We start from the raw sequence: 114,989 nt of genomic DNA, 5'->3' as shown, positions 1-114,989 counted from the left end.
CATCGGTACCGCCGCCTTCCTGCTCGCCATCCTTGTCGGGGTCACCGTAGGCTGTCTTGGGGCGCTTTACCAGAACAAGACGCCCGACTATATCCTGGGCGCACTCATTCTGATCGGCGTCGTGCTTCCCAACTTCCTGATCGCCCCGATCCTGCAGCTCGTTTTCGGCATCCGTCTCGGATGGCTTCCAGTCGGCGGCTGGGGTGACGGCTCCTTCAAGTTCCTCGTCATGCCGATCGTGGTTCTGGCGCTGCCGCATGCCGGCCGCATATCGCGCATCACCCGCGGCTCGATGATCGAGGTCATGAACCAGAACTTCATCCGGACAGCCAAGGCAAAGGGCATCGGCCCACGCCTGACGGTCATGCGCCACGCACTGAAACCTGCCATGATGCCCGTGGTCTCCTATCTCGGACCGGCGGCAAGCTATCTTCTCACCGGCTCGCTTGTTGTCGAGAGCGTCTTCGGACTGCCCGGCATCGGCCGCTATTTCATCACTGCAGCGCTGAACCGCGACTACGGCATGGTTCTCGGAACGGTCATCTTCTACATGGTGCTGATCGTCTTCCTCAACCTTCTCGTCGACATCGCCTATGCGTGGCTCGATCCGAAAGTGAGAAACCGATGATCCTCAACCCCGCAAAACGCGAGCTGCTCGCTGCCGAGTTGCTGCAGGCCGAAGGCCTGGCGCCCGAAGGCCGATCGCTCACCAAGGATGCGCTTCGACGCCTGGCCCGCAACAAGGCAAGCGTGATTTCCATCGCCGTGCTGGCGCTGCTCGTCCTCCTCGCCTTCCTCGGCCCTTATTTCATTCCCTTCAACTATGAAGATCCGGACTGGGCCGCCTTCCGCACACCTCCGGACTTTGCAAGCGGCCATTACTTCGGCACCGATCCGAATGGCCGCGACCTTCTCGCCCGCGTGCTTTACGGCACCCGTGTCTCGCTTGCCGTCGCGCTGACGGCAACCGTCGTCTCCGTCGTCATCGGCGTGCTCTACGGCGCAGTCTCCGGCTATATCGGCGGCAGGCTGGATTCGGTCATGATGCGTTTCGTCGATATCATGTATGCCCTGCCCTACATCCTGTTCGTCATCCTGCTGATGGTGATCTTCGGCCGTAACGTCTATCTGCTTTTTGCCGCGATCGGGGCGCTGGAGTGGCTGACAATGGCCCGCATCGTGCGCGGCCAGACGCTGTCGATCAAGCAGCGCGAGTTCATCGAGGCTGCACGCGCCTCGGGACAGAGGCCCTTCAAGATCATCCTCAAGCACGTCATTCCGAACCTCGTCGGCCCGGTGGTCATCTTTGCGGCACTCACCGTTCCGGAAATTATCGCCACGGAAAGTTTCCTGTCCTATCTCGGCTTCGGCGTTCAGGAGCCTCTGACCTCGCTCGGCACGCTGATTGCCGAAGGTACCGATGCAATGGAGAGCATGCCCTGGCTGCTGGTCTTTCCGGCGAGCTTCCTCGTCGCCCTGCTGCTCAGCCTGCTCTTCATCGGCGACGGTCTGCGCGACGCGTTCGACCCGAAGGATCGCTAAAGATGACCGACAACCTTCTCGAACTCAAAGACTACTCGATCACCTTCGAAACGCCGGACGGCCAGGTGAAGGCCGTCTCCAACATGAACCTGACGATCAAGCCCGGCGAACGCATCGCGATCGTCGGGGAGTCCGGCTCAGGCAAAAGCCAGACCTTCCTCGGCATCATGGGGTTGCTCGCCAAGAACGGCAAGACCAGCGGCCAGGCGCTGCTCGAAGGCAGGGATGTGCTGTCGCTGAAGCCAGGTGAACTCGATCAGGTGCGCGGCAAGGACATGGCCATGGTCTTCCAGGATCCCATGACCGCCTTGAATCCATCTCTCAAGATTTCGCGCCAACTGACGGAACAGCTTGAGGTTCATCGCGGTTTTACTGCGCGCGCAGCCTCTGCCGAAGCGCTCGACATGCTGAAACGGGTCGGCATCCCCGACCCCACGCGCCGCTTCAACCTCTATCCGCACGAGCTGTCGGGCGGCATGCGCCAGCGTATCGTCATTGCCATGGCACTGCTCACCAAGCCGAAGCTCCTGATTGCCGACGAGCCAACCACCGCGCTCGATGTCACCATCCAGGCGCAGATCCTCGATCTCTTCAACGATCTGACGGCCGAGATGAACACGGCGCTCGCGATGATCACCCACGATCTTGGCGTCGTTGCCGGCCTCGCCGATCGCGTCGCGGTCATGTATGCCGGCCGCATCGTCGAGGAAGCGCCGGTCGATCAGCTCTTTGAAAATCCGGCGCATCCCTATACGGCGGCGCTGCACGCGGCGATCCCGCGCCCCGACCAGGACGTCGACCAGCTCGTCGTCATTCCCGGTCGGCCGCCCAACCTGCAGCACCTGCCGAAGGGCTGCAACTTCTCGCCGCGCTGTCCGAAGGTAGAAGACGATTGCATCGATCGTCCGCCGCCGCTCGCAACGCTGGCACCGCACCATTGCGCAGCCTGCTTCCATCCCTTCCCGCGTATCGAGGAGCTTCTCAATCATGGCTGAACGATCGCTGTTGAGGGTCGAGAACCTGACGACCCAGTTCGAACTGCCCTCCAAAGGCTTCTTCAAGCCGCCGGTGATGCTGACGGCTGTCAACAATGTCAGCTTCGACTTGAAGGAGGGCCGCACCCTGGGCATCGTCGGTGAATCCGGCTGCGGGAAGTCGACGCTCGGCCGCTCCATCCTGCGGCTGCTACGCTCGCAGAAGGGCCGCATCCTCTGGCAGGGCCGCAATCTGCTGGACCTGTCGGACGAAGAGATGCGGGCTGCGCGCCGCGACATGCAGATCATCTTCCAGGATCCGATCGCATCGCTCGATCCGCGCATGACGGTCGGCGACATCATCGCCGAGCCGCTGACCGTCTTCGAACCGAAACTCTCCAGAGCGCAGCGCCTCGAACGTGTGCGCGAGATCATGGGTGCAGTCGGCCTCGTGCCGGAAATGATCAACCGCTACCCGCATGAGTTTTCCGGCGGCCAGGCACAGCGCATCGGCATTGCCCGCGCGGTCGTGACCAGGCCGAAGCTGATCATCTGCGACGAGCCGGTATCGGCCCTCGACGTTTCGATCCAGGGGCAGGTCATCACGCTCCTGCGCAAGCTCCGTAAAGAGTTCGGCCTGACGCTGATCTTCATCAGCCATGACCTGTCCGTCGTGCGGCTGATCTCGGACGACGTGTTGGTGCTCTATCTCGGCAAGGTGGTGGAAGCCGGCGATTGTCAGACGGTGTTCGAACATCCTGCACATCCTTACACGCAGGCACTGTTTTCGGCCGCCCCAATCCCCGATCCGAAGCTTGCCCGCCAGCGTACACGCATCCGCCTTCAGGGCGACCCGCCATCGCCACTGTTCCCGCCGAAGGGCTGCGTCTTTTCGCCCCGCTGCTGGAAGGCGACGGATATCTGCCGGACGGAAATGCCGCCGACCGAGCATGTCCGCCCGGGTCAAGCGGCAGCCTGTTACCACATGGACCGGTAATTCGCGTCCGCTCTGGGTCAGCTCGCGCGCAACACGCGCGTTGCCCAGCGCCTGCCCCGGGGCGGAACAATTTGCGCTCCGGGGCAGTTCTCCCCTGACAAAAGCATGCGGGGTCACCGCAGGGCTCCAAGGAGGAGAAAAATGCTCAAGCTGATATCCAATGCCGGCCTTGTATTGGCGCTGACATTTGGAGGCGCTGTCGCACCCGCGTCCTTTGCTCAGGCTCAGGACGTCCAGTTCCGCATCGGACCGGACGGCGTGCGTATCTACGATCGCGATCGCTACGATCCTTATCGAGACGACTACCGCCGGGGTTGCAGCCCGCGTGAGGCACAAATGGCCGCTCGCGATTCCGGCCTGCGCCGACCTGAGGTCGTGCGTGTGACCAGGCGTAGCGTCACGGTGCAAGGCTGGACCCGTTACGGGCCGGACCGCATCGTCTTCGCCAACCGCCGCGGCTGCCCGGAGATCGGATAGCAAACGAACGACCTGCGAGTGGAGCCCGCCCTGCCGGCGGGCTCTTCACGTCGTCGGCGAGCAGGTCCCGAAGCCGGGCGAAACGATCAGCATCATCATCGCCGGGGGCTGCGATGACTGCAAATGCGACATGCGCTTCGAACTCGACGAAGCTTCCGACCTCGATGCGACCAAGGACACGCGCGATCTCTGCCAACCTGCGAGCTACACCATCCACGAGCAGCACTCCGCCGTCAGTCTTCAGACGCGCCTCCGAACGGAGCACGGCTGGCTTTCCGACAGCTGCCGCCCGCCAAACAGCCACAAAGCGGCATTGCCAGCGCTTGCCTCCAAACGCCTCTTTGCGTAATCAGCAGACGCGGAGATTTTTCGGGAGGCAGTTTTGAACGGACGGTTCTTATCGATCGGTGAATGCATGGTGGAGCTTTCGCAGGCAGGCGGCGGCCTGCTGAGAAAGGGCTTTGCCGGCGATACGCTGAACACCGCCTGGTACGCTCGCGCCTGCATGCAGCCCGCCTGGAGCGTCGATTATTTCACCGCGCTTGGCGACGACGCCATGTCGGACGAGATGATCGCCTTCTTCGAGGAAGCCGGCATCGGCACCAAGCTCATCAGGCGCATCAAGGGCAAAGCTCCCGGCCTATACATGATCAACCTCAGGAACGGCGAACGCTCCTTCAGCTACTGGCGCGACAACTCCGCCGCCAGACAGCTTGCGGCCGATCCCGATCTATTGCGCGAAGCGATCGAAGGCTCGGACGTCATCTATTTTTCAGGTATCACGCTCGCCATTCTGCCGCGCGAAGACGCCGACACGCTGCTTGCCGAAACCCGCCGCGCCAAGGCCGCGGGTAAATTCGTCGTCTTCGACCCGAATATCCGCCCGCGCCTGTGGGCGAGCTATGACGTCATGCATACGACGATCAGCGAAGGCGCCCGCTCCTCTTCTCTCGTCATGCCGAGTTTCGACGACGAGGCCTTGCATTTCGGCGACGACTCCATCGACGCCACCATCCATCGCTACCGTGCCCTCGGCGCACCGAACGTGCTGATCAAGAACGGCGCCGACGGAGCGACGCTGAACTTCGCCGGCCAGCAGAACTTCGTGCCGGCCGAAAACGTCGACGAGGTCGTTGATACCACGAGCGCCGGCGACAGCTTCAACGGCGCGTTCCTCGCCAAGTATCTCGAGACGAAGGATGCCGTCGCCAGCGCCTGTTTCGCAGTGAAGGTTGCCGCGCGCGTCGTCAGCGAGCACGGGGCACTCGTGGCAAGGGATAAGCTCGGGCTCTGAGCCTCGATCAGCAGCCTGTAATAAATCCATCACAGAGAAGCCTCAGAATGGGCACGCGGGAATCACCTCCCCTGCGCCCGCTCGGGGGTTGTGCCGCTGCCGTTCGATACGGCGCGGCGTGGATGGAAAACGGGACAATGCTGCAACACCGTTCGAATAACTGTCGCGGCGAGAACCGGGCCGATACCGCGCCTGGAAGCTTGCCGGAGAGGCTGGTGATCGTCACCGACGCCTGGCATCCGCAGGTGAACGGAGTTGTCCGCTCGATCGAGAATACCAACCGCGAACTCGCCAGACTGGGCGTCGAAGTATCCATGGTGACGCCCGAGCGTTTCGGTAGCTTCCCCTGCCCGACCTATCCGGAAATTCGCCTTTCGATCGCCAACTACCACCGGGTCGCCCGCGAGATCGAAAAGCACGCGCCGTCCTATGTCCATATCGCCACCGAGGGCCCGCTCGGGCTGACGGCGCGGCGCTGGTGCCTGAGGAACCGCATGCCGTTTTCCACCAGCTACCACACGCGCTTCCCGGAATATGTCTCGGCCCGCCTGCCGGTGCCGAAGGGCTGGCTCTACGCCTTCGTGAAGTGGTTCCACAATTCCGGCGCCGGCTGCATGGTGGCAACGCCGAGCCTTGCCCGTGAGCTGTCGGAAAAAGGCATCCGCAACCTGATGCCCTGGAGCCGCGGCATCGACGCGGCGCAGTTCCGCCCGATGGAACTGGAAGAAAAACCCTTCGGCCTGCAGCGCCCCGTCTACATGACGGTCGGACGGGTGGCATTGGAAAAAAACCTGCCCGCCTTCCTCGATCTCGACCTGCCCGGCTCCAAAGTCGTGGTCGGCGACGGCCCTGCCCGAGGCGAGCTGGAAAAGCGCTATCCGGACGTGCTCTTCACCGGCCTGAAATTCGGCGAGGAGCTTGCCGGGATCTATGCACAGGCCGATGTCTTCGTCTTCCCGTCGCTGACCGATACCTTCGGCAACACGATCCTGGAAGCGCTCGCATGCGGCGTTCCCGTTGCCGCCTACCCCGTCACCGGACCGCTCGACATCGTCGGCGAGGATGGCGAAGTCGGCGCACTGGACGAAGACCTGCAGGCAGCCTGCCTCCGCGCATTGTCGGCCTCGCGCGAGAAGGCACGGGATCTGGCCCTTCAATATTCCTGGGAAGCGGCAACGCAGCAGTTCATCAACAACATCCGCGCCGCCAACGGCGTCATTACGCCGAAATGGAAGAAGGCCTGGCAATATGCCAGGACCTTGCCCAAAAACAGAAAGGCCGGCGACGCCGCCGGCCCGATGAAATCCGGAACCTGATCTTTTACTCCTGCAGGGCGCTGCGCAGCGTGTCGTTGGCAAGCGTGATGGCGCTGCGAACGGCCGGAGTTTCGCTGATGGCGTTCAACAGCACGAAGTCGTGGATCGTGCCGTTGTAGCGGACCGAGGTGACCTTCACGCCGGCCTGCGACAGCTTGCGGCCATAGGCCTCGCCTTCGTCGCGCAGCACGTCGTTTTCATCGGTGATGACGAGCGCCGGCGGCAGGCCGTTCAGCTGTTCCAGCGAAGCGTTGAGCGGCGTTGCCGTCGGCTCCTTGCGCTTGGCTACATCCGGCAGATAAGCGTTCCAGAACCACTTCATCGCCTCCTTCGTGAGCCACGGGCCGTTCTCAAATTGATTGTATGAGCCGGTCTCAAAGTTAGCGTCGGTGACCGGATAGAACAGTACCTGCTGATCGATGGCCGGGCCGCCGCGCTCCTTGGCAAGCAGGGTGACGGCCGCTGTCATGTTGCCGCCGACACTGTCACCGGCAACGGCGAGGCGGCTCGCATCGACCTTGAACTCCTTGGCATGCTCGACGACATATTTCGTTGCGGCATAGGCCTGCTCGATGGCGATCGGATAGCGCGCCTCAGGCGAACGCTCGTAATCGACGAAAACGACCGCGGCATTCGCGCCATTGGCAATCTCGCGCACGAGGCGGTCATGCGTATCGGCATCGCCCAGCACCCAGCCGCCACCGTGGAAATACATGACGACCGGCAGCGCAGCCCTGGCATGTTCAGGGCGGACAATCCGCAGCCTGATGCTGCCAGTCGGGCCGACCTTGATCGTCTTGTTTTCTTCATGGATTGCGAGCTTCTTCACCTCGCCCTTTTGCGCGCCGGCGAGAATATCGCGGGCCTCAGCCGGAGAGAAGGTGTAGATCGGCTTGCTGCCGGCAAGCGCGTCGATGAATTTCTGCGTGGCCGGTTCGAGCACCGGATCGGCAGCTGCGCCAAGGGCGGAGGCGGCCAGGATCGTTGCTGCGGAAAGTGCGGTCTTGATGGTCGACATTGTCTTGTCCTTTGAGGTTGCTGTGTGCTGCAAACGGCGACAACATCGCGCACGATTGTTTATTGCGCAATCAAAATCGGCTCATAGCTGCCATGCGTTAAAATCGCTTGCTATTATTTATCGTGCGATTTAGTTTGATGTGTTTGTTTTCGGAGAGAGAGCATGCAGGAACAACCAAAACTCGACAATTTCATCTGCTTTGCCATGTATACGGCAAGCCACGCGATGAACCGCGTCTACAAGCCGCTGCTCGACGCCCTCGGCCTCACCTATCCGCAGTATCTGGTGATGGTCTCGCTCTGGCAGGAAGACGGCCAGACCGTCGGCGGCCTGGGCGAGAAGCTCTTCCTGGAATCGAGCACACTCACCCCTTTGCTGAAGCGTCTCGAAGCCGCCGGCTATGTCCGCCGTGAGCGCAGTAAGCAAGACGAACGCGTCGTCGTCATCAAACTGAGCGCAGAAGGCATCGCACTGCAAGAAAGGGCCGCCGCTGTGCCCGACTGCATCGCCAGCGCTACCGGCCGGGACGCTGCCGGCCTCGCGCGTCTTAAGGCCGAGATCGTGGCGCTGCGCGAGGCACTGAACAGGAGTGTGGTGGCCTGAGAAGCGAGTGTCAGCTGTTGAGTGGCAGCCAACCCCTTCGCCTTCCGGCTTAAGACGGCCATGACATTAACTCGACGGGCTTTCTGCGAACCAGGCATCAGCGAGAAAGCGCAACGCCATGGCGGCGGTCAACGGTGCAATCGCAAATCGTGGCACCGGCTCGAACCTCCCAGCAGGCAGCGCCGCAATGACAGGAGCCAAGGGTTATCAAAGGTGCGGTTCGTGTCGGTAGTGCCATGGACTGCTTTCGCCTTTGTTCGTCCCGGCATTGGTTTGCCATGCAAAAAACCATGACTTCGCCAATTGGCGGATCATGGTCGCCTGCCCAGCAAATTTGACCTGCCAAAAACGCTGCCGATGACGCAAAAAGCCGTTTCGATGAGCATCGTGATTGGACTTCCGCGCCCGCAGGAGTCAATCTTATTTCAGGGCAAAAGCGTAAGGGGGCGGAGCAGCCATCGTCTGAATCGGAGGCTAAAATGAAACATCAAGCACTTGACCAACTGCGGACCGTCGCAAACGTCAACCCGGATCAGCCACGCCGGCCAATGTCGCGCAGCGAGCGCCTGCAGCGCTGGGCAGAGATCCTCGAGCAGTTCCCGAACCGGCATCTCTCGACACTGCACCAGACAGAATATCAGCCGGAAGCAGGGCGCGATATCATGCGCGCCGACAATTCGCCCATCTCCGTCGCGTTCAAGGATCCTGTGCTGCGTGCAGCCGGGATGGAAAACGACACCTATGGCGAAGCAAAGCGGTTTTTCGAGTTGACCGACAGGGAGTTGCACAAGGTCATCTGCTACTGCCACTTCGGCGCTACGGTAAACGCGGCAACCGCTGCCCGGCAAATTCGCTCTTTCTACGCTGAAGGAAAGCGCGGCATGCTGCATCGGCTGCGCGCGGCGTTCCTCGACTAGGAGCGCCAAGGTTTCGTAGGGTCATTGCTGGAGCGGCCCCAACGGCAGCTCCAGCCTTTGCGCGCGCCGTTCGGCGGCGCATTTGCTGAAACAGTTGCGAGAAACGGCTACCGCTTCTTCTTCGACTCGTACGGATTGTCCGGCGAGCGGTAATGGATACGTATGGGCACGCTCGGCATGTCGAAATCCTCGCGCAACCCATTGATGAGATAGCGCGTATAGGATTCGGGCAGCGCGTCGGAACGCGTGCAGGATATCATGAAGGCCGGCGGGCGGGCCTTCACCTGTGTCATGTATTTCAGCTTGATGCGGCGGCCGGAAACGGCCGGCGGCGGATGCTGCACCTGCTGCTGCTCCAGCCAGCGGTTGAGCCGCGCCGTCGAAATGCGCTTGTTCCACACCTTGTCTGTATCGATGATCGACTGCATGAGCTTGTCGAGCCCGCGGCCGGTCTGGCCGGAAATCGGAACGGCGCGGATGCCGCGTGCCTGCGGCAACAGGCGATCGGTCTTTTCGCGCAGGTCGGCGAGAACTGCCTGCGGGTCCTCGATCATGTCCCACTTGTTGAAGGCTAGAACGGCCGCACGGCCTTCACGCAGCACCAGATCGACGATGTGCAGATCCTGTTTCTCGAAGGGGATGGTCGCGTCGAAGACGACGACAACAAGTTCGGCAAAACGGATGGCGCGCAACGCATCGGCGACCGAAAGCTTCTCCAGCTTTTCGGTCACCCTCGCCTTGCGGCGCATGCCGGCGGTGTCGAACATCTTGATCGTGCGGCCGCGCCAGTCCCACTCGACAGAGATGGAATCGCGCGTGATGCCAGCTTCCGGCCCGGTCAGCAGCCGGTCTTCGCCGAGGAAGCGGTTGATAAGGGTCGACTTTCCGGCATTCGGCCGCCCGACGATTGCAACGCGTAGCGGCTTGGTGTCGTCGTAGGTCGGCTCTTCATCCTCTTCGCCCTCCACTTCGGACCGCGCAACGTCCACGTCGGTAACGGCGACGTCTTCCTTCGGTGGATAGGCGCGCTCCTTGCCGAGCGCGGCAACGATTGCGTCGCGCAGGTCGAGCATGCCCTGCCCGTGTTCAGCCGAGATCGGCGTCGGTTCGCCGAGGCCGAGCGTGTAGGCGTCGTAGAAACCGCTGTCGGAGCCTTTCGCTTCGGCCTTGTTGGCAACAAGGACCACCGGCTTGCCGCGGCGGCGCAGCATTTCGGCCAAGGCAGTATCGACCGGCGTCAGACCGGTCTTGGCATCGACGACGAACAGCGACAGGTCGGCCTCGTCGATTGCCGCTTCCGTCTGGGCGCGCATGCGGCCCAGCAAGCTTTCGGCATCTGCCTCTTCGAGGCCGGCGGTATCGACGATCGTGAACTTGAGGTCGATGAGCCGCGCATCGCCCGGCCGGCGGTCACGGGTAACGCCCGGCGTATCGTCGACGAGCGCCAGCTTCTTCCCAACCAGCCGGTTGAAAAGCGTCGACTTGCCGACATTCGGGCGACCGACGATCGCGACCGTAAAGCTCATTGGGGATCCTTAGGTTCAGCCCTGCGCGGCGGGCGCCTTGCCGGATGCGGTGATATTATCAAGCATGATCTGGGCGCGGTTTGCAATATTGCGCGGGCTTGCGGCATCGTCGGCGATAGCCTGATACCACTGGCGGGCCTGCCCCATCTTGCCGGCCTTGTAGGCAGCAAGGCCCAGCGCTTCGCGTGCGGAGTGGCGGAAGGCGTTCGCCGGAATGGCCATATCCTCCACGGCGCCGGAAACCTGCTCGTAAGTGCCGTTTTCGATCAGCAGCCAGCCGGCGCGCATCCTGGCGGCATCGCGGACGGCTTCCGGAACGGACTGGTCCTTGCCGATCGCTTCGAAGTCGGAGATGGCCGCGGCATTGTCGCCCTTCTGCGCACGAACCGAGGCTGCACGCATGCGGGCGAGAACCGGATAGGCGCCGTGGCCTTCCTTTTCGAGCGTGGCAAGCGCGGCAAGCGCTTCGTCGCTCTTGTTCTCGTCGGCAAGCTTCATCGCCGCCAGGAACTGATCGCCGGTGCCGGACGAGCGGTTGTCGTCCCAGTAGTCAAAGGCGACTTTGCCTGCCGTACCGACCACGATCAGAACGGCGATGGCGATGACGTAGCGGCCGAAACGGCGCCAGGCGCCCTTCATCTGGTCGGAACGAAGTTCCTCGTTGACTTCACGGATGAAGCTGTCGTCGTTGAATGCCATTCTCGTCTCCGGCACGGATAAGCCCACTGCATGCGTTGCCGCATATTGTCGGGCCTTCTACTCCATTTTGCGGCACTTGTAAGGGGGATCGCAAAGATTCGTCACACGGCAAGCGGCGAAACGCCGATCAGCCATTCGTGCACTCTCCAGATCAGCAGCGCCCAGGCAACAACGCCGATGACGGCTGCATAAAGGTCATACTTGGCTGAAACGAAGGGCCGCAGCACCAACTCGCCTGCCCGCTCGCGCCGCTTCAGGGAGATGCGCAGGATGACGCCCCAGGCAAGGAAGGCCGCAAACAAGAGAACGGACGAGGTCTCCCCATTGGCAAAAAGATGCGAAAGCGCCCAGATCTTCACCGAGAGCACCATCGGGTGCTTGGTCCGAACCGCGATGTGCCCCGCCGGCAGCAGCGAGGCGGCAAGACAGATGAGCGCAATCAGCATCAGCGTCACGGCGATATGCGCCATCCACACCGGCGGCATGTACAGCATGCCGGTCACCTGTCGCGCCTGGCCAAAACCGTAGATGAGGAGGACCAGCGAAAGAAGGCTTGCGATCGAATAGGCGATCTTCCAGCCGTTCTCCCCGAGGCTTGCAATCATCGATTGGCGCAGACCCGGCGCGACCACCCGCACCAGATGGATACCGAGGAAAAGTATGATGCCGACGATAAGCAAGGCCATGGCGCGCGTCTCCTGTCCGTTTCCCGAGGCTTAGCTGCAGCCGCAGGAAAATGCCAGCGGCACCGCAGCTTTGCCGCAATTCTGTAACACGGAAGCCGCAAACAAATTGTCGCGGTGCTCATGTTTCGTTTCATTTTCCCTGCTTGCCTTGCCTTTTCCTTTGTCGCCCCCCTTCCCGCCCAGGCAGTCGACCAGCCGCCGAAGCAGCTGGTGATCGTGTCTTTCGATGGCGCCCATGACAATGCGCTGTGGCACAAGAGCCGCCAAATGGCAGCAAGGAATGGCGCCCACTTCACCTATTTTCTATCCTGCACGTTCCTGATGAATCAGGCTGCGAAGAAAGCCTACCAAGCTCCTCATCAAAAACGCGGAAAGTCCAATGTCGGCTTTGCCCAAAGCGACGACGAAATCCGCGAGCGGCTCGGCAACATCTGGCATGCGCATCTCGAAGGCCACGATATTTCGAGCCACGCCTGCGGCCACTTCGACGGCCGCAAGTGGAGCGAGGCCGATTGGTCGACCGAATATACGACCTTCAAGGCAACGCTGAAGAACGCCTGGAAAAGCGTGGATCTTGAAGAGCCGCGAGGCTGGCTGGATCTGGTCGAGCACGGCATCAAGGGTTTTCGCGCACCCTATCTTTCCGTGACGGCGGGCGGCGACATGATCGCTGCGCAGAAGAAGGCGGGCTTTACCTATGACGCCAGCCTCGTTACCAAGGGGCCGGCCACGCCCGTCGTCGAAGATGGCATCGTCCGCTTCGGCCTGCCACTGATTCCCGAAGGTCCGAACGCCAAGCCGGTTATCGCCATGGACTACAACCTCTTCATCCGCCACTCCAAGGGTGAAGAAGACAAGACGGACAGCAAGGTCTTCGAAGATCGCGCCTACACGGCTTTCAAGGAAGCATTCGACAAGCAATATGCCGGAGACCGCATTCCCCTCCAGCTCGGGTTCCACTTCGTGGAGATGAACGGTGGCGCCTACTGGCGCGCGCTCGATCGCCTGGTGAGCGACGTCTGCCGACGAACGGACGTTGCCTGCGTGAGCTACGCGGAAGCGATACCGATGATCGAGGCGCGAGCCAAATTGAGGCAACAGGAGACTTCGGGACTTTAAGCATCGCCTCCCGCTCCCTTTGAAACTCCGGCCGCGGCGCGCCACCCTTGCTGATCCCGGTCTTGATCAGCGCCACCGCCACCGTCCGATCTTTCCAGTGAGGCAAACGTCACCACGAGTGCCGGCCGGCGCATGAAGGGACAGGTTGAAACGGGACGCTTCAGCTTAGCTGCCAACCCAGGTCTTAGTCTAGCCGTCCGGTTGCACGACGCCCTCACGCTCGAGATAGCGCTGATCGATCTCGGGCAACGGCTCGTCGTCGATCGCCGCCTCGAAGGCCCTGAGACGCTTGTAAATCGACAAAAGCTCGATGATGGTCGTCCAGGAATTGACGAGATACTGGAAGGAGTTGCTGACCTGGCCGAAGGCCGTCAGAATCTGCTGATAGATACCATAGGTGATTTTTCCCGCCACGATCGTCGGCACCAGCATGAAGGTGACGAACAGCGCGTCGGCCTGCAGATAGAAGTACCGTGCAACATTGAAATAGAGATAGTGGAAATACATCCGGAAATAGTTGCGGCGGACGTTGGCGAAGAGCTCGTTGACCGTCGGCGGCTGAGCCCTGTCGGCATAATCTTCTCCGTATACCAGCTCCTTGCGGTAAGCGGCTTCCACGCGCTGGTTGCGGAAGTTCAATCCCGGCAGCTTGATACCGGCGACGGCGAGAAGCACCGTTCCGAAGGCGGACCAGAAGAGGGCCAGCCAGAACAGCGTATGCCCAATTTCACCGACGACCGGCAGTTCGGAGACGTAGCTTGAAAGGGCAAACAGAATCGGCAGGAACACGATGAGCGTCATCACCGAATTGATCAGGTTGATGCCGAGCCCTTCGAGAATGCTCGAAAAACGCATCGTATCTTCCTGAACACGCTGCGCAGCACCCTCGATATGGCGAAGCTTCTCCCACTTGGACATGTAGAAATCATTCATGGCCGTCCGCCAGCGAAACACATAATGGCTGGTGAAGAAGTCGGTGACGATCGAAACGAACATGCTCAGAAACGCGATCTGCGCAAAGATCAACATCAGGCTATAGAAGTCCCAGACAGTGACAGGGGCCGTTTTCGCCAGAGCGTTCTGCAGCGTATCACCGAACGGACGGCGCCAGTTGTTGATGGCAACGGAAATCTGAACCCCGAAATATGTCGCCAAGATAATGAGCGCAGAACCCCATATGGACCAGATCCTCCAGGGATGATCTTTTGCTCGCAGGTGCCAAAAACCGCAGAAGAGACCAACGCATATCAGGAAGAAGGCGTAAAAGAACAGATTGTCGGGCAGGAGAAAAAAGTCGAGTCCGATTGGGGGCTCCTGCCCCTCGGGAAGCGGCCCGAAACCCAGAGAAAGACCCGTCGACTCTCCGATCCCATACCAGATGGCGATGCAGATAAGTGCCCAGATGGCTACTGACGGGAAGAAGAGTTTCGGCTGCGGGAAGAAGGAATGGAACACGAGCAGTCGCTTTCCTGAACTGGAATCTGTGGAGCATCAGCTAACTGATTGTGCCGGAAACTATGGCAGTTCGAAGAAGGCAGCAATGGGTACGGCCCATTGTTACGCATTTGTAACGGCTTATCCCAATCTCTTGATGACGGGCAGCACGAGGGCGGCGCACAAGATAAGGGCTGCGGCAGCGATAAAAGTCGGCGTGGTGAAGCTTCCGGTCTGCTCGGCAATCCAGCCGGCAACGATGGGACCGATAATCTGGCCAAGACCGAAGGCGGCGGTCATTGTCGCGAAAATGCGTCGCGCGCTTTCTGGAACCAGCTTGCGGCCGATCTGCAGCCCATAGGCGGTGATGGCGAGGAAGGTGGCGCCGAAGAGAGCGCCGCCGACAAGGGGCGCCATCGAATGCGGCAAAAGCACGGTTGCAAGAACCCCGACCGCCTCCGTCAGCAGGGCGGCGACATAAACCCAGCCAAGGCCAAGCGGATATACCAGCGGCCGCCATGCAAAAAGCGCAACGGCTGCCGTGAGCCCAGCGATGAACCAGCAGAGGAATTCGACCGTCTGCCCCGACGCGTCCATGCGCGCGATTGTGACAAGAAAGGTCGCGGTAATCACGTAGCCGAAGCCGAAGATGCCATAGGAAAGCGTAAGCAGAGCCACCGGCAGCTTCCAGACGATCGGCGGCTCCTTGCCGGCATTGCCCGAGCGTACCGGCGCCGATGGCAGCAAAACCCAGACGGCGGCGAGGCTGATTGCCGAAAAGATCGCACCGCCGATCCAGTCGGCTCGCCAGCCGGAAGCGCCGGCAAAGAAAAGACCGCTCAGCATCACCATGACCGAAGAGAGCGCAATGCCAGCACCTGGGCCACCGAAATGCGCCGCCTGAACGTGGTCGTTGCCCGCTCCAGCGCCATGGCTCAAGACAATCGACGAGGTGAAGATCATCGCAAATGCACTTGCCAACCCGGCCAGAAAACGGATGGCAGCGAAGACTGGAACGGAATTCGTGGCGGCCATGGCGGCAAGCAGCAGAGCGTTCGCCAGAAGCGCCGAGAGCGCGACCTCGCGTTCACGGCCGGCGGCCCAGCTGTAAGTGGCAAGCACGGCGCCTGTAAGATAGCCTGCGAAGTTGGCAGAAGCGATGAAGCCTGCATCGGCCGCCGAAAGCGGCACGCCGCTCATCATACCGGGCAAGATCGGCGTATAGGAAAACCGCCCGAAACCCATGGCGGCCGACATCGCGATCATGCCGGCAAGCGCCGTCCGGAAGAGGTTCACTGGCTCGGTATCGCTGCGTAGCAACATGTTGGCCTTATCGCGCTGCACAACGGCAGCGACAAACGAGAAAATCTGATCGATCTATCAATTCCACAAATACTCGGCGCCCCGACGAGCGGCCACGTCACGGCCAGGACCTCACCAGACCTGGAGGAGCGCACGGGCGGCTTTTAGGTTCCAAGCCCCGGCGTGATCTATCCCCGCGCCGACAGAAGGCGGGAGTCCGGATCGAAGGCACCACGAAGCTCGACAAGATCACCGAACGCGGCAGGCAACAGCCCGGCAGGATCACGCCAAGATCCAGCACACGCCGAACAACCTCGAGCGCATCTGCGAAGAGATAACTTCGGTCAACCGCATGTTCCCGACCGAAATCGCCGCTAAAGCCCGCCGTCCGGCAGCGTCAAGATCAGCGGCCCGTTCCGGGTCGCCACCACCGTGTGCTCGAACTGCACGGTCGGCGCCTGCGGGTCGGCGTAGAGCGTCCAGGCATCGTCGCCGCCCTCGGCCCATGTCGCGCCGAGCGACAGGAAAGGCTCCACGGTAAAGACGAGGCCCTCCGTCATCATCCTCTTCTCGGAAGGATCCGGCCAGGTGGAAAGCTCGGCCGGCTCCTCGTGCAACGAGCGGCCGACACCGTGGCTTGCAAGGTTGGCGACCAGCGTATAGCGGTTCTTTGCCGCAAAGGCGCCGACGGCCTTGCCGATCTTCGAAAGCGGCTCGCCGGCCTTCACCTGGTTGAGGCCGACCCAGAGCGCCCGCTTGCCATCGCGGCAGAGCCTCTCGATCTTCGGCTTGACGGGGGGCACGGTGAAGGAGGCACCGGTATCGGCGAAGAAACCGTCCTTTTCGGCCGAGACGTCGATATTGATGAGATCGCCCGGGCGGACCATTCGCGATCCCGGAATGCCGTGGGCGATCTCCTCGTTGACGCTGATGCAGGTCGCACCCGGAAACTGATAGCAGAATTCCGGCGCCGAACGCGCGCCCGCATCCTCAAGAACCTTGCGGCCGATCTGGTCGAGTTCCAGCGTCGTCATGCCGGGTTCGACTGCTGCCGCCATCACCTGAATGGCATTGGCGCAGATGCGGCCGATCTCCTTAAGCTTTGTCAGTTCGTCGTCGTTTTCGATTACCATTGCTTTTCCCGCCTGCCGCAAGAGCAGGCCATTTCCGGGTTCAGGCCGTGGCTTTCGCCCCTTCGCCCGTGCCAGTCAATGCCTTTCTGACAAGCGGGGCCACTTTCGTGCCGTAGAGCTCGATGCCGCGCATGACCTGATCATGGGGCATGAGGCCGATCGCCATCTGCAACAGGAAGCGGTCGTTTCTGAAGATCGAGTGATGTGCGACGATCTTTTCGGCAACGACCTGAGGGTCTCCGACGAAGAGCGCGCCGGAAGGCCCGCGCGACATATCGAAATGCGCCCGGCTCGTCGGTCCCCAGCCTCGCTCGCGGCCGATGCGGTTCATGACCTCGGCCTGCGGTCCGTAGAATTGATCGGCGGCCGCATCCGTCGTGTCGGCGATGAAACCGTGGACGTTGATGCTGGTCTTCAGCTTCGACTGGTCCTGTCCTGCCCGGCGCGCTGCCTCGCGATAAAGATCGAAGAGCGGCGCAAAACGGGCCGGCTCGCCGCCGATGATTGCAAGCGCCACCGGCAAGCCGAGCGCACCGGCGCGCGCCACTGATTGCGGCGTGCCTCCGACCGCGATCCAAAGCGGCAGCGGGTCCTGCAGCGGGCGCGGATAGACACCGCGTCCGTTGACCGGCGCCCGCAGCTCGCCCTGCCATTTGACGGTCTCGCTTTCGCGTAGCGTCATCAGCAGCTCGAGCTTCTCTTCAAAAAGCTGGTCGTAGTCTTCGAGGTTGTAGCCGAAGAGCGGAAAGGATTCGATGAACGAGCCGCGCCCTGCCATGATCTCGGCACGGCCGTTTGAAATCAGATCAAGCGTCGCAAACTGCTGGAACACGCGAACCGGATCGTCAGAGGAGAGCACTGTCACGGCGCTGGTCAACCGGATATTCTTCGTCTTGACCGCAGCTGCGGCAAGCGCAACGGCGGGCGCGGAGACGGCATAGTCGGGCCGGTGATGTTCGCCGAGCCCGAAGACGTCGAGCCCCACCTGATCGGCAAGTTCGATCTCCTCGATCAGATGCTTGAGCCGCTCGGCTCCCTCCGCACCCTTGCTGCGTTCAGGGTTCGGATTGACGTCGGCAAAGGTATAAAGGCCCAATTCCATAATCGGCATCCCGTTGAATGTGCCCATGGAGATAAGAAGACAAAGGGCAGAGGGCAACCGGAAATTCTGGAACGGACCGTTCGATGAAGTTGATGGGTAATTGCCCTCTTCTCAAATGGAAAGCTGCAACTCCGCTCATGGGCTGCACAGGCCGACGCCAGCCAGCCGGTTTCCTGTGATGCTCGCCTGAACAGCAGCCGCTCGTCTGGCTGCAAAAACTCGTATTTCTCCTGTAAAACAACCCACTTCGCCGCTTCAACGGAATCAGTTTCCCAACAGCTTCACAATGAAGATGATCACCGGTCAGGAAACCGAGCGTTCAGCCCGATCTCCTGCTCCACTGTGGAAAGTCAGTTGCGGGCCAAAACCTCGACAAGCTGATCGGCAGCCTTGCCCCACCCTTCGTAAAAGCCCATCTTTTCGTGCTCTTCCTTGTCTTCGGCCCGCCAATGCAATGCCTTGGCGGTGTACTTGGTACGGCCGTTGCCGAGGTCCTCGAGCAGCACCACGGCAGTCATGAACGGCTTTTCAGATGGAACCCAGGCACTGGTATAGGCGTCCGTCAGGACGATCTTCTCGTTTTCGACGACCTCCAGATAGACACCGTGGTTTGGAAATTCCTGGCCTTCCGGGCTGCGCATGACGACAAGGCTCGCCCCCCCGGGGCGGACGTCGTTCTCGACCTTGGAGACTGTCCAGGGGCGCGGGACGAACCATTCCTTCATAAGTTCCGGATCGGTCCAGGCCTTGAATATCTTTTCTCGCGGGGCGTCGAATTCGCGCACCAGAACGAGTTCATGTTTTGCATCGGCAATCATTTCAGCATACCTCCTGTTGAGCGAAACCTGTTTTCCATCAGGTTGGTACAAAGACGCCTGGCCATTTGCCGTTCCGACATCGCCCACGATTTTTTCTTGAAATTTATTTCGCAACCGGGTGTGCCGGCTCGCTCTGAAGCTTGTCGATCTGCAGGCGGATGTGAGCCGCTTCGGCAGCGGAATTTGCAAGCGCGATCGCACGGTCGAAGGCTTCGCGCGCCTCCTTCGCCCGGCCCATCTGCTTCAGCAGACCGCCGCGCAGGCCATGATAGTAGAAGTAGCCGTCGAGCTTTTCACCGAGCTTTTCGACGAGGCGCAAAGCCTCCTCCGGTCCCTTGAGCTTCGAAATCGCAACCGCCCGGTTGAGCGTGACGACCGGAGACGGCTGCAGGCGCTCGAGCACGCTGTAGAGCAGATCGATTTCTTCCCAGTCCGTATCTTTGGCTTGCTTGGCACGGGAATGGATGGCCGCAATCGCCGCCTGCAACTGATAGGGTCCGGGCCGGCGGTGGCGGATCGCCTTGTCGAGCAGATTGAGCGCTTCGTTGATCAAGGCATGATTCCAGCGCGAGCGGTCCTGATCTTCGAGCAGCACCAGTTCGCCATTTGCGTCGAAGCGCGCCTCTCGCCGCGAGATCTGCAGCAGCATCAGCGCCAACAGACCCATGATTTCCGGATCGCCCGGAAAGATGCGAAGCAGGAGGCGCCCGAGCCGGATCGCCTCGTCGCTGAAGGCAGCGGCCTCGCGTTTCGGATCGCCCTGCGAATAGCCCTCGTTGAAGATCAGGTAGATCATCGTCGAGACGATCGACAGACGCTCCGCCCGCTCCTCGGGACCCGGCGTTTCGAACGGCACGCCGGCTTTCGAAACGCGTGCCTTGGCCCGGGTAATGCGCTGCTCCATGGCACTTTCGCCGACCAGAAAGGCGCGCGCGATCTGCTGCACGGAGAGCCCTGAAACGATGCGCAGTGCCAGAGCGATCTGCTGGGTGGCCGGCAGGTCCGGATGACAGCAGATGAAGAGCAGCCGCAGGATATCGTCGCGATAGTTGGATTCGTCCAGCCGGTCGGCGATATCGCTTTCCGTATCCTCCTTGTCAGAAATCAGCTCTTCGTCCGGCAAAGCCTGGGTCTTTGCCCGCCTGCGCACCGCATCGATACCGCTGTTGCGGCCGACGAAGATCAGCCAGGCGGTCGGATCACGCGGCGGGCCCTTGTCCGGCCAGGTGCGGATCGCCCGCAGACACGCCTCCTGAAACGCTTCCTCCGCAATGTCGAGATCGCGGAAGTAACGCAGCAGTGCTCCGAGCGCCTTCGGCCGGGCCGCAGTCAGTGCAACGTCGATCCAGGCGATATCCGTCATGTCGAGGCTTCTCCCGGCCGGAAAACGTAAAACGGCCGAATTTCATAGGACGTCGAGCCTGGATTGACCGCCGACAGCTCCTTCGAAAAAGCGATCGCCTCGTCAAGGGTTGCGAAATCGACGACGTAGAAACCGAGAAGAGCTTCCTTGGTTTCTGCAAAAGGACCGTCGAGCACGAGCGGTTCTTCCTTACCCTTGCGTACGGTGGTCGCCGCCGTCGTCGGCATCAGCCGACCGGTCGGACCGAGTCTTCCGGCTTGAGCCAGGGGGGCCTGTACGGCATGGAGCTTTGCCATGACGGCGTCTTCTTCCTCCTTCGACCAGGAGAAAACCGTCTCTTCATTGGCATAGCAAAGGATCGCGTAAAGCATCTCTCACTCCTCTTCCTCAATGACGAACAAGTAACCCGGCATCCGACAGGACGCAGCAAAAAATTGCCGTTGTGAAGACGGCATGCGGCGATGATGCAAAGACCCCCCGAAGGGTTGCTGCACCGGCAGGACGTGACGCTCAACCGTTTCGCCATCTTTCCAGGGCCTGATTGAACAAGGCCCTGTCATCGAGCGCACGCGACAGCACAAGAGCCGCCTGTATTGCGAGCACTGCGTTCTCCGCCTCCCCCCTCGCCTCGCTGGCCGGGCGGCCGTGAGTGTGAAAGGCGGGACGAGTGCGCGCATGAACAATTCCTCTACTGATGAGAATACTTGGCATCCATCAGTACATAATTGGCAACGAGCCCCTGCTGCGGCATTCCATCCCATCAGGTGATCGGCGGCACGCCCACGTTTTGGACGCATTTCGTCTATTTGTTTCCTGCTGCAGTGCACGGTCGAGAGAGGGAACCATGCGGCAGGAAAAGACCCGGATCGACTGGCTAGACATCGCCAAGGGAATGTCGATCATCCTCGTGGTCATCTATCACACGCTCCTCTACTACGACTTCCATGAGATTGCGCCGCATCCTTATGCCCGCATGAGCGGCATCATGACGCCGATCCGGATGCCGCTGTTCTTTACCGTCTCCGGCCTTCTTGCGGCATCGGCCGCAAAGGCGCCCTGGCGCGATTTCCTGCGCCGGAAGATCTGGCTGCTCATCTATCTCTTCGCATTCTGGAGCATCGCGCGCTGGCTGTTCTTCCGCTACATCCAGAGCAATGTCCTGGTACCGGCCGAAGGCAGCGATCCCTACCAGCTGATCGAGATGTGGTGGGCGCCCAACACAGGCATCTGGTTCATCTGGGCACTGGCGATCTTCATGGTTGCCACGAAGCTTCTTTCTTCCGCCCATCATGCGACCACGATTTCGGTCGCCGCAATGGTCTCGATTCTGACTTTCGGCGAGCATCTGCAGATCGATCTCTTTACGCATCGCAACGTGCTGCAGTATTTTGTCTTCTTCCTCTTTGGTAGCTGGTACGGCAAATCCGTGGTGGGCACGATCACGCAGCGTCCGCTTCTTGTTGCATTTGGCGGCTTTTTGCTGTTTGCCGCACTCTATCTGTTGCGCTGGCGGCTGCAGGCCATCGAAAAAGGCAGTTGGGCGCTGCTCTCTTCCATTGCTGGTCTGGCATGGCTCTGCGGAACCGCCGTGCTGATGTCGCGGCTGCAGCCGGTCCGGCATGCATTCGCCTATTTCGGGCGGAACACGCTTCCGGTCTATGTGACGCACGTCATGATCGTTTCGCTGCTGGTGGCGGCGATCGCGACGCTGGCGAAGGCGGCAAGCAGTTATGTGACGGCGCCTCTTGTCGTGGTCGTCGCGATCGGCCTGTCGCTCGCCATCAAGGCAGTTGCCGATCGCAGCGGCGCCGGCTTTTTCTACGTTCCCCTAGCAAGGCGCAAGCAGGAAGCGATGGCCGCTGAAACCGGTCGAGGCGATAGCGTAAGCCAATGCAAACGCTAGGGTTCGCTCAGCGTCCGCTTCACAGCATTGCGCCATCCCTTGACTTTCGCCGCCCGCGTCTTTTCGTCCATTGCCGGGTCGAAGCGTCGGTCGCGTTTCCACGTTTCGGAGAAGGTCTTGCGGTCGGGCCACACCCCTGCCCTGCTGCCGGCAAGCCAGGCAGCGCCGAGGGCAGTGGTTTCAAGGATAATCGGGCGATCGACGGGAGCTTCGAGCAGGTCTGCCAGCCGCTGCATCGTCCAGTCGGAGGCGACCATGCCACCGTCGACGCGCAGCACCGTGTCGTCCTTGCCGTTCTTCCAGTCCCTTTGCATGGCATCAAGCAGGTCGCGGGTCTGGTAGCAGACGGCTTCGAGTGCTGCGCGGGCGAATTCGGCTCGACCGCTGTTGCGGGTAAGGCCGAAGATGGCGCCGCGCGCCTGCGGGTCCCAATGCGGCGCACCAAGGCCGGTGAAGGCGGGGACGAGATAGACCTCTTGTGTCGGGTCGGCCCGTTCCGCAAGCTCGCCGGTCTCCGAAGCGCGGTCGATGATCCCGAGCCCGTCGCGCAGCCACTGCACGGCCGCGCCCGCAATGAAGATCGAGCCTTCCAGAGCGTAGGTCGTTTCGCCGTTTAGCCGGTAAGCGATCGTGGTGAGCAGCCGGTTCTTGGATCGCACCATGTCGGCGCCGGTGTTCAAGAGCGCGAAGCAGCCTGTGCCGTAGGTCGATTTCATCATGCCAGGCTCGAAGCAGGCCTGGCCGATGGTCGCGGCCTGCTGATCGCCGGCTACGCCGAGAACAGGGATCGCGGCGCCGAAGATCGACGGATCGGCAACGCCGAAATCGTCCGCGCAGTCCTTCACCTGCGGCAGCATGGCGGCCGGTACGCGCAGAATTTCGAGGAGGTCTTCGTCCCATTTGTTCTCGGCGATATTGTACATCAGCGTGCGCGAGGCATTCGTGGCATCGGTGACGAAGCTCTTGCCGCCGGAAAGCCGCCAGATCAGAAAGGTGTCGATGGTGCCAAAGCAAAGCTCGCCCTTGGCGGCGCGCGCCCGTGCTCCCTTCACATTGGCCAGCAGCCAGGAAAGCTTGGTGCCGGAGAAATACGGATCAAGGATCAGCCCGGTCTTCTTCATGAACGTCTTTTCCAGGCCCTGGCGCTTGAGATTGTCGCAGTAGCTCGCCGTACGGCGGTCCTGCCAGACGATGGCGTTCCCGATTGCCTTGCCGGTCTCGCGTTCCCAGACGACAACCGTCTCGCGCTGGTTGGTGATGCCAAGTGCCGCGATGTCCTTGGCTTCGATCTTTGCCTCGCGCAACGCCATATGGATGGTAGAGACCACTGAAACCCAGATCTCCTCCGGATCGTGTTCGACCCAGCCGGAACGCGGATAGATCTGCTTGAATTCCTTTTGGCCCGCGCCGGCAATCCTCATCTCGCCGTCGAAAATGATCGCCCGCGTCGATGTCGTGCCCTGATCGATCGCCAAAACATATCCGCTCACGCCTGTCCCTCCCATGCGCATTGCTTTGTTGCAGGAAATCAATAAGGCACCAAAGCGAACCTGAAAAGAAAATAAAACGAAAAAAGAAGCCGCTCCCACCCGCCCTCGGCCGCTCACATACCAGCTAGCAGATCGTTTTCCTGCGCGCGATTGCCAGACGCGCCGCTTTGGGCATAACCTTCGCGATGTTGCGTCGCGAAAACAAGCCATAGGGAGCACAACAGCATGAAGAGAACCGTTGTCGTCACCGGATCCACCAGCGGCATTGGGCTTGCGATCGCCACCGCCTTTGCCGGTAAGGGCGACAATGTCGTCATCAACGGCTTCGGAAAGGCCGACGAAATCAAGGCGATAGTGGAGCGACTTGAATCGCTTTCCCAGGCAAGCGCCCTCTACCACCCGGCCGATATGACGAAACCGGCGGAGATCGCAGACCTGATCGCCACGGCGGCGAAGACCTTCGGCACCGTCGACGTGCTCGTCAACAATGCCGGCATCCAGCATGTCGAGAAGATCGAGGATTTCCCGATCGACAAATGGGACCAGATCATCGCCATCAACCTGTCGAGCTCGTTTCACACGATGCGCGCTGCCATCCCGCAGATGAAGGCGAAGAAGCATGGCCGCATCATCAATATCGCCTCGGCGCACGGCCTCGTCGCCTCGCCTTTCAAATCCGCCTATGTGGCCGCAAAACATGGTATATTAGGCCTGACGAAGACAGCGGCACTCGAACTTGCCGAATTCGGCGTGACGGTGAACGCTATCTGCCCCGGCTATGTGCTGACGCCGCTGGTCGAAAGGCAGATCCCGGATACCGCCAGGGCCCGCGGGATGACGGAGGAACAGGTGAAGACCGAGGTCATCCTCAAGGCCCAGCCGACGCGCGAATTCGTCAAGGCCGAGGAGATCGGGGCCATGGCAGTCTACCTCGCCAGCGACGACGCGAGGCAGGTGACCGGCACCCACATCTCGATTGACGGGGGCTGGACCGCGGCATAACCATTTCAAAACAAGAACAAGGAACAACATGAAAGACAGCATCCGCTTCATCCTCAACGGCGAAGACATCACGCTGAGCGATGTCCACCCCGCCGAGACGCTTCTCGATTTTCTGCGGTTGAGGCGCCGGCTGACCGGCACGAAGGAAGGATGCGCCGAGGGTGATTGCGGCGCCTGCACGGTGCTCGTCGGGCGGCTGCTCGACGGCAAGCTCTTCTATGAAACCGTCAATGCCTGCATTCGCTTCTTGGGATCGCTGAACGGCACGCATGTCGTCACCGTCGAGCATCTGGCCGCCAGGAACGGCACTCTGCATCCGGTACAGCAGGCGCTGGTGGACTACCATGGTTCGCAATGCGGTTTCTGCACGCCTGGCTTCGTCATGTCGCTCTACGGCCTATGGCTTTCCGATGAGAAGCCCGCACGGCCTGCGATCGAAAAGGCGCTTCAGGGCAATCTCTGTCGCTGCACCGGTTACGAGCCGATCGTCAAGGCGGCCGAAGCCGTCAGCCGTGTGCGACCGAGTACGCTCTTTGATCCGCTCGAAAAGACCCGCTCCGAAATCGTCTCCAGGCTCTGGGCGATGCAGACACGCGAAACGATCACCATTGTTTCCGGCCAAGACCGGCTGATCGTTCCCGGTTCGGTCGAGGCGCTGGCGCGCGTTCTGGCCGACGAACCTGAGGCGACCGTCGTCGCCGGTTCCACCGATGTCGGGCTCTGGGTGACGAAGCAGATGCGTGCCTTGACCCCGGCCATCTTCATCAATCACCTGAACGAACTGCAGGCGATCAAGACCACGGATGGCGGCGTGACGATCGGCGCGGGCGTCACCTATACCAAGGCTTTCGAAATCCTCGCGCCAAAGGTACCGACGCTCGGCAAACTCATCAACCGCATCGGCGGCGAGCAGGTGCGCAACATGGGCACGATCGGCGGCAATATCGCCAACGGCTCGCCGATCGGTGACAGCCCGCCGCCCTTGATCGCGCTCGGCGCCACGCTGAAGCTGCGCTCGGCAACGGGCACGCGCATGCTGCGGCTCGAGGACTATTTCATCGATTACGGCAAACAGGACCGCAAACCCGGTGAATTCGTCGAGAGTGTCTTCATGCCTTACCCGGCCGCCGGCAGCCAGTTCGCGGTCTACAAGATCACCAAACGCCGCGACGAGGACATCACCGCCGTGCTCGGCGCCTTCTATCTGACACTCGATGAGGCAGGCGACGTCAACGACATCCGCATCGCCTTCGGCGGCATGGCCGCAACACCCAAGCGCGCCCGCACCGTCGAATCCGATCTCATCGGCAAGCCGTGGAACGAAGAAACCGTCGACAGGGCACGCGAGGCCTTCGACGCCGATTTCCAGCCACTGACCGACTGGCGCGCCACCGCCGAATACCGACAACTGACGGCAAAGAACCTGCTGAGGCGCTTCTACCTGGAAACGGTCGGAACGCCGGTGGAATTGAAGCGGTTCGAGGGGGTGTCGTGATGACGATCATCAATTCCTTCGCAAAGGAAGGCTCTTCTATCCCTTTGACAGGCACAGGAACGAGGGAAAGAAAAGATGCGCCAAGTCACAGGGCAGCGCATCGTTTGCCGCCGCCTTGTCTGCGGATTCCGTCACGCTCAGGCTTGAGCCAAGCATCCACACCTGAGCGGCCAGGTCGCCACGGGGATGGCCGGCTCTGTGCAGCCACCTTCCTCTCACCAGCCAGCCCAGTTGATGAGGAGCAGCCGACACCAAACGCCAGTGCAGGGCAACTCGGAGGAGCCATCTGATGGATAAATCCACCTTCGACACCGCCAAGGTCGTCATCAGCGGTCCCATGCACAGCGCGCTGAAGCATGATTCAGCGCATAAGCATGTCACCGGAACTGCCGATTATATCGACGACATTCCAGAGCCGACGGGTCTGCTGCATGGCGCGCTCGGTATGTCCGACCGCGCCCATGCCGAGATCCTCAGCATGGATCTCTCCGAAGTCCGAAGGCACCCTGGCGTCGTCTGGGTCTTCACCGGCAAGGACGTGCCGGGCGTCAACGATGTCAGTTCAAACGGAAGCCATGACGAGCCGCTGCTTGCCGAAACCGAGGTCGAGTTCGACGGCCAGCCGGTCTTTGCCGTGATTGCCGAGACCCGCGATGCAGCACGCATGGCCGCACGGAAGGCGAAGATCGAGTATCGCGATCTGCCGCACTTTAGCGATATCGACGGCGCGCTCGAAAACGGCGCTCCGCTCGTCATTGCGCCGATGACGCTGCGGCGCGGCGACGCCAAGGCCGAGATGGACAATGCCCCGCACCGACTGAAAGGCCAAATGCGCATCGGAGGGCAGGAGCATTTTTACCTCGAAGGCCAAATCGCCATGGCGATCCCTGGCGAGGACGACGAGGTGACCGTCTGGTCCTCCACGCAGCATCCGAGCGAAATCCAGCATATCGTCGGCCATGTGCTGAACATTCCCTCGAATGCCGTCACCGTGAATGTGCGCCGCATGGGCGGCGGGTTCGGCGGCAAGGAGACGCAGGGCAACCAGTTTGCAGCGCTTGCCGCCATCGCCGCCAAGAAGCTTAAACGTGCCGTTAAATTCCGCCCCGACCGCGACGAAGACATGCGTGCCACCGGCAAGCGGCACGACTTCCTGGTGGATTACGAACTCGCCTTCGACGATGAAGGTCGCATACATGCCGTCGACGCCACCTACGCGGCGCGCTGCGGCTTCTCGTCGGACCTGTCCGGCCCGGTGACGGACCGCGCCCTCTTTCATGCCGATTCCAGCTATTTCTATCCGCATGTGCATTTGACCTCTATACCGCTGAAGACGCATACCGCCTCGAACACGGCCTTCCGCGGTTTCGGCGGGCCGCAGGGCATGTTGGGAGGCGAGCGCTTCATCGAAGAGATCGCTTATGCGATTGGCAAGGACCCGCTCGAAATCCGCAAGCTGAACTTCTACGGTCAGCCGGGTTCCGGCCGCACGACGACGCCCTACCACCAGGAAATCGAAGACAACATCATCCTGCGCATCGTCGAGGAATTGGAGGAGAGCGCCGACTACCAGGCCCGCCGCAATGCCGTGATCGCCTTCAACCGCGACAGCCGCTACATCCGCAAGGGCATTGCGCTGACGCCGGTGAAATTCGGCATTTCCTTCACCATGACCGCCTTCAACCAGGCGGGCGCGCTGGTGCATATCTACCAGGACGGCTCGATCCATCTGAACCACGGCGGCACCGAGATGGGCCAGGGCCTTTATACCAAGGTGGCGCAGGTTCTGTCCGACAGCTTCCAGGTCGACATCGACCGCGTGAAGATCACCGCAACGACCACCGGCAAGGTTCCGAACACGTCGGCGACCGCCGCCTCCTCGGGTTCCGACCTGAACGGCATGGCCGCCTATGACGCTGCGCGGCAGATCAAGGAACGCCTTGTTGCCTTCGCCGCAGACAAATGGAGCGTCGATCCGGCGGAAATCGTCTTCCTGCCGAACCGGGTGCGCGTCGGCGAGACGGAAGTACCCTTCCCCGATTTCATCAAACAGGCCTATTTCGCCCGCGTGCAGCTGTCGGCAGCGGGCTTCTACAAGACTCCGAAAATCCACTGGGATCGTGCAGCAGGGCGCGGCACGCCATTTTATTATTTCGCCTATGGCGCCGCATGCAGCGAAGTGTCGATCGACACATTGACCGGCGAGTACCTTATCGACCGCACCGATATCCTGCACGACGTCGGCCGCTCGCTGAACCCGGCGATCGACATCGGCCAAGTGGAAGGTGGCTTCGTGCAGGGGATGGGCTGGCTGACGACGGAAGAACTGTGGTGGGACGAAAAGGGCCGGCTGCGCACCCATGCCCCCTCGACCTATAAGATCCCCCTTGCCTCCGACCGGCCGAAGGTCTTTGACGTCCGTCTCGTCGATTGGTCGGAGAACGCCGAGCCCACCATCGGTCGCTCGAAGGCCGTCGGGGAACCGCCGCTCATGCTGGCGATCTCCGTGCTCGAAGCACTCTCGATGGCGGTGGCCAGCGTCGCCGACTACAAGGTCTGCCCACGGCTCGACGCCCCGGCGACGCCGGAGCGGGTCCTGATGGCGGTGGAGCGGATGAAGCGGGTGTGAAGAGTGGCCGGCTTCCTGATGCCTCAAGCCAAGGTGAATGAGCGGGGGCGCAGGCTTTATCCCGCCTTGTCTTGCGGGCCATCTCTCCCACAATGGGAGAGATCGCCAAGAAGCCCCGGCTCCGTGCAATCGGCAGGCATTGGTAATGCGCCCGTTGGTTTGCGGCAAGCGCGCGTCATATCAATCTTCCCTTCTTTGCGGGAAGTGTCAGGGACAAAGCGGGGTGCCTTCGCGCCATGACGTCCTCTTTCCTCTCCTTCGCGTCCGTTCACCCTGCCATCATCCTCATCGACATTGTCGAAACCCGAGGCTCCACGCCTCGCGAAGCCGGCACCTTCATGCTCGTCGCGGAAAATGCCACCTGGGGCACGATCGGCGGCGGACAGTTGGAGTTCATGGCCATCCGCAATGCACGAGACCTGCTTAGGGGCAGCGGCAGGGCGACCCTGGAAATTCCGCTCGGGCCGGAGATCGGGCAATGCTGCGGCGGGCGTGCCGAGTTGCGGTTCCGGCGGGTGACGGATGACCTGATGAAGGAGCTGAAAGAACGCCAGGCCGAAGAAGCGGCGGGCATGCCGGAGGTCTATATTTTCGGCGCAGGCCATGTCGGGCATGGGCTTGCGGCCGCACTTGCGCCGCTGCCGCTCTTGGTGACAGTGGTCGAGACGCGCAAGCAAGAACTTGCGAATCTGCCGCCGGAGACAAAGACGCGCCTTACGCCGATACCGGAAGCACTGCTGAAGGAGATTCCCGCGGGCTCCGCCGTCGTCATCCTGACGCACGACCATGCGCTGGACTTTCTGATCGCCCGCGAGGCGCTTTCGAGAACCGATCTTGCCTATATCGGCATGATCGGCTCGGCCACGAAACGGGCGACCTTTGCAAGCTGGCTTTCGCGCGAAGGCGGCGAGCGCAACTTTCTCGACCGCCTCACCCTGCCGATCGGCGGCTTGGCGGTCAGGGACAAGCGGCCGGAAGTGATCGCCGCCATGACCGCTGCCGAAATACTGACGGCGCTTTCCGCCTATCGGCAGAAATCGCTCTCGTAACGGGGATCGCGCCCGTCCAGGAAGCCAAGATCGCGCTTCATTCGATCCGGAATGCGGTCAAGATCGAGCCTCGACGGGTGGAATACCTTGCCATACGCCCAGCCTGCTACGCCTGAAATAAGGGACACAAGCGAGAGATTGACGAGATTTGTGCTTTCTTCGACAGCATGGCAATCCATGACATCACCTTTGTTCAACTGATGCTATGACTTGCAGATTGCCGCTGAAAATGCTGCAATTCCAATTGAACAACCGTCTAGGTGCATAAAGAGAACTTATCCATGAAGCTGTCGAAACAGTTCCCGCTGAATGCGCTGCGCGTCTTTGAGGCCGTGGCGCGGCTCGGCAGCTTCACCAAGGCGGGCGAAGAGCTCGGCATGACGCAGACGGCTGTGAGTTATCAGGTAAAGCTACTGGAGGAGAATATCGGCGAGCCGCTCTTCCTGCGCCGCCCGCGCCAGATCAGCCTGACGGATACCGGCGAACGGCTGGCGCCGAGGGTGACGGAAGGTTTTGCCATCCTGAGCGAAGCGGTTGCCTCCGTCAGCGCCGCAGCAGAAGAAATGCTGCTTATCCACTCGACCCCGACCTTTGCGGCGCAGTGGCTGGCGAGACATATCGGATCGTTCCACCTGAAATATCCGAGCATTGCCGTAAGATTGAAAACGTCAGACACGCTGATCGATTTTTCCCGCGAGGCTGCCGACCTTGCAATTCGCAGCGGCAAAGGCAACTGGCCGGGCCTGCGTTCCCATATGCTGATGAAGGTGATGTTTACGCCGATGCTGGCACCCGCATTGGCTCAGTCGATCGGCGGCATCCATTCACCGGCCGACCTGCTGAAGCTGCGGCTGATCGATGCCGGAGACCCTTGGTGGCTGCAGTGGTTCACCGAGGCTGGCGTAGAAAATCCCGATCTTTCCGGTCGTCCCCGTTCAAGGCTCGGTGCGCAGTCCTTTGAAGCAAGTGCCGCAATTGCCGGTCAAGGCGTTGCGATCCTGACGCCGGAATTTTATTCGGACGATCTTGCCGCCGGCCGGCTGTGCCAGCCCTTCGACCTCGTCTGCTACGACGGCGCCGACTACTGGCTCGCCTATCCGGAAAGCCGAAGAAATGTGCCGAAGATCCGAGCCTTCCGGAACTGGATCATCGGCGAGATGGACGCGCAAGCTCTATGAATTGCGTTCAATAGCCCATTTCCGGCGCGTAAAAGCAGCGCGGCGTGTCCTCGTTCGGGAACAGGCAGAGGTGATATTCACCGTCGCCCGATTGCATCGCCTTCGTCATCGGCAGCATGAATACATGCGCCCGCGTCACCAGCCGGTGGTCGCCCGGCAACAGCGTCACCCGATACCCTCTGGGCGTCACCTTGACGCTTTTCGAAGGGATCATCTGGCAATCGCCAGTATGGTTGTCGCCGTTGCAACAGAAGGGTTCGTAAGACCAACCTGCTGGCGCGTCGTGGGCACTTACACTCGACGCGAACGCAATCATCACACCTGCCAGAATGCTGCGCATGGGCATCTTCTCCGTCGATGAATGCGCCGCCTCAATGCGGTTTCCACCTCATCCTGGCGGCCCATAATGGTAATTGTAACCGAGTCGTGACATTTCAAGGATCACTAAATGTTGCGGTGCAATATATTCAAACCATACGTGCTGCTGCAGACAGCCCGCAACTTCAATGACCTCACGGGTCACATAATCCATGCTGACGGAGACCGAATTGAGGCTTGTCGTGTGGAAATACGTCGCGGCAATTCCAGTGCTCTCGGCGGCAGCCTTAGTCGCGACCGGGGCGTACTGAGTATTAAGATACCGTCGATTTTTCAGGGACTTCGACCTGGTGAGCCACACTCCGTCGATCTGACATCGCAGGGCAGTTTGGCTACGTTTGTGGTCCTGGTTCTGATCAAAGACGGACTTCACGAAATGGTGACTGGTCGTGACCATACGAATGGACAACCCGTCGTCACCGGACACCTGGGTGACGACGGCAGCGGGCAATCGTCCTTCTCCAGGAGTCGAAGATCGATGTTATCCGTTCGAGACGCTCGGCCGATCACGAGCCCCGGCTGCGGATCAGCGACTGAACTGCCAGGAAATTTCAAAGCAATGAATTGTGCCCACGGCAAATCCGCTGCCGTTACAACAATCGAGGGCAACGATTGCCTCCACATGCTCCGCGGCAAAGCAGGCGGCTGACGTCTTTCCCCTTCCCTCCCGCATCAACTTTCTGCAATGTGGCGAGTCGGAGGAAGACAGGGGAACTGAATGTATGAATACGCCATAGCGTGGGAGTGGCTTGCTTTTGCGACACGCTGGTTTCACGTCATCACCGCGATCGCCTGGATCGGCTCGTCCTTCTATTTCATCGCGCTTGATCTCGGGCTGGTGAAGCGTCCTCATCTTCCGCCTGGCGCCTATGGCGAGGAATGGCAGGTGCATGGCGGCGGCTTCTATCAGATCCAGAAGTATCTGGTGGCGCCGGCCCAGATGCCGGAGCATCTGACCTGGTTCAAATACGAAAGCTACTTCACCTGGCTCTCCGGCTTCCTGATGCTCTGCATCGTCTACTATGGCGGAGCCGACCTCTTCCTCATTGACCGCCATATACTCGACATCAGCGCGCCTGTGGCGATCCTGATCTCGCTCGCCTCGCTGGCCATCGGCTGGATCGTCTACGACCTGCTCTGCAAGTCGCTGCTCGGCAAAAACACCTGGGGACTGATGGCGGTGCTCTATGGCGTCATCGTCTTCATGGCCTGGGGCTATACGCAGCTCTTCACCGGCCGCGCCGCCTTCCTGCATCTCGGCGCCTTCACCGCGACGATCATGTCGGCCAACGTCTTCTTGATCATCATCCCGAACCAGAAGATCGTCGTCGCCGACCTTATCGCCGGACGCACGCCGGATCCGAAATATGGCGTTGTCGCCAAGCAGCGCTCGCTACACAACAACTATCTGACGCTGCCGGTCATCTTCTTCATGCTGTCGAACCACTATCCGCTGGCCTTCGGCACCGCCTTCAACTGGGTGATCGCAGCCCTCGTCTTCCTGATGGGCGTCACCATCCGCCACTGGTTCAACACGACACACGCACGCAAGGGGCGCCCGACCTGGACCTGGCTCGTGTCTGTCGTCCTTTTCATCCTCATCATGTGGCTTTCGACGGTGCCTAGGGTGCTGACCGGTGGCAGCGAAACGGCTGCCGTCGCGCCGGCCTTCCAGCAGTTTGCGGGTGATCCCCACTTCCGTGCGGTCAAGGAGCTGATCGGCACACGCTGTGCGATGTGCCATGCCGCCGAACCGGTCTACGAGGGCATTGCCCGACCCCCGAACGGGGTCATCTTCGAAAACGACGCGCAAATCGCTGCCCATGCACGTGAAATCTATATACAGGCAGGCCGCAGCCATGCCATGCCGCCCGGCAACGTGACGGAGATCACGTCGGACGAGCGAAAGCTGCTCGTCGCGTGGTTCGAAAGCGCAGTCGAAGGCAAACAGCAATGACGAAGAAACTCCTGCGCGGGCGGCTGCTCTCGTTTAGGCGCGCGCCCCTCAGCCTCACCGATACGGACAGCTACCGCTACGAGAGCGACGGCGGCCTGTTGATCGAGGAAGGCAAGATCACGGCGATCGGGGCCTATTTTGACATCAGGAAGAAGGCACCGGCAGATGCGGTCGAGATCGACCATCGCCCATATCTGATTATGCCGGGCTTCATCGACACGCATCTGCATTTTCCGCAGATGCAGGTGATCGCCTCCTACGCAGCCAACCTGCTCGAATGGCTGAACACCTACACCTTCCCGGAAGAATGCCGCTTCGTCGAAACTGCGCATGCTGAAAAGATCGCGACGCATTTCTACGACGAACTGGCCCGCCACGGCACGACGACGGCTGCCGCCTATTGCTCCGTCCATAAGTCCTCCGCCGACGCCTACTTCTCGGAAGCCATGCGCCGCAACATGCGCATGGTCGGCGGCAAGGTGATGATGGATCGCAATGCGCCCCAGGGCCTGCTCGACACACCCGAGATGGGCTATGACGAAACGCGCCAGGTGATTGCCGACTGGCACGGCAAGGGCCGAAACCACGTTGCCATCACGCCGCGCTTCGCCATAACCTCGACGCCTCAGCAGATGGAGGCGTCCCAGGCCCTCGCCCACGAATTTCCGGACCTGCACATCCAGACGCATCTTTCGGAAAACCACGACGAGATCTCTTTGGCCTGCGAGCTCTATCCGGACGCGATCGACTATACCGATATCTACGCCCGCTACGGCCTGCTGGGCCCTAAGAGCCTCTTCGGCCACTGCATTCACCTTTCCGAACGCGAGGCAGATGCCATGAGCGAAGCCGGTTCGGTTGCAGTCCATTGTCCGACCTCGAACCTGTTCCTCGGCTCGGGCCTCTTTCCGTTGAGGGCACTGGCGCGCCGCGAAAAACCCGTCAGGATCGGCGTTGCCACCGACATCGGCGGCGGCTCCAGCTTTTCGATGCTGCGCACCATGGACGAAGCCTATAAGATCCAGCAGCTCCTCGGCGAGCGGCTCAACCCGCTCGAAAGCTATTATTACATGACGCTCGGCAACGCCGAGGCGCTCTCGCTCGCCGATAGCATAGGCACCCTGGAGGAAGGCACGGACGCCGATCTCGTCGTCCTCAACGCCGCGGCAACGCCTGCCATGGCATTGAAGATGGACGTGGTGAGGACGCTGCCGGACGAACTCTTCCTGCTGCAGACGATGGGGGACGACCGGGCGGTCGCGGAGACTTATGTGGCGGGCGAAGCAGCGAAAAGCAATCTCACTGTCTTATGAGGCGCGTTACCCGACCGAATCGCTGCCCTTCCATTCCGCATGCAACAGCAGGAAGCTTGGCCCACAACCGCTGTTGGACGCTCCGAACGCGTGGCGGAAATTCTCGATCGCAGGCGATCCCTTTCGCTTGTCATGATCCACCGCCCCCACGAGCTAACATTTGTTCCAGCCGATCGATGCCAACAAGGGCGGCATGGATATCAATAAGACCAGCTTTGCTTCAAAGCCTCAATCACTGCGCGGATGACCGGGACATTCCTGATGTCAGAGTGAACCACAAGCCAGACTTCGCGCGTGAGCGGCTTGGGCTCCCGGACGGCCTCGACGAGGTCATCCAAGCCGACAAGAAGGAAATTTGGCAGGAGGGCGACACCGCCGCCGGCTCTCGCGGCGGAGAGCTGGAACTCGAGGGTCCTGGCCCTGATGGATTGTTTTCGGCCATTCGCCACCTCGAGCAGCCGAGTTGACTGCGGCGAGCTCGACATCGTTTCGTCGTAGGCGATGAAGTTCCAGTCCTTTTCCGGCACGGAAGCCAGATAAGCTGGCGCCGCATAGAAGCCAAAAGTCACGTCGCCGAGCTTGCTGACGATAAAGTCGCCCTGTTCCGGCTTCGTCATGCGAACCGCGATGTCCGCCTCCCGCCGGTCCAGCGAGGCGTATCGCGTCTCGCCGACAATCGTTATGCCGATGTCCGGATGATTGCGCCGGAGCTCGACGAGCGGCCCCGCAAGCAGCGCGGCCGCAGCCGTCGGCGGTGCACTTATCTTGACATCGCCGGCAAGCCTGTTTCCGGCAGCAAGGCTCACGCGTTCGATCGCCCGCGCCTCCTCAGCCATTCGCTCGGCCATCGCCGCGACCCGTTGCCCCTCTGCCGTCAGCGAGATGCGTCGCCCCCGCCGGTCGACGAGCTTCACGCCTATCTGCGCCTCCAGGCCGGCGACGCGGCGGGCAACCGTCGCATGTTCCACGTCGAGCGATCGGGCAGCCCCGAGCAAAGTTCCAGACTGCGCCAGGGCGGCAAAATAGCGAAGATTGTCCCAATCGAACATTGTTCATTTTTTCCCATCAACTGACAAAGAATAGGGAATTTCCGATCAACAAGCCATCGGTCATGATTGCCGCGAGCAAATCGGAGCAAAGTCATGGACAAGATCGTTACACTTCAGGCGCCGGGCGGCATAGAGCAACTGCAGGTCATGGAGCACACGCCGCAGCAGCCTGGTCCCGACGAGATCCGCATCAGGCACGAAGCGATCGGCATGAATTTCGTCGATATCTACCATCGGAAGGGCATCTATCCCTTGACGGCCTATCCGGCAGTCCTAGGCGTCGAGGGCGCGGGGATCGTAGAGGCTGTTGGTACCGGCGCCGTCGAACTGAAACCGGGTGACCGCGTTGCCTATGCCGGCACGCCCGGCGCCTATGCCGCAACGCGCCTGCTCCCCGCCGCGCGCGCCATCCGCCTTCCGGACGAGATTCCATCACGCCTCGCCGCGGCCTCGATGCTGAAGGGCATGACTGCCTACATGCTGCTGACGCAGACCTACAAGGTCGGCCCCGACGCGATCGTTCTCGTGCATTCAGCAGCCGGCGGGCTCGGCTCCATTTTAGTGCAATGGGCAAAGCATCTCGGAGCAACAGTCATCGGGACCGTCAGTTCGGCGCAAAAGGCAGTGCTCGCCCGCAAGCATGGCGCCGACCACCTGATCATCGGGCGCGATGCAGATGTCGTTGGAGAAGTGAAGCGGCTGACTGGAGGCTGCGGCGTTCATGCCGCCTATGACGGCATCGGCGGCAGCATGCTGTCCAAGACCATTCAATGCTTGCGGCCATTCGGCGTCGCCGCGACAATCGGTCAGGCCGGCGGCCCGATACCGCCTGTCGCCGTCGAGGAGCTGCGCCCGGGGAAATCTCTCGCTCATCCGAGCGTCATCGCCTATGTCGCCGACCTCGACAACTACACGAGGGCGGCCAAAGCCGTGGTCGAGATTATGCGTTCCGGCGTCACCGCAACGATTGCCGGAGAATATGCTTTGCCCGACGCCGCTAAGGCGCAGCAAATCCTCGAAGAAGGACGTGCTGCGGGCAGTCTTATTCTTGTTCCGTAGGCGACGAAAGAGTTACCCAACAGCTTGAAAATCATGGTAAGGGCCACGGCACTATCCAGATGTGAAAGTCTAGTCCATGGCCACTCCTCTCACCATCGCTGATCTCAAGCAACTCGCCCAACGGCGCGTGCCGAAAATGTTCTTCGACTATGCGGATTCCGGCGCCTGGACGGAGTCGACTTATCAAGCGAATGAGAGCGACTACGCCAAGATCAAGCTGCGCCAGCGCGTACTCGTCGACATGACGAACCGCACGCTGGAAACGACGATGATCGGTCAGAAAGTCTCGATGCCGGTGGCGCTTGCGCCAACCGGCTTGACGGGCATGCAGCACGCCGACGGCGAGATGCTGGCTGCCCGCGCGGCCGAGGAATTCGGCGTTCCCTTCACGCTCTCGACCATGAGCATCTGCTCGATCGAGGATGTCGCCGCCGTAACGACGCGGCCGTTCTGGTTCCAGCTCTATGTGATGAAGGACAAGGACTTCGTCATGGACCTCATCAACCGCGCCAAGGCGGCCAAGTGCTCGGCACTGGTCCTGACGGCTGACCTGCAGATCCTCGGTCAGCGGCATAAAGACTTGCGCAATGGCCTCTCCGCCCCGCCGAAATTCACGCCGAAGCACATATGGCAAATGGCAACGCGCCCCTTCTGGTGCCTTGACATGCTGAAGACGAAGCACCGCACCTTCGGCAACATCGTCGGTCACGCCAAGAATGTTTCCGACCTCTCCTCGCTGTCTTCCTGGACGGCGGAGCAGTTCGATCCGCAGCTCTCCTGGGCCGACGTCACCTGGATCAAGGAAAAATGGGGCGGCCCCTTGATCATCAAGGGCGTTCTCGATGTCGAGGACGCGAAGGCCGCAGCCCAGACCGGCGCCGACGCAATCGTCGTCTCCAATCATGGCGGCCGCCAACTCGACGGCGCCCCTTCCTCGATCAGCATGCTCCCTCAGATCGTCGATGCCGTCGGAGATAAAATCGAGATCCATCTCGACGGCGGCATCCGCTCCGGCCAGGACGTGCTGAAGGCCGTGGCGCTCGGCGCCAAGGGCACTTATATCGGCCGGCCCTTCCTCTACGGCCTCGGCGCCATGGGCAAAGAAGGCGTGACACTGGCGCTCGGCATCCTCCGCAAGGAGATGGACATCACCATGGCGCTCTGCGGCAAACGCGACATCAACGACGTCAACTCCTCAATTATCGCCGGGCGGCAGTAGCGCATCTGAGACGCCTGCTCAGAAGAGTCACGAATCCCGGGATCGCTGTCACCATGGCGGCTGAGCCACTCCGACACGGTTTTGAGCCTCGGCACAAGAATTAGCTCGGCATCGAGCGAAGTCATCTACCGGTCGCTCCCTGGCGGAGTTGCCGAAGAACGTCATCGGCCACGGCTGGCTGACCTCCGCATACAAGTCGGTATCAACCCTCATACCGTGGCCTTACCAGCAGCCACCCCTCGCCGCGAGTTGATCGGGCTTTGGAACTTCCGCCAGTCCAAAAGCCTCCACGTAAAATCGGCGAGGAGCGGCTTCTTCGCCGAAGGACATGGCGACTTGGACATGATCGATTGCGACAATAGGCAAGTGGCCTCCTATTGGCACCAGCCTTGCGGCGTGGCTATTTTAGATGAGAGCGCGAGTTCCCGGCCTTTCGGCAAAGCCCCTGATCGACATTGACGTCACAATGCCACGTCCTGAACGTGTGTTGGCGGCCATCAACACCATGGAGGGCGCAGGTTATGAGAACCGTGGGAATCGCTACGAGCGGGACGTTTACGCATTCATGATGAGATCGACGAAGCCCATACGGCGGATCTATTTACTGCCGCAGGGAAACGAAACGCATCAGAAGCGCATAATTTTTCGAGACTACCTGATTGCGCATCCGCTGATCGCGGCGGAATATTCGGAGCTCAAACAAAAACTCTCCGGAAAATATGCCTATGACGGCGATGGCTATACAAGGGCAAAGGCCGATTTTTGAACAGTGTCGTCGCGACAGCTCGGGGCATCACGTGACGAAGCCACCATGTCGCTGCGTCTCAGACACCGCTGGATAGCTCGTTCAAATCAGGTACATTCACGCAATCGAATTTCCAGAAGGAGCACAGAATGACCCAGGTATCTGAAACCGAAGTCGCTGCCCGCTGGAACGACAATGCCGATCAATGGGCATATGATGTCCGGAACGGCTATGACACTTACCGCGAGCTATTCACCTTCCCGGCGTTTCAAGCCTTTCTGCCAAGCATCGCCGGATTAGACATCATCGATTTCGGCTGCGGTGAAGGCTCCAACACCAGGCGGTTCGCCGAGATGGGTGCACGAATGACCGGCATCGATCTTTCCGAGAAGATGATTGGCCATGCACGTGAGGCTGAACACCGCCTTCCACTCGGTGTCCGGTACGCGGTTGCATCCTACACCCAGAACACCGGTTTCGAGGATGCCTCGTTCGATGCCGTCGTCTCTACCATGGCCCTGATGGACGGTCCTGATTTTTCAGCAGCGATGCGGGAGGCCTTCAGGCTCCTGCGGCCTGGCGGATTCATCGCGTTCAGCGTTCTGCACCCTTGTTTTATTACCCCGGGGTTACGGTGGCAGAAGGATGTTAAAGCAAAGCCTACTGGGTTGGTCGTTGCCCGCTATTTCGAACAAACCGATTTTGTTGAGACTTGGCGCTTTGGTGACCGGCCGAGCGATGAGGACGTAGTGCTGTTTGAGGTGCCCCGCTTTCCCCGCACGCTCAGTGAATATCTCAATGGTGTCGCCCGGGCAGGCTTTCGGATTGTTGAAGTCCGCGAGCCACAACCGACGCCGGAGGCGTGCATGGCCGCGCCTCGTTTCGCCAGATGGCGTGATTTTGCGGCGTTCGTGCTTATGATCCGGGCGGAACGACCTAGCTGATGTGACCTTGCCGTTACCTGCCGTACCATGGAGCAGGGCCGGCATAATGGCGGCGTCACCAATCTCGCTTGAAATGCGCTGGGTCCTATGCGGCCTCGCTTGCGGCGGCACGCCGTCGAGGTAGCAGTCAAAGTAAAAAAGACTATTCCCACTAAACAGACGGCGAACCTAGGAAATGTGATCATCGCATCGTTCCCTCCACACGCGCCTCAGCTCCGCAACTCTCGACGGACACCCCTCTGATTGCAAGCTGGTAAATCTCCGGTTACAGAATTTGCTCCAGATGCCGGTTAAGAAGAGCGCCTAAGATGGACGGGAACTCGATCGTTGCACAGGAGACCTAATGCCGGTCGGTTTCACGGAAGGGCTCTCATTCGACCACACCAGGACGAACTGGACCGGCGACGGCCCTCGTCCGCTCTCCTGGACTATGTGGTATCCGGCCGTCGATAGCGCCAACGAAGTGCTTGCGAGTGAACATCCGATTTTCCGGCTGCATCCCATCGCTCCGGATGCCGCGCTGAAGAATGCCGGGAAGCCTCATCCTCTCGTCCTGCTGTCGCACGGCAGTGGCGGCGTCACCTTCGGCCTTGAATGGCTGGCGCATCGCCTCGCGAAAAGCGGCTTCGTCGCTCTGGCTGTAAATCATCACGGACACACGGGCATCGAAACATACCGCCCGGAAGGCTACCTCTGCCTTTGGGAGCGAGCCGCTGACCTCACAGCGCTGCTAGATGATCGGACCTGGCGTGCGAAGCTTGGCGGCCAGGTTACCGATTGCGCTTTCGTCGCAGGGTTTTCGGCCGGTGCCTACACGGCAATGCTGATTGCGGGGGCACGTGTCTTGTACTCGCAGTTCGAACCGGAAAATCCGGTGAAAAGCCCAATTCGGGGACCGCGGGAATTTCCTGACGTGGCTGACCATCTTCCTCGCCTCATTCAAGAGAATGAAGCTTTCAGAACGTCATGGAACCGCAGGCGCGATGACTTCAGGGATGATCGGGTTAAGGCCGCCCTCGTTCTTGCACCGGCCAGATCGGTGCTGGGATTTTCGCACGACAGTTTGCGTTCGATCTCCAGACCCATCCATGTTGTATCAGGAGATGCGGACAAGACTGCCCCTGCAGCCGAATTCGGCGCGTGGCTCCATAGGCATGTAGCGAACAGCAAATTCAGTATCCTCAAAGGAGGCGTCGATCACTACGATTTCCTCTCGGAGCCGACAGCGCAAGGCCTGCGATTGATCCCAGATTTCGAAATGGCAGACGGGCTCGACCGACGGACGTTGCATGATGAAGTGGCGCGTCTCGCCATCGAATTTTTTGAAAACGCTCGCCCAAGAACTCGCTGATGAAAGGATGATGGGCAGCGTATTGGTACTCGACTACAAAAAACCTTGCGGTCGCCACAACATCAGGCATTCTTAATCACGATGACTACGGCTTTTGCAGCAACAGGCGTCCGCAAGCTCGACGCGCGACTTATCACCCCGGCCTCCTGATTGGAGCCGGGCCAATTCTGTTGTTACCGTTAGATTCCTTACGTGAGTTGTCATCCATGGCCACCAAATCGACGCAGCCTTCGTACCGTGCATTTGCCGCCCGTCACGGCCTGACGCTGCGCATTGCAAACTCCTGTGCACATCGACTTAGTGGCGGCTGCCGGAGATCACCGGAGCACCGGCGGCCGTAACTGCTCCCGAAACCCAATAAATCCCGATTATCAGAACACATCGCCACCGTTGGCAGGTGTGAGGAGCGGTGCATGCCTTATGATCCACGGGCGATTGAGCCCAAATGGCAGGCCTATTGGGCCGCGCACGATACCTTTCGTGCCGAGATCGATCCCGCCAGACCGAAATTCTACGCGCTCGACATGTTCCCCTACCCTTCCGGTGCGGGTCTGCATGTCGGTCACCCTCTGGGCTACACGGCCACGGACATTCTGTGCCGCTACAAGCGCATGAGGGGCTTCAATGTGCTGCACCCGATGGGGTGGGACAGTTTCGGGCTGCCCGCTGAGCGCCACGCCATGCGCACAGGCGTCCACCCCGCTATCACGACCAAGCGCAACATCGAGACATTTCGCGGCCAGGTGCAGCGACTGGGCTTTTCCTATGACTGGAGCCGCGAGCTTGCGACGACCGATGCAAGCTACGTGCGCTGGACGCAGTGGATATTCCTGAAGCTGTTCGAGCGCGGCCTCGCTTACCAAGCCGAGGTGGCGGTCAACTGGTGCCCCGCCCAAAATGCCGTGCTCGCCGACGAGGAGGTTAAGGACGGACGTTACGTCGAGACCGGCGATCCAGTCGTCCGTCGCATGATGCGTCAATGGATGTTGCGCATCACGGCTTATGCGGACCGGCTGCTGCAAGGCCTGGATCGTCTCGACTGGCCGGAAAGCCTGAAGGCCATGCAGCGCAACTGGATCGGACGATCAGAGGGAGCCGAGATCGGGTTTCCTGTCCACGATGGCAACGGGAAGATAATCACCTTCACGACCCGTCCCGAGACCCTGTTCGGTGCAACCTACATCGTGCTCGCTCCGGAGCACCCCTTGCTGGCCACCATAACCATGCCAGAGGCTCGCGCGGCGGTGGCCGCCTATGTCGCCCAGGCGGAGGCGCTGCAGGAGACGGAGCGGGTCGACGCTGGTCGTGAGAAAACAGGTGTCTTCACGGGTGCCTACGCGATCAATCCCGCTACCAGAGCCCGCCTGCCGATCTGGGTCGCTGATTACGTGCTGGGTAGCTATGGCACTGGTGCATTGATGGCGGTGCCAGCCCACGACACGCGTGATCACGCCTTTGCTCGTATCCATGGTCTGCCGATCATTCGCGTGATCGAGAGCAAAGAGGATATCGAACAGGCTGCTTATGAGGGTGATGGGCCGATGGTGAATTCCGGCTTTCTCAACGGTATGAGTTCGGAAGAGGCAAAACAGGTCATGATTGCTTGGCTGCAGGAAAACAGAGTCGGCAGCGCCAAGGTCACGTATCGCCTGCGCGACTGGCTCTTCTCCCGTCAGCGCTACTGGGGCGAACCAATTCCGATGCTGCATCTGGAGGATGGTTCGGTGATGCCTCTGCCGGAGGAGAGTCTGCCGCTGTTGCCGCCACAACTGGATGACTACGCACCCACGCCCGACGGTGAACCGCCGCTCGCCCGGGCAAAGGACTGGGTGCTCACAACTGTACCCGGCACCGACATTGCGGCATGGCGTGAGACAAATACGATGCCGCAATGGGCAGGTTCCTGCTGGTATTATCTGCGCTTCCTCGATCCCCATAACGAGCGCGAGCTTGTTGCGAAGGAGGCCGAGCGCTATTGGATGCCGGTCGATCTCTATGTGGGCGGAGCCGAACATGCAGTGCTGCATCTGCTCTATGCCCGATTCTGGCACAAAGTTCTGCATGACATTGGGGTCGTTTCGACCGAGGAGCCGTTCCAGCGGCTGTTCAACCAGGGCATGATCCTTGCCCATTCCTACCGGGACGCGGCGGGCCGGTATTACGAGCCATCTGCCGTCGTTGAACAGGACGGTCGATGGTTCGCCGGATCGGTTGAGGTGCATCGCGCGGTCGAGAAGATGTCCAAGTCTCGCCTGAACGTCGTCAATCCAGACGATGTCGTCGACGAATTCGGTGCCGACGCGGTGCGGCTTTACGAGATGTTCATGGGACCCCTGGATGCGACCAAGCCCTGGCAGACGGCAGGTGTCAATGGCGTGCGCCGGTTTCTGGATCGCGCCTGGCGCATCGTTTGTGACGAGACCGACGCATTGCACCCGGCCCTGCGGGACGAAGCGCCAGACGCGAACATTCTTCGCCTGCGTCACCAAACGGTGAAATCCGTCACCGAGGATATCGAAGCCATGCGCTTCAATACCGCCGTTGCCCGGCTGATGGAGATGGCGAATGCTCTTACAGCGGAGATCGTGCGCCCGCGCGAGATCGTGGAGACGTTCGTGTTGCTGCTCTCGCCCTTCGCTCCTCACATTGCAGAGGAGTTGTGGGGCAAGCTCGGCAACGTCGGAACGCTGGCATTCGTTACTTGGCCGAGCTTCGACGCCGCACTGATCCAGGACGAGACCCAGGAATACGTGGTGCAGATCAATGGCAAGGTACGGCATCGCTTCAGAGCCGCCGCCGGGCTCAGTGACGAGCTGCTCACGGCAGCGCGATCAAAACCCGAGGTGATGACGCTGCTGGAAAGAAAAATAATTATCAAAGAGATCGTGGTTCCCGGGCGATTGGTCAATTTCGTCGTTGGATAGCAGTAAGTCCAAGGACTTAGAATTACCAACCCGATGATAAATTTCGCGCAAAGCATTCGTTGGTATGTCATGTGGCTGAGTTAAAGCGCGTCGCAAACTGGAGGTGTTGGATGGCACACGTGATCTTTCTGCATGGGGCTTCGAGCAGCGGCAAGTCCACCATTGCAAAAGCTCTTCAGGAACGCATCGAGAAACCGTTCTGGCACATATCGATCGATCATCTGCGTGACGCAGGTATGCTTCCAACAGAGCGGTTCAAGAACGGCGACTTCCGCTGGGCCGACTCCCGAGCCGCCTTCTTCGATGGCTTCCATGGTTCCCTGAAAGCCTTTGCAGACGCCGGTAACAATCTTATTCTTGAGCACATTCTGGATACTGACGGATGGCTAGAAACACTTTCTGACCTCCTCGCAAGTCACGACGTTTTCTTCGTCGCTGTACATTGCCCGCTCGAACTTTTGATTGAACGCGAAACCGCGCGAGGCGACAGGACGGTAGGCAGCGCCAAGCGGGATTTCGAGACAATACACATCGGCAAGACATATGATGTCGAGTTGCAATCTACGGATGGTGCTGATGCGAACGTGGAAACGCTACTTCTTGCTTGGCGGAGCGGTAGCCGCGTCTCAAATTTCAGCGGTCTGATTGCAAACTGAAGTCCGCCCGGGGGCCGACAGGCGACGATAACCTCCCCTGACAGCGCCAATTGCGGTCATCGAGCAGATGGGTCTGCATCTTTTGCCTTTAAGAAGCCGCACTATCTGATGCCCGACCACCCGGTCGGGCACGAAGCAGCTTATCGAGCAGAGGACGAAGAAGTGGTCGCCGAGCATGGTGACCGGCCCGATCCAGGAAAGCCTGATGTGATCATTGCCGAGAAGAAGAAAGCTTTGAGGCCTGCGATGAATGAGCAAACGGCAAGTTGGAAACGGCTCCCGCGCCAAACGTCGTCAACATCTTGGAAGCTCTTCGAAGCCGATCTTATAGGTCGGAAACAGACCTCGGGATAAGGTGCAACATTCTTCGTCTCGTGAGCCAACGAGAACACAGCGGGTCTCGACCTGGGGACGAACGATCACCGGGAAAATCGAGGACTGAGCCTGCCATAGTGCCGCCATAGAATTCAGCCCAATCATGGCTTTTGTAACAGGCGGATCGCGAAAAATGAGATTGCTGGCTCTCCTTGCAGCGGCCCTTTTACTGACTGTCATTCCGGCCCGAGCCCAATTTTATGGGCCATATGACGGATACGACGAATACGGCTATGGCTACGAGGACCCGTACAGCCCGTACCCGCCACCGCTCGACTACGAGCCAATGCCTCGTGATCGGGAACCATTGCGTGAGCGCAGGCAACCACAGACACGAAACGCGAGGGGAACCATCCTGATCGCTACGCGCGAGCATACGCTAATATACACGACGCCATGGGGTGAACAGTACATTTACCCCATCGCCGTCGGCCGCGAAGGCAAGCAATGGTACGGATCAACTCGGGTGGTGTCGAAGCGAGAGCATCCCGAATGGCGGCCAACGGCGAGCATGCGCCAGAAGAACCCCAGGCTTCCCGCCGTCGTCAAGCCCGGCCCCGCCAATCCGCTTGGAACCCGCGCGATTTACCTGGCCGACGGGCTATTACGCATCCACGGTACCAACGATCCCTCTTCCATAGGCACCAACGCGTCGAGCGGCTGCTTTCGGATGTATCCCGAGGACGTCGAGGAGCTTTACGAGATGGTGCAGCCGGGAACCCAGGTCATCGTCCAGCGGTGACCCGTATCGCTCGCCGCCGATCTGTCGCGCAACTTCCATTTCGTTGCCCACTGGCGAGTTCCGCCTTCGCCCGGGCCAGGTTTTCACGGTGGGTTCACGTTGACTTCCTGACCGGAGGCCTCCAAGCAAGGTAGACGGTCCTCGAAGCAATCAACTCATGGGTTAATAGCCAAGAGTATTGAGGAGCACCCAGCGAGCGTGAAGTTTCAACAGACATATCGGCGTCCAATCGGGCCGGATCCCGCGACCGTGGTCGTCCCATGCGCGGGTCTTTTCCATACGCCTTTGCTGTGAACCTGTCCGTTTTGGCAATCATGTTCAAAGTCCGGGCGCCGAACTTCTCATAATGAGCTTCGCAAGCTAACCGAAACTGCCTTACAATAGATCGCCGGGCGGCACTGGCTCTTTCGCCTTCGAGCAAAAGAGCGCTCTCTTGGCTGGAGACTGGTCGATGACGACGTATGTGGGGAACATCATTCCCGAGGCTCCCTTATCTTACTCTGGCCTTTTTAGCTCGCGCCAGTCAATTAACCGGCAAACGCCCCGCCCGCGCGATACTCATGCGACCTGCCTAATCCTTGCTCTGGCCATGGTCGTGGCCTGTTTTCCCGTGCAATCCCTTGCGCAATCACCGCTTGGTGCAGGCATGCCGGAGGTGGAGTTCGGCGCACGTAAAACATTCTTCATGCTTTTTCTTATGCTCGGCCCAATCAAGATTCTGGTGCCCTTCGTGGCGATCATCCGCGACTGCGACCCCCGCTTTCGACGTCAGATAGCCAGGAGAGCGATCCTCTTTTCGGCTGCCGCCCTGGCAATCGCCGGCTTGCTTGGGCGCACCATGCTTGAGAATTTCGAAATCTCTTTGCCTGTCCTGGCAATGACCGGAGGCATCATCTTGTTTCTCGTGGCCTTGCAAACCATTTTACAGCAGTCGGCCAGCGTACCGGATCGATCGACTGAGCCTGCCAAGCCGCCAGATCTGAAACTCGCCCTTACTCCCCTCGCCTTTCCGATAATTGTAACGCCCTATGGTGTTGCCGCGGTAATCGTTTTCGCGACGTTGGCGGGCGGCCGCCAAGCGGAAGGCCTCACCGTAGCCGCTATCGTATTGGTGGTTCTGGCGCTGGACTGGGTGGCGATGATTTTCGCAGAAACCATTCTAAGGTGGATCGGAACGTCGCTTCAGGTGTTGGCGGTGGTGCTCGGGGTTACCCAGGCGGCTCTCGGTCTGCAAATCATCCTCCATAGCTTGAGTATGATTGAATGGTAGGACTTGGGGTCTGTTCGTGAACCAGCTCGCCACGGATACTTCGCGGTTTGGGTTCGACAGGATCCTCCCGGGAGGCACGCGCTTTGTTCGGGCACCATCCCGGCTGAAGAGACCGCCGAACGTCCTTTCCTTCAGGCCAAAGAAATCATCCTGGACGGGCTCATGAGGGAACAAGACTTCGACGGCGACAGGCCATTACTGCAGATCTTGGATGTACCGAGGCGAAGTCAGGCGCACCGATCGCACCGAATGCGATTCACGAGAAACGACTATCCAACCCAGCCCGTTGCCAGCGCGGCCGCCCAGTCGGGGCGGCCGTTTGCTTTTGCAATTCTCGACATAACCATGTGATTGTAGGCCACGGTGCGGAAATAGGGTCTCCAGCCGGACGCGGATTTCTCCAGGATGGCGTAGCTTGCCATCGGATGGCCGGTCTCCATCTTGTGCGGATAAGGTTTGTCATCGTCGTAAGCCGGGCAGCCGACGCTGCCGGGATTGACGATGAGGCGGCCATCGCGAAGCTGGACAAGGCGCGAAATATGGCTGTGGCCGCACAGGATCAAAGGCAAATCGATCCCATCCGCCAACGCCTCGATTTCTTTCAACGGCTTCGGATATACATGGCCCTCGGGCGAAACCGATTCCAGCCAGTAGAGATTGTCATCCTTGGGGGTCGCGTGGCAGAGATAGGCTTCATCTTTGTAGATGAGTTCGGCCGGCAGAGATCGCAGCCAGTCGAGATGACGCGGTAGAAGCTGCTGATAAGCAGCTTTATCGGAAACATGCATGGACTCCGGCTTCTGCTCGATCAGGTAGCGGTCGTGGTTGCCGCGCACAGTCGGAAGGGCGAGCGAGAGAAGCAGTTGGGCGGTCTTTCCTGCTTCCAGCGGGCTACTGAAGCAATCGCCGAGATTGACGATATCCGAAATGTCTTGTGCCCGGATATCGGCAAGCACGGCCTCGAGAGCCAGATGATTACCGTGGATATCGGCGATCGCCGCAAACCGCATCGGCTAACTCCCGCGATAGGTGGAATAGCCGTAAGGCGAAAGCAGCAGCGGCACGTGATAATGGGCTTCGGTATCGGCGATGCCGAAGCGGATCGGCACGAGATCGAGAAAGGCCGGATGCGGCAGCGGCGTGCCCAACGCACGCAGATAATCGCCGGCATGGAACAGCAGTTCGTAGGTTCCTGCCTGGAAATTCTCGCCGGAAAGGATCGCGCCGCCCTCGACACGGCCGTCCGAATTGGTCTCTACCGTCTTGATGTGGTGGCGGATATCCCCATCCAGGCGAAAAAGGTCGATCCTCAGCCTTTCAGCAGGCTTACCGGAGGCAGTGTCGAGAACATGGGTCGTCAATCCGGTCATAGAGCTGGCTCGCTTATCGTGTATGAGGTTTCGAAGAAATGCTCTTGCAGATTGTCGCCGGGACCGTCCCTGTCGACAACGAGAAAGTCGCTTGATTTGCCGAGGACAAGCAGTGGGTGATGCCAGACGTTGCGGCGATAGTTCACGCCCTGGTCGCCGCGTGCGAGAAACACCTGCGGCCTGCCGGGCTCTCCATCCCGATCTTCCGAAACCACGACCAGAAATGGCCGCCCGGAAAGCGGCGAGAAGCTCTGGCTGCCGAAAGGATGCCGCTCCATCATGCCGATCTCATAGGGAAAAACGCGCGGCTGGCCGCGAAAGAGATTGATGATGACGCGTGCGCCCTCGCCTGCCGCCTCGGCCGTGGCCAGCGCATGGAAGCGTTCCGTCGTGCCACCGTTGATATATCGCATTGTCGACGGATCGGCCTCGATTACGTCGCCGAACGGCGCGAAAGCAGTTTTGGTGAGAGGCTGGATGTCGAGAAGTTCTGTCAAAAGTCATTCACCCTGGGCGTGCCAGTGACGCAACCCGTGCAGTTGATCGAGAAGATCGGGGATGTCTGTTTGCGCAGTATCCCAAACGGTGTCCAGGTTCATGCTCATATAGCCGTGAGCGATCCGGTTCCTCAGCCCGTGCATCTTTTGCCAGGGCACGTTGGAAAATTCCGCCGCAAACTCGGGATATTCCTCCATGATGCGCGATGTTGCAGCGGCGATCATCAGTAGGTTCATTCCAACTGCGCGCTGTCTCACAAGATCCTTCAGAAATTCATCCTTGCTCATGTCCTTGACGAAATCGACGGTTTGGAATGCGACCTGCTGCATCTCGTCGAGATAGGTTCGAAGCCGATCGATACTCATACAGACTTGGCTTCCTGCAGGACCCGGCTGCGGACATGGCCGGGAAAATCGCCGTGCTTCAGAACGTGGATTTCCGTCCCGCACATCGGCGCCTGCAACTCCTTCAGCAACCCGCGCAGATCGAATAGCGTCGTCCCGGGCAGCCCCTCCTCGCCGCGGGCGGCGGAACCAAAGATACGCGGTTTCGCCCCGTTGAAACGCGTCGTGGCGACGCGGTTGGCCTGCCTGTCATTTTCCAGCACTTTCGATGACTTCATCGAGGCATCACTCCTGATGCCTCGAATATAGGCGAGCGGCGATAAAGAAGGAAGAACTCACCCCTTCACCCCGATGAGCCGCAGCCGCATGATGCCGCCATCCGGATGCATCGCGATGCGGACATGCGTCACCGGCCCGATATCGGCGACGGCATTCCCGCCATATTCGTGGATGTGGTCCATCTGCAGTTTGGTGCGGCTCAGAATCGGCTTCCAGTTTTCCGAAGCCGCAATGTCGGCTTGGCTCAGCCTATCACCAAGATCGGGCCGATAAGCGCCGAGAAGCTCGCAGGAGTCCGGGAAATTGCCTTTGAAGAAGGCCGTATCGACAATGACGCGCTTGATTATGCCCGGGTGGCCCAGGCGGATCACAGCCCAGTCGTGACCCGGGCCGCGACGGCGCTTGGTTTCCCAGCCGTCGCCCATATTGATGCCGCGGCCGGGGCCAAGCATCTTGTCGGGGTGGCCGTAATGGGCGTCGGACCAGGCAAGCGACTTGGCGCCGTTGAAGATATAACCGAGGTCAACCTCCTCGCTTTCACCGACCTTCGACCAGTCGAAATAGGCCGAGCCGTAGACGCGCAGGCGCGCGACGCCGCCATCGGGATAGATATGCAGGCGCAGATGCGTCCAGATCTGTTCCTTGTGGGCATTTTCGAAGAAGTGATGTGCACTTGGCCCCAGAGGCGACTTCGCGAGGATTTCGGTCCACGCCGTTGCATCGGTCGGATCGCCGCCTTCGACGAAAGCCGCCTCGATCGAGCAATGCGGCGGATAGTTGCCGGTAAAATAGCTGGTATCGACGTCGAAGCCGAAGATGCGGCCGGGCATGGCAAGCTTGACGATCGCCCAGTCGTGGCCGGGCACGCGCTTGCGACGGCTTTCCCAGCCGTCCATGTACTTGCCGTTGTCGTCGTAAAGTTCCGGATCGAAGCTCGCCGGCTCATCCTGCAGCATGCGCTCCAGCGGCGCAAAGAACTCGTCCGTCGCATAGAGGCCCCTTGCACCGAGGCGCGCGGAAGCAAGATTGATCGCGCCGGTCGCAAACGACGGCAGGCTGGCAGTGGTATTCTCGGTCATTCACTTCTCCGGAAGCATGGATGTCAGGCGCAATAGCGCAATCTTTTCGACCTCAGCGCAAGCGGTCGCAAATTCCTGGTCAGGGTCGTTGCCGATGCGCTTTTCGAAAGCCGCGAGAATATCGTCCTTGTTAAGTCCCTTCACGGCGATGATGAAGGGAAAGCCGAATTTCTCGACATAGGCGGCGTTGAGTTCAGTGAAGCGGGCATGATCTTCGGCGCTCAGTCGATCAAGACCGGCACTTGCCTGCTCCTTCTTGCTGTCTTGCGTCAGTTCACCGGCGACTGCCAGGCGTCCGGCAAGATCGGGATGGGCACGAAGCACGCCAAGACGCTCCTCTTCGCTTGCGGCGCGGAAGATCGCAACGAGCGGAATGTGCACCTTGTCCACAGTCAACTCGTCGCCAATGAAACCGTCGTCATAGGCGCGCTCGGCAATGAAGGGCGAATGTTCGAAGACACCGCCGAAACGCGACACGAATTCATCCCGCCGGATCATCAGGCCATGTCCTGCTTGTGGTTCTTGTGCCAATGCTCTGCAATCTCGATGCGGCGAGGGATCCACACCTTGTCGTGCTTGAGCACATATTCGATGAAACGCCTCAGGGATGCAGCACGACCGGGCCGACCGACGAGACGGCAATGCAGGCCGACCGACATCATCTTCGGATTGCCGGCCTTGCCTTCTTCGTACAGCGTATCGAAGGCATCCTTGAGATAAGTGAGGAATTGATCGCCGGAATTGAAGCCTTGCGGCGTCGCGAAGCGCATGTCGTTGGTTTCTAGCGTATAAGGAATAATGAGAAACGGCTTGTCATCGACCCCCTTCACCCAGTAGGGCAGGTCATCGGCATAAGAGTCTGACGAATAGAGGAACCCGCCCTCCTCTTGAACCAACCGCAGCGTATTGTCGGAGGGCTTTCCCTGGTACATACCGTATGGGCGCTCGCCGGTGAGCTCGGTGTGGAGACGCACCGCCTCGAGGATGTGCTTGCGCTCGAGGTCTTCTGGAAAATCCTTGTACTCCAGCCAGCGGTAGCCATGGCTGGCGATCTCCCAGCCGGCTTCCTTCATCGCCGCGACGGCCTCGGGATTGCGGGCCATCGCTAGCGTCACGCCATAGACTGTCGCCTGAACCTTGAGCTCGGTGAACATGCGCCAGAGCCGCCAGAACCCGGCGCGCGAACCGTATTCGTAGATCGATTCCATGTTCAGGTTGCGCTGGCCCGGCCAGGGCGATGCTCCCACGATTTCCGACAGCAGGTTCTCGGACGCAGGATCGCCGTCGAGGATCGAACTCTCGCCGCCCTCTTCGTAATTGATGACAAACTGCACGGCGAGGCGGGCATCGTCCGGCCATTGCGGATCGGGGGGATTGCGACCATAGCCCACAAGATTGCGCGGATAGGTATCGGAAGCCATCAAATCACCTTTTGAACGTCAGGCGAAACGGTAGCACCCGGAAACGGAATGTCGAGACGGAAATGCGAAACTGACTTTCGCCACTACGGCACAAGTCGCCGCCTCTGCGAAGGATCATTCGCCTGTGGCCGCCCGCAACAGCGCGACACAGAGGACGCCAAGCGCCACGGAAACGAGCATCGGCAGGCGGAGTGCCGCAATGGCGGTGACCGCGCAGGCGATTGATTCCGCAATACCGGTGGCAAAGGCGGTCGGCGCGACGACCGCCATCAGAACCGCAGGCGGAATGGATTCGATCACCTTTCGGCGGCTTTTTTCAAAGGACACATGCCACACGAGCACAAGGCCGCTCAGGCGCGTGAGCACCGTCGCCGCTGCCATGGCGATGATCGCGACGAGGGTGGAGAAATCGACTGTCATTGCGTCACCTCCGCGCGCCGGCTGCCGCTGGCGACCGCCGCAAGCAGGCCGGCGGCAGCGCCGGCTGCGATATGCCAGACGCCTGGTACGAAATGTTCAGTTGCTACCGCGGCCGCACCGCTTGCAATCAGCACAGCGCCGGTTTCCGATCCCTTCCAGAAGCCTGTGACGAGCACGATGAAGACGGCAGGAAAGGCGAAATCAAGTCCAAGCACCACGGGATCACCAAGGAAAGCGCCGAGCGTCGCGCCCGCAAAGCTCGAAAGCACCCAGGCGAGATAGAAAGGCGCGGCCAGCCCAGCAAACCAAGCAGGCGTGAGCCGGGCAAGGCCGGAGCGGGATTCCGCCATCGCCCAGATCTCATCTGCAAGAAAGAGGCTTGCGAAATAGCGTCTGCGTCTGCCAAAGGCCTGCATCTTGGTGCCGAGCGACGCACTCATCAGCACATGGCGGATATTGACGAGCAGCGCCGCAAAACCGACGCTTGTCCACGAGGCCGGATGCGTCCAGATATCCATTGCCACGAATTGCGAGCCGCCGGCAAAGACCAGTGCGCTCATCAGTGCCGTCTCGACCGGGGAAAGACCTTTTGTGACTGCGACCGCGCCGAAGACGAGGCCGATCGGTATGACGGCGGCGATCAGCGGCGAAATGGCTCGCATGCCCCCCAGGAACTCCGCCCATTTTTCATTCTCATTCATGACAGGATCTCCGATTTGATGCGGAGTTTTCTAGAAAGGAGATGAGTGGCAGTCTTGAACGAAAGTGACTACCGCGCGCGGTATTGGCCGGGCGTCACACCGGTGCGCGCCTTGAAATGCCGGCTGAAATGCGCCTGGTCGGCGAAACCGCATTCAAGAGCAATCTCCGCCGGCTGTCCGCCCGCTTGCAGCTTGCGCCGGGCAACGCGAATACGGATGTCGGTGAGAAAGGCGTGCGGGGTGATGTGGAACTGTTTGCGGAAGGCACGTATCAGATGCGCACGGCTGAGGCCGGCTACGGCGGCGAGTTCGTCAAGTCCGACGTCGGAGGCGTAGTTTTCCATCAGGTAATCGCGGGCGCGCTGCACGGCCGACCGCTCCTGCGTGTCGATGGGCACGATGATCGAGCTGCCGTGATGCCTAAACATGGCTTCTAGCACAAGGAACATGCCCTGGCTGGTTTCCAGTGCACCGGCCCCTGATTCCAGCGCACGGTGCGCCTCATAAAAAGCCTCGGCAAGCCGGGGATCGTGAAGGATCTGCTTGCCGAAGGCGGGCATGCCGCTGAACGTGCGGCCGGTGACATCTTCCAGGATCTCCCGGAAGAGTGACGTATCGGGGTAGATCATCCGGTAGCGATAGCCACCCTCGACAGGCACGCCGTCATGGATTTCGCCGGGATTGATCAGATAGAGATCGCCCGGCCCCGAGCTTTCGCGCGTGCCCCGGATCGTCGCGATCTGGCTGCCGCTTTCGATAGCGCCGATACTGAAGGTCTCGTGGGCATGGGGAGCGAACTCATGCGTCAGGAACGTGGCGCTCAGGCATTCCATGCCGCCGAATCGGTGGTCACGCCAGAATCGCGTCGTCTCCGCTCCAGACAGCGGCATGGCTACGGTTGCCTGTTCCTGGGAGATGTTGTCCATCGGCCGGATATAGCATCTTTGGGACCACCGTTCTTGAACAAAAGTGATCAGGCGATCTTGCGCGCACTGACCTTTCCCATCGGATGCAGCGAATGGACGCGGAACGGCCCGCCTGCGCCTTCCTCGATCATCAGCGCGATGTTGGCGACGGTGACCGGCTCGGCGAGAACAGGCTCGAAAAAGTTACGCAGCGCCTGCTCGATGCGCGGCATGTCGACAAGATCGACAGGTCCCGTCACAGGCATGTGGAAGCGGAATTCGTCCATCACGTCGGGATTGCCCCAGCGATGCAGGTTGGCAAACTGCGCGGCCGATAGCCAATCCGGATCGCTGCGCTCGATCTCGGCTTCGGAAAGCGGTGCGCGGAAGTAGTCGAAATGCTGCACGACCGCCGAAGCGAGATAGTGCATCTGGTCGCAAGGAACCGCCGGCATCAGGCTGAAGAAATTGCGCAGGCGAGCAACCTCGATCCTTGGAATCCGGAACGGTTGGAAGCTGCCGGAAAAGCGCATCATATCGCGCAGAAGTTGCTCCTCCGAAACGTCGGGGGCAAGATGGAACGGCGCCTTCAGCACACCATGGAAACCGTAGCGGCGCGGCACGGCAGTATGGAACGCGATCTCGTGGATACCGATGCCGCGAACGGCCGGAGGTTCAACCATCTCGCCGGAAAAGACGTTGCGGCCGAGCCAATTGGCCGCCACCTGGCTGAGCGGATCGCTCGGCGCAGGGGTGAAGCAAATGGCATAGCGCATGCAATTTCCTCCATCAAAGGAAGGGCGCGCAGTCTATTCCGGCGCCGTCGATACCCAAGCAGATAGGTGATTTGCATGACAGAATAACGAAAAGCACGAGCTTCTAATTCACGTTTAACGTGAAGCAGCCATGACGTGGCTCGAAAACGCGAAACTTTCCGGCAGGTCGCAAGGCGGGGAACGGCCCTCCACCATATGTACGGCAGCTTCGGCAAGACGGTGGGCAAGGCCGAAGCTGACCTTGAAGCCGCCGGTCAAGGCAATGAGCTTCGGATATATCGGATGCGGACCGATCATCGGATCGCGGTCGATCGCCTTTGGACGAAGGCCGGCCCAGCGCTCGACGACCCGCGCATCCCCAAGCACGGGGGCCATTTCGCGCGCAGCTTCGATCAGGGCGTCGAGTTGGGCATCGGTCGTATTGGGATTGGAAAAACGGGCCTCGCTGGTGCTGCCGATGGCAGCATGGCCGCCCTCATGAACAATGATATAAAGACCGTCGCGGAAGATTGTTGGAAAGGCAGGATCGATGTCTGCCTTCAACAGCGCCGCCTGCCCCTTGACCGGTTGGCCGAGCGGCCTTTCCAGTCCGGGCGTGAACCGCTGCAGAAGCGGAAATGACTGGTAACCTGCCGCGACGATACAGCGGCCAAAGGCGATGGTACTCCCACCGGCTTCGGCGATCCCGCGTTCCGGTTGGAGACCGCCAACCGCAGCATTCTCGAGAATGCTCACTCGCTTGGCCTGCCTCAGAAAGGCGACAAGAGCAGCGACCAGCGCGCGGGGTGCTACGCGGGCAGCGAGCGTGTCGTGCACGAAGCCGCTCTCCCCGGCGGCAGGGTCGATCCAGCCTAAAACCGGCGGAGTATCTTCGACATTCCAATGGAAGCTGCTGCCATGCTGATGCCAATGTGTTGCGGCATCGGCGGAATGGGCGATCGCGATCTTGCGCAGATGCGGCTTCGGCAGCGGGATGATGCGGCCCGAGCGGCGGTAGCCGGTGGAAAGACCGGTAGCAGTTTCGATAGCATCAATCTCGGCTTCGAGGGAAACCAGCGCATCGAACTGGAACTGCTTCTTGGCATTCCATTTGTCCGGTAGATGCGGCATCAGCGCCCCCAGCAAGCCGCCGCTCGCACCCTTGCCCAATTCGCCCGCATCGACGAGGAGCGTGTCGATGCCGAGCCGCTCGGCATGAACCGCCGCCCACAGCCCCATGATGCCGCCGCCGGCGATCAGCAGGCTGACGGACGATTGACCAGAGGAGATAGCCGCACTATCGGCTTTAGGCATGACAGAGATTGATCCCGACCAGATGGACAGCACGAGCCAGCCGCTCGAATGGCGCGAGGGCGATATGCCTTATTCACAGGCCTTTGGCGACCATTTTTATTGTCAGACCGACGGGCGGCTCGAATGCGGCCACGTCTTTCTGGCGGGCAACGGCCTGCCGAAACGGTGGACGGGCAAGGACAGTTTCCGCATTGGAGAGTTGGGGTTCGGGACCGGGCTTAACCTTGTTGAAACATGGCGACAATGGAAAGTGAACCGCCAAATCGGCCAACATCTGAATTTCATTTCCTTCGAGCTCTACCCGATGCGCCCTCAGGAGATCGCTCGCGCACTCTCGCACTTTCCTGAAATCGATGCCGAGCGGCAGGCGCTGACGGCGCTGTGGCCGGCCCACCCGCAAGGCACCGTGACGCGTGCACTGGACGAGCAGACGACCTTGAGCGTTGTCTGCGGCCCGGCACTCGATGGCGTTGCGGCCGCCCAACCCGGTTTCGATGCCTGGTATCTCGACGGTTTCGCGCCGTCGCGCAACGCCGACATGTGGTCGCAAGAACTGATGCGGCTCATCTGCGAGAAGACTCTCTGCGGAGGAAGCTTTGCGACCTATGCCGCGGCAGGCTTCGTCAGGCGCAATCTGATTGCAGCGGGATTTGCGGTCGAGCGGCGCAAGGGTTTCGCCGGCAAGCGCGAGATGCTCTGCGGCATAAAACCCTAAAGCCCTGACCGGCCAGGCAATTGCGTGCTCTTGCCGAGCCAGAGCTCGATTTTCTCTTCCAGCAGTTCGGGGCTGATCGGCTTGGACATGTAATCGTCCATGCCGGCGTCGAGGCAGAGCTGGCGGTCACTTTCGAGCGCATGCGCCGTCACGCCAATGATCGGCACGCGGTGACCCTGCCCGCGCTCTCGGACACGGATGGCGCGCGTCGCATCGTGGCCGTTCATCACCGGCATCGACACGTCCATCATGATGATCCGCGGCGCATGGCTTTCCCAGGCCTTGACCGCCTCCTGACCGTTGTTGACGACGAGGAAACTTAGCCCGGTACCTTGAAGGATCTGCGTGAAGACGATCTGGTTCACCTCGTTGTCTTCGGCCACGAGCACATCGACGAAGCCAGTCTTGCGATCTTCGGAGGGCGACGCCGTAGAAGGCTCCGGTTCCCTCATCTGAATTTCTGCCTGCAGGCGGGCGATTTCGGCTGCAGAGGCCTGCTTCAGGCGGCTTGCGCGCACGACCTCGGCGATCGTGTTGCGAAGGAGGTTGGCGCGCGCAGGTTTCATCAGATGCGCATCGCCGTCGAGGGCTGCGAACTCCTTCTCCGTGCCGGAGATATCCATTGAGGTCAGGAAGATGACCGGCAGGTTTTCGAAGCGGGCGTCGGCCCTGAGCTTGCGGGCGACTTCCGCACCGTTCATTTCCGGCATGTGATAGTCGAGCACCACGGCATCGACCTTGACGCCGATCTGGTGTGCGGTCTCAAGGATAGCAATACCGGTCCCGCCGTCTTCCGCAGCCACACCGTCAAAACCCCAAAGCGACAGCTGCTCGGAGAGAATGCGACGGTTGACCTCGTTGTCGTCGATGACGAGCACGCGTGCGCCGCGCACATTGACGGGCAGCGGCTTGGGATCGAGGCGGGCGGCAGCGATGGCGAAGGGAAGATTGACGGTGAAGACCGAGCCCTTGCCCGGTTCGCTCTCGGCCTCGACGTAGCCGCCAAAGAGATCGACCAGACCGGCTGTAATGGCAAGACCAAGACCGGTACCCTCGTGGCGCCGAGTCGAGGAGGAATCGACCTGCGAGAATTTGTCGAAGACCGATTGCAGCTTGTCTGCCGGGATGCCGATGCCTGTATCCTCGATCCTGATCTGGACCATGACCTCGCCGTCGGCGCCGGGCCGCGCGCCGATATCGACGAAGACATGCCCCTTCTCGGTAAACTTGACGGCGTTGCCGACGAGGTTTGTGACGATCTGGCGAAATCGCCCGGCATCGCCGATGAGGGCGGCAGGCAGGTTCGAATCGGCGCGCACCAGAAGCTCGAGATCCTTCTCCGCCGCGGGCGAAGAAAGCAGTGTGGCGACGTCCTCGACGGCTTCCACCGGATCGAAGGCAGCCTTGCGCAGCGTCATCTGCCCGGCATCGATCTTCGAGAAGTCCAAAATGTCGTTGATGATCGTCAAAAGCGCGTTGCCGGACTTGACGATGATATCGATGAATGTCTTCTGCCGCGCGTCAAGATCGGTCTTCGCCATGAGTTCGGCCATGCCGAGCACGCCGTTCATCGGCGTGCGGATTTCATGGCTCATATTGGCGAGAAATTCCGACTTGGCGCGATCGGCAGCTTCTGCCCGCGCCAACAGCCGCTCAAGCTCTTCCTCGCGGTCTTTCATTTCGGTGACGTCGGTGAAGAGCGCGACCCAATGGCCGCCTTCGCTGATCGTCGCCTCCATGTTCACCCAGCGCTCGCCGGCTACATGGAAGACAGTGGCAATCGGCTGCTTTGCGGCGATATTCGTACGCCAATAGTGCAACACCTCGGCGGCAGTGCCCTTGAAGTCGCCGCGATCGGCGCAGAAATTGAAGAGGTCGATCCAGCCGCGGCCCGCAACGAGGTATTCCGGCGGAATTCGCAGGACTTCCGAAAGCGCATCGTTGGAGAGCTTGATGATGCCGTCCTGGACGATCGTCAGGCCCTGCGGCATGGCCCGCGTCGCATCCCGCATCAGTTCGCCGAGATGCTGAAGGGCAGCGCGTGCTTCATTGATTGCCTTTTCGCTCGCGCGAATGGCGCTCATATCGGAATAGGAGAGCAAAATGCGGTCGTTCGAGATGCGGCGGCTGTCGAAGATGATCGATTTGCCGCCCGACCAGCTGAGTTCGACCGGCTCCTGCTCACCGCCCGAACCGAAATGGCGCTGTCGTTCCGAAAGGATCTCTTCCGGGCTTTGCCCGTAGCCATAGCGCCCGAGTTGGTAATTGCGGCGGATGACATCGATGAACGGCCGGCCGTCAAAACGATCCTCAGGCGGCAGATCGCAGATCGTGTAGAATTCGTCGTTTATGTAGAGGATATCGAGATTGTTATCGAGGATCAGAACGCCGACCGGCAGCGAACGCAGGATGTTTTCAATGTCGCGATGCAGGACTTCGGCATGCTTCTGCGCCTCGATCAGCTTGGCCTCACGCTCCTTGAGCGGGGAGATGTCCGAGAAAGAACCGACGACATAGACCTTGCCGTCCGGCGTCTTTACGCGATTGACGCGAGTAAGGATCGGATAAACTGTTCCGTCCCTGCTTGGAAGCTGACCTTCCACCACAGTGAGCGAGCCGTCCTTGAGAGCCAGGGCGTTTTCCTCATAGATGCTGGCGCCGCTCTCCTTGCCGAACATCTCAGACTCTGTGAGGCCAAGCACCTTCGACCGGAAATGGCCGGTGAAGGTCTCGTAATACTGGTTGGCGTAGACGAGGCGGTGCTGTTCATCGCGCGCGAAGGCGGCAACCGGCAGGTCTTCCATGATGGTGCGGAGGAGATCGAGCTCATTGACGCTCTCGTGCCATCCGTTTTCGACGAGCGATAGCTTCTTTTCGTTTCGATAGGCCGAATTGACGATGAGCGGGCGGCCGTCATCAGCGAAAATGCCGATCGGATGGTCAATTTTTTCCAACGCAGCACGGACGCGCTCGAAATCGGCGAGCAAAGCCTGATCCGGCCCCGAAAGAACCGGTCGGCGGGGCTGCGCGCGCGCCTCAAAGATCCCGAGGACATAGGCCCGGTCTTCCGACGGCATGAAGCTTTCGATCCGGACCCGCTCGTGTCCGGTTCCGGCAGTGTCGAAGCAGATAGCGGTTTCCTCGGTGCCGAAGACGAGTGCGCGGCGCTCCTTGTCTTCACGCTCCTCCTCTTCCGGGCGCTCGAGAATTTCGCGGGTCCGGCGGCCAATGAAATCGGAAATTTCCCTGCCGAAGAAGCGGGCATAAGCCTTATTGACGGCAACGTAGCGAAGTTCGCTGTTCTTGACATAGGCAGGAGCATCCAGATCTGCGATCCGGCTGCATGCCAGTTCGAGAAGGTCACCGCTCGATGTCAAAAGATGTCGCCTCGCTGTCAGGAGAAGGTGTTTTGTTCTGGCATCCACTATAGGTGTAAGCCGTTTAACAAGGTTTTAACCTTAACATCTTCCCCGAAAGCACGAGGTTGCCGCTCGCTTCGATGACACGTTCTGGAGATCTGGATCCGGATGGCGAAGTTTCGACCCAAGTGTATCAGGAACCATGCTATAATCTCCCACGTTGTAAGACTGAACTCGATCAGTTGGCCGCGTTTTGCCACGGTTTCTCCTGACGGCTTCAAGTAACAAGTTCGTCTATGAAAGGAGACGATCATGTCCGTACTTCACAAGACCATGGCGGCGGGCTTGATGGCGTTGACTTTGACTGGCACCTGCCTCATTCCGGCAACCCCGGCGAACGCCGGTTCGAGCGATGAATTCTGGGGCGGCGTTGCGGCCGGAGCAGTCGGCGGCCTCCTGCTCTCGCACGCTGTGCGTCCCTACCCTGGCTACGGCTATTATGGTCCCGGACCCTATTATGGAGCCGACTCCGGACCTTATTACGGAGCCTATTCTAGACCGTACTACAGGCCCTACTACAGTCCGTATCCGGTCTATCGGAGCTATTACCGGCCCTACCGGCCCTACTATCGCTCCTACTATCGGCCTTACCCGGCCTATTACCGCAATTACGGATATTGCGGCGTGGAGCGCCGCTATGATCACCGGGCGGACGTATGGGTCAGAGTTCGGGTATGCCCCGGCTATTGAGGAGCATGCGTGCGACGCGCCGCCGCTCGTTCACGCGGCGGCGCAGCACCTTTCTCAAGCTCAACACTTGACTTTCAAGTTGAACTAGACCAAATGCAGGCGAGCTTTCACCTTCCGGCCGCCGCGTGAGCTGCCCCTGCGAAAAAAGACAAACGCAAGAAGAAGGATAAAAGCGCATTTCATGGAATGCCGCGATCCCAAGTGCGGCCAGAAGCGCTGGAAGCTTTTCCAACACACAAGTTCCCACTTCACGCGGGGTTCTTGACGCCAGAATGATACCGGACCGCATGGTGCGATCCGGCGCATCGTTTTGGCGCCCTGAAAGGTTATGCCTTGACTAATTTTGAATCGCTTGGTGTCTCCAAGCCGATCGTCGCCACGCTTTTTCAGCTCGGCATTGAAACGCCGACGCCCATTCAGGCGCAGGCAATCCCTCTTCTCCTCGAAGGCCGCGATTTGATCGGCCTCGCCCAGACCGGCACTGGCAAGACGGCGGCCTTCGGCCTTCCGCTCATTGAAAAACTGCTCGCCGATGACAAGCGTCCCGACAATCGCACGACGCGTACGCTCATCCTCGCTCCGACGCGCGAGCTAGTGAACCAGATCGCCGAGAACCTAAAGAACTTCGTGCGCAAGTCGCCGCTGCGCATCAATGTCGTCGTCGGCGGCGTGTCCATCAACAAGCAGCAGCAGCAGCTCGAACGCGGCACCGACATTCTTGTCGCGACACCCGGCCGCCTCCTCGACCTCATCAACCGACGCGCCATCACGCTGACGACGGTACGCTATCTCGTGCTCGACGAAGCCGACCAGATGCTCGATCTCGGCTTCGTGCACGATCTGCGCAAGATCGCCAAGCTCGTTCCGAAGCGCCGCCAGACCATGCTCTTCTCGGCAACCATGCCGAAGGCGATCGCCGATCTTGCGGGCGAATACCTGACCGATCCGATCAAGGTGGAAGTGACGCCCCCCGGCAAGGCTGCGGACAAGGTTGAACAGTACGTCCACTTCGTCGGCGGCAAGAATGACAAGACGGAATTGCTGAAGAAGTCGCTTTCGGAAAATCCCGATGGCCGCGCGATCGTGTTCCTGCGCACCAAGCACGGCGCCGAGAAGCTGATGAAGCATCTCGATCACGTCGGGTATTCTGTCGCTTCGATCCACGGCAACAAGAGCCAGGGCCAGCGCGAGCGCGCCCTGAAGGCATTCCGCGACGGCGGCATCAAGACTCTGATCGCGACCGACGTTGCCGCCCGCGGCATCGATATTCCGGCCGTCAGCCATGTGTTCAACTACGATCTTCCGGAAGTGCCGGACGCCTATGTTCACCGCATCGGCCGTACGGCCCGCGCCGGCCGCGACGGCATCGCAATCGCCTTCTGCGCGCCGGACGAGGCACGCCTGCTGCGCGATATCGAAAGGCTGATGAGCATCGAGATCACCGTTGCCAGTGGCGAACCGCCGGCAGACATGCGCGCGGCTCCGCGTCGCGGCAACGGCAACAACCGCAATCGCGGTGGCCAGGGCCGTGGTGGCGAAGGTCGCGGCGATGGCCGTCCGGGTGAACATCGCTCCGGCAATCGCCAGGACCGCCGTCCGCGCCGCGAAGGCGAAGCAGGCGAAGTCCGCGCAAACAACGAGGAACGCCGCGATCGCCATCCGCGTCCCGAGCGCCAGACTGCCCGCAACGAGGACTTCCGCGGCCAGCGCCGCGGCGAAGCAACACCCCAGGGTCCGGACAACGATCTCGTATCTACCTCGGATTTCCGACCGGCCAAGAAGCCGCAACAGCGCCCGCACGGCAACACCGATGCGAACCGCCATCATCCCGGTGCCGCCCGCAACGCGCACGGCCGCCCTGGCCGCAAGCATGGAGAGGATCGGGGCAAGCAGTCTCATGGTGAGCACCGTCAGGAAGGCTCCGGCGGCATCCGTCGCAAGGGCCCCCGCAATGGCGGCGGCCAGCGCCGCGAACAGGCTTGAATACAGAACTGAAAGGGGCCGGGTATCTTCCGGCCTTTTTTTGCTTTAAGCCTAGGTGAACGGCTTACCGGCGAACGGCCTAAAGGGACTGCGCGCCGGCGACATGTGAAAACTATCGCAATCTGCATTGCTATTTTTCGGGCATATCTTCCGATCTTAGCAGTTCCGATTGCATGCCAGCGCACGACACTTACCCTCATTGAGTGCATTCAACGACAGACTGCCCATTCAATAAGAGAGATAGACCTTGCGATCACCCGTAACGTCCGGCAGCCGCCGCTTTCAGCTCATTCTGCTCAAGCCCTCGCACTATGACGACGACGGCTATGTGATCCGCTGGTGGCGGGCCATGATCCCATCGAACTCTCTGGCGGCACTCTTTGGCATTGCGGCAGACTGCGCCGAGCGCGAAGTGCTCGGCCAAGGCGTCGGCATCGACATCAAGGTGATCGACGAAACCAATACGCGCGTGCATATTCCGGAACTTCTCGCGCTGCTGAAGCAGCACGGAAATTTCGGCATGGTCGCGCTGGTCGGCGTTCAGTCGAACCAGTATCCGCGGGCGCTCGACATTGCCCGCCCGTTTCGCGCGGCGGGCATCCCAGTCTCGATAGGCGGCTTTCACGTTTCCGGTTGTCTTTCAATGCTCGACGGCAAGGCGGTCGAACTCGACGCCTGCCGGGAGATGGGCATTTCGATGTTCGCCGGCGAGGCCGAAGGCAGGCTCGACAAGGTCTTGCAGGACGCGGCCTATGGCAAGCTCGAGCCGGTCTACAATTTCATGAACGACCTTCCGGGCATCGGCGGCACGCCTGTGCCCTTCCTGCCCAAAAAGAATGTCGAACACACGCTCGGGCTAAGCAGCAGCTTCGATGCCGGGCGTGGTTGCCCCTACCAGTGCTCGTTCTGCACGATCATCAATGTGCAGGGCCGCAAATCCCGTTTCCGCTCCACCGACGATATTGAAAAGCTGGTGCGGATGAACTGGGCGCAGGGTATCCACAAATTCTTCATCACCGACGACAACTTCGCCCGCAACAAGGACTGGGAAGCGATCTTCGACCGGCTGATTGAACTGAAGGAAAGGGATGGCATCCCGCTCGGCCTAATGATCCAGGTCGATACACTCTGTCACAAGATTCCGAACTTCATTGAAAAGGCAAAACGCGCCGGCGTCACGCGAGTCTTCATCGGCCTGGAGAACGTCAATCCGGACAACCTGACGGCCGCCAAGAAGAACCAGAACAAAATCACCGAATATCGGAAGATGCTGCTCGCCTGGAAAGCGCAGGGCATCATGACGCTTGCCGGTTACATCCTCGGCTTTCCTTCCGACACGCCGGAAACAATTCGTCGCGACATCAAGATCATTCAGCGCGAGCTGCCGCTCGATGTCATCGAGTTCTTCGTCCTGACGCCGCTGCCGGGCTCGGAAGATCACCAGACACTCTGGCGCAAGGGCATCCCGATGGACGCCGACCTCAATACATACGACGTCGAACATGTCTGCACTGCGCACGAGAAGATGAGCAGGCAGGAATGGGAGAGCATCTATCACGAGGCCTGGTCGCTTTACTATTCGCCGGAGCATGTGAAGACGTTGCTGCGTCGGGCCGTTGCGAGCGGCTTGCCGCTTGCAAGCCTCGTCAAGGTGCTGGTGTCGTTCGCAACCACGGTACCGCTCGAAAAGGTGCATCCCCTGCAAAGCGGTCTGCTGCGGCTGAAGCACCCCTCGGAACGGCGGCCCGGGTTGCCGCAGCAGCATCCCCTCGTCTTCTGGCCGCGATTCGTGTGGGAAACCGTTGTCAAGCACGTTGCGTTGGCAGGTTCCATCCTGCGCATGAGCGCAACTGCGTTCCTCATCAAGAGAAATCCGGCATCCAAAAATTACATGGACCAGGCGCTGACGCCGGTTGATGACGGCGAGGAAGAGAAGCTCGACCTGTTCACCAAGACGGCCGGCGGTACCGCGGCCGTCACGCATGTGCGGAAAATTGCGCAGCTGACACATGCCAACCATTAGGCTTGATCAAGCCTCAGCCATCCGGGCACTTTTCCGGTTCGTCAGATAGACGCCGGTGACGACCACGATCGTTCCGGCGATCAGCGGCACGGTCAGCGGTTCGCCGAAAGCAATGAAGGCCTCGACCGCGACCGCCGGCGGCATCAGGTAGATCAGCGATGCGGCCCGCGAGACCTGGCCACGGCGGATCAGATATAGAAGCAGCCCGATCCCGCCCATCGACAGGCCGAAGACCGACCAGATCAGCGCACCGAAAGCTTCTGCCGTTGGGTCGAAATGCAGGCGCTCGAAGGCGAGTGCGAGCGGCAGGGTCACGATCAGCGCCCCCACATATTGCATCGTCGCGATGGTCTTGAGATCACCGGTCTGCAAGTGTTTCTTCTGGTAGATCGTGCCGTATGTGACGGAGACCATGGCAATTAGGTTGATCGCGAGCGGCACAGCGGCGTGAACGAGGCTCGCTGAGACTGGATCGAGAAGTTTCGGGGAAACGGCGACTGCTATGCCGAAGAAGCCGAGGAGAAGGCCGAACTTCTGGGTGGGCTGCAGTCGTTCGCCGATCAGGAAGGGCGCCACCATCGCCGTCAGCAGGGGCTGCAGCGCGGCGATGATGCCGGAAATGCCTGCCGCAACGCCGTTGGCAATCGCCCACCAAAGGCCGGCAAGATAGAACCCGTGCAGAAACAAACCGGAATAGATAGCCCGCAGAACCGTGGCGCGATCCGGCCATTTCGCCTTCAGCACCCAGCAGAGACCGAAAAACGCCAAGGCCGAAAGCCCATAACGGATGCCGAGGAAGGTGAAAGGCTCCGAATGTCGCGCCGCGTATTTCGCGACGACCCACCCAGTCGACCAAAGCAGGACAAAAATGGCGGGAGCGAAACGATCGAGGGTCATGGGAGCTCGGGGCAATGCGGCGTCGGGCGCTGATAGCCCTCCAGCCGCCCCGCGTCAAAGGCGAAGCATTGATACTTATTTCAAGTTTCGCTGATGATTGGAGCAACAACGGAAATGGCCGGGCGTCTGCCCGGCCATTTCCTGAGCGGCTTGCGGCCAGGAGTTGCCGTCAGCCGATCTTGATGAGCTTGCCTTCCTTGACGGACTGGACCGCTGCGTCGGCGAGCACCAGCGCGGCAAGGCCATCGGCGCCGGAAGGCGAAATCGTTGCGTCCTTCTCGACCGCTGCGATGAAGCTTGCGATCTCGTTGGCGTAGGCTTCCGTGTAACGGGTCATGAAGAAATCGTGCAGCGGCGGACGTGTGTAGCCGTCACGGTTGGCGACCTCGATCGAGACCGGACGCTGATTCTCGGCCGCAACCATGCCTTCCGATCCGTGCACTTCGATGCGCTGATCGTAGCCGTAGGTGGCGCGGCGGGAGTTGGAGATGATCGCCTGCTTGCCGGACTGCGTCTGCAGGATAATCGAAACGCTGTCGTAGTCGCCGGCCTCGCCGATTGCCTTGTCGACAAGGACAGCGGCCGTTGCAGTTACCGAAACCGGCTCCTCACCAAGCAGGAAGCGGGCCATGTCGAAGTCGTGGATCGTCATGTCGCGGAAGATGCCGCCGGAGCGCTTGACGTAGTCGACCGGCGGGGCCCCGGGATCGCGCGAGGTGATTGTCACCATTTCGACCTCGCCGATGCGGCCGTCGTCGATTGTCTTGCGCACGGCCATGAAATGCGGGTCGAAGCGGCGATTGAAACCGACCATCAGCTTCGCCTTGGTCTCATCGACAATCTTCATGCAGGCCTTGACACGGGCAACGTCGAGATCGATCGGCTTTTCGCAGAAGATCGCCTTGCCGGCCCGCGCGAAGCGCTCGATCAGATCCGCATGCGTATCGGTCGGCGTGCAGATGACGACGGCGTCGATGTCCTTGGCGGCCTCGATCGACTCGATCGTACGGAGCTCGCAGCCATATGCGGAAGCGATCGCCTCGGCCGCCTGGGGAAGCGCGTCGGCGACGGCGACGAGTTTCGCATTGGCGTCGCCGCTCACGGCTTTGGCGTGAACCTTGCCGATGCGGCCGGCGCCGAGAAGACCAAATCTGACTGTCATGAGAACCTCCCTGAATTCGGAACAGATGAACCGAACTGCGATAATTGTGGAATTTTCATTCCATTTTCTATTCGAGCCGTCAAGCCTGTTGCCCTTTCACATTCTCGAAATCCATCCTAAAGACAAGTGATCGAAATATGACCGGGGGATACATGCAGCTGATCGATCCAAACCATCCGGCCTACCGCCGCGTCTGGGTGCGGGCGCTGATCGTTGGCGTGTGCCTAACCTGGGCGGCGCTGGAATTCATTACCGGCGACCCGTTCTGGGGCGTGCTGTCGGCCGGCGCCGGCGTCTATGCTTTTTACATGCTGTTCTGGACTTTCAAGCCGCAGCCCCCTGCCGAGGCTGTAAAACCGGAAGAGACGGACCCTAAATAATCAGCGGCCGCGACGCCGCATGGCCTCATCGACCAGCAGGTTGGCGAGCATCATGCGCTTCGTTGCATTCTCCCGGAATGAAGGCGCGACACGATCGGGATGATTCGACTTGGCAAAAGCACGACGCTTTTCGTTCAACGTCAGCAGCGTATCGGCGGCTGTGATGGAGAGCTCCGCAGCGATTTCGGCAGGCGCAGTGCGGGCAAGATGTTCCGGCATGACGGCTTCCGGCTCAGGCTCCGCAATGGGCTGCGGCTGGATTTCCTCGTCTGCCGCGGCAACAGGCGCCTCCGGTTCCAGATTTTCGAGATAGGCTTGGCCCGGCCGCTGCGACGCCGCTGATACGCCCTCCATGACGTCGAAGGCAAGACCAGTGCTGAAGCCATGAACGCGATGCGCGACGGACGCTTCTGCCTCGTCTCCGCTTTCTTCTTCTGCTTTCAGCCGCTCAAGAACGGATTGAAAAACTGATTGCCCGAACAGCATTCCTCGTCCCTTTAAAGTGGCGCATTGAACACCGCCTGCATGGCGCCGGGCTTGCGCTCAGCCTCGATGCTTCCGGCTTTCCTCGAAGATGAGGTCGTAGAGAAGCCGCGCGCTCGGAGGCAGGGCACGTTCGCGCGCGGTGATCAGGCTGTAGGGCTTTACGTCGATGTTGAAATCGGTCGGCAGCACCCGCACGTCGGATGCCTTCGCGTCCTGGCCGGCGAGAAACTGGGCAACATCCAGCGCCACGGGCGCGATCGCGTCCGTCTCGCAGATGATCGCGCAGGTGAGCAGCAAGGAAGACGTATTGACGATATTTTCGGGCAGCGGCACGCCCGCTGCCAGAAAGATATCCTCCAGCGTCCGCCGAAGCAGCGTGCCGGGCGGCTGGAAGACCCACCCGTAACCATGAAGATCGGCGAGGCTGCTCACATTCTTCTTGAGGAGCGGATGGTCCCGCCGCACGATCAGACAAGCTTTTTCGATGCCGATCTCACGCACTTCGAAGAGCCGCGGATTGAGGTCGTCGGGAATACGGCCGATGATGAAATCGTGTCTGGCGGCGAGCAATTCACGCGCCAGAACGTTGCTGGTCTCCACCTCGATGTTGATCTCGATGCCCGGAAACGCCTTGCGAACCTTGTCGATGGCCGGAACAACCAGACTCATGGCTGGCGCAGTCACCGCGCCGATGAAGACGGACCCTCCCTTGCCGCTCTTCAATTCGCTGATCTCGCGGCCGGCCTCGCGCAGTTCCAGCAGAATTTTTCTTGCACGCTTTGCGAGTGCCTGCCCGAAAGTCGTCAGCACGACACCTCGGGCGATTCGTTCGTAAAGCGGCGTCTTCACGATCGATTCCATTTCAGCGAGCATTCTGGAGGCGGCAGGCTGGGAGATGTTCAGGCTCTCCGCTGCCGCGGAAATCTGTCCGCTATCTTCGATTGCGACGATCATCCGCAGGTGATTGAGCTTCAATCCCGCTCGCAGAAAGGCATCATCGCCAAAATTGTCGCTGTGGACATCGATCCGATCCTCGGAAACCGGCCCGGAAACAATCGCCATGGTTGCGGCCTCCCATCCGCCTTCCATTAAAAGTAATACTTTTTAACGATATACCAAATTTGTTATGCACTTTACCACTTATTCTATTTGACAGTTATAAGATTCCATACGAGTTTGCGGCCGTGTGCTGGTTGGCACTCAACACGTGTGAGATCGTGGAGGAGACCTACTTCGTTTCTCACCATCTGAAGTAACTATCCAATCTGCGGAACCTGCCACAGTTTCGTGGCGGGCGAATTTTCGTCCGCCGACTATTAACAAGGGAGAGAGAAATGAAATCCATTATCTCATTGATGGCTGCGGCCGCCATCGGCGTCGCTTCATTCGTTATGCCGGCACTGGCGCAGGACAAGGGGACCGTCGGCATCGCAATGCCCACGAAGTCCTCCGCTCGCTGGATCGACGACGGCAACAACATCGTCAAGCAGCTTGAGGCGGCCGGCTACGGCACCGACCTGCAGTATGCAGACGACGACATTCCGAACCAGCTGTCTCAGATCGAGAACATGGTCACGAAGGGCGTCAAGGTTCTCGTTATCGCCGCCATCGACGGCACGACGCTTTCCGACGTTCTCCAGAAGGCTCATGACGCCGGCATCAAGGTCATCGCCTACGACCGCCTGATCCGCGATTCGGCCAACGTCGACTACTATGCAACGTTCGACAACTTCCAGGTTGGCGTTCTGCAGGCGACCTCCATCGTTGACGCCCTCGGCCTCAAGGAGGGCAAGGGTCCGTTCAACATCGAACTCTTCGGCGGATCGCCGGACGACAACAACGCCTTCTTCTTCTATGACGGCGCAATGTCTGTCCTGCAGCCCTACATCGACAGCGGCAAGCTCGTCGTAAAGTCTGGCCAGACCGGCATGGACAAGGTCGGCACGCTGCGCTGGGACGCAGCAACGGCTCAGGCCCGCATGGACAACCTGCTGTCGGCTAACTACACCGACGCCAGGGTCGACGCCGTCCTTTCTCCGTACGACGGTCTGTCCATCGGTATCATCTCTTCGCTGAAGGGCGTTGGCTATGGCACCCCTGAACAGCCGCTCCCGGTCGTTTCCGGCCAGGACGCGGAAATTCCGTCCGTGAAGTCGATCATTGCTGGCGAACAGCACTCGACAGTTTTCAAGGACACGCGCGAACTCGCCAAGGTCACCGTTGCAATGGTCGACGCTGTCATGTCCGGCAAGGAGCCGGAAGTCAACGACACCAAGACCTACGACAACGGCGTCAAGGTTGTTCCGTCCTACCTGCTGAAGCCGGTAGCGGTCGACAAGACCAACTACGAGAAGGTTCTCATCGAAGGCGGTTACTATACGGCTGACCAGCTGAAGTAACCATACCAGGTTGACCGGAACCCGCTGGTTGCGGGTTCCGGTCTTCACTTTTATGATCGTCGCGCCGTATTTCCGGCTGCTGGCGTTGGATTTTGACTATGGACAATACAATCCTCGAAATGCGGAACATCACCAAGACGTTCCCGGGCGTAAAAGCGCTTGAGAATGTGAACCTCAAGGTTCGTCAGGGTGAAATTCACGCATTGGTGGGCGAGAACGGGGCCGGAAAATCGACCCTCATGAAGGTTCTCTCCGGCGTTTACCCGGCCGGCACTTACGATGGCGAGATCGTCTACGAAGGCGAAGTCCGCAACTTCAAGGTCCTGAAGGACTCGGAAGAGATCGGGATCGTCATCATCCATCAGGAGCTGGCGCTCGTGCCGCTTCTGTCGATCGGCGAGAATATCTTCCTCGGCAACGAGAATGCCAAGAGCGGCATCATCAGTTGGCAGGAAACATTCAACCGCACGCGCCAGCTGCTCGCAAAAGTCGGCCTGCGCGAATCCCCGGACACGCTTGTCACCGACATCGGCGTCGGCAAGCAACAACTCGTTGAGATCGCCAAGGCGCTGTCGAAGAGCGTGAAACTCCTGATCCTCGACGAACCGACGGCATCGCTCAACGAAAGCGACTCGGATGCGCTGCTGAACCTGCTGATCGAATTCCGCAACCAGGGACTCACCTCGATCATCATCACCCACAAGCTGAATGAAGTGCGCAAGGTTGCCGACCAGATCACCGTTCTGCGCGACGGCATGACGGTCAAGACGATGGACTGTCACACCGAAGAAATCAGCGAAGATATCATCATCAAGAACATGGTGGGCCGCGAGCTCGCCGATCGTTATCCGCCGCGCTCCGTGCCGATCGGCGAAACGATCCTGGAAGTCAAGAACTGGAACGCCTACCACCAGCATCACCGCGACAGGCAGGTGCTGCACAATGTCAACATCACCGTTCGCAAGGGCGAAGTCGTCGGCATAGCCGGCCTTATGGGTGCCGGCCGCACTGAATTCGCCATGAGCGTCTTCGGAAAATCCTACGGTCATAAGGTGAGCGGCGAAGTGCTGATGCATGGCAAGCAGGTCGATGTCAGCACCGTGCGCAAAGCGATCGATTCCGGTCTCGCCTATGTGACTGAGGACCGCAAGCATCTCGGCCTCGTGCTTGGAGAGAACATCGTTCACAACACCACACTGGCCAATCTGGCCGGGGTGTCGAACGCGACGATCATCGATAGCATCAGGGAATCCAAGGTCGCATCGGACTACCGCTCGAAGCTGCGCATCCGCAGTTCCAGCATCTTCCAGGAAGCGGTCAACCTGTCGGGCGGCAACCAGCAGAAGGTCGTGCTGTCCAAGTGGCTGTTCTCCGATCCCGACGTCTTGATCCTCGACGAACCCACCCGCGGCATCGATGTCGGTGCAAAATATGAAATCTATACTATCATCAACCAGCTCGCCGCCGACGGCAAAGGCGTTCTGATGATCTCATCGGAAATGCCGGAACTGCTTGGCACGTGCGACCGCATCTATGTCATGAATGAAGGGCGTATCGTTGCGGAACTGCCAAAGGGAGAGGCGAGCCAAGAAACCATCATGCGCGCTATCATGCGCTCAGGGGAGAAGAAACAATGACTCCGGTCAACCCTCCAGCCGCCGAGGAAAGCAACGTCGTTTCCGTTGCCGACTACATCCGTGGCAATATCCGTGAATACGGCATGCTCATTGCGCTCGTCGCGATCATGGTTTTCTTTCAGTTCTACACCGGCGGCATTCTCTTCAAGCCGGTCAACCTGACGAACCTCGTTCTGCAGAACTCGTTCATCGTCATCATGGCGCTCGGGATGCTGCTCGTCATTGTGGCCGGCCACATCGACCTGTCCGTCGGATCGATTGTCGCCTTCGTCGGCGCCCTCGCCGCCATGATGATGGTCACGTGGCAGATGAATTTCGTGGTGGCGGGCATTCTGTGCCTGATCATAGGCGGCATCATCGGTGCCGCCCAAGGCTACTGGATCGCCTACCACCGCATCCCGTCCTTCATCGTGACGCTTGCCGGCATGCTGGTCTTCCGCGGCCTTACGCTCTTCGTACTCGGCGGCAAGAACATCGGACCGTTCCCGAAGGATTTCCAGATCATCAGCACCGGCTTCCTGCCGGGCAGCATGATCGACATCGCCGGAACGCCGGTGCAGTCCACGTCGCTGATCCTGACACTCATTATTCCGGTCGTGCTGTTTTACCTTGCCTGGCGCCGCCGCAAGGTGAATGAGAGCCACGGCATAGATGTTGAGCCGATGGGCTTCTTTATCGCCCAGCACGCCGTCGTTTCCCTGGCGATCCTCTTCCTCGGCTATCAGCTGTCGACTTACAGAGGCCTGCCGAACGTTCTCGTCGTCATGCTCGTGCTCATTGCGGCCTATGCATTTGTCACGCGCCGAACGACGATCGGCCGGCGCATCTATGCGATGGGCGGCAACGAAAAGGCTACCAAACTCTCAGGTATCAACACCGAGCGCCTGAGCTTCTACACCTTCGTCAACATGGGCGTCCTTGCCGGCCTTGCAGGCATGATCGTGGCGGCTCGCTTGAACTCGGCAACGCCGAAGGCAGGCGTGGGCTTCGAACTCGACGTCATCGCGGCGTGCTTCATCGGCGGCGCTTCGGCCTCCGGCGGTGTCGGCAAGATCACCGGTGCCGTCATTGGCGCGTTCATCATGGGCGTCATGAACAACGGCATGTCGATCGTCGGCCTCGGTATCGATTTCCAGCAGATGGTGAAGGGCCTCGTGCTTTTGGCCGCCGTCTTCTTCGACGTTTATAACAAGAATAAGGGCTAGGCGTTCGCGCGCCAGTCCAGGCATTTGCAGTCATGAGAAAGACCCGTTCCGGCTCCCTCGGGAGCCGGAGAGGCGGAGCTTTTCCGCACCCAGCTAAAGAGGATGAAAGCCGTGCTTATTTCGCAGATCAAGGGTTCGAACGGAGAGATCATCGTCGCCGTGCGTGAGCCGGGCGGTGCAGCGAAAGCCGTAAAGAATGCAGGCAGCGTCTATGCGCTGGCAATGGAAGCTGCAGACGCCGGCAAGTCGCTCGTTTCCATCATCGAGGCGCATGGCTACGGCGATGCCGTCGACCTGGAGAAGGCCTACGGCGAAGGCAAATTCCTTCCGCCCATCACGCATCCGGATGCTGCTCACCTGCACCTTACGGGTACGGGCCTGACGCATCTCGGCTCGGCGGCGACCCGTGATTCCATGCACAAGAAGGCCACCGAGGCCGCGGAAGAAACCCTCACGGACTCGATGAAGATGTTCAAGATGGGCATCGAGAACGGCAAGCCGAAGGCTGGCGAAAAGGGCGTACAGCCCGAATGGTTCTACAAGGGCAACGGCTACGGCGCCGCAGCGCCGGGCGCTCCCCTCGTCTCCCCTTCCTTCGCGCTTGACGGCGGTGAAGAGCCGGAAATGGCGGGCATCTACGTGATTGCCAAGGACGGTACCCCCTTGCGCATCGGCTTTGCGCTCTCCAACGAATTTTCCGACCACGTCACCGAGCGGATCAACTATCTCTATCTCGCCCACTCCAAGCTGCGTCCGGCAAGCTTCGGTCCGGAAATACGCATCGGCCTTGCCCCGCAAGACATTCGCGGCACCTCGCGCATCAGGCGCGGCGACAACGTGATTTTCGAAAAGCCGTTCCTCTCCGGTGAGGCGAACATGTCGCATACTTTTGCAAATCTCGAGTATCACCACTTCAAGTATGGCCTCTTCCGCGTCCCCGGCGACGTTCACGTTCACATGTTCGGCACGGCGACGCTCTCCTTCGCAGATGGCGTCAAGACGGAAGAAGGCGATGTTTTCGAAATCGAGGTTGCTGAATTCGGCCTGCCTCTGCGCAATCCGTTGAAGGTTGCCGCCGAGGAAAATATTGCCGTGAAGCAGCTTTGAATTTTGCGCTGGGCTGGCCGCGATCTGCGGCCGGACCACTCTGTAAAGGGTAAAGGAGGCTCGTTCAGCCATGACCATTTATCAAAACCTGATCGCCGGCGAATGGACCGGCGCCGACGCCGTCGAAAACATCAATCCTTCCGATACGAAGGAGGTCGTCGGCCTCTATGCCAGCGGCTCCGCCACCGACACCAACAACGCAATCGCCGCCGCCAAGGCCGCTTTCCCGGCCTGGTCGCGTTCTGGCATCTGGGAGCGCCACGTCATCCTCAAGAAGGCCGGCGACGAGATCATGGCGCGCAAGGACGAACTCGGCGCGCTGCTTGCCCGTGAAGAAGGCAAGACACTGCCGGAAGCCATCGGCGAGACGATCCGTGCCTCGCAGATCTTCGAATTCTTCGCAGGCGAAGCGCTTCGCCTTGCCGGCGAAGTCGTGCCCTCCGTGCGTCCGAACATCGGCGTCGAGATCACTCGCGAGCCACTCGGCGTCATCGGCATCATCACGCCCTGGAACTTCCCGATCGCGATCCCTGCCTGGAAGATCGCCCCGGCACTCTGCTACGGCAACACCATCGTCTTCAAGCCGGCCGAACTCGTTCCAGGCTGCTCCTGGGCGATCGTCGATATCCTCAACCGTGCAGGCCTGCCAAAGGGGGTGCTGAACCTTGTGATGGGCAAGGGTTCGATCGTCGGCCAGACAATGCTCGACAGCCCCGACCTTGCCGGCATCACCTTCACCGGCTCGGTCGGCACCGGCAAACGCGTGGCGCTATCCTCGATCGAGCATAATCGCAAGATTCAGCTCGAAATGGGCGGCAAGAACCCGATGGTCATTCTCGACGACGCCGATCTTTCCGTCGCCGTCGAAGCGGCCGCCAACTCGGCCTTCTTTTCGACCGGCCAGCGCTGCACGGCATCGTCACGCCTGATCGTGACGGAAGGCATCCACGACAGGTTCGTTCAAGCCATGACCGAGAAGCTGAAGACACTGAACGTCGATCACGCATTGAAGACCGGCACGCATATCGGCCCGGTCGTCGACGAGCGACAGCTGAAGACCGACACCGACTACATAGAAATCGGCAAAAAGGAAGGCGCCAAGCTTGCCTTCGGCGGCGAACTGATCTCGCGTGACACACCCGGCTTCTACCTTCAGCCGACGCTGTTCACCGAAGCGACCAATCAGATGCGCATTTCCCGGGAGGAAATCTTCGGACCTGTGGCATCGGTCATCCGCGTCAAGGATTACGAAGAGGCGCTGGCTGTCGCCAACGACACGCCGTTCGGCCTATCATCGGGCATCGCGACCACCAGCCTCAAGCACGCGACGCACTTCAAGCGCAATGCCGAGGCCGGAATGGTCATGGTCAACCTGCCGACCGCCGGCGTCGATTTCCATGTTCCCTTCGGCGGACGCAAGGCCTCGTCCTACGGCTCGCGCGAGCAGGGCAAGTACGCAGCCGAATTCTTCACAACCGTCAAGACCGCCTACACACTGGCGTAACGACATCATCGGGTTCCTGGTGCCGTGAGGCGACCTGGAAGCCGTGAAGGACAGAGACTATGAAAAAGAAAGCTGAATGGCCGCGTAAGCTGCGGTCGCAGGAATGGTACGGCGGCACGAGCCGAGACGCGATCTACCACCGCGGCTGGCTCAAAAATCAAGGGCATCCGCACGACCTGTTCGACGGACGGCCGGTTATCGGCATCCTCAACACCTGGTCGGATCTGACACCGTGCAACGGTCATTTGCGAGAGCTCGCCGAGAAAGTGAAGGCGGGCGTGTGGGAGGCAGGCGGCTTTCCGGTCGAGGTGCCGGTGTTCTCGGCATCCGAAAATACCTTTCGCCCGACGGCGATGATGTATCGCAACCTGGCCGCACTCGCGGTTGAGGAGGCCATCCGCGGCCAGCCCATCGATGGCTGCGTGCTGATGGTCGGCTGCGACAAGACCACTCCGTCGCTTCTCATGGGGGCCGCCTCCTGCGACTTGCCCTCGATCGTCGTCACAGGCGGGCCGATGCTCAACGGCTATTTCCGCGGTGAACGCGTCGGCTCAGGTACGCATCTGTGGAAGTTTTCCGAAATGGTGAAGGCTGGAGAGATGACGCAGGCCGAGTTCCTCGAGGCGGAGGCCTCGATGAGCCGTTCGTCGGGCACCTGCAACACCATGGGCACCGCCTCTACCATGGCTTCCATGGCCGAGGCTCTCGGCATGGCGCTTTCCGGCAATGCCGCGATCCCGGCGGTCGATTCCCGCCGCAAGGTCATGGCGCAGCTTACCGGCCGGCGTATCGTTCAAATGGTCAAGGACGATCTGAAGCCATCTGACATTATGACGAAAGAGGCCTTCGAAAATGCCATCCGCGCCAATGCGGCTATCGGCGGATCGACCAACGCCGTTATCCACCTGCTTGCCATGGCCGGCCGAGTCGGCGTCGATCTTTCACTGGACGATTGGGACCGCTGCGGACGCGAGGTTCCGACCATCGTCAACCTGATGCCATCGGGCAAGTACCTTATGGAGGAGTTCTTCTATGCGGGCGGCCTGCCGGTGGTGTTGAAGCGCCTCGGCGAGGCCGACCTCCTGCACAAGGACGCGCTGACGGTATCTGGCGAAACCATCTGGGATGAGGTCAAGGACGTCGTCAACTGGAACGAGGATGTGATCCTGCCTGCCGAAAAGGCGCTGACTTCTTCGGGCGGCATCGTCGTGCTGCGCGGCAATCTGGCGCCGAAGGGCGCGGTGTTGAAGCCTTCGGCAGCCTCCCCGCATCTGATGGTGCACCGTGGCAGGGCGGTGGTGTTCGAGGACATCGACGACTACAAGGCCAAGATCAACGACGACAGCCTCGACATCGACGAAACCTGCGTCATGGTCATGAAGAACTGTGGACCGAAGGGATATCCGGGCATGGCCGAGGTCGGCAACATGGGTTTGCCGCCCAAGGTGCTCAAGAAGGGCATCACCGACATGGTGCGCATCTCCGACGCCCGCATGTCCGGCACGGCCTACGGCACCGTCGTGCTGCACACCTCCCCGGAAGCGGCGGTCGGCGGGCCGCTGGCGGTGGTGAAGAATGGCGACATGATCGAGATGGACGTGCCGAACCGTCGTCTGCATCTCGACATTTCTGAGGAGGAACTGGCCCGGCGGCTTGCCGAATGGCAGCCGAACCATGAGCTGCCGACGTCCGGCTATGCCTGGTTGCACCAGCAGCATGTCGAAGGGGCAGATACCGGCGCCGACCTCGACTTCCTCAAGGGATGTCGCGGAAACGCTGTCGGCAAGGACAGCCACTAGCCGCGCGCATCGAGACTCCAGACCGATGAAGAGGCGGGGTGAAGCTCCGCCTTTTTCTTGGGACCGGCATTTCTTCCGGAACGTTCTCGCCTCGCCGCCGTTACCGCGCAAGGGAGGGAACCATGCGTGGCGTGCAAAAATCGATTGTGCTCAGTGCCTTCACCAAGGATGAGCACGGTAGCCTGATTCCGGCATTCGAGCCTCGGCAGATGAAGAGGGAGGAAACGGCCGTCTATATCGCGCAGACGCTCGTCAAGGATTATGATGGAGTCGTCGTCTGGTGCAGCGAGGGAAACCATGCCATCGGCGAAGAAGGGCCATCGGTAATCCTGTTCCGGTCAGGTCTGGTGCCGGAATTCGATTAGTCAAAGCCATTTATCGTATCGAAGCTCCGGGGCGGGCGAGGCAGGATGACCGTTTATTCCGTCAAGCACATCACGCATTATTCTTATAAGCGGCCTGTCGCCTTTGGCCAGCACCGCGTTCTTTTCCGCCCACGCGACAGCTTCGACCAGCGACTCCTGGATGCAACAATGACGATCGATCCGGAACCGGCAGGAATTCGCTGGATACACGACGTGTTCGGAAATTGTATTGCGCTCGTGGATTTCGAACAGTCAGCGGATCAGTTACGGTTCGAGACCAATATTCGCCTCGACCACACGCCGCAGGTGCCGCTCGATCTGGAAATCGATCGAAAGGCTCTGACCTACCCCTTTTCCTACGACGACGAGGAGATGACCGACCTTTCCTGCACGATCACGCGCCACTACGAGGATCCGGGTGGTGCGGTCGCACACTGGGCGCATCAGTTCGTTGGAACACGCTCGTCGGGCCAGACAGGCCACGTCCTGATGACGCTCTGCTATGCGATCCACGAGAGTTTTGTTTATGCCCGCCGCTCTGAACATGGAACGCAGGCGCCGATCCAGACGCTGATGATGCGGCAGGGAACTTGCCGCGACTTTGCCCTGCTGATGATGGAAGCGGCGCGTTCGCTAGGCCTCGCCGCCCGTTTCGTCACCGGCTATATCTACGTGCCGGATCGCGACGGTTCGAAGACGCTCGGCGGCGGCTCGACGCATGCCTGGTGCCAAGTTTATCTCCCGGGCGCCGGGTGGGTGGAATTCGATCCAACGAATGGCATCGTCGGCAACCACGATCTGATCCGCGTCGGCGTTGCGCGCGATCCTCGCCAGGCGGTCCCGCTGTGGGGCAGCTATGACGGAGCGGCTGACGATTTCGACGACCTGGTTGTGCAGGTCAATGTTACCACCGAACCGTTAATATGACGAAGTTCCCCTTCAGTGTGGAACTGAACGGTCGTCCTGGCGTTCCTTGATGGCCCGCGGGCTTGCGGCGACGAAGGAGCTTCCATGAAGATTCGCGCTGGTTTCATGATCGGCTATGAATGTGTACAGCCAACGCCAATGCTTCTCGTCCTCAATGTCCACCCCTCGCGGCGTCCCGACCTCCTTACGGATCAGGTGCTGTCGTTCAGCCAGCCGATCCCTGCATGGAACTACACGGATGGTTTCGGGAATTCCTGCACGCGCATCGTCGCCCCCCCGGGACTGACCACGATTTCGACCGCGTTCGAGATCTATGACAGCGGCCAGCCGGATGTGGTGCCGCTGGATGCGCCGCAACACGAGATCATGGACCTGCCGGACGAGGTGCTCGTATTCCTGCTTGGCAGCCGTTACTGCGATACGGACCGGTTGAGCGATTTCGCCTGGGCGACGTTTTCGCAGACGAAACCCGGCTGGCCTCGGGTGCAGGCCGTTGCCGATTTCGTGCACGGCCATATCGAATTCGACTACCTGAAAGCCGATCTGCTGCGTACCGCCCATGGTGGGTATTGCGACAAGACCGGCGTCTGCCGCGACTTCGCGCATCTTGCCATAACCCTCTGCCGCTGCCTGAACATTCCAGCGCGCTATTGCACAGGATATCTCGGCGATATCGGCGTACCGCCTGATCCGGCGCCCATGGACTTCAGTGCATGGTTCGAAGTCTATCTGGGCGGCCACTGGCATACGGTCGATGCCCGTCACAACGTTCCGCGGATCGGCCGCATACTGATGGGAACCGGCCGCGATGCGACGGATGTTGCCATCTCGACCGCTTTCGGCCCGGCTGTATTGAAGCAGTTCGATGTCGTCACGGAAGAGGTGCCTGGCGATAGCGGCGCGATCGCCTGAACATTTTCACGATCACCGGAAATCCCGCGCGGTAAGCGTCAGATTATTGCCGCGCCGATGTGCATAGGCTCTGGCGGCTGCTTCTTGGATCGTAGAGCGTGCGGCGTCAAAGGCATTGAGACAGTCAAGCTCCGAAGCGTTCGCCGCAGCGGATTGTCCAAGCGCTGCTGCTTCGACGAGAAACCTGATTTCAAACATGCCGTCGTAGCCGGTAAAGCGGACAACCTTCCTCGTTTCGTCGAACGTACGGCTTTTGTTGGGAAAGATAAGCGTCATTCGGCTAAGTCCTCCAAATGAGCGCGGTCAGCGCGAAGAGCTGCAGCGATCAGATCGCATTCAAAAGTGTGAGCACGCAGCTGTTGATTGAAATCGACGAGCTGTTCTGTGGCCAGCGAGCTCGGTTCTCCCCGCAGTGAGATTCCCGCAATATGGGCTTCCTGAGCTGCGATGCGGTTTCTGTCTTCCGTTACGCGCCGGCGGGAAAGCTCCAGATCTTTAAAAGAATAAGCCATTGCTTATTATAGCACGGCTTCGGCAGAAATCTTATAACACCAAAGAAAATCTTACTGTCTTCTTTCTGCGCATAGTTTTGAGCCATGCTGGCCATCAGCTCTGGCTCTGCATCTGGCCCTGATCCTCGACCTTGACCATGACCGAGAGCTTCTCGCCAGGCGTGCCGATACGCATGCCCGAAACCGGGGCAGCGTCACGATAGCATAGACCGGAAGCGACGCGGACGTAGCGGGCGTCGGGGCAAATGTCGTTTGCCGGATCGAAGCCGACCCAGCCAAGGCCGGGAATGTGCGCTTCACCCCAAGCATGCGTCGCAGCCTGCTCGGCCTTTCCTTCCATCATCAGGTAGCCGGAGACATAGCGCGTGGGCACCTGCAATGCGCGAGCCGCCGAAACGAAGATATGGGCATGGTCCTGGCAAACGCCGCTCTTCTTCTCCATGGCCTGTTCGGCGGTCGTGTCCGTGTTGCTGGTCCCCGGCTTGTAGTCGACCGCTTGGTGAATGGCCGCCATCAGCGCGTGCATCAGCGCGAGTTCATTGTCGCCGTTTACCGTCCGTATGAGTTCCCTGATGAGCCTGCCGGGCTTGGTGCGCGGCGTGTCGCGCAGGAACAGCCACAGCGGACAGAAACCCGTATGCGGGCCGGTCACTCCGTTGCGATCTTCGGTTTCCACTTCACCCTCGGCGACAATGCGCGTCACCTGCTGTTCGCCTTGGAGCGAGACGAGGTTCACATGGTTGCCGAACTGGTCGTCATACTCCACCTCTGGCTTGGCGCCTTCGACACGCAGCGACCAGTCCAAAACGTTCTGGCCGACGGCTGAGGGCGGCGTCAGACGCAGCCGTTGCAGCGAGAACTGCGACGGCTCGTCGTAGTGGTATTCGGTGACATGGCTAATCTTCAGTCTCATCTCATGCCCCGCTTATACGTAGAACCGATAGCCGTCGGAAATTTCCATGCCCAGCTGGTTGTTGCGATTGACAAAATCCTCAAGGAATTCGTGCAGCCCCTGGTCCATGACGTCCTTGATCTGCCTCGTTTGCAACGACGTCCGGATGGCGTCGGCGGTATCGTGGGCCGACAGCCGTTCACCGCCGTAGCTGCTCGATATGTAGCCGAGGTTACTGACGATCTTTTCGTAGCAATAGGCCAGCGACCGAGGCATCTGGCCATTCAAGATCAGGAAGTCGGCGATATTGGCCGCCTTGTACTCCTCATCATAGGCCCAGCTATAGGAGCGGTGCGCTGAAACCGAACGCAGGATTGATTCCCACTGCACATTGTCGATCGAGGATCCCACCTGCGAGATGGATGGCAGCAGTACGTAGTACTTCACGTCGAGAATGCGGCTCGTATTGTCCGCCCGCTCGATGAAGGTGCCGATGCGCGCGAAGTTATAGAGCTCGTTTCTCAGCATCGAGCCATGAAAGGCCCCGCGGATAAGACCCGCGCGCCGCTTGATGACATCGATGACCTCGGGCATTTCGGCCGCCTTGAGGCGCTTGGACAGCAGAGCCTTGAGCTCGATCCAGCATTCGTTGGTCGCCTCCCAGGTCTCGCGCGTCAGAGCCGTGCGAACCATGCGTGCGTTGTTGCGGCCAGAATCAATGCACGACATCACGCTCGAAGGGTTCGAATGATCGCGCAGCAGATAGTCGATTGCATCGACCCTTGTGAGTTTGGCGTGCCCCTCGTCGTAGATTTCGCGGACACCCGCACTCTGCAGCACGCCATCCCAGTCGTCGTCGCCAGTGCCGCTTCGCGTCAGCGACATGCGCAGGCCGGCATCGATAAGACGCGCGATATTCTCGGCGCGCTCGATGTAACGGAACATCCAGTAGAGTCCGTTTGCAGTTCTTCCGAGCATCAATCCTCCAATACCCAAGTGTCTTTGGTACCGCCGCCCTGGCTCGAATTGACGACCAGCGAGCCCTGCTTCAGCGCGACGCGGGTCAAGCCGCCCGGAATGATCTGCACCTTGTCGGAAACCAGCACATAGGGCCGCAGGTCCACATGGCGCGGCGCGATGCCCTTGTTGACGAGGATTGGCACCGTAGAGAGCGACAGCGTCGGCTGGGCGATGTAGTTGTTCGGCCGAGCCTTCAGCTTTTCGGCAAAATCGGACCGCTCCTTCTTAGAGGCCGTCGGGCCGACCAGCATGCCGTAGCCGCCCGAGCCATGCACCTCTTTCACGACGAGCTCTTCGAGGTGTTCCAGCACATATTTCAGGCTGTCGGCCTCCGAGCAGCGCCAGGTCGGCACGTTTTCGAGAAGCGCCTTTCGGCCGGTATAGAACTCGACGATCTCCGGCATGTATGAATAGATCGCCTTGTCGTCGCAGATGCCGGTGCCCGGCGCATTGGCGATGGTGATGTTGCCGGAGCGGTAGACATCCATGATGCCCGGAATGCCAAGGGCGGAATCGGCCCGGAATGTCAGCGGATCGAGGAAGTCGTCGTCGACGCGGCGATAAAGCACGTCGATTGCTTCATAGCCGCGGGTCGTGCGCATCTTCACCTTGCCGTCGATGACGCGCAGATCCGCCCCTTCGACCAGTTCCACGCCCATCATGTCGGCGAGGAAGGAATGCTCGTAATATGCGGAATTGTAGATGCCGGGCGTCAGCACGGCGACACGCGGCTTGCCCTTGCAGCCGGGAGGGGCGAGCGAGGCAAGCGATTGGCGCAACAGATATGGGTAGTCCTCGACGCGCTGGACCTTGTTCTCGTGAAAGAGTTCCGGAAACATCTGCATCATGGTTTCCCGGTTTTCCAGCATATAGCTGACGCCGGAGGGCGTGCGGGCATTGTCCTCCAGCACGTAGAACTGATCTTCGCCGGTGCGCACGATATCGGTGCCGACGATATGCGTATAGACGCCGCCGGGCGGGCGGAAACCGATCATCTCGGATAGAAACGTATCGTTCTTCTCGATCAACTCACGCGGAATGCGGCCGGCGCGGATGATCTCCTGCTTGTGGTAGATATCGTCAAGGAACGCATTGAGCGCGATCACGCGCTGCTCGATGCCCTGAGCGAGCTTCCGCCATTCGCGGCCGGAAATGATGCGCGGGATGATGTCGAAGGGAATGAGCTTCTCGGACGAATCCGCATGTCCGTATACTGCGAAGGTGATGCCTGTTTTCCGGAAGATGTTTTCCGCGTCGCGAGATTTGGCAATCAGATGCGCCCTGTCCTGGGCATTGTACCACTCGAAATATTTCTCATATGGCTGACGGGGATTTTCATCCCCGGTGATCATTTCATCAAATGCCAAAGGTGTGGCTCCCCTTATTTTTGTTCATTTGAATACAATGCAAAAGGCAATGCAAGAACCATGCACAGTTCGAAGGGAAGATTCCTAAAATCGTCCTTGGCGTCAAAAACAGCCGCAAAATCGGGCATTTAGGCAGGTGCATCGCGAAAGCTTGAACGACCGGTCGAGCTGGTACGACCAAAAAGTGGGCATGTGATTATTTTCCGCCCGCCCCGCCGAGGCAATTCGCGCCAGTGGACCTTGCGCGAAGTGCGCCCGCAAGGGCCGACAGCTCAGCCGTGCCCCGGTCCGCCCGCACTGACGATGTCTTCGTCGATCACGGCAAGCGCCCGGTTCAGATGTCCTTCGAAGACAAGGTTCTGCTCGTCCGCGACCACTCGCATTTCCGGCATGCCTTCCATGCGCACTAAATGCGATTGCCCGAGGCCCTCCTCGATACCCTGCCGCAGCAGATCGTAATAACGCGTGCCCGGCCCGGTGATTGCGACCGGCATGCGCTGCGTTAGGCTCAGCACGCGCGACAGCCCATTGCCGAGTGCAAGGCCCGCCTGGCGGAAGGCGAACGCCGGCATGCGATGCCCCTGGCGGGCCAGCGCGGCGATCTTGTCGAGTTCGCCGACCGGCACGAATTTTGCCGGGATCGTATCGAGCGGCACCTCGAAGGCCGTTCGAAGGATCGCATAGAACCCGGCATGCGCTTCGATGCATCCCTTGGCGCCGCAACGACACAAACCTCCATTGGCCGTGTGCAGCATATGACCGAAATTCGGCGCCGATATCTCATGGTCGCCATGCGGCGTGCGCCTGACAATGCCGAGGCCGATGCTGTGGCCGAGGGAGAGTGCGGCAAGCGAGCGGAAACCCTCGCCCTTTGCATCCTCCTCGCGCGCACCAAGCGCGGCTGCGACAAGCAGTGTTTCATTGTCCAGGATAATCTTCGCCTGCCATTCCGGGCGCAGGGCCAATTCGAAATCGATCTGTTCGCTCCCGAAGATCGGCGACCAGACGAGCACGGGCTCAAGGGAATTCACGAGCCCCTTGCTGCTGATTGAGATCATCAAGACTTTGTTGCGGCTGATTCGGGAGCGCTCCAGGACACGGGACAGACCAGCCTTCACCGCCGCCGCGAAGCGCGCCGCTCCGGCAGGGTCCTGCGAACGCTCCTCGCTGAAGCGATCGATCAGCTTGCCGGCATAATCCACCAGCGAGTATTGCACGGCATCCGACGAGATGATGACCACGATCAGATAGCCGCATTCCCGCCGCTGCCGGAAAAGCACGCGCGGCCGTCCTCTTCCGCTTGCCGCCTGGTGCTCCGATTTCTCGATGATCTGGGCCTTTTCGAGATCGGCGGTGATCGCCGAAACCGTCGCGGAGGAGAGGAGCGTGTGGTCGGAAATCTCGGTATGCGCGAGCGCGCCGTGGCGGCGGAGAGCGGATAGCACCAGCACGCTATTCCTATGCCGGACCAGCTCCGTGCTCGATTTGGTCAGCATGAATGCCGCCCTCTCCCCGTATTCCGTCCCAGTTTCACGCCGAATCTCCAGCCGCATTTCCGCAAGGGAATTTAGCCGGTAGTGCGGTGTTGACAGTTGAAAAAATCTCTGACACTTAATTTCTCGACTGTCGAGAAAATAATTCATCGTTTTCTCTGCAGCAATCCGCGGCGGCCGGAGGAAGCATCCGGGCTGGGTCGACCGCAATTCATTCGGGAGGACAGTATGAAGTCTATTTTGAAGCTGATGGCCGGCACGGCCATTCTCATTTCCATGCACACAGCGGCCATGGCTGCTGATCTCGTCGTTGGCGTTTCCTGGTCGAATTTTCAGGAAGAGCGCTGGAAGACCGACGAAGCCGCCATCAAGAAGGCCCTCGAAGCCAAGGGCGCCAAATATATCTCTGCTGACGCCCAGTCGTCTGCCGCAAAGCAGCTGACGGACGTTGAATCGCTGATTTCCCAGGGCGCGAACGCCCTCATCGTGCTTGCGCAGGACTCCGATGCCATCGCCCCGGCCATCGAAAAGGCGGCCGCCGAAGGCATCCCGGTGGTCGGTTACGACCGCCTGATCGAAAATCCGGCAGCCTTCTACATCACCTTCGACAACAAGGAAGTCGGCCGGATGCAGGCAAAGGGCGTCTTCGAGGCAAAACCTGAAGGCAACTACGTCTTCATCAAGGGCTCCTCGTCCGACCCGAACGCAGACTTCCTGTTCTCGGGCCAAATGGAAGTGCTGAAGGCTGCGGTCGACGCAGGCAAGATCAAGAATGTCGGCGAAGCCTATACCGACGGCTGGAAGCCGGAAAACGCGCAGCGCAACATGGAACAGTTCCTGACCGCCAACGACAACAAGGTTGACGCCGTTGTCGCATCCAACGACGGCACGGCCGGTGGCGCAATCGCCGCTCTCGACGCACAGGGTCTCGCCGGCTCCGTCCCAGTCTCCGGCCAGGACGCCGACAAGGCGGCACTCAATCGCGTCGCACTCGGCACGCAGACGGTCTCGGTCTGGAAGGACTCGCGCGAGCTCGGCAAGCGCGCTGCCGAAATCGCCCTCGATCTTGCCGCCGGCAAGACCATGGACAAGATCGAAGGCGTTGAGACCTTCAACGGCGGTCCGAAAAGCGTCGCCATGCAGTCGGTGTTCCTGAAGCCGCTGCCGATCACCAAGGACAACCTCAACGTCGTCATCGACGCCGGCTGGATCAGCAAGGCGGAAGCCTGCCAGGGCGTCAAAGCCGGTTCGGTTGCTGCCTGCAACTAAATACTGCCGACGGGCTGAAAACAGTGCCGGCGCCGCAACGGCAATTCGTCGCGGCGCCGGATGCGGATCGAGATCCGGCGGCAGCTTGGGTAGCGTCCGCTGGTCAACCGCCATTACCCATCCCGAACCGATGCCGTCATGGCCGCTGAGATCAGATCTGCAGAGATCGGTGATGGTGATTATTCTAGAACTGGGCGTAAGTGGCGGCGGTTGACTTAGAAAAGCGCCGCAGCCTGCCCAAACGATGGGGGATCGGCAAACCCATGGCCGAAACGGTACATTCCACGACAACCAACGGGCCGCGCGAGGCACAAGCCAATCCGGTGGCGCGCTTCTTCCGCGCGACCGAAATCGACACTCGCCTTCTCGGCATGGTCGGTGCGTTGCTGATCATCTGGATCGGCTTCCAGATCATGACCGGCGGCCTGTTCCTGACGCCGCGCAACCTCTGGAACCTCTCGGTCCAGACCTCGTCCGTCGCCGTCATGGCGACAGGCATGGTGCTGGTGATCGTCACGCGCAATATCGACCTTTCCGTCGGCTCCATGCTCGGCTTCTGCGGCATGGTGATGGGCGTCCTGCAGGCGCAGGTGCTGCCGCAATATCTCGGCTTCAACAATCCCGCCACCTGGATCATCACTCTCGTTGCCGGCCTCATTGTCGGCGGATCGATCGGCATGCTCCAGGGGATGATCATCGCTTTTCTGAGCGTGCCGTCCTTCATCGTCACCCTCGGAGGGCTTCTGGTCTGGCGCGGCGCCACCTGGTTTGTCACCAGCGGCCAGACGGTCGCGCCGATGGATACGAGTTTCCGCATCATGGGCGGCGGCACAGACGGCTCGATCGGCGCCACCTGGAGCTGGATCGTCGGCGTCATCGCCTGCCTCGCAATCATTGCCAGCATCGTCAATTCCCGCCGCCAGCGCCGGCGCTTCGGCTTCCCCCGGCGCCCTCTTTGGGCCGAATACTTCCTCTCGGCCCTCGGCTGCGTGCTCGTGCTCGGCGCCATCGCCGTCGCCAACAACTATTACTGGCCGACAAACATCGCCAAGAGATATGCAGAGGCAAACAGCATTCCCTGGCCGGAGTCGGGGCTCAACATTCCCTACGGCATAGCCGTTCCGGTTCTGATCGCCGTCATCGTCGGCGCGATCATGACCTTCGTCGCGACGCGCCTGCGCTTCGGCCGCTACGTCTTCGCCATCGGCGGCAACCCGGAGGCAGCCGAGCTCGCCGGCATCAAGACCCGCTGGGTCACGGTGCGCATCTTTGCGCTCATGGGGCTGCTCTGCGCCATCGCCGGCGCAATCTCGACCGCCCGCCTCAATGCCGCGACGAATGCGCAGGGCGAACTGGATGAACTCTATACCATCGCCGCTGCCGTCATCGGCGGCACGTCGCTTGCAGGCGGCACAGGCACCATTGCCGGTGCCATGCTTGGCGCGCTCGTCATGCAGTCGTTGCAGTCCGGTATGGTACTGCTCGGAATCGACAGCCCGCTCCAGAGAATCGTTGTCGGTGTCGTCCTTGTCGTCGCCGTCTGGCTCGACACGCTCTACCGCGCCCGCGCCAAGTAGGAGTCCAAACCATGACACACCAAAGCACTCCCCTTGTGGAATTGAAGAACATCTCGATCTCATTCGGTGGCATTCACGCCGTCGATAACGCTTCGGTCGATCTCTACCCCGGCGAGGTCGTCGCCCTCCTCGGCCATAACGGCGCTGGCAAGTCGACACTGATCAAGATCCTTTCCGGTGCCTACAAGCGCGACGGCGGCGACATCCTGATCAACGGGGAACCAGCCGACATTCGCAACCCGCGCGATGCGAAGAAATACGGCATCGAGACTATCTACCAGACGCTCGCCGTTGCCGATAACGTCGATGCCGCCGCCAACCTCTATCTCGGCCGCGAGATCCGAACGAAGTGGGGCACGCTCGACGACGTCGCCATGGAGGCGTCGGCCCGCGAGGTGATGGGCCGCCTCAACCCGAACTTCAAGCGCTTCAAAGAGCCCGTAAAGGCACTTTCGGGAGGCCAGCGGCAGTCGGTGGCGATCGCTCGAGCGATCCTCTTCAACGCCCGCATCCTGATCATGGACGAGCCGACTGCAGCCCTTGGCCCCCAGGAAACGGCCCAGGTCGGCGAGCTCATCAAGCAGTTGAAGAAGGAAGGCATCGGCATCTTCCTCATCAGCCACGACATCCATGATGTCTTCGATCTCGCTGACCGCGTTTCGGTGATGAAGAATGGTCAGGTCGTCGGCCACGCCCGCACCGAAGACGTAACCAAGGACGAGGTGCTCGGCATGATAATCCTTGGCAAGGTGCCGCCAAAGGCGATCCCCGGCCCCGGCGCCATGCAGGCCTGAAGGACCAGACACGTGAAGACCCAGGTCCGCCGTTCGCAAGAATGGCGGACTTTTCAATTTGGAGATTGAAGCGCAGGGCAAGCTAGGCTAAGAACCAGCCATCGGACAGGCGATTCAAGCCGCCTCAGGCATGCACCCGTAGCTCAGCTGGATAGAGTGTTGGATTCCGATTCCAAAGGTCACAGGTTCGAATCCTGTCGGGTGCGCCACTTCCGTACAAAACTGGGCACTGCTGCCGTGATGACACTGTTCGTCATCACAAGGCGTTCAAGCTCGCTCTTGCGGCCGTGAATCCTGATCTCCTCGTCATCAACTTCGACCTGATCGATCACCGCGCGTAAATATGCACGGCGAAACGGCACTGGGCCGGTCGCTATGTTCTCGCGCATCAGGGCGGCAAAGGCGTCGATCTTTTCTTCGGTGAGCCGCGTCTCGGGACGAAGTTCTGAATATGCCCGCTCTATGGCTGCCTTTGCTGAATCGCGATCTGTCTTGAGGGCGGCCAGCCGCTCTTTCAGGGTCGGATCGGTCATGTCGGCAAGGCCCGTCTCTATGGCCTGGTACAGACGAGAAAGCCGCCCCTCCGCTTCAGCCGCCTTGTTCTGCAAGGCGGTGATCCGCGTGGCGTGATCGTCGCTGCGGGAAGCCTGACGCTCAAAGAGTGATCCCAGAATTGCCCTGACACGATCAGGTGTGAAAAGCGTCTCGCGCAGGCGGGCAGTGACGAGACTGTCAAGCTTGTCCATCGGGATGCTGCGTCCCGGGCAAGAGGATTTGCCCTTCTGCGCTGCCGCTGCACAGGTGTAATAGCGATACTTCCCTGATTTTCCGGTGCGCAGGGTCATGCCGCCGCCGCAGGTTGCGCATGTGGCAAGGCCGGTCAGAAGGATGGGGCCGGTTACGACACGGGGCGGCATTGCCTTTGGATTGCGGGACGCCAGCCGCCTCTGCACACAATCGAACAGGGCCGGTGCGATTATGGGTTCGACCGGGACGAGAATCTGTTCGGTTTCAGGTTTGTCTTCCTTCGTCTTCCATACTTTGCGGTTGAACAGGTAATCGCCCTTGTAGGTGGCGCTGGTGAGCAGCTTATGAAGTTGGCCGATGCCCCATCGCGCGCCGCCGCGCGTGCGGTGGCCGTGATCGTTCAGCCAGCAGGTGGCCGCCTTCACTCCCATAGGCCCGCCGGTGCCACTTCCCTCACTGACGAGCCGGAACATCTGCCGGACGATTTCGGCTTCGACCGGATCGATGGCGAGGCGCTTCTTGGTCTTGGCCCCGCGCTGCTCCGCCGCGACGATCGCATAGCCGTAGGGCGCGGCGGCGCCATTCCAGAAGCCCTGCCGGGCGTTCTCCTTCATGGCGCGCAGCACGTGCTTTGCGTTTTCTTTTGACTGGTATTCATCGAACAGGGCAAAGACCTGGCGTACCATGACGCTCATCGGGTCTTCGCCCAGCTCCTGTGTGATGCTGACAAGCCGGACGCCGTGCCGACGCAACTGGCGCACATAGAACTCCAGCTGGAAATGGTCGCGCATCAAGCGGCTGAAGGAGTGGACGACAACCACGTCGAACGGAGCGTCGCCATCTTTGGCAAGGTCAAGCAGGCGCTGCAATTCGGGGCGTTTGTCATCCATGCCGCTCATGCCGGCGTCGACAAATTCATTTACGACCGTCCAGCCACGAGCCGCGCAATACTCACGCGCCTGCCGCCGCTGGTCGGGAATGGAGAGGTCGTTCTCTGCCTGCCTGCCGGTAGAAACGCGCAGGTAAAGCGCGGCACGGGAATTCTCGTGAATCCCATCTTTATGCAGGTTCATCTGTAAGGATTTCATGGCAACCACCCTCATCCCCGATCCGAGGGGCTATCTTGCTCTGGCATTGCGGCACTTCCGAGTCCGTCGCCCTGCTGGTATCTGCTTGAAGCAGATCAATTATCTGCGGCATCAGGTAGGCTTCGATCGCGTCCAGTTCCTCAGGCACGACGGGGAACTCTTGGCTGTCGATCGGAGCGGCAACGTGAACAGCGCTGATGCGCGGAGCATTCTGCTCCAATGCACCAGACGCAAGTTCAGGATTGCGGGACGCACGTCCGCACATTGCCGTTTCCTTGGCTGAGGGGTTGTTCTGCGACGAGCCCTACCAGGGCTCGTCAAGATCGCGGTCTTCGGGCGCGAGCGGGCCGCCGCCCGGATCGCAGCCGTCTTCGCCGCGAAGTTCTTTCATCACTTCAACCGCCTGACGCGCCGCGCAGATGAGAGAGCCGAGCATTCCGCGCGCTATCGCACGGTCGCGCCAGGTGTACCGGCCATTGTCCAGCAGCTCTTCAAAGTGATGAATCGTTTCGCGCTCCAGCTTGTCCGGATTTGGAGCAGAGCTGAACACCATCGCTGCCGATGCAGACACATCCTTGAACTGGTCTTCATGCTCGGGCGACAAGGACGGCTTGCCCTGACAAAAAGGCATCAGGTCATCCAAAAGCTGATAAACCGCCGTCGCCAGCCATGCGCTATCGTTTTCCATCGTCACCTCCTGTTGAGATGACAATAGGCGCGTCCCGCCCAGGCTTTCCTCGCGCCTTCCACGCGGGGGGAGTTAGCGGCCCGGCCCGCGCGGTGCGCGCTGGCGAATAGCAAAATCGATCACCCGAAGACTAGCGAATATGTAACCAGCTTCGACGGAATGGGAGGCGGTCATCGCCAACTGGCGCTGAAGCGCGCCGCGCAGAAAATGAAGCTCGGACAGCGAACGGGCCTGAAGGTCTTGAAGCGTGTAGATGCGGGACATCGTATTTTCCTTTCTCTTCGGCCCCGCCATTCGGGGCCTTTGAGCCCCACACACAGATCATCGGGAAAAAGCACCGATGGCGGGCCGGGAAAGGGAGAAAGGAGATGTTCAGCGTTGAAAGGATGAGATTCAGGAATGTGCGTATACCGCGAATTTGCGGCGCTCTTTCGCGCTGTGATAGAATGAAGGTGTATTTGAAGTGATTTGAGAGACGGGATTTAGGTGTCGATATTTATACTTGTGCGCGGACATCTGACGATGGCCGAGCTTCGCCAGGCAATATTTGAAACACTTGGCGAAATGGAAGACGAACACGCGATCCGTTATTCACGGGGCGTTTCACTTTTTATCAACCCCACAGACGAGTTCGGTGACAAGGTCGTTGTTCGCAACAGATTGGGCGGCGTGGTTTCGCGCGTCGTCAAGAATGGGCCATATCGATCCGCAGCCGAGGAATACAACATCTGACGGGCGGATAATGGGAAGAAAGGGATGACCGGTATGAAGTTGCCGCCGTGTTACATCGGGCTTGATGAGGCGCGCCAGGTTCTGGCGGAAATGGGTGTTGAACTTTCGCCCCGGCAGATGAAGCGCGCGGCCGACCGAGACGCGCGCGGGCACCGCAAGCTGCCGTTCTTCGTCGATCCTATTGAAGGAACGTTGAAGATCGAGAAGGGTACGCTGGCCGATATTTACAATCGCCTGCAAGTGGATGCCCTCAGAGATTTCAACAATAGTTGTTGACTTCGATGTTCATATTTTGTTCTATATTTGAAACACACAAGAAACACTGGAATGCATGGCAGATATAAGGAAACGTGACGGTTCCAAGGGCACCACATATCAAGTTCGCTACCCCGATCCAACAGCCAAATCGGGCTACTCCTATGCAACTTTCGACACGCTAAAAGAGGCCCGCGCCTTCCGTGAGGACTCGCGGGCGAGAGTGGCTGCACCCAAGGCACGTGACGTGCGCACCGTCGAGGAGGCCGTCAGCAAGTGGCTCGATGTATGTGAGAAAGAAGGACGCGATGGACGCGATCCTGTCACTGCATATACCTTAAAAGGCTATCGGCATCGCGCGGAAATCATCAAATCCTATCCATGGGACAAATCCCTTCACGAGCTCGCCGCGCCGGACGTGATCGAGTTCAGATCGTGGCTTCTACAGTCCAGAAGCCGCGATCAGGCCCGCAAGGTACTCTCTTCGTTTCATTCCCTCGTGCTGGAGATGGTCAACCGTGGCGTCCTGGCGCACGATATAGCTTCGGGCGTCGGCATCCGCGGCGGTTCGCGGTATGACGAACCCGTTTCCATTCCTTCAGAGCAGGAAGTCAAAGACCTGTTAGCGGCTGCGGATCGTCTCGCCAATTCGAGTAATAGGCAGACCCAACGAACATGGGAGCGGTACCGTCCCATGCTCTACCTGGCGGCGGATACGGGCATGCGGCCTCAGGAATACCTGGTGGCAGCACGGTCTAAACTCAAAGACGGAACCATTGAGGTTGACCGTGCCCTCGATGGCGGCGGCCAGGAGATCAGTGTCACCAAGTCCCCGTCAGGTCGGCGTGTGATCGACCTTAGTCCACAGACCTATGACATGCTCCTTCACTATGCTCGGAAAAAGCGGCTGAAGAACCCCTACGATCTGCTGTTCCCGACATCGACGGGCCGCTGGCAGAGCATCAAGCATTGGCGCAACCGCGGCTTTGCTGCTGCCTGCGAGGAGGCTGGCCTGATGGAAACAGTCGATGACGAGGGTGAGATCATCGTTCGACCGAAGTACAGGCCGTACGATCTCCGGCACTTCTACGCTTCCATGCTAATTGAGCAGCGCGTCAACCTGAAGATGATCCAGTATCTCATGGGGCATCGTGATATTCAGACCACGCTCAGTGTTTACGGCCACCTCATTGAACGTGTAGAATTGCGTTCCGAACGCAACACCGGGCTTATCGCCAGACTCAGCTGAATTTCTTGTGGCAAATCTGTGGCAAATCGCCCGTAAGCCGCAGAAATTAAGGGATCTTAATTAGCTTCCGAAACCAAGGGCCGCAGGTTCGAGTCCTGCCGGGTGCGCCACAATAAAATCAAATACTTAGCTATACTATTATCGAAACTAACTTGCCCAAACAGGCCTTTTTGCCACAAACCGGCAGTCCGCTGGAACCCGCAGAAATCCTCGATTGTCCGCCTTGGCCCGTCTGGGCTTGTGGCAAGTTTGTGGCAAATTTGAATCCGCTCAGGAGGGCTTCCTGGCGCTTCCTACAGCAACACAACTGGCGAGCAGCCATGTCGCGGATCGGGTGAAATGCCCCTGCGCATTCCAAACACGCCGACATAGTTGCAGCTGTTCGCCCGCTGCCGGGAGCAGCGGTTGAAGGAACAATCATAGGTCACGAGCAGGTGGGGCGTCCCGGCCGCTCCCATCCATAAAACCGCCGCCAGTATCACCCCGATACGCACCCCGTAGCCGCGCCCGTACGAGCCCGTCATTTCCTTCAGGCGCGCGATTGTCCCGCGCAGGCGCTCATCTATCATTGCCATAGTCCTTTCCGGTGCCGTTCGTGAGCCGTGTCAGTGTCCGAGCGACGCGCCAGTTAAATTCGACGGCTTCAGGATCATCCCCGGCAATCAGGCGGCCGATCTTCAGGCTGAGAAGGGCCTCGATGATGTTGCCGCCCCGCGCGCGGATCGCCCGCGCATCGGCTTCGGCATCCAGCCCTGTGCGGGGCATTGATGGCTGCTCCCGGATGTGTTCGATCAGAGCCTCCAGCGCTTCCTCATAAGAGTGGCCGCACACCTCCGTCAGGAACCTCACGATCCGGGCATAGCAGGTATAGTCCTTCCCGTCGGGGTACCGGATCAGGCCGTAGTCCCTGCCATAGGCGGCAAGATCGCGTTCCTCCCGGCCCGGGTCATCCGGGTTGCTCCAGTCCACGATCCCGGTCATGGCGTCGTATCGCCACAGACTGTCTCGCAGTTCGTCGCGCATGGCTTCCTCCTTTGCCGGCTTTCCTCAAACATTGACGCTCAGTCACGGCCGGGCGCGCCGCCCGGTCAAACCCCGCCCGCACCACTCCCGGCCCGATGGGCCGCGACCGTGTTAGGGCCTGACCCGCCGGCTCAATCGCCCGTCCTTTCTTGCCTGCGTCTTGAGGAAAACCCGCAACGCAAGGAGCAAGATCATGTCGAGCAACACTGAAATCCCGCGGCAGGATGTCTACAGCCGCATCACCAACCAGATCATCGAAGCCCTGGAGCAGGGCGTGAAACCCTGGACGCAGCCCTGGAACGCGGTACACGCCGCCGGTCACGTCTCCCGGCCCCTTCGCCACAACGGCCAGCCCTATGCGGGCATCAATGTCCTGACGCTCTGGTCGTCGGCGATGAACGCCCACTACGCCGCGCCGATCTGGATGACCTTCAAGCAGGCCATCGAACTGGGCGGCCATGTCCGCAAAGGCGAGAAGGGCGCGCCGGTGGTCTACGCGGACACCATGCGGCGCACTGAAACTGACGAGGCCACAGGCGATGAAACCGACCGGGCCATTCCCTTCCTGAAGGCCTACACGGTCTTCAATGTCGAGCAGATCGAAGGCCTGCCGGAACACTTCCACGCTCGCGCCGAAGCCACCCGGAACCCGGATGAGCAGAATGAAGGGGCCGAGGCGTTCTTTGCCGCCACGCGGGCAGACATCCGCCATGGCGGCGATTGCGCCTACTACAGCCCGGCCCTCGACTACATTCAGATGCCTGTCTTCGAGGCCTTCCGTGATGCGCAGTCCTACTACGCCACCCTGGCCCACGAGCTGACGCACTGGACGCGCCATGCGACCCGGCTTGACCGGGATTTCGGCCGCAAGCGCTTCGGCGATGACGGCTATGCCCGCGAGGAGCTCGTGGCCGAGCTGGGTGCGGCCTTCCTCTGCGCTGACCTCGGCTTGCGCCTTGAGGATCGTGCCGACCATGCGGCCTATATCGGCCACTGGCTGGCCGTCCTGAAGGAGGACAAGCGGGCGATCTTCGCCGCCGCTGCGCATGCGCAGCGTGCGGCTGACTATCTGGCGCACTTCAGTGCCGCTCGGGAGGCCGCCGCGTGAGCGGCGGTCTTTCGCAAACATGGCAGAATCCTCGCGGTTCATGAGAGACCGCCCGGCAGTTCCTGCCACTCGTCTTCGGGCTTCTGGACAACCGTCGGCTTGCTGTTGACGATGCCGTTCATCATCTCATCGCAGAGCGCGAGCCGTGCCACGATGGCCGTGGCTTCCTTGCGGCCCATCACTTCGGCAATGTCGAAGCGCTGGCCGAAATACTCGAACGCCACGATGAAGGCGGCGCTGTAGTACCGCGTGACAGGCTTCGCCTGACCTTTGACGGAGCCCAGGCGCTGCTGGAAGTCGAGGTCGTCTTTCTCAGCGCCCGTCCTGTCGTGCTCCAGCAGCACGAAACGATGCGTATGATGGCGGTCGAATGTGCGCCACTGGCCGTTCCAGCTCATCTCAATGCCGGTTTCGGTGAAGCGGACTTTTGCGACTTCACGCGCGGTCTCGCGAAAGCAGAAACTGAGCGGGCCTTTGGCAACCACACCGGCAGCCATCATGCAGCCGAGCAGGGTGTTGAATTCCTGGATCATGTAGCCGATGCCGAGCGGGGCCAGAAAGAGCAGCCACGCGCCAAGCTTTGCCGCCTCGTCCGCTTCCTGCGCTACAGTCGGTCGCAGGTGAGAGGCTTCAACCGTAATGACGGTTTTTCCTTTGTCCGTGACCATTACGGTCTTCGGCTCACCTTCAAATGCCTGAAGTATCGAGCTCATCATCTGCCGCCTTTCCGAAAAGCGATTGCCTTCTCCAGGTTGAAATCTGGCATCGAAAAGAGCAGGATTTCCACGCGGTTTTCTCGTGGGCGGGTTGACGGGGTGGACTATTCGGACACGGCATTGCGAACGATCAGGGCGGCGCTGCTGGAGTTCCGTTCGGCCACCCGTGCCAATGGACGAAAACGATCCTGGCACGCCATTGCCGACGAGTTGAACGAGGACTATGTCGCCTCATCCGATGATGACGCCTACAAGGCCCTCGCAGAGGCTCTCCGGCGCTTTGCAGCCGGAACGCAGACGCCGACGGGCGAGCGTCTTGATGCGGTCTGCCAGTATCTGATTGACCGCAAATTCCTTTCTCCCGTCGATCTCAAACCTGCTGCGACCGAGCCGCTATTGGTGCGGGCGTTGCAGGAATATTTCGGAATGGACGATGCAGCCGACTCCAGCCCGCCGCTGGCGGCGGTCTTTGTCGGCAGCCGTAAGATCGGCGCGCGCACTGAGCTTTCCTTTCTCAAAATCGGAGCTGAAGAGGAAGGCCGGTTCGTCGTAGAGGAGAAGCTCTACAGTCTTCCGGTTGCGCCACTGTCGCACCGCCGCGATGCCATCGCGCGCGTCCTCAGCCGTCATGGCGGCAGCGAAAGCCGCTATAGCGGATGGCTTATCCGCGCCCGCGGGCAGCATTGTCTGTTCACGCGCGACGATGTCACCAAAGAGCCGAGCGTCCACCTCATTGCCCGCCTGGAAACCGGCGGAGACAATCAACCCCCCATCGAGCTCACCATTCTCAAGTCCAGGGATTTCGGGAATCCAGTCGCGGGCTATGCCAGCGAGAGGATGAGGCTTCTGTCCAGAAATGACGATCCGGAGCAGCAGCGGCTCGCCAGGATCAAGGAGCACATCTGGCTGTACCGCCGGCAGGAGGGAAGCAATGGTTGATAAATCCGATGCCCTTCACGCTGAATTCCTTGAGGCCGCAGGCCGCGGCGATCTCGCGAAATTGCGCGTCTATATCGACAACCCCGCCATCGACATCAACTACGCCGAACCCCGGCAGGGCTTAACCGCGCTCCATATCGCCGCCGCGCGTAACGCGGTCGCCGCCGTGCGATTGCTCATGGGAACGGGACGATGCAACGCGGCAATAAAGGATCATGATGGCCGGACGGCGGCGCGGCTGGCGGTCATCCTGGCCGACAACCCCGTTGTCGGTCGGTACCTGTTCGATCAGGAGCACAGCACCCTGCCGGAAAAAACTGCCAAGGGTGCCGGACAGGCGTCCCAACGCAGGGCGGAAAGCTAGATCAACGCGAACTTGCCTTCGAAGACTCCGTACACGGGGCTCTCTTTATCGAAATATTCAACGCGCTGGATCATCAGCGGATTGTGCCCGGCCCAGATTATAAGCTGGCGCTTCAGCCGGTCATCACGGGCGAACTGGCGACTGACCTCATCGGGGGTGAGCAGGTCATACTGCTCCAGCGATTCCGAGCGGCCGGTGAGCCCGGAGGCCTTCTGTTCGGCACCCGCTTCGCCTTCCCGCACCACTTTGACGACGGTCTTGCCCAGACGCTTTGAAATGTACTCTGTCGTCTGTAGATCGTTGTTGCCAAAGAACTGCATGATCCCGGCATTGCCGGCAAAGGTCTCCCAGCGCTCCTTGTACAGCGCCTTGCCCTGACCCCAGTCCTGCAGAATGATCCAGAGCTTGACCCCGAAGGACGCGATCTGTCCCGCCGCATCCTCAAGCTGCTTCATGTGCCCCAGAACCGGGAACTCGTCGAGGCAGACGAGCACCGGATGGGCCGGTCTGGCCTTCTCCCTCTCCATCGCGTCGAGCAGCAGGTTGGTGAACAGGCGCAGCCAGCGATTGCACATACCCATGCGGTTTGCCGGGAGGCACAGATAAATCGTCATGCCGCGTGGCGCGGTCTTGAGTTCCGATAGGTCGAAATCATGGCCTTCGAGCACCCGGCCCATCGCCTGGTAGTCGAGCAGCTTTGTGTGACGGCGCGTAGTTGAGAGAACGCCCGCGCGCTCGTTCGGCGGCCGCTCGTAAAAATCCCGCGCCGCCTGTTCGATCACCTTGCCGATATGCGCGGTGTCGGCGGTGCGCTGCAAGCGACCCGCATTCGTGAGCATCGCCAGCTCCAGGGCGAACGGATCATCCTCGCCCGCACCTGTCGGCAGCAGCGCCCTGCCGATCAGATCGCGCAATGTGATGAGGTGACGCTTCCCTTCCAAGGCGGCATCGGTAACCACGTGAAGGAGCAGGCCTTCAATCAGCGTCCGCGCGCTGTCATCCCAATGTGGGTCTTTACCACCGGCGATAACGAGCGCATCGGCAATCAGCCCGGCATCTTCGATCACCGTGTCGCTCTTCGGATCGAGTAGCGCCAACGGGTTGAAGCTGGCCCGGTAGGGCGTAAGCCGCTCCGGCGTGATGTTGAACGGATCGAGGATGCAGACCTTCTGGCCCAGTGCAGCGCGGCGTTGGGCGGTGATCTCTGCCAGTTCGCCCTTGGGGTCGAGGGCCAGCACACTACCAGGATAGAAGAGCAGGTTGTTGACGAGCGTGACTGACTTGCCGGTGCGCGATCCGGCGATTGTCATGACGTGGCGATTGTCATCAATTCCGATCAGGTGGCTGCCGATCGCGCCGAGGAGAATTTTGCTACCAGGTGCGGAGGCGGTGAAGGCGAGAGACTCGCTGCCCTGAATGGATTCGATCTTCTCCCATCGCGCTGTGGGCACAACCTGCTGGTTCAGAAACCGGGTCGAAACACCGCGGGGGACATCGCGGGTAAAGTCGCTGGCGATGGCGCTCACGAGAACAGCTCCAGAGGAGGGTCTGGCGACCAATGTAACCATTTCAGCCAATGAATTCCAAGTAATTTCCTCAAAGTAGCGGGTACTTAGAATCAGAGCAGGTCACATCGACGTATTTCATATGTATGCATGGCGTGTTTTTGAGTCAAACCTATACGAGACACCTTATTCTTCATAACTTTTCAGAACTCAACTATAAGAAGAAAAATTACATTGACGGAGGGTGCGCACTATAGGACGATGTTGCTACTTTTGGTGATTTGATTTGGGCGTGTACAGTATATCAATGAAACAGATTAGAAAAATATTCGACGTTCCAGCGCTATTAGGCCTTAGCAGAAGACTTTTATCTCTTGTCAGTTTCGTCAGCCATTTTCACCGCGCTGTCTACGCTGTTATATTTGTAGCAGCGCTACTAGCAGTGAACGCATCGAGTGCAGCCCAAGAAGACCCTTTTTCTCGACCTGAAATTCGAGCGATTGCTCGCATCCCGTCTTATAGTCAACAGCCCATTTCCTTCGATGAGGGGCGGTCTATCAAGCGGGCCAGCGTCATGCATGACTTTCTGAATGTTGCGTTTAGCGATGTTCGATGGCTAGAGGACATGGAAGACCCCTCCACAAGCGTCTCAGTCGTTCTGAATGCCCTTAATGCTCCACCACCAGAGGAGAATCAGCCTTCTCGCGATGAATTGGCAGTTTGGCTTAAGCCGTTCGCTGATTCCGCCGCATTACCTAGGCACAACGCGATCAATAAATGGCGCAAAAGTCCGAGTGTCGGCTTCGATTGGCCGCAGTTTGGCGAAAGTAGACTTTCCGAAATCTCTGCCAAACGACTTCTAGAACGAGCCGCCGAATACGAGAAAATTGGGCGAGTTGTCGGGGCGCAACTCGACGAACTCAATGCGGCCACCAACCTTGCAGTTACATTGACCCCCCCGAGCAGCCCCCGCGAAAGCACAAGTGATTTTGCTGAGATTAGAATTGTGATTGCGTCCACGGGAGCGATTCAGAACAACATCAAGTTTGCAAGAAAGCCGTCGGAATTGGATGAGCGCAGATTCGAACTGGCGATCAAAAAGGGCGTGCGTTTCACCCCGAAAAGCCGCTCCCAAGTTGAGGGATTTGTTTTGCTGAACAACAGCAATGAGATAGAGCTTGCTGTTTGCTACATCAGTCCAGAAGTTCTTGACACCAGGCTTCTAAAGCCATTGGTATCAGAATGTTTGATTAGGGCATTGGGGCTGCCAAGCCTCTCTCTGTCTACCGTCCCCTCCCTCTTAGGATCGTGGAACGCCGCGCTCGATAGCATTTCAAAAACCGACACTTTGGACGGTTCTGACGCTACTGAAGCCGTCGGCAAAAAGGATTGGAACGCTGTGTTTCGGGAATATGCGGTTCAGAGCGAGGCTCCCGATCCGCACCCCCGTCGGTACGATGTCGTCATGCTGCGTCTACTCTATTGCCCCTCGATAAAACCCGGCTTTGACAAGAACATGACCTTGCTCACTCTCGGAAAGACTAAGGAATGTAAGATTAATTAATAGCAAAACCAATATTATAAGGAGTTTTTAACTATGACATGCCCACTCGACTTCGACAGTGATTTACCTGGTGTGCCGCCTGAGATGGTCGAAAGTGCGTTTAACGCGTTGAGGGCCAGATCCCCTGCGTTCGAAGCATTTGTTGCATGGATTGAACAGGTGCTTGCCACGAATGGTGGTACCTTGCTTATAGAAATAACGGAAGACAGGAACGGCCAAGGCGCTTCGGCCTACAATGAGCCGAATACAAATAACTATCGCGTGCGTGTTGGGCAGGACGTATTTGATGGCGAATACTATGATACTGGCGGCGGAACCGGTACCCACGGCGCGACTTTGGAGCGATACATTGCAGAAGAGGTCGTTCATATCGCTCAAAAGATAAAAGGGACTACAGTCGAGAACGAAGAACAGGACGAACAAGAAGCGCAAGAGATCGCCAATATAATTATGTGGCAAGCTGCCAAGGAACCTTACGCGGATATTCCAGGGGATCCCCACCTAAACTCCAGCATGCACGGCGGTTCCGGTTTGGATCCACAAGTGCTTTTTCCCGAGGAAGGCGAGCCGATTCCCTGCGGTAGCCCACCCCCGCCGCCTGCTCCACCAGTTACAGACGCGGAGACTCCTTGGGGGGATGCTCCCAACACCGCTAGTCCGTTGGTTTTAGACCTTGACAATGACGGAATAGAATTGACGACTTTCAATACAACAACGACCACATCGTTTTTCGACATAGACGGAGATGGTTTTGCAGAACAGACTGCTTGGGTAGCAAGCGATGACGGGTTGCTTGCGCGTGATATTAATGAATCAGGAACCATCGACTCGTCAGATGAGTTATTTGGGAGCCCGTCAGTTGATGGATTTGCGATTCTGTCGACGTTTGACAGCAATGGTGATCATCTAATCGATCAGTATGACTCTGTGTGGGACGATCTTATTGTTTGGAAGGATGCCGACGGAGATGCAAAGACCGACAGCGGCGAGCTCCATACGTTAGCTTCATTGAATATCGTCAGCTTCGATTTGGCGGGCATTGCGGCCTCTACATCGACGATTAGTGGCAACCCTATAAGCCACACGAGTACGTATATGTTATCGGGTGGCTCGACTAGAGCCGTCGCGGATGCATGGTTCGTGCATGACAATCTGCAAACACAATTTGTTGGCGAATATATACTGGACTTCGATGCTGCCCGGCTTCCTGGGCTTCGTGGCTACGGCGAAATTCCGTCCCTCCACATTGCTATGAGCCAGAACGAAGAACTGAAGAGTTTGGTAGCCGAATTCGTTGACGCGTGGGACGTAAGCCGTTTTGAAGATGGTTCGTCTCTCAATGCTGATGTTCACGAAATACTCTGGACGTGGGCAGGTGTCGAAAACGTGACGCCCAGCTCGCGGGGTGGGTACATAGATGCGCGGAAATTAGGCTTCCTCGAAAAGTTTTTTGGCCAAGATTTTCTCCAATATGGCACCATTCCGAACCCCTGGATGAATGCGGCTGCGGTACTAGAGGAGACGTGGGAGCGGCTTTTCTATCATCTGAAGGCGCAGCTATTGGCGCAGGTGGGGGCTGACGAGTTGTTCGATGGAACAATATTTTACAATCTACTCACCGGCATGCTCGAAGGGGACATGGCACTCTCCCAGGAAGCAGTGGACGACCTTGAAGCAGCGGCGCCGGCACCGGGTAGCGCTCTCCGGCACTATTGGGAGCAGGTAGGCGAGTTCCTTGCGTTCAGCAAAGGACTGGGCGAGCTGGAAACCGCTGAGAACACGATGATGGATGATGCCATCACGGATACTGATCCAACCCTTTCTTGGAACGGAATTATCGCGGGCTCGGTGCCTGCATGGCATGGTTACGCAATCACGTCCGGGCCCGATGACGATACGCTGACGGGCACTTCTGGCCCCGACACGCTCAATGGCGGTGCAGGCAACGACACCATCAACGGAAACAGCGGTAGCGATACGCTGTATGGCGGCACCGGGAACGACACGATCGATGGCGGATCGGACAGCGATACGATTTACGGTGATGACGGTGATGACGTTCTTTGGGGCGGGATGGGTGGCGACACGATCTATGGGGGTAACGGCGAGGATACTCTTCACGGGAGCTTCTATGACGCTGATATCCTTGTTGGGGGAGAGGGTGGCGACACAGTCAACGGATACCAAGGTAACGACTCCTATGTCTTTACCGACGGTAATGATGTGTACATTGACACAGCGGGAACTGATAAAATTCTCATGCCCGTCGGCGTGGATTCCGGCGACCTGACATTCTATCAATTCAAGGAAGGCACTGGTGAGGGAACGCTATATATTGTTGTCGACGGATTGGGAACGATCGAGTCTCGGCAGTTTTTCAACAGTTATTACGGCTCGGTCTATTCATCGCGGATCGAAACGATCGAATTCTCTGACACTTCGACGTTCAATTTCAACTCTTTAACCTCAATGACCACCTATGGCACGGCGGAGAATGACACCATATACGGCGTCCAATTCAGCAGCCATTTAAACGATACGTTGTACGGCTACAGGGGCAGCGACGAATTGTACGGCCAGGATGGCAACGACATGCTTGATGGCGGGATTGGTAATGACAAACTCAGCGGCGGATACGGCAACGACACTTATATTATGTCTGCCGGTTATGACCGCGTTGACTGGGACAACGGGGGCTCGGACGTCATTATGCTGCCCGATGGGTACGATGCGGGCGACATAACATTCGTTCGCACACTGGCGGCCCCGAATGATCTTGAAATCGTCGTCCAAGGTCTGGGGCAACTAAGAATCGAAGGCCAGCTCTACTATACGGGCGACTGGGCCATCGAAACTCTGTCTTTCAATGGCGTTTCGACCTTGTCACTGACAGGTCACCAGATCGAATCTCTTGGTGGTACTGGCAATGATACGATCAGCGCCATTACCGGAGGTGCCAGCATTAACGACATTATGGATGGCCGGGAAGGAAATGACCTACTCAACGGCGACATGGGCGATGACACCTACTACTTCTCGATTGGCGATGACGCGATTGGAGAACAAGGAGGCAACGACACGATCGTGTTCCGTGAAGCCTGGACTCCTGCCAATATCACACTCTATCGGCAGGACTTTGCGCTCTATGCCGAAGATCAGAACGGCAACAGCATCAAGGTGCAGCAGCAGTTCACGCTGGAGGGCGGGAGCGACTATTCGGCCTATGAAGTCGAGCAGATCGTATTCTCGGACAGCACGACGTGGACGCTGAGCAGCATCGAAGTTGAGGCGCGGGGAACCAATTCGAGCGACACCATCTATGGCACGACTGATGGTGATGCCAGCAGTGACGATGCAATTTTTGGCCTTGGCGGAAACGACAACCTGGCAAGCGGTGTCGGAAATGATACGTTGGATGGTGGCAGCGGGGACGACACCCTGCAAGCCGGCATCGGCGATGATACCTACCGTTTCCGTGAGGGTCTCGACACCATCATGGAATACAACACCGGGGGTACAGATACGCTGTTCATCACCGGCGGTTTGACCATCAACGATATCACCGTCTCAAACTACTCTTCGTGGCACACGAAGGTTGTGATCAATAGCGGCGTCGATGAGATTACGCTGAATTATCTGCGAGACGCGGATACGGACTACCATGTCGAGCAGATCATGTTCGAGGATGGCTTCCTGACCTCTCTGCCTGACTACGCATCGTGGCTAAACGGAACGTCGGGCAACGACGCTGTTTCAGGCAACGGTAGCGACAACACCATGATCGGCTATGCCGGCAACGACACCATGACCGGTGCCGGTGGCAATGACGACGCCCATGGCGGTGCTGGCGATGATTTGATCGATGGCGGGGATGGCAATGACTTCCTGCTCGGCGGCGTCGGCCTTGATACGCTGACCTACGCTTCGGCGACGGCGGCTGTAACGGTCAGTCTGGCCACGACGACAGCACAGAACACAAGCGGGGCTGGAACAGACACGGTTCTCGGATTCGAGAACCTCACCGGCTCCGCCTACAATGACACGCTGACGGGCGATGGCAGTTCCAACGTTATCCAGGGTGGTGTCGGCAACGACACGATGGATGGTGCGGGCGGCATCGACACGCTGACCTACGCCGCTGCAACGGCCGGGATCACGATGAATCTGGCAACCGCTACCGGCCAGGCGACAGGCGGAGCCGGCACCGACACGGTCTCGAATTTCGAGAACCTTGTGGGCTCTGCTTACAACGACACCCTGACGGGCAACAACTCGGACAACATCATTCAAGGCGGCGTCGGGAACGACACGATGAACGGCAGCGGTGGCATCGACACTCTGACCTATGTCAACGCTACTGCCGGTATCACTATGAACCTCGCTACGGCGACGGGTCAGGCGACGGGCGGCGCGGGAACCGATACGATCTCGAACTTCGAGAACCTCGTGGGGTCGGGCTTTAACGACACGTTGACCGGCAACAACTCGAACAACGTGATTGAGGGCGGTGCCGGGAACGACACCATCAATGGCAGCGGTGGCACGGATACGCTGACCTACGTCAATGCGACCGCCGGAATCACTATGAACCTGGCAACAGCTACCGGCCAGGCGACAGGGGGCGCTGGCACCGACACCGTGTCCAACTTCGAAAATCTGATCGGTTCTGCCTATAACGACACTCTCACCGGCAATGGCTCTGCCAATGTCATCGAAGGCGGTGCCGGTAACGACACGATCGACGGCGCGGGCGGCATCGACACGCTGACCTACGTCAATGCCACAGCCGGAATTACGATGAACCTGGCAACAGGTTCCGGCCAGGCGACGGGCGGAGCGGGCACCGATACGGTTTCGAACTTCGAAAACCTCACGGGCTCTGCGTTCAACGATACGCTGACAGGAAACAGCTCTGCCAACCTTATGGAAGGTGGTGCCGGTAACGACACGATGGACGGCGCAGGGGGCGTTGATACTCTGACGTATGCCACGGCGACAGCCGGAGTTACCGTCAATCTCGCTACCGCTTCGGCGCAAAACACCGGCGGGGCAGGCTCGGACACGATCTCGAACTTTGAAAACCTGACCGGTTCGGCGTTCAACGACACCCTCACCGGCGACGGCACGGCGAACATCATCGACGGCGCTGCCGGCGATGACACGATGGATGGCGGTGGCGGAATCGACTGGCTGACCTACGCCGCCGCGGCGTCCGCCGTGACCGTCAATCTGGCGACACTGACAGGACAGAACACCGGCGGCGCAGGCACGGACACGATCTCGAATATCGAGAACCTGACCGGCTCTGCGTTCAATGACACCCTCACCGGTGACAATTCCGACAACGTGATCGAGGGCGGAGTCGGTAACGACACCATCAACGGCAGCGGAGGCACGGACACCCTGACCTATATCAATGCGACTGCCGGGATCACGATGAATCTGGCGACAGGCACTGGTCAGGCCACGGGCGGTGCGGGCACCGACACGATCTCGAATTTCGAGAACCTTGTCGGCTCCGGCTTCAACGATACCCTGACGGGCAACAATTCCGACAACGTCATTGAAGGCGGTGCCGGTAACGACACCATCAATGGCAGCGGCGGCAACGACACGCTGACTTACGTCAACGCGGCGGCCGGGATCACCATGAACCTGGCGACGGGAACGGGTCAGGCGACGGGTGGTGCAGGCACAGACACGATCTCGAATTTCGAGAACCTCGTGGGCTCTGCGTTCAACGACACGTTGACCGGCAATGGCTCTGACAACATCATTGAAGGCGGTGCCGGTAACGACACCATCAATGGCGCTGGCGGCAACGATACACTGACCTATGTCACCGCGACCGGCGGCATCACGATGAACCTCGCCACCGGTACCGGCCAGGCGACGGGCGGAGCGGGCACCGATACCATCTCCAACTTCGAGCATCTGACCGGCTCTGCCTTCAACGATACCCTGACCGGCAATGGCTCGAACAACACCATCGAAGGCGGTGCCGGTAACGACACCATCGACGGCGCGGGCGGCACCGACACGCTGGCCTATGTCTGGGCCACAGCCGGGGTGACGGTCAGTCTGGGGCTTGGCTCCGCACAGAATACGGGCGGCGCCGGCGCCGACACGGTGTCGAATTTCGAGAACCTGACCGGCTCTGCGCACAATGACAATCTGACGGGCAGTACAGCCGCCAACGTACTCAGCGGCGGCGGCGGTGCGGATACCATCCATGGCGATGATGGCGGCGACACCATCACCGGCGGCGATGGCAATGATGTCCTCTACGGGGAGTCAGGGCTTGACGCTCTTACGGGCGGTCTGGGTGCTGACGTTTACGTGTTCCAGGCGGCTTCGGCCTATAGCAACATCGACACGGTGTCGGATTTCAGCACGGCGCAGGGCGATGCGCTGAATCTGGTCAACCTGCTGACTGACTACGATCCCCTGACCGAAGCGATCACGGACTTTGTCCAGATCACCACGGCAGGCGCCAACTCGAATGTTGCCGTTGACCGTGACGGCACTGGCACGACTTACGGCTTCACGCAGATTGCCACACTGACGGGCGTCACCGGCCTCACCGACGAAGCCGCCCTGGTGACCAGCGGCAATCTGATCGCGGCGTAACAACTCTGTTCTGGCGCGCCAGCCCGGTTTCCGCATCGCGGGGCCGGGCTGGTTTTTTTGAACTCAAAGATAAGAACCGCCCTTGGAGGCGGGGCGCGTCCCTTCGTGACCGGGCTCTAGGCGTTTTGCGCCCCGAACCCCTGCCGGCCGTTGGCAGGGTTTCGGCCTTGCGGTGACGATCCCTCGCGCGGATTTCAGGGAGGCGGGTATTACAAAAGCCTCAAGACCACCCGCAGTTTCACTCCGGAGGCAGATCGTCGTCATCAACCGCCATTTCGAAGCGATATCCCTCAACGTCCGTGCGGCCATAGTGAAGCTTCCGGCCATTGATGACCACGTATCTGATCCGGTCACCGGTCAGCATCGTCAGCAGCAGCGGAAGCACGTCAGACGCCATCGAAAACAGCCCGTCCATCTGGCCTCGAAAGAGGCTCAAAGTCCCGATATGCGGACGATTGTGGCAGTGCCACTGGTCGCTGTTGTAAGCATCATTCGGCAGGAATACGAGCCGCACCGACTTTGCCTTGACCTTGGACGGGCGGAGCAGCGAACCCAGCAGATGAAGATGCCGGTAATCACTATAGGGTTCGGTGCTGTCCTTCATCCGGTTGACGCTGAATGAATAACTCCACTCCCAGCTTTCCACGGCGATGACATAGTAAGCCTGCTCCTCCTGCTTCCTGCGAGGACGCTTGCGCTTGCTCTTCGCTGTTGCTGCCGTGGTCATCGGGAAACGCTCCGCCGTGACCATAGGTCTTTCGACGTGTCGAGAGAACCCTCGCCCTTGTTGTCATTCTGAGCCTCTCCGGCAGTTCAGAAGCCTTGCCCTTCATCGATCAATGCCACTCCTGACGATGATCGCTTGCCGGCTTATGCAGGGTGCCCGTGGAATTCTGCTCTCCGTCCGCGTGTGACAAGCCGTGTCTTTTCGCTCCGTGGATTTCCCTCGACTTACACGCCCTAACCTGATCGGGCGCGCAGCCGGTTCAAGGCCATGCCCGTAAACGGGTGACGCGCGGGTGTCCCCTTCCTTCGGTCGCTCTGCTCCCTGCCAGGCGGGTGATTCCCCTCCCGCGCGTCAGCCGTGAACCGTCTGCTTCTCCGCCCGCTCCCTGGTGAGGCGTGTCGAGAAAAACCACAAGCGAAAGGAGCTTTATCATGGCACGCAACGAAGAACAGAACCGCAAACCCCGCGAAAATCATGCCCCGGCGTTCATCGCCTGGCATGTGGACGAGAAGGGCAAGAAGTCCTTCTGGACGCGGATCGGCGCCGCCTGGCGTCACGAAGACGGCGAAGGGCTGACCCTCCAGCTCGACCTGATACCGGTCAATGGCGGGCGCATCACCCTCCGGGTTCCGAAAGCCAGCGACGAAGGAGCGGGCGCGTAAGCGCCCCTCCCACCCTGGCAGAAGGAGTTGCGCGGCCCGGCAGTTTCACTCCTGTGCGCAATCACAGAAGCTTTTGCACATCATCGCGAAGCTGACGGGACAAACCGATCAGCTTGTCCAGTATCTCGCCGACCGGCGTTTCTCTATTAATGACCGCCTCGACTTCTTCTTTGCTTTTACGCGCTTCGATGAATGCTTCGGTGACCAGTTTGATCTGGTCACGGCACCGCGCTACCGCGATGAAATCGTCGATCGCGTGTCCCGCAATATCGGACAGAGCGTTTGAACAGGAGAGAAAACGCTGCACAAGCTTGTACTTTCCCCCAAACCACCACCAGTGTTTGTCTTCAAGTTCGGCAATCGTGTATTTCGTATCGATTTTTGCATCGATAAACGCCTGTTTCAGCGCCTCGCATTCGCCGAGCAGATCCTTCGCCAGTGAAAACGCCGCTGCCGGCAGTTGCGCCAATATTTCTGCCATCTGGGGATCGGTTTGATCCGAAGCCCGGGCCTGTTTGATCAGGCTCATTAGTTGCGAGACAAGCGATATTCCCGCCACGCCCGCCTCAATTGCGAGTTTAGTCTCCGCGATTGCCATCACTACCTCCCCGAAAAGAAATTGCTGCGGGGATGACTATTACTACTTGGGGACGAAACAGCAACTGTCGGTGGGCGGCCTCCGGGGCTCAGGGCCGGGGCCACGGGTCGCAACAGCCTGCTTCTCCGCGCGTTTCAGAAGCTCTATCACCTCTGCCGACGCTCCTATCCGTTGCGCTCCCTCAGACATGGTCGCTTCAAAACCATCAATGCGAAAAGGCATGCGCGGGTCGGCACCGGCGTCCAGCAGTAACTTGATGACCTGCAGTGACTGTCCTTCCACGGCTCGTCCCAGATGGTATTGGCGTCGGCCTCTGCCGTTCGGATCAGCTCCCTGTGATAGCAGATGTTCGATTTTCGCAACATCCTTCCAGAATATAGCTGTCTCAAACTTTTCAATCCGCGCCCGATCCCGGGCCGCCTTCGAAAATAATGTTCCAAACATAAATATGTATAAATTCTTTTTATTTGTTGATGCGAACTATATATTACAAATATCCATCAGAGAATTCCAGTCACAAACAAACTGTATTTCCTGCGCTCTCATTGACTATTGTTGCGTCGCAAAAATTTGCGGGGGCGTGACCCCCGCGCTAAATTTTTTGCTTTTGGCCATTCAGTCCCCGGCGACCATCAGCGCCTTGTCGTCGGCGCACATCAGCCGGGCATCATGCTTCGCCCAGGCTTTGAGATCGCATTCCGGGCAGCGGTAGCGCAGGCGCTTGCCGCTTTTCGGGTTGGGGTCAGGCTCGGCTGCGCCCTCGCCTTTGGATTGTTCAGGGGCGGCGGGGGCTTCCTTCCATGGGATGGTGAAACCCCTCGCCATGAGACGCTGCGCCGCCTGATCGAAGGGCCCTGCGGGCACGATCAGGTGGCCTATTGTTTCGCCTGTTTCCTTGCCGCCTTCCTCGCCGGTATCGGTGGGCTGGAGGCCGATCTCTTTCATTTTATCGGCCCACTGGCGATTGTGATACCGGCCCCGGCCCGGCTCACCCTCGTGATGCTGCCACAGATGCACCATCTCGTGGGCAAGGGTGGAGAGGATGTCTTCGACCGTCCGTCCGGCAAAGGTCGCCGGGTTGAGGGCGATCTCGTCGGCCACGCGGCCGTCCTCGTTTCTGAAGCGCGCCCCGGCAAAATACCCGTAGGTATGGCGGCGGCGCTGGAGGGTGATGAGAGGCCTGGGCAAAGTGCCGCCAAACAGCGCTTTGTCCAAATGCTCGAAGGCCTGCTGAAACCGCTCGTAGGTTTCCTTGGTAGGCCTTAGCTGATGGGATGCAGGATCGGTTTGTGAAGGGGTGATGTCATTCATGGCGGATCATCCTTTCCGCCGGGCACCGACTTTGTGATGCACATTACAAAAGCGGACACATCCGGCATGTCGAAGACCCGTAATATCGGCGATCCTTCGATAGGGATTCCGCGTCTATTCCTCGTGCAGCGGAGAATAGATCAATGCATGTACATTCCTCAGATCGTCAGGATAGTATGATGTACATTCCACATCCGGCCCCTCACCGTGTTATGCTGGTACTATAGGGGCTGCGTCGCATGACAGATTTGTACAAGGTGTGCGCGGTACTACCGCGCTCACCTTGCTGGGGGGATCATCCTGTCCCCCGCAGACCCCCCTCGGGCATCCCGTAAGGCTCGTCTTCGCTTGTGGCGGAGTCTTGCCAAGGGATGCGGTCAGACGCTTTCGGGCATCGAGCCCATAGCGTCTGATTGCAACGTGTTCGTCGTTGCATCCCGCCAGGGGAGACTGCCGCTCTCCCTTGACCCATCGCGCAAGAGGGGCCAGCCGCGCCCCCTTGCAACCCTGCGGCCAGGGCTTTCGCGCCCTGAACCACGAGCCGCCTTGCCTGTTGCTGGCTGCGGCGCGCCGCGGCCCGGAATTGATCCGGGCCGGCGGCGAAAGGGAGACTTCTGCTCTCCCTTTGCAATCCCATCGACCGGGGATGGCGCTCCCCGGAACCCTCGCTCTCATCGGCGGACGGCGCGGGCGATGGCGGCGGCACGGCCCTGATCGCTTTTGCGCGCGCGTGGAATGCGCGCGGATCGGGCCGGTGATGACGCGCTATCGCTTAAGGCATGACGGACAAGAAGCGCGAAGCCCCGATCTCCTACAGACCCCCGCACGAACTGCTGGCGCAGTTTCGCGCGCGGGTCGAGGATTCAGGGCTCTCCGTCAATGCCTTCATCACCGCCGCCGTGTTCGGCGATCTTGCGCCGGGCCCTGCGCGCCGGGCGTCCGCCTCCCATGCCGATGTCGCGCGCCTGCTGGCCGAGACGGCGCTGCTGAACGAGCGCCTGAAGAATCTCGCCAGCGATCCCGATGACGCGCTGTTAGAGGCGGCCGTGCAGGATCTGCATGAAATCCGCGCCGCCTGCCTGAAGGCGCTGGGGCGCTCGCCCCGGGGCCCCACATGATCCCCAAGGCGAGCCAGCGCGGCGGCGGCCGAGACCTCGCGACCCACCTGCTGAACGCCTTCGACAATGAATATGTCGAGGTGGCCGAAGTCTCGGGCGCGGTAGCGCCTGATCTGCACGGGGCCTTCGCCGAGTGGGAGGCCATCGCCACGAACCTCACCCATTGCCGCAATTATCTCTACAGCCTCTCCGTCAATCCCGATCCCGGCGGCGGCGGGCTCACCCGGCCGCAATATCTGGCCTATCTCGATCGGGTCGAGAAGGCGCTCGGTCTTGAAGGCCAGCCCCGCGCCGTCGTGTTCCACATCAAGGACGGGCGCGAGCATTGTCATGCGGTCTGGTCGCGGATCGACTGGCGCTCGGAGAAGGCCGTGCACCTGGCCTTTGACCGCGAGAAGCTGATGATGGTGAGCCGGCAGTTCGCGCGCGAGCACGGGCTGACGCTGCCCGATGGTTATGCGCGCGATGGTGAGAAGCGGGCGAAGAGCTCCCTTTATGACCGGGCGCAGGAACGCGCGACCGGCATCAGCAAGGAAGAGCGCATGGCGATGGTCACAAAGGCCTGGGCGCAGAGCGATACGCCGCGGGCCTTCGTGCGGGCGCTGGAGGATATGGGCTATATCCTCGCGACCGGAAACCGCCCCTATGTGCTGATCGACATCTATGGCGGCATGAATGCGCTGCCCAAGCTGATCGACGATCGCAGCGTGCGCACGAAGGATATTCGGGCGTTCCTGGGGGCGGAGTTCCCGCCGGAGTCGCTGCCGAGCGTGGAGGAAGCGCGGGCGCTCGCCGCGCAGCATCGCAAGGCACGGGAGGCTTTTGCGAAAGCGCGCGAGGACGGGCAGAAACAGGAGCAGCTGGCGAAGGCGCAGGAAGGACGGCGCGCCCGACTGGAGGCCGAGCAGGAAGCGCAGCGCGTGCGGCAGGAGCAGGAGCGCGCGGCGCTGATGCAGGCGCATCGGGGTGCGCGGCAGCTGCTGCGGGTTGAATATCTTGCCGATGTAGCGCGTGTCCGGCAGCAGCGGCAGGAGGCGCGGCCGACGGGACTGGCGGCGTTCCTGGGCCGCGTCACGGGCGTGAGCGCGCTCATTCATCGGGTGCAGCGCTACAGGGATGCGCAGAAATATCTGGCGTTTCGGGAGCGCCAGCAGGCGCTGGGTGACACGCAGCGCGGGCAGAGTGAAGCCCTGCAGCGCCGCCATGAAATGCAGGGGCTGGATATGGCCCGCAAGGTCAGGGCGCTGGGCGCGGTGGAAGCGCGGGAGCGCCGGGCGCTTGAGGAAAAACGTGTCCGCGAGCAGCGGATGGTGGATCGGGCCGGGCATGAGCACATGCCGGCGTTGAACCTGGAGCTGAGCCCGCGCGGGCGCAAGGCGTCGGTGCGCAAGGCCAAAAACAGGTATCAGGATTCGCTGCGGGAGCGTGAAGAGCGCCAGCCGAAGCCGCGGGAGCGGGATGAGGAACGGGAGGTCGAGGCGCTGCATGAGGCGATGGCGCGGGCGGTGGAGCAGGCGTTGTCGCCGGAGCTCGATCTGCGGGCGGCGTTCACGAAGGCGGCAGAGGATGTGCGCGGCGATGAGGGCGATGGCGGGGATGACGGCGGCGGTCTGCCGATCTCGCGGGCCAGCAGGCGCGGCGAGCGCGGGCGTGATAGGGGTAAGCGCAAGGATGATTTTGAGCGGGAGCGGTAGCCGGTGGCTCAGGCAGTGTTATGGCAATCTATTTTCGTGTTCTCAGGCAGGCGGCGCAACCTTAGACTGCCCTCATCGAAAGAGGGAAATTTGGCTGGAGACGATGACATTGATGAAAAGCTACTTGAGCTCCAGGGTCTGCTAAAGCGGCTTTGGAAAGCTGGCGCTGTGTCCAAGAGTACCTATCGCACCAGGCTCACCGGCATCTGGCGTGCTACACTCTTCTGGCACAATGCTGGCCGCTCCGCGTCCTGGATATTGAACCAGCTCGCGGCGGTGGAAGACGAGTTGAAGGCGGAGTTCTCGCCTAAAGCAAAGTCACGCAGCCGCTCTTGATCGGCGCGCATCCCACCTGCGTCGAAGCTACGGCGGGTCAGGCTCTAGGCTTTGCCCGGAGCCCCGCTGCCGGGTCTCCGCCCATGCGGGTGACGATCCTTCGCGCAGGTAAAGAGGGCTCGGGAGCCCACCACCAAAGCAGGGCTGTTCGTGCTTGCGCTGTTTCCGCCGTCACCCCCTCATTGGTGAGGGTGACGGACGGCTCCAGACGAAGCAGGTTTTTCAAAGCTGAGGGGTGAAAAGACAAAAAGGCCGGTCGCGTCAGCGCTCCCAGCCGGTATCGTCGTTCCTGCGGCCGCGGCACAATGCGCGGCGAAAATCTTTCGCGGCATTGATTGCTTTCTCAGGAGCGGGCTGTGCGTCACGCACCCGGAAAGAACTCGTGATGATCTCGACGGCCCGCCGGTCTTGACGAGTCACAGGCTTTTCATCCCAGCCGCGGTCATAGTGTGCCACCTGCTGGCCTTGGTGATAGACAGCCATTTTCGAGATCTGACCGCCGTCGATTCCGTGTTCGCTTCCGAAATCATAGACTTTGGCTGCGAAGCTGTAGGCGGGGTTTTCCTTCACGGTGCCTTCCACCCAAAAGCCGGTTCTGACATCGCCTTTTGTGATGGTGACGCGGTCTGTGTCCACGATGGGTGAAGTATCTTTGATGGATATGTCTGCGGGTGTGTTTTCCATGGGCCGACTCCTTCTGATGGAAGGAGTCTCGCGTAATAATCGAAGGCATTTCCTCGGGGAATCCTCGGCTGCGTGAACCCAGCAACGGTTGCCAGCGAAATCCTGGTGTGGACGTAAGGACGATTTTGAGCGGGAGCGTTAGCGGGCGGTGCTCTTTGAGAAATCTGGAATTTGGGTAGTGTGGGTACACCGATACAGGATTTCTTAAAGGCGGGAGGGTGCCGGTGGCGGATACGTACGAACAGGACAGGCTTGCGGCGCTGGCCGAGCGGCGGGCTGCTGAATTCGAGGGGCCGGATCATCGCAGCCTGGAGGCGCGGTTCGGGCCGGGATCGTTCGGGTGCCATGATGCCATGCACGTCACGCATCTCGTGGTAGATCTGATGGAGCGGGAATTGCTCGGACACAGCGCCGTGCTGCTGAATCCGTTCTGGTACGGGCGGGTCAGGGAAGCGCAGGCGCTTCTTTATAGCGCGTATAACAGCGTGGCGCAGGAGCATCTTGAGGCATCGCTGCCCGCGGATGATTCCGGTAAGGATGGCTCGACGCATTAGGGCGCTTCCGGGCCTGGCCGGTCAGGCTC

108 protein-coding genes, 1 tRNA gene and 1 pseudogene (1 of these 110 running past the window's edge) are annotated in these 114,989 nt (G+C 59.9%); 58 read left to right on the top strand and 52 right to left on the bottom strand.

The window, feature by feature from the left end:
• The 8 genes from EV130_RS24805 to EV130_RS24770 all read left to right on the top strand — a co-directional run.
• On the top strand, positions 1-628 hold the 3' portion of the coding sequence (locus EV130_RS24805; RefSeq protein WP_022714146.1) for an ABC transporter permease subunit. The gene continues 296 nt to the left of window position 1, outside the view; only the last 628 of its 924 coding nucleotides appear in the window; its start codon lies beyond the left edge, outside the window; it ends in the stop codon at positions 626-628.
• Positions 625-1,542, top strand: coding sequence for an ABC transporter permease subunit (locus tag EV130_RS24800; RefSeq protein ID WP_074061904.1), 918 nt, complete (start codon positions 625-627; stop codon positions 1,540-1,542). Before EV130_RS24805 ends, EV130_RS24800 begins: the two co-directional genes overlap by 4 nt.
• Before the next feature lie 2 nt (positions 1,543-1,544).
• Entirely contained in the window at positions 1,545-2,537 is a 993-nt protein-coding gene (locus tag EV130_RS24795) for an ABC transporter ATP-binding protein (protein ID WP_074061905.1), read from the top strand.
• Positions 2,530-3,513: an ABC transporter ATP-binding protein gene (locus EV130_RS24790; RefSeq protein ID WP_132661842.1), complete on the top strand. Its 984-nt coding sequence runs from the start codon at positions 2,530-2,532 to the stop codon at positions 3,511-3,513. The genes EV130_RS24795 and EV130_RS24790 overlap by 8 nt, the downstream gene beginning before the upstream one ends.
• Positions 3,514-3,654: 141 nt before the next feature.
• Complete coding sequence (locus tag EV130_RS24785; protein ID WP_132553166.1) at positions 3,655-3,990, top strand: hypothetical protein; 336 nt, start codon at positions 3,655-3,657, stop codon at positions 3,988-3,990.
• Positions 3,991-4,120: 130 nt separating this feature from the next.
• Positions 4,121-4,339 (top strand): hypothetical protein, encoded by a 219-nt coding sequence (locus EV130_RS24780; protein ID WP_074061908.1) that lies wholly within the window; start codon positions 4,121-4,123, stop codon positions 4,337-4,339.
• A 33-nt stretch (positions 4,340-4,372) separates the two neighbouring features.
• Positions 4,373-5,284 carry a sugar kinase gene (locus tag EV130_RS24775; RefSeq protein WP_074061909.1) on the top strand — a complete coding sequence of 304 codons (912 nt, stop codon included), beginning with the start codon at positions 4,373-4,375 and terminating at the stop codon, positions 5,282-5,284.
• 137 nt (positions 5,285-5,421) lie between these two features.
• Entirely contained in the window at positions 5,422-6,600 is a 1,179-nt protein-coding gene (locus EV130_RS24770; protein ID WP_074061910.1) for a glycosyltransferase family 4 protein, read from the top strand.
• A 4-nt stretch (positions 6,601-6,604) separates the two neighbouring features.
• On the opposite strand, the gene EV130_RS24765 is transcribed toward EV130_RS24770, so the two are convergent.
• The gene (locus tag EV130_RS24765) at positions 6,605-7,618 is read right to left on the bottom strand and encodes an alpha/beta hydrolase (RefSeq protein ID WP_074061911.1); all 1,014 of its coding nucleotides are present in this window, start codon (positions 7,616-7,618) and stop codon (positions 6,605-6,607) included.
• Between the two features lie 162 nt (positions 7,619-7,780).
• On the opposite strand from EV130_RS24765, the gene EV130_RS24760 reads away from it, so the two are divergent.
• The gene (locus EV130_RS24760) at positions 7,781-8,221 is read left to right on the top strand and encodes a MarR family winged helix-turn-helix transcriptional regulator (RefSeq protein WP_074061912.1); all 441 of its coding nucleotides are present in this window, start codon (positions 7,781-7,783) and stop codon (positions 8,219-8,221) included.
• A gap of 479 nt (positions 8,222-8,700) precedes the next feature.
• Complete coding sequence (locus EV130_RS24755) at positions 8,701-9,138, top strand: hypothetical protein (RefSeq protein WP_074061913.1); 438 nt, start codon at positions 8,701-8,703, stop codon at positions 9,136-9,138.
• 107 nt (positions 9,139-9,245) lie between these two features.
• Here the strand turns inward: EV130_RS24755 and der are convergent, their stop codons facing one another.
• From der to EV130_RS24740, 3 genes are all read right to left on the bottom strand, one after another.
• Positions 9,246-10,664, bottom strand: coding sequence for a ribosome biogenesis GTPase Der (der, locus tag EV130_RS24750; protein WP_074061914.1), 1,419 nt, complete (start codon positions 10,662-10,664; stop codon positions 9,246-9,248).
• 15 nt (positions 10,665-10,679) lie between these two features.
• The gene (locus EV130_RS24745; protein WP_132661840.1) at positions 10,680-11,363 is read right to left on the bottom strand and encodes a tetratricopeptide repeat protein; all 684 of its coding nucleotides are present in this window, start codon (positions 11,361-11,363) and stop codon (positions 10,680-10,682) included.
• 101 nt (positions 11,364-11,464) lie between these two features.
• Entirely contained in the window at positions 11,465-12,049 is a 585-nt protein-coding gene (locus tag EV130_RS24740; protein ID WP_074061916.1) for an NnrU family protein, read from the bottom strand.
• Between the two features lie 120 nt (positions 12,050-12,169).
• Here EV130_RS24740 and EV130_RS24735 point away from each other — a divergent pair, with 120 nt between their 5' ends.
• On the top strand, positions 12,170-13,168 hold the full coding sequence (locus EV130_RS24735) for a polysaccharide deacetylase family protein (protein ID WP_132661838.1): 999 nt from the start codon (positions 12,170-12,172) through the stop codon (positions 13,166-13,168).
• 189 nt (positions 13,169-13,357) lie between these two features.
• Here the strand turns inward: EV130_RS24735 and sbmA are convergent, their stop codons facing one another.
• The 7 genes from sbmA to EV130_RS24700 all read right to left on the bottom strand — a co-directional run bounded on the left by sbmA (position 13,358) and on the right by EV130_RS24700 (position 20,691).
• Positions 13,358-14,623 carry a peptide antibiotic transporter SbmA gene (gene sbmA / locus EV130_RS24730; protein WP_132661836.1) on the bottom strand — a complete coding sequence of 422 codons (1,266 nt, stop codon included), beginning with the start codon at positions 14,621-14,623 and terminating at the stop codon, positions 13,358-13,360.
• Positions 14,624-14,743: 120 nt separating this feature from the next.
• Entirely contained in the window at positions 14,744-15,925 is a 1,182-nt protein-coding gene (locus EV130_RS24725; protein ID WP_132661834.1) for a YbfB/YjiJ family MFS transporter, read from the bottom strand.
• 353 nt (positions 15,926-16,278) lie between these two features.
• Complete coding sequence (map, locus tag EV130_RS24720; RefSeq protein ID WP_074061920.1) at positions 16,279-17,037, bottom strand: type I methionyl aminopeptidase; 759 nt, start codon at positions 17,035-17,037, stop codon at positions 16,279-16,281.
• Between the two features lie 40 nt (positions 17,038-17,077).
• A complete protein-coding gene (locus EV130_RS24715; RefSeq protein WP_132661832.1) occupies positions 17,078-18,139 on the bottom strand; it encodes an LLM class flavin-dependent oxidoreductase in 1,062 nt (353 codons plus the stop codon).
• A 350-nt stretch (positions 18,140-18,489) separates the two neighbouring features.
• Positions 18,490-18,957 carry an SRPBCC family protein gene (locus tag EV130_RS24710; protein ID WP_132661830.1) on the bottom strand — a complete coding sequence of 156 codons (468 nt, stop codon included), beginning with the start codon at positions 18,955-18,957 and terminating at the stop codon, positions 18,490-18,492.
• Positions 18,958-19,060: 103 nt separating this feature from the next.
• On the bottom strand, positions 19,061-20,320 hold the full coding sequence (locus EV130_RS24705) for an RNA polymerase sigma factor (protein ID WP_074061923.1): 1,260 nt from the start codon (positions 20,318-20,320) through the stop codon (positions 19,061-19,063).
• Complete coding sequence (locus EV130_RS24700; protein ID WP_074061924.1) at positions 20,317-20,691, bottom strand: YciI family protein; 375 nt, start codon at positions 20,689-20,691, stop codon at positions 20,317-20,319. The genes EV130_RS24705 and EV130_RS24700 overlap by 4 nt, the downstream gene beginning before the upstream one ends.
• 473 nt (positions 20,692-21,164) lie before the next feature.
• Here EV130_RS24700 and EV130_RS24695 point away from each other — a divergent pair, with 473 nt between their 5' ends.
• Positions 21,165-22,223, top strand: a complete 1,059-nt coding sequence (locus EV130_RS24695) for an acyltransferase family protein (RefSeq protein WP_165918569.1) — start codon at positions 21,165-21,167, stop codon at positions 22,221-22,223.
• Here the strand turns inward: EV130_RS24695 and glpK are convergent.
• A complete protein-coding gene (glpK, locus tag EV130_RS24690) occupies positions 22,220-23,713 on the bottom strand; it encodes a glycerol kinase GlpK (RefSeq protein ID WP_074061926.1) in 1,494 nt (497 codons plus the stop codon). The two genes, EV130_RS24695 and glpK, sit on opposite strands and share 4 nt — an antisense overlap.
• Before the next feature lie 225 nt (positions 23,714-23,938).
• Here glpK and EV130_RS24685 point away from each other — a divergent pair, with 225 nt between their 5' ends.
• The 4 genes from EV130_RS24685 (at position 23,939) to xdhC (ending at position 29,888) form a co-directional block, all read left to right on the top strand.
• Entirely contained in the window at positions 23,939-24,715 is a 777-nt protein-coding gene (locus EV130_RS24685; protein ID WP_132661826.1) for a 3-hydroxybutyrate dehydrogenase, read from the top strand.
• Positions 24,716-24,743: 28 nt separating this feature from the next.
• Positions 24,744-26,210 (top strand): xanthine dehydrogenase small subunit, encoded by a 1,467-nt coding sequence (gene xdhA / locus EV130_RS24680; RefSeq protein ID WP_132661824.1) that lies wholly within the window; start codon positions 24,744-24,746, stop codon positions 26,208-26,210.
• A gap of 289 nt (positions 26,211-26,499) precedes the next feature.
• Positions 26,500-28,839: a xanthine dehydrogenase molybdopterin binding subunit gene (xdhB, locus tag EV130_RS24675; protein ID WP_132661822.1), complete on the top strand. Its 2,340-nt coding sequence runs from the start codon at positions 26,500-26,502 to the stop codon at positions 28,837-28,839.
• Between the two features lie 236 nt (positions 28,840-29,075).
• Entirely contained in the window at positions 29,076-29,888 is an 813-nt protein-coding gene (gene xdhC / locus EV130_RS24670; protein ID WP_132661820.1) for a xanthine dehydrogenase accessory protein XdhC, read from the top strand.
• Here xdhC and EV130_RS24665 read toward each other — a convergent pair.
• Positions 29,864-30,067, bottom strand: coding sequence for a hypothetical protein (locus EV130_RS24665; RefSeq protein ID WP_132661818.1), 204 nt, complete (start codon positions 30,065-30,067; stop codon positions 29,864-29,866). The genes xdhC and EV130_RS24665 overlap by 25 nt on opposite strands.
• 102 nt (positions 30,068-30,169) lie before the next feature.
• Here EV130_RS24665 and EV130_RS24660 point away from each other — a divergent pair, with 102 nt between their 5' ends.
• Positions 30,170-31,066, top strand: a complete 897-nt coding sequence (locus EV130_RS24660; protein ID WP_081377085.1) for a LysR substrate-binding domain-containing protein — start codon at positions 30,170-30,172, stop codon at positions 31,064-31,066.
• Between the two features lie 7 nt (positions 31,067-31,073).
• Here EV130_RS24660 and EV130_RS24655 read toward each other — a convergent pair whose 3' ends face one another.
• Both EV130_RS24655 and EV130_RS24650 read right to left on the bottom strand, forming a co-directional pair.
• Positions 31,074-31,406 carry a hypothetical protein gene (locus tag EV130_RS24655; protein WP_022714113.1) on the bottom strand — a complete coding sequence of 111 codons (333 nt, stop codon included), beginning with the start codon at positions 31,404-31,406 and terminating at the stop codon, positions 31,074-31,076.
• Positions 31,407-31,454: 48 nt separating this feature from the next.
• Positions 31,455-31,895, bottom strand: a complete 441-nt coding sequence (locus EV130_RS24650) for a hypothetical protein (protein WP_132553180.1) — start codon at positions 31,893-31,895, stop codon at positions 31,455-31,457.
• A gap of 267 nt (positions 31,896-32,162) precedes the next feature.
• On the opposite strand from EV130_RS24650, the gene EV130_RS24645 reads away from it, so the two are divergent.
• Both EV130_RS24645 and guaD read left to right on the top strand, forming a co-directional pair.
• Entirely contained in the window at positions 32,163-33,401 is a 1,239-nt protein-coding gene (locus EV130_RS24645; protein WP_132661816.1) for a urate hydroxylase PuuD, read from the top strand.
• Positions 33,398-34,714, top strand: coding sequence for a guanine deaminase (gene guaD / locus EV130_RS24640; RefSeq protein ID WP_132661814.1), 1,317 nt, complete (start codon positions 33,398-33,400; stop codon positions 34,712-34,714). Before EV130_RS24645 ends, guaD begins: the two co-directional genes overlap by 4 nt.
• 200 nt (positions 34,715-34,914) lie before the next feature.
• Here the strand turns inward: guaD and EV130_RS24635 are convergent, their stop codons facing one another.
• The gene (locus EV130_RS24635; protein WP_132661812.1) at positions 34,915-35,763 is read right to left on the bottom strand and encodes a LysR family transcriptional regulator; all 849 of its coding nucleotides are present in this window, start codon (positions 35,761-35,763) and stop codon (positions 34,915-34,917) included.
• A gap of 93 nt (positions 35,764-35,856) precedes the next feature.
• Here EV130_RS24635 and EV130_RS24630 point away from each other — a divergent pair, with 93 nt between their 5' ends.
• From EV130_RS24630 to EV130_RS24590, 9 genes are all read left to right on the top strand, one after another.
• Positions 35,857-36,822, top strand: coding sequence for a quinone oxidoreductase family protein (locus tag EV130_RS24630; RefSeq protein ID WP_132661810.1), 966 nt, complete (start codon positions 35,857-35,859; stop codon positions 36,820-36,822).
• Between the two features lie 76 nt (positions 36,823-36,898).
• Entirely contained in the window at positions 36,899-38,041 is a 1,143-nt protein-coding gene (locus tag EV130_RS24625; RefSeq protein WP_074061937.1) for an alpha-hydroxy acid oxidase, read from the top strand.
• Positions 38,042-38,450: 409 nt separating this feature from the next.
• Positions 38,451-38,807 carry a GrpB family protein gene (locus EV130_RS24620; protein ID WP_132661808.1) on the top strand — a complete coding sequence of 119 codons (357 nt, stop codon included), beginning with the start codon at positions 38,451-38,453 and terminating at the stop codon, positions 38,805-38,807.
• 128 nt (positions 38,808-38,935) lie between these two features.
• On the top strand, positions 38,936-39,730 hold the full coding sequence (locus tag EV130_RS24615; RefSeq protein WP_132661806.1) for a class I SAM-dependent methyltransferase: 795 nt from the start codon (positions 38,936-38,938) through the stop codon (positions 39,728-39,730).
• A gap of 343 nt (positions 39,731-40,073) precedes the next feature.
• Positions 40,074-41,081, top strand: a complete 1,008-nt coding sequence (locus EV130_RS24610) for an alpha/beta hydrolase family protein (protein ID WP_132661804.1) — start codon at positions 40,074-40,076, stop codon at positions 41,079-41,081.
• 413 nt (positions 41,082-41,494) lie between these two features.
• Positions 41,495-44,005 (top strand): leucine--tRNA ligase, encoded by a 2,511-nt coding sequence (gene leuS, locus EV130_RS24605; RefSeq protein ID WP_132661802.1) that lies wholly within the window; start codon positions 41,495-41,497, stop codon positions 44,003-44,005.
• A 110-nt stretch (positions 44,006-44,115) separates the two neighbouring features.
• On the top strand, positions 44,116-44,661 hold the full coding sequence (locus EV130_RS24600; protein ID WP_074061940.1) for a chloramphenicol phosphotransferase CPT family protein: 546 nt from the start codon (positions 44,116-44,118) through the stop codon (positions 44,659-44,661).
• A gap of 508 nt (positions 44,662-45,169) precedes the next feature.
• On the top strand, positions 45,170-45,778 hold the full coding sequence (locus EV130_RS24595; RefSeq protein WP_074061941.1) for a L,D-transpeptidase: 609 nt from the start codon (positions 45,170-45,172) through the stop codon (positions 45,776-45,778).
• Between the two features lie 451 nt (positions 45,779-46,229).
• Positions 46,230-47,048 carry a MarC family protein gene (locus tag EV130_RS24590; protein WP_245520095.1) on the top strand — a complete coding sequence of 273 codons (819 nt, stop codon included), beginning with the start codon at positions 46,230-46,232 and terminating at the stop codon, positions 47,046-47,048.
• 269 nt (positions 47,049-47,317) lie between these two features.
• Here EV130_RS24590 and EV130_RS24585 read toward each other — a convergent pair whose 3' ends face one another.
• From EV130_RS24585 to EV130_RS24525, 13 genes are all read right to left on the bottom strand, one after another.
• Positions 47,318-48,058 (bottom strand): metallophosphoesterase family protein, encoded by a 741-nt coding sequence (locus EV130_RS24585; RefSeq protein ID WP_132661800.1) that lies wholly within the window; start codon positions 48,056-48,058, stop codon positions 47,318-47,320.
• Between the two features lie 3 nt (positions 48,059-48,061).
• Positions 48,062-48,418, bottom strand: a complete 357-nt coding sequence (gene uraH, locus EV130_RS24580; protein WP_074061943.1) for a hydroxyisourate hydrolase — start codon at positions 48,416-48,418, stop codon at positions 48,062-48,064.
• Positions 48,415-48,915 carry an ureidoglycolate lyase gene (locus EV130_RS24575; RefSeq protein WP_074061944.1) on the bottom strand — a complete coding sequence of 167 codons (501 nt, stop codon included), beginning with the start codon at positions 48,913-48,915 and terminating at the stop codon, positions 48,415-48,417. The genes uraH and EV130_RS24575 overlap by 4 nt, the downstream gene beginning before the upstream one ends.
• A 3-nt stretch (positions 48,916-48,918) precedes the next feature.
• The gene (locus tag EV130_RS24570; RefSeq protein ID WP_132661798.1) at positions 48,919-49,281 is read right to left on the bottom strand and encodes a HepT-like ribonuclease domain-containing protein; all 363 of its coding nucleotides are present in this window, start codon (positions 49,279-49,281) and stop codon (positions 48,919-48,921) included.
• Entirely contained in the window at positions 49,278-49,538 is a 261-nt protein-coding gene (locus EV130_RS24565) for a nucleotidyltransferase family protein (RefSeq protein WP_132661796.1), read from the bottom strand. Before EV130_RS24565 ends, EV130_RS24570 begins: the two co-directional genes overlap by 4 nt.
• Before the next feature lie 57 nt (positions 49,539-49,595).
• Complete coding sequence (gene alc, locus EV130_RS24560; RefSeq protein ID WP_132661794.1) at positions 49,596-50,618, bottom strand: allantoicase; 1,023 nt, start codon at positions 50,616-50,618, stop codon at positions 49,596-49,598.
• Complete coding sequence (gene uraD, locus EV130_RS24555) at positions 50,619-51,116, bottom strand: 2-oxo-4-hydroxy-4-carboxy-5-ureidoimidazoline decarboxylase (RefSeq protein WP_074061948.1); 498 nt, start codon at positions 51,114-51,116, stop codon at positions 50,619-50,621.
• A complete protein-coding gene (gene puuE, locus EV130_RS24550; protein ID WP_074061949.1) occupies positions 51,116-52,039 on the bottom strand; it encodes an allantoinase PuuE in 924 nt (307 codons plus the stop codon). The genes uraD and puuE overlap by 1 nt, the downstream gene beginning before the upstream one ends.
• 114 nt (positions 52,040-52,153) lie before the next feature.
• Positions 52,154-52,459 (bottom strand): AzlD family protein, encoded by a 306-nt coding sequence (locus EV130_RS24545; protein WP_074061950.1) that lies wholly within the window; start codon positions 52,457-52,459, stop codon positions 52,154-52,156.
• Positions 52,456-53,160: an AzlC family ABC transporter permease gene (locus EV130_RS24540; RefSeq protein ID WP_132661792.1), complete on the bottom strand. Its 705-nt coding sequence runs from the start codon at positions 53,158-53,160 to the stop codon at positions 52,456-52,458. The genes EV130_RS24545 and EV130_RS24540 overlap by 4 nt, the downstream gene beginning before the upstream one ends.
• Positions 53,161-53,228: 68 nt before the next feature.
• Positions 53,229-54,086: an AraC family transcriptional regulator gene (locus tag EV130_RS24535; RefSeq protein WP_132661790.1), complete on the bottom strand. Its 858-nt coding sequence runs from the start codon at positions 54,084-54,086 to the stop codon at positions 53,229-53,231.
• A 47-nt stretch (positions 54,087-54,133) separates the two neighbouring features.
• Complete coding sequence (locus tag EV130_RS24530) at positions 54,134-54,841, bottom strand: DUF1045 domain-containing protein (RefSeq protein WP_074061953.1); 708 nt, start codon at positions 54,839-54,841, stop codon at positions 54,134-54,136.
• 114 nt (positions 54,842-54,955) lie between these two features.
• Entirely contained in the window at positions 54,956-56,134 is a 1,179-nt protein-coding gene (locus EV130_RS24525; protein WP_132553193.1) for an NAD(P)/FAD-dependent oxidoreductase, read from the bottom strand.
• On the opposite strand from EV130_RS24525, the gene mnmC2 reads away from it, so the two are divergent.
• Complete coding sequence (gene mnmC2, locus EV130_RS24520; RefSeq protein WP_074061955.1) at positions 56,133-56,849, top strand: tRNA (5-methylaminomethyl-2-thiouridine)(34)-methyltransferase MnmC2; 717 nt, start codon at positions 56,133-56,135, stop codon at positions 56,847-56,849. The two genes, EV130_RS24525 and mnmC2, sit on opposite strands and share 2 nt — an antisense overlap.
• Here the strand turns inward: mnmC2 and EV130_RS24515 are convergent.
• Positions 56,846-60,226, bottom strand: a complete 3,381-nt coding sequence (locus EV130_RS24515; protein ID WP_132661788.1) for a response regulator — start codon at positions 60,224-60,226, stop codon at positions 56,846-56,848. The genes mnmC2 and EV130_RS24515 overlap by 4 nt on opposite strands.
• 294 nt (positions 60,227-60,520) lie before the next feature.
• On the opposite strand from EV130_RS24515, the gene EV130_RS24510 reads away from it, so the two are divergent.
• The 3 genes and pseudogenes from EV130_RS24510 (at position 60,521) to EV130_RS24500 (ending at position 64,964) form a co-directional block, all read left to right on the top strand.
• Complete coding sequence (locus EV130_RS24510; RefSeq protein WP_074061957.1) at positions 60,521-60,958, top strand: hypothetical protein; 438 nt, start codon at positions 60,521-60,523, stop codon at positions 60,956-60,958.
• A 287-nt stretch (positions 60,959-61,245) separates the two neighbouring features.
• Positions 61,246-62,941: pseudogene (locus tag EV130_RS24505) on the top strand (DEAD/DEAH box helicase).
• A gap of 247 nt (positions 62,942-63,188) precedes the next feature.
• Positions 63,189-64,964, top strand: a complete 1,776-nt coding sequence (locus EV130_RS24500) for a B12-binding domain-containing radical SAM protein (RefSeq protein WP_132661786.1) — start codon at positions 63,189-63,191, stop codon at positions 64,962-64,964.
• 6 nt (positions 64,965-64,970) lie between these two features.
• Here EV130_RS24500 and EV130_RS24495 read toward each other — a convergent pair whose 3' ends face one another.
• Together EV130_RS24495 and iolG are read right to left on the bottom strand one after the other, a co-directional pair.
• Positions 64,971-65,861 carry a DMT family transporter gene (locus tag EV130_RS24495; protein ID WP_132661784.1) on the bottom strand — a complete coding sequence of 297 codons (891 nt, stop codon included), beginning with the start codon at positions 65,859-65,861 and terminating at the stop codon, positions 64,971-64,973.
• Positions 65,862-66,030: 169 nt separating this feature from the next.
• Positions 66,031-67,023: an inositol 2-dehydrogenase gene (gene iolG / locus EV130_RS24490; protein ID WP_132661782.1), complete on the bottom strand. Its 993-nt coding sequence runs from the start codon at positions 67,021-67,023 to the stop codon at positions 66,031-66,033.
• A gap of 152 nt (positions 67,024-67,175) precedes the next feature.
• Here iolG and EV130_RS24485 point away from each other — a divergent pair, with 152 nt between their 5' ends.
• Positions 67,176-67,403 carry a hypothetical protein gene (locus tag EV130_RS24485; RefSeq protein ID WP_074061962.1) on the top strand — a complete coding sequence of 76 codons (228 nt, stop codon included), beginning with the start codon at positions 67,176-67,178 and terminating at the stop codon, positions 67,401-67,403.
• On the opposite strand, the gene EV130_RS24480 is transcribed toward EV130_RS24485, so the two are convergent.
• Both EV130_RS24480 and EV130_RS24475 read right to left on the bottom strand, forming a co-directional pair.
• Positions 67,404-67,889, bottom strand: a complete 486-nt coding sequence (locus tag EV130_RS24480) for a hypothetical protein (RefSeq protein WP_074061963.1) — start codon at positions 67,887-67,889, stop codon at positions 67,404-67,406.
• Between the two features lie 57 nt (positions 67,890-67,946).
• A complete protein-coding gene (locus tag EV130_RS24475; protein WP_074061964.1) occupies positions 67,947-68,951 on the bottom strand; it encodes a LysR family transcriptional regulator in 1,005 nt (334 codons plus the stop codon).
• A gap of 272 nt (positions 68,952-69,223) precedes the next feature.
• On the opposite strand from EV130_RS24475, the gene chvE reads away from it, so the two are divergent.
• The 9 genes from chvE (at position 69,224) to EV130_RS24430 (ending at position 79,744) form a co-directional block, all read left to right on the top strand.
• Complete coding sequence (gene chvE, locus EV130_RS24470; RefSeq protein WP_074061965.1) at positions 69,224-70,288, top strand: multiple monosaccharide ABC transporter substrate-binding protein; 1,065 nt, start codon at positions 69,224-69,226, stop codon at positions 70,286-70,288.
• Between the two features lie 98 nt (positions 70,289-70,386).
• A complete protein-coding gene (mmsA, locus tag EV130_RS24465; RefSeq protein WP_074061966.1) occupies positions 70,387-71,925 on the top strand; it encodes a multiple monosaccharide ABC transporter ATP-binding protein in 1,539 nt (512 codons plus the stop codon).
• A complete protein-coding gene (mmsB, locus tag EV130_RS24460; protein WP_074061967.1) occupies positions 71,922-73,130 on the top strand; it encodes a multiple monosaccharide ABC transporter permease in 1,209 nt (402 codons plus the stop codon). The genes mmsA and mmsB overlap by 4 nt, the downstream gene beginning before the upstream one ends.
• Positions 73,131-73,241: 111 nt before the next feature.
• Positions 73,242-74,237 carry an AraD1 family protein gene (gene araD1 / locus EV130_RS24455; protein WP_074063251.1) on the top strand — a complete coding sequence of 332 codons (996 nt, stop codon included), beginning with the start codon at positions 73,242-73,244 and terminating at the stop codon, positions 74,235-74,237.
• Between the two features lie 70 nt (positions 74,238-74,307).
• Positions 74,308-75,741 (top strand): aldehyde dehydrogenase family protein, encoded by a 1,434-nt coding sequence (locus EV130_RS24450; RefSeq protein ID WP_074061968.1) that lies wholly within the window; start codon positions 74,308-74,310, stop codon positions 75,739-75,741.
• Between the two features lie 59 nt (positions 75,742-75,800).
• Positions 75,801-77,540, top strand: a complete 1,740-nt coding sequence (gene araD, locus EV130_RS24445) for an L-arabinonate dehydratase (protein ID WP_132661780.1) — start codon at positions 75,801-75,803, stop codon at positions 77,538-77,540.
• A 122-nt stretch (positions 77,541-77,662) separates the two neighbouring features.
• Positions 77,663-77,905, top strand: coding sequence for a hypothetical protein (locus tag EV130_RS24440; protein ID WP_132553204.1), 243 nt, complete (start codon positions 77,663-77,665; stop codon positions 77,903-77,905).
• Positions 77,906-77,950: 45 nt separating this feature from the next.
• A complete protein-coding gene (locus EV130_RS24435; protein WP_132553205.1) occupies positions 77,951-78,832 on the top strand; it encodes a transglutaminase family protein in 882 nt (293 codons plus the stop codon).
• An 84-nt stretch (positions 78,833-78,916) separates the two neighbouring features.
• Entirely contained in the window at positions 78,917-79,744 is an 828-nt protein-coding gene (locus EV130_RS24430; RefSeq protein ID WP_074061972.1) for a transglutaminase-like domain-containing protein, read from the top strand.
• Between the two features lie 12 nt (positions 79,745-79,756).
• On the opposite strand, the gene EV130_RS24425 is transcribed toward EV130_RS24430, so the two are convergent.
• The 6 genes from EV130_RS24425 to EV130_RS24400 all read right to left on the bottom strand — a co-directional run bounded on the left by EV130_RS24425 (position 79,757) and on the right by EV130_RS24400 (position 85,031).
• Entirely contained in the window at positions 79,757-80,020 is a 264-nt protein-coding gene (locus tag EV130_RS24425; protein WP_074061973.1) for a DUF1488 family protein, read from the bottom strand.
• The gene (locus EV130_RS24420) at positions 80,017-80,256 is read right to left on the bottom strand and encodes a hypothetical protein (RefSeq protein WP_074061974.1); all 240 of its coding nucleotides are present in this window, start codon (positions 80,254-80,256) and stop codon (positions 80,017-80,019) included. The genes EV130_RS24425 and EV130_RS24420 overlap by 4 nt, the downstream gene beginning before the upstream one ends.
• Before the next feature lie 94 nt (positions 80,257-80,350).
• Entirely contained in the window at positions 80,351-81,169 is an 819-nt protein-coding gene (locus tag EV130_RS24415) for a transglutaminase family protein (protein ID WP_074061975.1), read from the bottom strand.
• Positions 81,170-81,181: 12 nt separating this feature from the next.
• A complete protein-coding gene (locus tag EV130_RS24410; RefSeq protein ID WP_132553206.1) occupies positions 81,182-82,126 on the bottom strand; it encodes an alpha-E domain-containing protein in 945 nt (314 codons plus the stop codon).
• Entirely contained in the window at positions 82,126-83,535 is a 1,410-nt protein-coding gene (locus tag EV130_RS24405; RefSeq protein WP_074061977.1) for a circularly permuted type 2 ATP-grasp protein, read from the bottom strand. The genes EV130_RS24410 and EV130_RS24405 overlap by 1 nt, the downstream gene beginning before the upstream one ends.
• Before the next feature lie 272 nt (positions 83,536-83,807).
• Positions 83,808-85,031 carry an ROK family transcriptional regulator gene (locus EV130_RS24400; protein ID WP_132661778.1) on the bottom strand — a complete coding sequence of 408 codons (1,224 nt, stop codon included), beginning with the start codon at positions 85,029-85,031 and terminating at the stop codon, positions 83,808-83,810.
• A gap of 225 nt (positions 85,032-85,256) precedes the next feature.
• On the opposite strand from EV130_RS24400, the gene xylF reads away from it, so the two are divergent.
• The 4 genes from xylF to EV130_RS24380 all read left to right on the top strand — a co-directional run bounded on the left by xylF (position 85,257) and on the right by EV130_RS24380 (position 88,877).
• Positions 85,257-86,297, top strand: coding sequence for a D-xylose ABC transporter substrate-binding protein (gene xylF / locus EV130_RS24395; protein WP_074061979.1), 1,041 nt, complete (start codon positions 85,257-85,259; stop codon positions 86,295-86,297).
• 263 nt (positions 86,298-86,560) lie between these two features.
• Positions 86,561-87,874 (top strand): sugar ABC transporter permease, encoded by a 1,314-nt coding sequence (locus EV130_RS24390; protein WP_132661776.1) that lies wholly within the window; start codon positions 86,561-86,563, stop codon positions 87,872-87,874.
• Between the two features lie 11 nt (positions 87,875-87,885).
• On the top strand, positions 87,886-88,668 hold the full coding sequence (locus EV130_RS24385) for an ATP-binding cassette domain-containing protein (protein WP_074061981.1): 783 nt from the start codon (positions 87,886-87,888) through the stop codon (positions 88,666-88,668).
• 132 nt (positions 88,669-88,800) lie between these two features.
• A tRNA-Arg gene (locus EV130_RS24380) sits at positions 88,801-88,877 on the top strand.
• Here the strand turns inward: EV130_RS24380 and EV130_RS24375 are convergent.
• The 4 genes from EV130_RS24375 to EV130_RS24360 form a co-directional block, all read right to left on the bottom strand.
• Entirely contained in the window at positions 88,848-90,503 is a 1,656-nt protein-coding gene (locus EV130_RS24375; protein WP_245520094.1) for a recombinase family protein, read from the bottom strand. The two genes, EV130_RS24380 and EV130_RS24375, sit on opposite strands and share 30 nt — an antisense overlap.
• Positions 90,475-90,768 (bottom strand): hypothetical protein, encoded by a 294-nt coding sequence (locus EV130_RS24370; protein ID WP_132661774.1) that lies wholly within the window; start codon positions 90,766-90,768, stop codon positions 90,475-90,477. Before EV130_RS24370 ends, EV130_RS24375 begins: the two co-directional genes overlap by 29 nt.
• A 39-nt stretch (positions 90,769-90,807) precedes the next feature.
• On the bottom strand, positions 90,808-91,191 hold the full coding sequence (locus EV130_RS24365) for a hypothetical protein (RefSeq protein WP_132661772.1): 384 nt from the start codon (positions 91,189-91,191) through the stop codon (positions 90,808-90,810).
• A 72-nt stretch (positions 91,192-91,263) separates the two neighbouring features.
• Complete coding sequence (locus EV130_RS24360) at positions 91,264-91,455, bottom strand: hypothetical protein (RefSeq protein ID WP_132661770.1); 192 nt, start codon at positions 91,453-91,455, stop codon at positions 91,264-91,266.
• 222 nt (positions 91,456-91,677) lie between these two features.
• Between EV130_RS24360 and EV130_RS24355 the strand changes: the two genes are divergently transcribed.
• The 3 genes from EV130_RS24355 to EV130_RS24345 are packed head-to-tail and all read left to right on the top strand — an operon-like array spanning position 91,678 to position 93,427.
• A complete protein-coding gene (locus tag EV130_RS24355; protein ID WP_245520093.1) occupies positions 91,678-91,923 on the top strand; it encodes a hypothetical protein in 246 nt (81 codons plus the stop codon).
• Positions 91,924-91,947: 24 nt separating this feature from the next.
• The gene (locus tag EV130_RS24350) at positions 91,948-92,199 is read left to right on the top strand and encodes a hypothetical protein (RefSeq protein ID WP_245520092.1); all 252 of its coding nucleotides are present in this window, start codon (positions 91,948-91,950) and stop codon (positions 92,197-92,199) included.
• Positions 92,200-92,254: 55 nt separating this feature from the next.
• The gene (locus EV130_RS24345) at positions 92,255-93,427 is read left to right on the top strand and encodes a tyrosine-type recombinase/integrase (protein ID WP_132661768.1); all 1,173 of its coding nucleotides are present in this window, start codon (positions 92,255-92,257) and stop codon (positions 93,425-93,427) included.
• Positions 93,428-93,720: 293 nt separating this feature from the next.
• On the opposite strand, the gene EV130_RS24340 is transcribed toward EV130_RS24345, so the two are convergent.
• Together EV130_RS24340 and EV130_RS24335 are read right to left on the bottom strand one after the other, a co-directional pair.
• Complete coding sequence (locus EV130_RS24340; protein ID WP_132661766.1) at positions 93,721-94,002, bottom strand: hypothetical protein; 282 nt, start codon at positions 94,000-94,002, stop codon at positions 93,721-93,723.
• On the bottom strand, positions 93,986-94,450 hold the full coding sequence (locus EV130_RS24335) for a hypothetical protein (RefSeq protein WP_132661764.1): 465 nt from the start codon (positions 94,448-94,450) through the stop codon (positions 93,986-93,988). The genes EV130_RS24340 and EV130_RS24335 overlap by 17 nt, the downstream gene beginning before the upstream one ends.
• A 193-nt stretch (positions 94,451-94,643) precedes the next feature.
• Between EV130_RS24335 and EV130_RS24330 the strand changes: the two genes are divergently transcribed.
• A complete protein-coding gene (locus EV130_RS24330; RefSeq protein ID WP_132661762.1) occupies positions 94,644-95,558 on the top strand; it encodes an ArdC family protein in 915 nt (304 codons plus the stop codon).
• 38 nt (positions 95,559-95,596) lie between these two features.
• On the opposite strand, the gene EV130_RS24325 is transcribed toward EV130_RS24330, so the two are convergent.
• Complete coding sequence (locus EV130_RS24325) at positions 95,597-96,274, bottom strand: hypothetical protein (protein ID WP_165918568.1); 678 nt, start codon at positions 96,272-96,274, stop codon at positions 95,597-95,599.
• Positions 96,275-96,373: 99 nt separating this feature from the next.
• On the opposite strand from EV130_RS24325, the gene EV130_RS24320 reads away from it, so the two are divergent.
• Together EV130_RS24320 and EV130_RS24315 are read left to right on the top strand one after the other, a co-directional pair.
• Complete coding sequence (locus EV130_RS24320; protein WP_132661758.1) at positions 96,374-97,213, top strand: hypothetical protein; 840 nt, start codon at positions 96,374-96,376, stop codon at positions 97,211-97,213.
• Positions 97,206-97,577 carry an ankyrin repeat domain-containing protein gene (locus tag EV130_RS24315; RefSeq protein ID WP_165918567.1) on the top strand — a complete coding sequence of 124 codons (372 nt, stop codon included), beginning with the start codon at positions 97,206-97,208 and terminating at the stop codon, positions 97,575-97,577. The genes EV130_RS24320 and EV130_RS24315 overlap by 8 nt, the downstream gene beginning before the upstream one ends.
• On the opposite strand, the gene EV130_RS24310 is transcribed toward EV130_RS24315, so the two are convergent.
• The gene (locus tag EV130_RS24310; protein WP_132661754.1) at positions 97,574-99,103 is read right to left on the bottom strand and encodes a type IV secretory system conjugative DNA transfer family protein; all 1,530 of its coding nucleotides are present in this window, start codon (positions 99,101-99,103) and stop codon (positions 97,574-97,576) included. The two genes, EV130_RS24315 and EV130_RS24310, sit on opposite strands and share 4 nt — an antisense overlap.
• A gap of 286 nt (positions 99,104-99,389) precedes the next feature.
• Here EV130_RS24310 and EV130_RS24305 point away from each other — a divergent pair, with 286 nt between their 5' ends.
• Together EV130_RS24305 and EV130_RS33875 are read left to right on the top strand one after the other, a co-directional pair.
• Positions 99,390-100,646: a hypothetical protein gene (locus EV130_RS24305; protein ID WP_132661752.1), complete on the top strand. Its 1,257-nt coding sequence runs from the start codon at positions 99,390-99,392 to the stop codon at positions 100,644-100,646.
• A 33-nt stretch (positions 100,647-100,679) separates the two neighbouring features.
• Entirely contained in the window at positions 100,680-107,276 is a 6,597-nt protein-coding gene (locus EV130_RS33875; protein WP_132661750.1) for a beta strand repeat-containing protein, read from the top strand.
• 238 nt (positions 107,277-107,514) lie between these two features.
• Here the strand turns inward: EV130_RS33875 and EV130_RS24295 are convergent, their stop codons facing one another.
• Entirely contained in the window at positions 107,515-108,003 is a 489-nt protein-coding gene (locus EV130_RS24295; RefSeq protein WP_132661748.1) for a hypothetical protein, read from the bottom strand.
• A gap of 431 nt (positions 108,004-108,434) precedes the next feature.
• On the opposite strand from EV130_RS24295, the gene EV130_RS24290 reads away from it, so the two are divergent.
• Positions 108,435-108,665, top strand: a complete 231-nt coding sequence (locus EV130_RS24290) for a hypothetical protein (protein WP_132661746.1) — start codon at positions 108,435-108,437, stop codon at positions 108,663-108,665.
• A 61-nt stretch (positions 108,666-108,726) separates the two neighbouring features.
• Here EV130_RS24290 and EV130_RS24285 read toward each other — a convergent pair whose 3' ends face one another.
• Together EV130_RS24285 and EV130_RS24280 are read right to left on the bottom strand one after the other, a co-directional pair.
• A complete protein-coding gene (locus EV130_RS24285; RefSeq protein ID WP_132661744.1) occupies positions 108,727-109,263 on the bottom strand; it encodes a hypothetical protein in 537 nt (178 codons plus the stop codon).
• Between the two features lie 615 nt (positions 109,264-109,878).
• The gene (locus EV130_RS24280) at positions 109,879-110,574 is read right to left on the bottom strand and encodes a SprT-like domain-containing protein (protein WP_132661742.1); all 696 of its coding nucleotides are present in this window, start codon (positions 110,572-110,574) and stop codon (positions 109,879-109,881) included.
• A 779-nt stretch (positions 110,575-111,353) separates the two neighbouring features.
• Here EV130_RS24280 and EV130_RS24275 point away from each other — a divergent pair.
• Positions 111,354-111,692: a hypothetical protein gene (locus EV130_RS24275; RefSeq protein ID WP_132661740.1), complete on the top strand. Its 339-nt coding sequence runs from the start codon at positions 111,354-111,356 to the stop codon at positions 111,690-111,692.
• A complete protein-coding gene (locus EV130_RS24270; RefSeq protein WP_132661738.1) occupies positions 111,689-113,386 on the top strand; it encodes a relaxase/mobilization nuclease domain-containing protein in 1,698 nt (565 codons plus the stop codon). Before EV130_RS24275 ends, EV130_RS24270 begins: the two co-directional genes overlap by 4 nt.
• Before the next feature lie 597 nt (positions 113,387-113,983).
• Here the strand turns inward: EV130_RS24270 and EV130_RS24260 are convergent.
• On the bottom strand, positions 113,984-114,406 hold the full coding sequence (locus tag EV130_RS24260; RefSeq protein ID WP_132661734.1) for a DUF7678 domain-containing protein: 423 nt from the start codon (positions 114,404-114,406) through the stop codon (positions 113,984-113,986).
• A gap of 224 nt (positions 114,407-114,630) precedes the next feature.
• Between EV130_RS24260 and EV130_RS24255 the strand changes: the two genes are divergently transcribed.
• Positions 114,631-114,960: a hypothetical protein gene (locus EV130_RS24255; RefSeq protein WP_132661732.1), complete on the top strand. Its 330-nt coding sequence runs from the start codon at positions 114,631-114,633 to the stop codon at positions 114,958-114,960.
• The last annotated feature ends 29 nt before the right edge of the window (positions 114,961-114,989 follow it).

The sequence above is a fragment of the Rhizobium azibense genome, from assembly GCF_004342325.1.
GTDB lineage: Bacteria > Pseudomonadota > Alphaproteobacteria > Rhizobiales > Rhizobiaceae > Rhizobium > Rhizobium etli_B.
Note: the sequence above shows the minus strand (reverse complement) of the source record. Positions and strands in the feature narration are given on the sequence as shown.

Bases quoted from the DNA above. Each gene is read 5' to 3' on its own strand.
- EV130_RS24540 (WP_132661792.1), bottom strand. From the start codon at position 53,160: ATGAATGAGAATGAAAAATGGGCGGAGTTCCTGGGGGGCATGCGAGCC.
- EV130_RS24630 (WP_132661810.1), top strand. From the start codon at position 35,857: ATGGACAAGATCGTTACACTTCAGGCGCCGGGCGGCATAGAGCAACTG.
- EV130_RS24325 (WP_165918568.1), bottom strand. From the start codon at position 96,274: ATGATGAGCTCGATACTTCAGGCATTTGAAGGTGAGCCGAAGACCGTA.
- EV130_RS24695 (WP_165918569.1), top strand. From the start codon at position 21,165: ATGCGGCAGGAAAAGACCCGGATCGACTGGCTAGACATCGCCAAGGGA.
- EV130_RS24510 (WP_074061957.1), top strand. From the start codon at position 60,521: ATGTCCGTACTTCACAAGACCATGGCGGCGGGCTTGATGGCGTTGACT.
- iolG (WP_132661782.1), bottom strand. From the start codon at position 67,023: ATGACAGTCAGATTTGGTCTTCTCGGCGCCGGCCGCATCGGCAAGGTT.
- EV130_RS24745 (WP_132661840.1), bottom strand. From the start codon at position 11,363: ATGGCATTCAACGACGACAGCTTCATCCGTGAAGTCAACGAGGAACTT.
- EV130_RS24800 (WP_074061904.1), top strand. From the start codon at position 625: ATGATCCTCAACCCCGCAAAACGCGAGCTGCTCGCTGCCGAGTTGCTG.
- EV130_RS24425 (WP_074061973.1), bottom strand. From the start codon at position 80,020: ATGACGCTTATCTTTCCCAACAAAAGCCGTACGTTCGACGAAACGAGG.
- EV130_RS24275 (WP_132661740.1), top strand. From the start codon at position 111,354: ATGACGGACAAGAAGCGCGAAGCCCCGATCTCCTACAGACCCCCGCAC.
- EV130_RS24360 (WP_132661770.1), bottom strand. From the start codon at position 91,455: ATGTCCCGCATCTACACGCTTCAAGACCTTCAGGCCCGTTCGCTGTCC.
- EV130_RS24335 (WP_132661764.1), bottom strand. From the start codon at position 94,450: ATGCGCGACGAACTGCGAGACAGTCTGTGGCGATACGACGCCATGACC.
- EV130_RS24545 (WP_074061950.1), bottom strand. From the start codon at position 52,459: ATGACAGTCGATTTCTCCACCCTCGTCGCGATCATCGCCATGGCAGCG.
- EV130_RS24345 (WP_132661768.1), top strand. From the start codon at position 92,255: ATGGCAGATATAAGGAAACGTGACGGTTCCAAGGGCACCACATATCAA.
- EV130_RS24290 (WP_132661746.1), top strand. From the start codon at position 108,435: ATGGCACGCAACGAAGAACAGAACCGCAAACCCCGCGAAAATCATGCC.
- EV130_RS24495 (WP_132661784.1), bottom strand. From the start codon at position 65,861: ATGACCCTCGATCGTTTCGCTCCCGCCATTTTTGTCCTGCTTTGGTCG.
- xdhC (WP_132661820.1), top strand. From the start codon at position 29,076: ATGACGTCCTCTTTCCTCTCCTTCGCGTCCGTTCACCCTGCCATCATC.
- chvE (WP_074061965.1), top strand. From the start codon at position 69,224: ATGAAATCCATTATCTCATTGATGGCTGCGGCCGCCATCGGCGTCGCT.
- EV130_RS24535 (WP_132661790.1), bottom strand. From the start codon at position 54,086: ATGGACAACATCTCCCAGGAACAGGCAACCGTAGCCATGCCGCTGTCT.
- alc (WP_132661794.1), bottom strand. From the start codon at position 50,618: ATGACCGAGAATACCACTGCCAGCCTGCCGTCGTTTGCGACCGGCGCG.
- EV130_RS24285 (WP_132661744.1), bottom strand. From the start codon at position 109,263: ATGGCAATCGCGGAGACTAAACTCGCAATTGAGGCGGGCGTGGCGGGA.
- EV130_RS24295 (WP_132661748.1), bottom strand. From the start codon at position 108,003: ATGACCACGGCAGCAACAGCGAAGAGCAAGCGCAAGCGTCCTCGCAGG.
- EV130_RS24705 (WP_074061923.1), bottom strand. From the start codon at position 20,320: ATGACGGATATCGCCTGGATCGACGTTGCACTGACTGCGGCCCGGCCG.
- EV130_RS24725 (WP_132661834.1), bottom strand. From the start codon at position 15,925: ATGTTGCTACGCAGCGATACCGAGCCAGTGAACCTCTTCCGGACGGCG.
- EV130_RS24715 (WP_132661832.1), bottom strand. From the start codon at position 18,139: ATGGAATTGGGCCTTTATACCTTTGCCGACGTCAATCCGAACCCTGAA.
- EV130_RS24610 (WP_132661804.1), top strand. From the start codon at position 40,074: ATGCCGGTCGGTTTCACGGAAGGGCTCTCATTCGACCACACCAGGACG.
- EV130_RS24420 (WP_074061974.1), bottom strand. From the start codon at position 80,256: ATGGCTTATTCTTTTAAAGATCTGGAGCTTTCCCGCCGGCGCGTAACG.
- EV130_RS24375 (WP_245520094.1), bottom strand. From the start codon at position 90,503: ATGAAATCCTTACAGATGAACCTGCATAAAGATGGGATTCACGAGAAT.
- guaD (WP_132661814.1), top strand. From the start codon at position 33,398: ATGACGAAGAAACTCCTGCGCGGGCGGCTGCTCTCGTTTAGGCGCGCG.
- leuS (WP_132661802.1), top strand. From the start codon at position 41,495: ATGCCTTATGATCCACGGGCGATTGAGCCCAAATGGCAGGCCTATTGG.
- EV130_RS24795 (WP_074061905.1), top strand. From the start codon at position 1,545: ATGACCGACAACCTTCTCGAACTCAAAGACTACTCGATCACCTTCGAA.
- EV130_RS24530 (WP_074061953.1), bottom strand. From the start codon at position 54,841: ATGCGCTATGCCATTTGCTTCACCCCTGCGCCGAGCGATCCGCTCAGC.
- EV130_RS24600 (WP_074061940.1), top strand. From the start codon at position 44,116: ATGGCACACGTGATCTTTCTGCATGGGGCTTCGAGCAGCGGCAAGTCC.
- EV130_RS24740 (WP_074061916.1), bottom strand. From the start codon at position 12,049: ATGGCCTTGCTTATCGTCGGCATCATACTTTTCCTCGGTATCCATCTG.
- EV130_RS24270 (WP_132661738.1), top strand. From the start codon at position 111,689: ATGATCCCCAAGGCGAGCCAGCGCGGCGGCGGCCGAGACCTCGCGACC.
- EV130_RS24615 (WP_132661806.1), top strand. From the start codon at position 38,936: ATGACCCAGGTATCTGAAACCGAAGTCGCTGCCCGCTGGAACGACAAT.
- puuE (WP_074061949.1), bottom strand. From the start codon at position 52,039: ATGGCTTCCGATACCTATCCGCGCAATCTTGTGGGCTATGGTCGCAAT.
- EV130_RS24330 (WP_132661762.1), top strand. From the start codon at position 94,644: ATGTCGAGCAACACTGAAATCCCGCGGCAGGATGTCTACAGCCGCATC.
- EV130_RS24370 (WP_132661774.1), bottom strand. From the start codon at position 90,768: ATGTGCGGACGTGCGTCCCGCAATCCTGAACTTGCGTCTGGTGCATTG.
- EV130_RS24790 (WP_132661842.1), top strand. From the start codon at position 2,530: ATGGCTGAACGATCGCTGTTGAGGGTCGAGAACCTGACGACCCAGTTC.
- EV130_RS24620 (WP_132661808.1), top strand. From the start codon at position 38,451: ATGAGAGCGCGAGTTCCCGGCCTTTCGGCAAAGCCCCTGATCGACATT.
- EV130_RS24710 (WP_132661830.1), bottom strand. From the start codon at position 18,957: ATGATTGCCGATGCAAAACATGAACTCGTTCTGGTGCGCGAATTCGAC.
- EV130_RS33875 (WP_132661750.1), top strand. From the start codon at position 100,680: ATGACATGCCCACTCGACTTCGACAGTGATTTACCTGGTGTGCCGCCT.
- EV130_RS24785 (WP_132553166.1), top strand. From the start codon at position 3,655: ATGCTCAAGCTGATATCCAATGCCGGCCTTGTATTGGCGCTGACATTT.
- EV130_RS24755 (WP_074061913.1), top strand. From the start codon at position 8,701: ATGAAACATCAAGCACTTGACCAACTGCGGACCGTCGCAAACGTCAAC.
- EV130_RS24350 (WP_245520092.1), top strand. From the start codon at position 91,948: ATGACCGGTATGAAGTTGCCGCCGTGTTACATCGGGCTTGATGAGGCG.
- EV130_RS24595 (WP_074061941.1), top strand. From the start codon at position 45,170: ATGAGATTGCTGGCTCTCCTTGCAGCGGCCCTTTTACTGACTGTCATT.
- EV130_RS24315 (WP_165918567.1), top strand. From the start codon at position 97,206: ATGGTTGATAAATCCGATGCCCTTCACGCTGAATTCCTTGAGGCCGCA.
- EV130_RS24475 (WP_074061964.1), bottom strand. From the start codon at position 68,951: ATGGCGATTGTTTCCGGGCCGGTTTCCGAGGATCGGATCGATGTCCAC.
- EV130_RS24735 (WP_132661838.1), top strand. From the start codon at position 12,170: ATGTTTCGTTTCATTTTCCCTGCTTGCCTTGCCTTTTCCTTTGTCGCC.
- EV130_RS24525 (WP_132553193.1), bottom strand. From the start codon at position 56,134: ATGCCTAAAGCCGATAGTGCGGCTATCTCCTCTGGTCAATCGTCCGTC.
- EV130_RS24685 (WP_132661826.1), top strand. From the start codon at position 23,939: ATGAAGAGAACCGTTGTCGTCACCGGATCCACCAGCGGCATTGGGCTT.
- EV130_RS24305 (WP_132661752.1), top strand. From the start codon at position 99,390: ATGAAACAGATTAGAAAAATATTCGACGTTCCAGCGCTATTAGGCCTT.
- EV130_RS24435 (WP_132553205.1), top strand. From the start codon at position 77,951: ATGACCGTTTATTCCGTCAAGCACATCACGCATTATTCTTATAAGCGG.
- mmsA (WP_074061966.1), top strand. From the start codon at position 70,387: ATGGACAATACAATCCTCGAAATGCGGAACATCACCAAGACGTTCCCG.
- EV130_RS24260 (WP_132661734.1), bottom strand. From the start codon at position 114,406: ATGGAAAACACACCCGCAGACATATCCATCAAAGATACTTCACCCATC.
- map (WP_074061920.1), bottom strand. From the start codon at position 17,037: ATGGTAATCGAAAACGACGACGAACTGACAAAGCTTAAGGAGATCGGC.
- EV130_RS24430 (WP_074061972.1), top strand. From the start codon at position 78,917: ATGAAGATTCGCGCTGGTTTCATGATCGGCTATGAATGTGTACAGCCA.
- araD (WP_132661780.1), top strand. From the start codon at position 75,801: ATGAAAAAGAAAGCTGAATGGCCGCGTAAGCTGCGGTCGCAGGAATGG.
- der (WP_074061914.1), bottom strand. From the start codon at position 10,664: ATGAGCTTTACGGTCGCGATCGTCGGTCGCCCGAATGTCGGCAAGTCG.
- EV130_RS24390 (WP_132661776.1), top strand. From the start codon at position 86,561: ATGGCCGAAACGGTACATTCCACGACAACCAACGGGCCGCGCGAGGCA.
- uraH (WP_074061943.1), bottom strand. From the start codon at position 48,418: ATGACCGGATTGACGACCCATGTTCTCGACACTGCCTCCGGTAAGCCT.
- EV130_RS24410 (WP_132553206.1), bottom strand. From the start codon at position 82,126: ATGCTCGGAAGAACTGCAAACGGACTCTACTGGATGTTCCGTTACATC.
- EV130_RS24485 (WP_074061962.1), top strand. From the start codon at position 67,176: ATGCAGCTGATCGATCCAAACCATCCGGCCTACCGCCGCGTCTGGGTG.
- EV130_RS24450 (WP_074061968.1), top strand. From the start codon at position 74,308: ATGACCATTTATCAAAACCTGATCGCCGGCGAATGGACCGGCGCCGAC.
- EV130_RS24280 (WP_132661742.1), bottom strand. From the start codon at position 110,574: ATGAATGACATCACCCCTTCACAAACCGATCCTGCATCCCATCAGCTA.
- EV130_RS24400 (WP_132661778.1), bottom strand. From the start codon at position 85,031: ATGCTGACCAAATCGAGCACGGAGCTGGTCCGGCATAGGAATAGCGTG.
- EV130_RS24340 (WP_132661766.1), bottom strand. From the start codon at position 94,002: ATGGCAATGATAGATGAGCGCCTGCGCGGGACAATCGCGCGCCTGAAG.
- EV130_RS24770 (WP_074061910.1), top strand. From the start codon at position 5,422: ATGCTGCAACACCGTTCGAATAACTGTCGCGGCGAGAACCGGGCCGAT.
- EV130_RS24385 (WP_074061981.1), top strand. From the start codon at position 87,886: ATGACACACCAAAGCACTCCCCTTGTGGAATTGAAGAACATCTCGATC.
- EV130_RS24590 (WP_245520095.1), top strand. From the start codon at position 46,230: ATGACGACGTATGTGGGGAACATCATTCCCGAGGCTCCCTTATCTTAC.
- EV130_RS24415 (WP_074061975.1), bottom strand. From the start codon at position 81,169: ATGAGACTGAAGATTAGCCATGTCACCGAATACCACTACGACGAGCCG.
- EV130_RS24655 (WP_022714113.1), bottom strand. From the start codon at position 31,406: ATGCGCAGCATTCTGGCAGGTGTGATGATTGCGTTCGCGTCGAGTGTA.
- EV130_RS24760 (WP_074061912.1), top strand. From the start codon at position 7,781: ATGCAGGAACAACCAAAACTCGACAATTTCATCTGCTTTGCCATGTAT.
- mmsB (WP_074061967.1), top strand. From the start codon at position 71,922: ATGACTCCGGTCAACCCTCCAGCCGCCGAGGAAAGCAACGTCGTTTCC.
- EV130_RS24765 (WP_074061911.1), bottom strand. From the start codon at position 7,618: ATGTCGACCATCAAGACCGCACTTTCCGCAGCAACGATCCTGGCCGCC.
- EV130_RS24645 (WP_132661816.1), top strand. From the start codon at position 32,163: ATGTATGAATACGCCATAGCGTGGGAGTGGCTTGCTTTTGCGACACGC.
- EV130_RS24780 (WP_074061908.1), top strand. From the start codon at position 4,121: ATGCGCTTCGAACTCGACGAAGCTTCCGACCTCGATGCGACCAAGGAC.
- xdhA (WP_132661824.1), top strand. From the start codon at position 24,744: ATGAAAGACAGCATCCGCTTCATCCTCAACGGCGAAGACATCACGCTG.
- xylF (WP_074061979.1), top strand. From the start codon at position 85,257: ATGAAGTCTATTTTGAAGCTGATGGCCGGCACGGCCATTCTCATTTCC.
- mnmC2 (WP_074061955.1), top strand. From the start codon at position 56,133: ATGACAGAGATTGATCCCGACCAGATGGACAGCACGAGCCAGCCGCTC.
- uraD (WP_074061948.1), bottom strand. From the start codon at position 51,116: ATGATCCGGCGGGATGAATTCGTGTCGCGTTTCGGCGGTGTCTTCGAA.
- EV130_RS24665 (WP_132661818.1), bottom strand. From the start codon at position 30,067: ATGGATTGCCATGCTGTCGAAGAAAGCACAAATCTCGTCAATCTCTCG.
- EV130_RS24565 (WP_132661796.1), bottom strand. From the start codon at position 49,538: ATGAAGTCATCGAAAGTGCTGGAAAATGACAGGCAGGCCAACCGCGTC.
- EV130_RS24700 (WP_074061924.1), bottom strand. From the start codon at position 20,691: ATGCTTTACGCGATCCTTTGCTATGCCAATGAAGAGACGGTTTTCTCC.
- xdhB (WP_132661822.1), top strand. From the start codon at position 26,500: ATGGATAAATCCACCTTCGACACCGCCAAGGTCGTCATCAGCGGTCCC.
- EV130_RS24440 (WP_132553204.1), top strand. From the start codon at position 77,663: ATGCGTGGCGTGCAAAAATCGATTGTGCTCAGTGCCTTCACCAAGGAT.
- EV130_RS24570 (WP_132661798.1), bottom strand. From the start codon at position 49,281: ATGAGTATCGATCGGCTTCGAACCTATCTCGACGAGATGCAGCAGGTC.
- EV130_RS24635 (WP_132661812.1), bottom strand. From the start codon at position 35,763: ATGTTCGATTGGGACAATCTTCGCTATTTTGCCGCCCTGGCGCAGTCT.
- EV130_RS24585 (WP_132661800.1), bottom strand. From the start codon at position 48,058: ATGCGGTTTGCGGCGATCGCCGATATCCACGGTAATCATCTGGCTCTC.
- EV130_RS24365 (WP_132661772.1), bottom strand. From the start codon at position 91,191: ATGGAAAACGATAGCGCATGGCTGGCGACGGCGGTTTATCAGCTTTTG.
- EV130_RS24660 (WP_081377085.1), top strand. From the start codon at position 30,170: ATGAAGCTGTCGAAACAGTTCCCGCTGAATGCGCTGCGCGTCTTTGAG.
- EV130_RS24625 (WP_074061937.1), top strand. From the start codon at position 36,899: ATGGCCACTCCTCTCACCATCGCTGATCTCAAGCAACTCGCCCAACGG.
- EV130_RS24480 (WP_074061963.1), bottom strand. From the start codon at position 67,889: ATGCTGTTCGGGCAATCAGTTTTTCAATCCGTTCTTGAGCGGCTGAAA.